Annotated in this window: 77 protein-coding genes, 1 tRNA gene and 1 pseudogene; 17 read left to right on the top strand and 62 right to left on the bottom strand. The window is 60.3% G+C overall.

Annotation, left to right across the window (positions count from 1 at the left end):
• Positions 1 to 444 precede the first annotated feature (444 nt).
• The 7 genes from ACZRKZ_RS24465 (at position 445) to ACZRKZ_RS24435 (ending at position 7,581) form a co-directional block, all read left to right on the top strand.
• Complete coding sequence (locus ACZRKZ_RS24465; protein WP_463983007.1) at positions 445 to 1,686, top strand: SfnB family sulfur acquisition oxidoreductase; 1,242 nt, start codon at positions 445 to 447, stop codon at positions 1,684 to 1,686.
• A 42-nt stretch (positions 1,687 to 1,728) separates the two neighbouring features.
• On the top strand, positions 1,729 to 2,922 hold the full coding sequence (locus tag ACZRKZ_RS24460) for an SfnB family sulfur acquisition oxidoreductase (RefSeq protein ID WP_463983006.1): 1,194 nt from the start codon (positions 1,729 to 1,731) through the stop codon (positions 2,920 to 2,922).
• On the top strand, positions 2,922 to 4,274 hold the full coding sequence (locus ACZRKZ_RS24455) for an LLM class flavin-dependent oxidoreductase (protein WP_463983005.1): 1,353 nt from the start codon (positions 2,922 to 2,924) through the stop codon (positions 4,272 to 4,274). The genes ACZRKZ_RS24460 and ACZRKZ_RS24455 overlap by 1 nt, the downstream gene beginning before the upstream one ends.
• 31 nt (positions 4,275 to 4,305) lie before the next feature.
• A complete protein-coding gene (locus ACZRKZ_RS24450) occupies positions 4,306 to 5,115 on the top strand; it encodes a MetQ/NlpA family ABC transporter substrate-binding protein (RefSeq protein WP_463983004.1) in 810 nt (269 codons plus the stop codon).
• 1 nt (position 5,116) lies between these two features.
• Complete coding sequence (locus ACZRKZ_RS24445; protein WP_463983008.1) at positions 5,117 to 6,235, top strand: methionine ABC transporter ATP-binding protein; 1,119 nt, start codon at positions 5,117 to 5,119, stop codon at positions 6,233 to 6,235.
• Positions 6,225 to 6,869, top strand: a complete 645-nt coding sequence (locus ACZRKZ_RS24440; protein WP_032856565.1) for a methionine ABC transporter permease — start codon at positions 6,225 to 6,227, stop codon at positions 6,867 to 6,869. Before ACZRKZ_RS24445 ends, ACZRKZ_RS24440 begins: the two co-directional genes overlap by 11 nt.
• An 85-nt stretch (positions 6,870 to 6,954) precedes the next feature.
• Entirely contained in the window at positions 6,955 to 7,581 is a 627-nt protein-coding gene (locus ACZRKZ_RS24435; RefSeq protein WP_463983003.1) for a class I SAM-dependent methyltransferase, read from the top strand.
• A 69-nt stretch (positions 7,582 to 7,650) separates the two neighbouring features.
• Here the strand turns inward: ACZRKZ_RS24435 and ACZRKZ_RS24430 are convergent, their stop codons facing one another.
• The 4 genes from ACZRKZ_RS24430 to ACZRKZ_RS24415 all read right to left on the bottom strand — a co-directional run bounded on the left by ACZRKZ_RS24430 (position 7,651) and on the right by ACZRKZ_RS24415 (position 15,236).
• Positions 7,651 to 9,888, bottom strand: coding sequence for a glycoside hydrolase (locus ACZRKZ_RS24430; RefSeq protein ID WP_463983002.1), 2,238 nt, complete (start codon positions 9,886 to 9,888; stop codon positions 7,651 to 7,653).
• A 121-nt stretch (positions 9,889 to 10,009) separates the two neighbouring features.
• The gene (locus ACZRKZ_RS24425) at positions 10,010 to 13,069 is read right to left on the bottom strand and encodes an efflux RND transporter permease subunit (RefSeq protein ID WP_463983001.1); all 3,060 of its coding nucleotides are present in this window, start codon (positions 13,067 to 13,069) and stop codon (positions 10,010 to 10,012) included.
• Positions 13,066 to 14,136, bottom strand: coding sequence for an efflux RND transporter periplasmic adaptor subunit (locus ACZRKZ_RS24420; protein WP_463968911.1), 1,071 nt, complete (start codon positions 14,134 to 14,136; stop codon positions 13,066 to 13,068). Before ACZRKZ_RS24420 ends, ACZRKZ_RS24425 begins: the two co-directional genes overlap by 4 nt.
• Positions 14,133 to 15,236 carry an efflux RND transporter periplasmic adaptor subunit gene (locus ACZRKZ_RS24415; RefSeq protein ID WP_463983000.1) on the bottom strand — a complete coding sequence of 368 codons (1,104 nt, stop codon included), beginning with the start codon at positions 15,234 to 15,236 and terminating at the stop codon, positions 14,133 to 14,135. The genes ACZRKZ_RS24420 and ACZRKZ_RS24415 overlap by 4 nt, the downstream gene beginning before the upstream one ends.
• 199 nt (positions 15,237 to 15,435) lie before the next feature.
• Here ACZRKZ_RS24415 and ACZRKZ_RS24410 point away from each other — a divergent pair, with 199 nt between their 5' ends.
• Positions 15,436 to 16,596 carry an AAA family ATPase gene (locus ACZRKZ_RS24410; protein WP_463982999.1) on the top strand — a complete coding sequence of 387 codons (1,161 nt, stop codon included), beginning with the start codon at positions 15,436 to 15,438 and terminating at the stop codon, positions 16,594 to 16,596.
• Between the two features lie 46 nt (positions 16,597 to 16,642).
• On the opposite strand, the gene ACZRKZ_RS24405 is transcribed toward ACZRKZ_RS24410, so the two are convergent.
• The 7 genes from ACZRKZ_RS24405 to ACZRKZ_RS24375 form a co-directional block, all read right to left on the bottom strand.
• Positions 16,643 to 17,518 (bottom strand): transporter substrate-binding domain-containing protein, encoded by an 876-nt coding sequence (locus ACZRKZ_RS24405; protein WP_463982998.1) that lies wholly within the window; start codon positions 17,516 to 17,518, stop codon positions 16,643 to 16,645.
• Positions 17,515 to 18,291, bottom strand: coding sequence for an amino acid ABC transporter ATP-binding protein (locus ACZRKZ_RS24400; RefSeq protein ID WP_463982997.1), 777 nt, complete (start codon positions 18,289 to 18,291; stop codon positions 17,515 to 17,517). Before ACZRKZ_RS24400 ends, ACZRKZ_RS24405 begins: the two co-directional genes overlap by 4 nt.
• Positions 18,288 to 18,947 (bottom strand): amino acid ABC transporter permease, encoded by a 660-nt coding sequence (locus ACZRKZ_RS24395; protein WP_063033610.1) that lies wholly within the window; start codon positions 18,945 to 18,947, stop codon positions 18,288 to 18,290. The genes ACZRKZ_RS24400 and ACZRKZ_RS24395 overlap by 4 nt, the downstream gene beginning before the upstream one ends.
• Positions 18,928 to 19,593, bottom strand: coding sequence for an amino acid ABC transporter permease (locus tag ACZRKZ_RS24390; RefSeq protein WP_463982996.1), 666 nt, complete (start codon positions 19,591 to 19,593; stop codon positions 18,928 to 18,930). The genes ACZRKZ_RS24395 and ACZRKZ_RS24390 overlap by 20 nt, the downstream gene beginning before the upstream one ends.
• 459 nt (positions 19,594 to 20,052) lie before the next feature.
• Entirely contained in the window at positions 20,053 to 20,835 is a 783-nt protein-coding gene (locus tag ACZRKZ_RS24385; protein ID WP_463968905.1) for a MetQ/NlpA family ABC transporter substrate-binding protein, read from the bottom strand.
• Between the two features lie 149 nt (positions 20,836 to 20,984).
• On the bottom strand, positions 20,985 to 21,917 hold the full coding sequence (locus ACZRKZ_RS24380; RefSeq protein WP_463982995.1) for a sigma 54-interacting transcriptional regulator: 933 nt from the start codon (positions 21,915 to 21,917) through the stop codon (positions 20,985 to 20,987).
• Between the two features lie 48 nt (positions 21,918 to 21,965).
• Positions 21,966 to 22,547, bottom strand: a complete 582-nt coding sequence (locus ACZRKZ_RS24375; RefSeq protein WP_463968903.1) for an alpha/beta hydrolase — start codon at positions 22,545 to 22,547, stop codon at positions 21,966 to 21,968.
• A gap of 322 nt (positions 22,548 to 22,869) precedes the next feature.
• On the opposite strand from ACZRKZ_RS24375, the gene ACZRKZ_RS24370 reads away from it, so the two are divergent.
• A complete protein-coding gene (locus ACZRKZ_RS24370) occupies positions 22,870 to 23,874 on the top strand; it encodes an AraC family transcriptional regulator (RefSeq protein WP_463982994.1) in 1,005 nt (334 codons plus the stop codon).
• Positions 23,875 to 24,224: 350 nt separating this feature from the next.
• Here the strand turns inward: ACZRKZ_RS24370 and ACZRKZ_RS24365 are convergent, their stop codons facing one another.
• Both ACZRKZ_RS24365 and ACZRKZ_RS24360 read right to left on the bottom strand, forming a co-directional pair.
• Positions 24,225 to 24,590, bottom strand: a complete 366-nt coding sequence (locus ACZRKZ_RS24365; protein ID WP_350613841.1) for a response regulator — start codon at positions 24,588 to 24,590, stop codon at positions 24,225 to 24,227.
• A 38-nt stretch (positions 24,591 to 24,628) separates the two neighbouring features.
• Positions 24,629 to 25,315 (bottom strand): Crp/Fnr family transcriptional regulator, encoded by a 687-nt coding sequence (locus tag ACZRKZ_RS24360; protein WP_463982993.1) that lies wholly within the window; start codon positions 25,313 to 25,315, stop codon positions 24,629 to 24,631.
• Positions 25,316 to 25,398: 83 nt separating this feature from the next.
• Between ACZRKZ_RS24360 and ACZRKZ_RS24355 the strand changes: the two genes are divergently transcribed.
• A complete protein-coding gene (locus tag ACZRKZ_RS24355) occupies positions 25,399 to 25,923 on the top strand; it encodes an Mpo1 family 2-hydroxy fatty acid dioxygenase (protein ID WP_463982992.1) in 525 nt (174 codons plus the stop codon).
• A 166-nt stretch (positions 25,924 to 26,089) separates the two neighbouring features.
• Here ACZRKZ_RS24355 and ACZRKZ_RS24350 read toward each other — a convergent pair whose 3' ends face one another.
• The 6 genes from ACZRKZ_RS24350 to dibA all read right to left on the bottom strand — a co-directional run bounded on the left by ACZRKZ_RS24350 (position 26,090) and on the right by dibA (position 32,288).
• Entirely contained in the window at positions 26,090 to 27,070 is a 981-nt protein-coding gene (locus ACZRKZ_RS24350) for a sulfate/molybdate ABC transporter ATP-binding protein (protein ID WP_463968900.1), read from the bottom strand.
• A 3-nt stretch (positions 27,071 to 27,073) separates the two neighbouring features.
• Positions 27,074 to 27,946 carry a sulfate ABC transporter permease subunit CysW gene (cysW, locus tag ACZRKZ_RS24345; RefSeq protein ID WP_463982991.1) on the bottom strand — a complete coding sequence of 291 codons (873 nt, stop codon included), beginning with the start codon at positions 27,944 to 27,946 and terminating at the stop codon, positions 27,074 to 27,076.
• Positions 27,947 to 27,959: 13 nt separating this feature from the next.
• On the bottom strand, positions 27,960 to 28,778 hold the full coding sequence (gene cysT, locus ACZRKZ_RS24340; protein WP_133103001.1) for a sulfate ABC transporter permease subunit CysT: 819 nt from the start codon (positions 28,776 to 28,778) through the stop codon (positions 27,960 to 27,962).
• Positions 28,779 to 28,919: 141 nt separating this feature from the next.
• Positions 28,920 to 29,930: a sulfate ABC transporter substrate-binding protein gene (locus ACZRKZ_RS24335; protein ID WP_350613833.1), complete on the bottom strand. Its 1,011-nt coding sequence runs from the start codon at positions 29,928 to 29,930 to the stop codon at positions 28,920 to 28,922.
• A 77-nt stretch (positions 29,931 to 30,007) separates the two neighbouring features.
• Positions 30,008 to 30,190 (bottom strand): sulfur starvation response protein OscA, encoded by a 183-nt coding sequence (gene oscA / locus ACZRKZ_RS24330; RefSeq protein ID WP_003170956.1) that lies wholly within the window; start codon positions 30,188 to 30,190, stop codon positions 30,008 to 30,010.
• Between the two features lie 187 nt (positions 30,191 to 30,377).
• Positions 30,378 to 32,288 (bottom strand): phosphodiesterase DibA, encoded by a 1,911-nt coding sequence (gene dibA, locus ACZRKZ_RS24325; RefSeq protein WP_463982990.1) that lies wholly within the window; start codon positions 32,286 to 32,288, stop codon positions 30,378 to 30,380.
• A gap of 166 nt (positions 32,289 to 32,454) precedes the next feature.
• On the opposite strand from dibA, the gene desA reads away from it, so the two are divergent.
• Together desA and ACZRKZ_RS24315 are read left to right on the top strand one after the other, a co-directional pair.
• Positions 32,455 to 33,639, top strand: coding sequence for a delta-9 fatty acid desaturase DesA (gene desA / locus ACZRKZ_RS24320; RefSeq protein ID WP_463968896.1), 1,185 nt, complete (start codon positions 32,455 to 32,457; stop codon positions 33,637 to 33,639).
• Positions 33,640 to 33,867: 228 nt separating this feature from the next.
• Positions 33,868 to 34,869: a GGDEF domain-containing protein gene (locus ACZRKZ_RS24315; protein WP_463982989.1), complete on the top strand. Its 1,002-nt coding sequence runs from the start codon at positions 33,868 to 33,870 to the stop codon at positions 34,867 to 34,869.
• Between the two features lie 9 nt (positions 34,870 to 34,878).
• On the opposite strand, the gene ACZRKZ_RS24310 is transcribed toward ACZRKZ_RS24315, so the two are convergent.
• The 3 genes from ACZRKZ_RS24310 to gabD all read right to left on the bottom strand — a co-directional run bounded on the left by ACZRKZ_RS24310 (position 34,879) and on the right by gabD (position 39,128).
• On the bottom strand, positions 34,879 to 36,087 hold the full coding sequence (locus ACZRKZ_RS24310; RefSeq protein ID WP_463968894.1) for an HDOD domain-containing protein: 1,209 nt from the start codon (positions 36,085 to 36,087) through the stop codon (positions 34,879 to 34,881).
• Positions 36,088 to 36,221: 134 nt separating this feature from the next.
• The gene (gene gabT, locus ACZRKZ_RS24305; RefSeq protein ID WP_463982988.1) at positions 36,222 to 37,499 is read right to left on the bottom strand and encodes a 4-aminobutyrate--2-oxoglutarate transaminase; all 1,278 of its coding nucleotides are present in this window, start codon (positions 37,497 to 37,499) and stop codon (positions 36,222 to 36,224) included.
• A gap of 186 nt (positions 37,500 to 37,685) precedes the next feature.
• The gene (gabD, locus tag ACZRKZ_RS24300; RefSeq protein WP_149414235.1) at positions 37,686 to 39,128 is read right to left on the bottom strand and encodes an NADP-dependent succinate-semialdehyde dehydrogenase; all 1,443 of its coding nucleotides are present in this window, start codon (positions 39,126 to 39,128) and stop codon (positions 37,686 to 37,688) included.
• A 394-nt stretch (positions 39,129 to 39,522) separates the two neighbouring features.
• Between gabD and ACZRKZ_RS24295 the strand changes: the two genes are divergently transcribed.
• Together ACZRKZ_RS24295 and ACZRKZ_RS24290 are read left to right on the top strand one after the other, a co-directional pair.
• Positions 39,523 to 39,599 (top strand) — tRNA-Arg (locus ACZRKZ_RS24295).
• An 80-nt stretch (positions 39,600 to 39,679) separates the two neighbouring features.
• Positions 39,680 to 40,720 carry a virulence RhuM family protein gene (locus tag ACZRKZ_RS24290; protein ID WP_463982987.1) on the top strand — a complete coding sequence of 347 codons (1,041 nt, stop codon included), beginning with the start codon at positions 39,680 to 39,682 and terminating at the stop codon, positions 40,718 to 40,720.
• Between the two features lie 69 nt (positions 40,721 to 40,789).
• Here ACZRKZ_RS24290 and ACZRKZ_RS24285 read toward each other — a convergent pair whose 3' ends face one another.
• From ACZRKZ_RS24285 to ACZRKZ_RS24160, 26 genes and pseudogenes are all read right to left on the bottom strand, one after another.
• Positions 40,790 to 41,410 (bottom strand): hypothetical protein, encoded by a 621-nt coding sequence (locus ACZRKZ_RS24285; protein WP_463982986.1) that lies wholly within the window; start codon positions 41,408 to 41,410, stop codon positions 40,790 to 40,792.
• Complete coding sequence (locus tag ACZRKZ_RS24280) at positions 41,407 to 41,979, bottom strand: RNA polymerase sigma factor (RefSeq protein WP_463982985.1); 573 nt, start codon at positions 41,977 to 41,979, stop codon at positions 41,407 to 41,409. The genes ACZRKZ_RS24285 and ACZRKZ_RS24280 overlap by 4 nt, the downstream gene beginning before the upstream one ends.
• Positions 41,980 to 42,011: 32 nt before the next feature.
• A complete protein-coding gene (locus ACZRKZ_RS24275; RefSeq protein WP_463982984.1) occupies positions 42,012 to 43,685 on the bottom strand; it encodes a vWA domain-containing protein in 1,674 nt (557 codons plus the stop codon).
• A gap of 133 nt (positions 43,686 to 43,818) precedes the next feature.
• Entirely contained in the window at positions 43,819 to 44,472 is a 654-nt protein-coding gene (locus ACZRKZ_RS24270; RefSeq protein ID WP_133103737.1) for a DUF799 domain-containing protein, read from the bottom strand.
• Positions 44,469 to 44,828, bottom strand: coding sequence for a DUF4810 domain-containing protein (locus ACZRKZ_RS24265; protein WP_149414240.1), 360 nt, complete (start codon positions 44,826 to 44,828; stop codon positions 44,469 to 44,471). Before ACZRKZ_RS24265 ends, ACZRKZ_RS24270 begins: the two co-directional genes overlap by 4 nt.
• A 29-nt stretch (positions 44,829 to 44,857) precedes the next feature.
• Positions 44,858 to 45,538: a CsgG/HfaB family protein gene (locus tag ACZRKZ_RS24260; protein ID WP_149414241.1), complete on the bottom strand. Its 681-nt coding sequence runs from the start codon at positions 45,536 to 45,538 to the stop codon at positions 44,858 to 44,860.
• 41 nt (positions 45,539 to 45,579) lie between these two features.
• A complete protein-coding gene (locus ACZRKZ_RS24255; protein WP_133103740.1) occupies positions 45,580 to 46,161 on the bottom strand; it encodes a hypothetical protein in 582 nt (193 codons plus the stop codon).
• A gap of 183 nt (positions 46,162 to 46,344) precedes the next feature.
• Entirely contained in the window at positions 46,345 to 46,872 is a 528-nt protein-coding gene (locus ACZRKZ_RS24250) for a transposase (RefSeq protein WP_463982983.1), read from the bottom strand.
• Between the two features lie 298 nt (positions 46,873 to 47,170).
• Positions 47,171 to 47,620 carry an SMI1/KNR4 family protein gene (locus ACZRKZ_RS24245; protein WP_463982982.1) on the bottom strand — a complete coding sequence of 150 codons (450 nt, stop codon included), beginning with the start codon at positions 47,618 to 47,620 and terminating at the stop codon, positions 47,171 to 47,173.
• A 153-nt stretch (positions 47,621 to 47,773) separates the two neighbouring features.
• Entirely contained in the window at positions 47,774 to 48,289 is a 516-nt protein-coding gene (locus ACZRKZ_RS24240) for a hypothetical protein (protein ID WP_463982981.1), read from the bottom strand.
• 551 nt (positions 48,290 to 48,840) lie between these two features.
• Complete coding sequence (locus tag ACZRKZ_RS24235) at positions 48,841 to 49,299, bottom strand: SMI1/KNR4 family protein (RefSeq protein ID WP_463982980.1); 459 nt, start codon at positions 49,297 to 49,299, stop codon at positions 48,841 to 48,843.
• A 6-nt stretch (positions 49,300 to 49,305) separates the two neighbouring features.
• Complete coding sequence (locus ACZRKZ_RS24230; protein WP_463982979.1) at positions 49,306 to 57,819, bottom strand: two-partner secretion domain-containing protein; 8,514 nt, start codon at positions 57,817 to 57,819, stop codon at positions 49,306 to 49,308.
• A gap of 31 nt (positions 57,820 to 57,850) precedes the next feature.
• Positions 57,851 to 59,572: a ShlB/FhaC/HecB family hemolysin secretion/activation protein gene (locus tag ACZRKZ_RS24225; protein ID WP_463982978.1), complete on the bottom strand. Its 1,722-nt coding sequence runs from the start codon at positions 59,570 to 59,572 to the stop codon at positions 57,851 to 57,853.
• Positions 59,573 to 59,948: 376 nt separating this feature from the next.
• A complete protein-coding gene (gene pgaD / locus ACZRKZ_RS24220) occupies positions 59,949 to 60,425 on the bottom strand; it encodes a poly-beta-1,6-N-acetyl-D-glucosamine biosynthesis protein PgaD (protein WP_133103613.1) in 477 nt (158 codons plus the stop codon).
• Positions 60,422 to 61,768: a poly-beta-1,6-N-acetyl-D-glucosamine synthase gene (gene pgaC, locus ACZRKZ_RS24215; protein WP_463982977.1), complete on the bottom strand. Its 1,347-nt coding sequence runs from the start codon at positions 61,766 to 61,768 to the stop codon at positions 60,422 to 60,424. The genes pgaD and pgaC overlap by 4 nt, the downstream gene beginning before the upstream one ends.
• 3 nt (positions 61,769 to 61,771) lie before the next feature.
• Positions 61,772 to 63,769, bottom strand: coding sequence for a poly-beta-1,6-N-acetyl-D-glucosamine N-deacetylase PgaB (pgaB, locus tag ACZRKZ_RS24210; protein ID WP_149414249.1), 1,998 nt, complete (start codon positions 63,767 to 63,769; stop codon positions 61,772 to 61,774).
• Between the two features lie 12 nt (positions 63,770 to 63,781).
• A complete protein-coding gene (gene pgaA / locus ACZRKZ_RS24205; RefSeq protein WP_463982976.1) occupies positions 63,782 to 66,241 on the bottom strand; it encodes a poly-beta-1,6 N-acetyl-D-glucosamine export porin PgaA in 2,460 nt (819 codons plus the stop codon).
• Between the two features lie 217 nt (positions 66,242 to 66,458).
• Entirely contained in the window at positions 66,459 to 67,955 is a 1,497-nt protein-coding gene (locus ACZRKZ_RS24200) for a YdgA family protein (RefSeq protein ID WP_463982975.1), read from the bottom strand.
• A 165-nt stretch (positions 67,956 to 68,120) separates the two neighbouring features.
• Positions 68,121 to 68,753, bottom strand: coding sequence for an NADH:ubiquinone oxidoreductase subunit N (locus tag ACZRKZ_RS24195; RefSeq protein WP_133103608.1), 633 nt, complete (start codon positions 68,751 to 68,753; stop codon positions 68,121 to 68,123).
• An 82-nt stretch (positions 68,754 to 68,835) separates the two neighbouring features.
• Complete coding sequence (locus ACZRKZ_RS24190) at positions 68,836 to 70,278, bottom strand: efflux transporter outer membrane subunit (protein WP_463982974.1); 1,443 nt, start codon at positions 70,276 to 70,278, stop codon at positions 68,836 to 68,838.
• On the bottom strand, positions 70,275 to 71,165 hold the full coding sequence (locus ACZRKZ_RS24185) for an efflux RND transporter periplasmic adaptor subunit (RefSeq protein WP_463982973.1): 891 nt from the start codon (positions 71,163 to 71,165) through the stop codon (positions 70,275 to 70,277). The genes ACZRKZ_RS24190 and ACZRKZ_RS24185 overlap by 4 nt, the downstream gene beginning before the upstream one ends.
• Positions 71,162 to 71,371, bottom strand: a complete 210-nt coding sequence (locus ACZRKZ_RS24180; RefSeq protein WP_149414255.1) for a DUF1656 domain-containing protein — start codon at positions 71,369 to 71,371, stop codon at positions 71,162 to 71,164. Before ACZRKZ_RS24180 ends, ACZRKZ_RS24185 begins: the two co-directional genes overlap by 4 nt.
• The gene (locus tag ACZRKZ_RS24175) at positions 71,368 to 73,446 is read right to left on the bottom strand and encodes an FUSC family protein (protein WP_463970612.1); all 2,079 of its coding nucleotides are present in this window, start codon (positions 73,444 to 73,446) and stop codon (positions 71,368 to 71,370) included. The genes ACZRKZ_RS24180 and ACZRKZ_RS24175 overlap by 4 nt, the downstream gene beginning before the upstream one ends.
• Positions 73,443 to 73,874, bottom strand: a complete 432-nt coding sequence (locus ACZRKZ_RS24170) for a MarR family winged helix-turn-helix transcriptional regulator (RefSeq protein ID WP_149414257.1) — start codon at positions 73,872 to 73,874, stop codon at positions 73,443 to 73,445. Before ACZRKZ_RS24170 ends, ACZRKZ_RS24175 begins: the two co-directional genes overlap by 4 nt.
• 144 nt (positions 73,875 to 74,018) lie before the next feature.
• Positions 74,019 to 74,270, bottom strand: coding sequence for a DUF2789 domain-containing protein (locus tag ACZRKZ_RS24165; protein WP_463982972.1), 252 nt, complete (start codon positions 74,268 to 74,270; stop codon positions 74,019 to 74,021).
• 66 nt (positions 74,271 to 74,336) lie between these two features.
• Positions 74,337 to 74,648: pseudogene (locus tag ACZRKZ_RS24160) on the bottom strand (glycosyltransferase family 39 protein); the annotation flags it as partial.
• A 231-nt stretch (positions 74,649 to 74,879) separates the two neighbouring features.
• On the opposite strand from ACZRKZ_RS24160, the gene ACZRKZ_RS24155 reads away from it, so the two are divergent.
• On the top strand, positions 74,880 to 77,042 hold the full coding sequence (locus ACZRKZ_RS24155; RefSeq protein WP_463982971.1) for a PA5441 family protein: 2,163 nt from the start codon (positions 74,880 to 74,882) through the stop codon (positions 77,040 to 77,042).
• A gap of 3 nt (positions 77,043 to 77,045) precedes the next feature.
• On the top strand, positions 77,046 to 77,750 hold the full coding sequence (locus tag ACZRKZ_RS24150) for a DUF3142 domain-containing protein (RefSeq protein WP_463982970.1): 705 nt from the start codon (positions 77,046 to 77,048) through the stop codon (positions 77,748 to 77,750).
• Positions 77,751 to 77,871: 121 nt separating this feature from the next.
• On the opposite strand, the gene ACZRKZ_RS24145 is transcribed toward ACZRKZ_RS24150, so the two are convergent.
• From ACZRKZ_RS24145 to ACZRKZ_RS24080, 14 genes are all read right to left on the bottom strand, one after another.
• The gene (locus ACZRKZ_RS24145) at positions 77,872 to 80,325 is read right to left on the bottom strand and encodes a TonB-dependent siderophore receptor (RefSeq protein ID WP_463982969.1); all 2,454 of its coding nucleotides are present in this window, start codon (positions 80,323 to 80,325) and stop codon (positions 77,872 to 77,874) included.
• 92 nt (positions 80,326 to 80,417) lie between these two features.
• The gene (locus ACZRKZ_RS24140; RefSeq protein ID WP_463982968.1) at positions 80,418 to 81,374 is read right to left on the bottom strand and encodes a FecR domain-containing protein; all 957 of its coding nucleotides are present in this window, start codon (positions 81,372 to 81,374) and stop codon (positions 80,418 to 80,420) included.
• Positions 81,371 to 81,880, bottom strand: a complete 510-nt coding sequence (locus ACZRKZ_RS24135; protein ID WP_463982967.1) for a sigma-70 family RNA polymerase sigma factor — start codon at positions 81,878 to 81,880, stop codon at positions 81,371 to 81,373. The genes ACZRKZ_RS24140 and ACZRKZ_RS24135 overlap by 4 nt, the downstream gene beginning before the upstream one ends.
• A gap of 73 nt (positions 81,881 to 81,953) precedes the next feature.
• Positions 81,954 to 83,399 (bottom strand): efflux transporter outer membrane subunit, encoded by a 1,446-nt coding sequence (locus ACZRKZ_RS24130; RefSeq protein ID WP_463982966.1) that lies wholly within the window; start codon positions 83,397 to 83,399, stop codon positions 81,954 to 81,956.
• On the bottom strand, positions 83,396 to 84,454 hold the full coding sequence (locus tag ACZRKZ_RS24125; protein WP_463982965.1) for an HlyD family secretion protein: 1,059 nt from the start codon (positions 84,452 to 84,454) through the stop codon (positions 83,396 to 83,398). Before ACZRKZ_RS24125 ends, ACZRKZ_RS24130 begins: the two co-directional genes overlap by 4 nt.
• A 26-nt stretch (positions 84,455 to 84,480) precedes the next feature.
• Complete coding sequence (locus tag ACZRKZ_RS24120) at positions 84,481 to 86,016, bottom strand: MFS transporter (RefSeq protein ID WP_463982964.1); 1,536 nt, start codon at positions 86,014 to 86,016, stop codon at positions 84,481 to 84,483.
• Between the two features lie 137 nt (positions 86,017 to 86,153).
• Positions 86,154 to 87,074, bottom strand: coding sequence for a LysR family transcriptional regulator (locus ACZRKZ_RS24115; protein ID WP_463970619.1), 921 nt, complete (start codon positions 87,072 to 87,074; stop codon positions 86,154 to 86,156).
• A gap of 171 nt (positions 87,075 to 87,245) precedes the next feature.
• The gene (locus ACZRKZ_RS24110; protein ID WP_463982963.1) at positions 87,246 to 88,094 is read right to left on the bottom strand and encodes an ABC transporter permease; all 849 of its coding nucleotides are present in this window, start codon (positions 88,092 to 88,094) and stop codon (positions 87,246 to 87,248) included.
• A gap of 26 nt (positions 88,095 to 88,120) precedes the next feature.
• Positions 88,121 to 88,972: an ABC transporter ATP-binding protein gene (locus ACZRKZ_RS24105; protein WP_463982962.1), complete on the bottom strand. Its 852-nt coding sequence runs from the start codon at positions 88,970 to 88,972 to the stop codon at positions 88,121 to 88,123.
• 1 nt (position 88,973) lies between these two features.
• Complete coding sequence (locus tag ACZRKZ_RS24100; protein WP_463982961.1) at positions 88,974 to 89,999, bottom strand: ABC transporter substrate-binding protein; 1,026 nt, start codon at positions 89,997 to 89,999, stop codon at positions 88,974 to 88,976.
• Between the two features lie 14 nt (positions 90,000 to 90,013).
• Positions 90,014 to 90,898 carry a TauD/TfdA dioxygenase family protein gene (locus ACZRKZ_RS24095; protein ID WP_463982960.1) on the bottom strand — a complete coding sequence of 295 codons (885 nt, stop codon included), beginning with the start codon at positions 90,896 to 90,898 and terminating at the stop codon, positions 90,014 to 90,016.
• 243 nt (positions 90,899 to 91,141) lie between these two features.
• Entirely contained in the window at positions 91,142 to 92,506 is a 1,365-nt protein-coding gene (locus tag ACZRKZ_RS24090; RefSeq protein WP_463982959.1) for an HlyD family type I secretion periplasmic adaptor subunit, read from the bottom strand.
• A complete protein-coding gene (locus ACZRKZ_RS24085; protein WP_463982958.1) occupies positions 92,496 to 94,652 on the bottom strand; it encodes a type I secretion system permease/ATPase in 2,157 nt (718 codons plus the stop codon). Before ACZRKZ_RS24085 ends, ACZRKZ_RS24090 begins: the two co-directional genes overlap by 11 nt.
• A gap of 40 nt (positions 94,653 to 94,692) precedes the next feature.
• The gene (locus ACZRKZ_RS24080; protein WP_133103588.1) at positions 94,693 to 96,042 is read right to left on the bottom strand and encodes a TolC family outer membrane protein; all 1,350 of its coding nucleotides are present in this window, start codon (positions 96,040 to 96,042) and stop codon (positions 94,693 to 94,695) included.
• Between the two features lie 339 nt (positions 96,043 to 96,381).
• Here ACZRKZ_RS24080 and ACZRKZ_RS24075 point away from each other — a divergent pair.
• The coding region (locus ACZRKZ_RS24075; protein WP_463982957.1) for a retention module-containing protein at positions 96,382 to 99,126 on the top strand (2,745 nt) is incomplete at its 3' end.

Raw genomic sequence — 99,126 nt, 5'->3', positions numbered from 1 at the left:
CAGCGCCTTGAACTATCGCTCTCCGAGGGAGTTCAGGCGCTTAGCGGCAGCATCAATTTAACGGGGAGTTGGTGTTCGGTTTTGTAGGGGCAAGTCCAACTCCATAACTCCCTGTTTACCCAGCCCACCCTCTTTACGCCAACTAACCAACCCCCTTATCTAACGCCCAGGGGATTGGTTCCCATTCTGGCCCTTCATTAAATCGCTCCTTTGGGTCTATGGCGCTCGCCTGCGCTTAACGTTCGGAGCGATTGCTGCTGCCTGCATCTATGCATATTCCTAAAAGTTAGTTTATTTAAAAAATAAACACGATTAGGGTATATGAACCGGACCACCGGACATTCCTGATTTTTTTGTTTTTCAACGGATGCGAGGTAGGTATGGTCAAAATCACCCCGGTGCGTAACGCCAGGGCATTGCGTGCAGCCATGGAGTGGCGCACAGATGTCTAACTTGGCACAAGCTCCCCTCCAGAGTGATCTGGACATTGCCCCGCTGTTGTTGCCCGCCAAGGTACTGCGCAACGACGCCGAGGCCCTCGACGCTGCCCACGAGCTTGCCCAGGCTGCCCGCCTGCAAGCAGCACGGCGCGATCAACAACGCAAATTGCCCTGGGCCGAAATCGAGCAGTTCACCCGCAGCGGCCTGGGCAGTATTTCCATCCCCCGTGAATACGGCGGCCCGCAGGTGTCCTTTGTGACCCTGGCCGAAGTCTTCGCGATTATCAGTGCCGCAGATCCGGCCCTGGGGCAAATCCCGCAGAACCAGTTCGGCATCCTGCACTTGCTGCAAGGCACCGCTAACGAGCGGCAGAAAAAACAATTGTTCCAGAGCGTGCTGGACGGCTGGCGCATTGGCAACGGGGGCCCGGAGCGCGGTACCAAAAACACCTTGGACCTCAAGGCCCGGATCACCGCCGGGGGTGACGGGTTTGTCATCAGCGGCCAGAAGTTTTACTCCACTGGCGCGCTGTACGCCCACTGGGTGGCGATCAAGGCATTGAATGATGACGGCCAGCAGGTCATAGCGTTTGTGCGCCGTGGCACCCTGGGGCTGCGTATCGTCGACGACTGGTCGGGCTTCGGCCAGCGCACCACGGCCAGCGGCACGGTGTTGCTGAACAACGTGCCGGTGGACGCCGAACTGGTGGTAGACAACTGGAGGCTGGGGCAGACCCCGAACATTCAGGGCGCCATGTCGCAATTGATCCAGGCGGCCATCGACGCCGGTATCGCCCGTGGGGCCCTCGACGACACCATCAGCTTCGTACGTGAACGCTCACGCCCGTGGATCGACGCCAAGGTCGAACGGGCCAGCGATGACCTTTACGTGATCGCCGACATCGGCAAACTGAAAATCGAACTGCATGCCGCCGAAGCGCTGCTGCGTAAGGCCGGCCAGGTGTTGGACCAAGTCAGCGCTGCGCCGATCACCGCGCAATCTGCTGCCAGGGCTTCGATTGCCGTGGCCGAAGCCAAAGTGCTGACCACTGAAATTTCTTTATTGGCCAGCGAAAAACTGTTCGAACTGGCCGGCAGCCGCGCCACCCTCGCCGAGTTCAACCTCGACCGCCATTGGCGCAATGCACGGGTGCACACGCTGCACGACCCGGTGCGCTGGAAATACCACGCGGTAGGCGCTTATCACCTCAACGGCACCTTGCCGGCCCGACACTCCTGGATTTAACCGACCAGAACACTTTCTCGACCAAGCTTCTGGAGAACAAAAATGACTTTCTCTCACCACGTCGCGGTCATCACCAGCGATGAACAAGCCCTTATTGTTGCCAGCGACCTGGCCGAAGACTTCCGTCGCGACAGCACCCTGCGCGACCGCGAACGCCGCCTGCCCCTGGCTGAACTGGACGTGTTTTCCCGCTCCGGCCTGTGGGGCATCAGCGTGCCCAAGGAGTACGGCGGTGCTGGCGTTTCCAACGTCACCCTGGCCAAGGTTACGGCGCTGATCGCCCAGGCCGATGCGTCCTTGGGGCAGATCCCGCAGAACCATTTCTATGCGCTGGAAGTATTGCGGGTCAACGGCAACCCTGAGCAGCAAAAGCGCTTGTATGCCGAAGTGTTGGCCGGCCAGCGCTTCGGTAATGCCCTCGCGGAACTGGGCACCAAGACCGCCCATGACCGGGTGACAAAACTGACCCGTGACGGCGACGGCTACCGCATTGCCGGCCGCAAGTTTTACTCAACCGGCGCCCTCTACGCCCAGCGTATTCCCACCTCCGTGGTGGACGAAAACGGCATCCAGCAACTGGCCTTTGTCCCTAGCGACAGCCAGGGCCTGACGGTGATCGACGACTGGAGCGGCTTCGGCCAGCGCACCACCGGCAGTGGTTCGGTGGTGTTCGACAACGTATGGGTGGCCGCCGCCGATGTGATCCCGTTTCAAAGTGCCTTCGAACGCCCTACCCCGGTTGGCCCGCTGGCGCAGATCCTTCACGCTGCCATCGACACCGGCATCGCCCGCGCCGCCTTCGAAGATGCCCTGCACTTCGTGCGCACCAAGACCCGGCCATGGATTGACTCCGGCAACGACAAGGCCACCGAAGACCCGCTGACCCTGAAAAGCTTCGGCCACCTGAGCATTCGCCTGCACGCTACCGAAGCCCTGCTGGAGCGCGCGGGCGTTTTCCTCGACCGTGCCCAGGCCGAGACCAATGCCCAGACCATCGCCGCCGCGTCCATTGCTGTCGCTGAAGTGCGCGCGCTGAGTACCGAGATTTCCCTGGCCGCCGGCAGCACCCTGTTTGAACTGGCCGGCAGCCAGGCGACCCTGGCCGAACATGGCCTGGACCGTCACTGGCGCAACGCCCGGGTGCACACCCTGCACGACCCGGTGCGCTGGAAGTACCACGCGGTGGGTAACTATTACCTCAACGATGAAAACCCGCCGCTGCGGGGGACTATTTGATGAGCAAAAAGAAAATCCTGCTCAATGCCTTCAACATGAACTGCATCGGGCACATCAACCACGGCCTGTGGACTCATCCGCGGGATACTTCGACCCAGTACAAGACGGTCGAATACTGGACCGAACTGGCGCAACTGCTGGAACGCGGATTGTTCGACGGGCTGTTTATCGCCGATATCGTTGGCGTGTATGACGTCTACCAAGACTCGGTGGACGTGCCGCTCAAGGAGTCGATCCAACTGCCGGTCAACGACCCGCTGCTGCTGGTCTCGGCCATGGCCGCCGTCACCAAAAACCTCGGCTTCGGCCTGACCGCCAACCTCACCTACGAGCCGCCGTATCTGTTCGCCCGGCGCATGTCCACGCTCGATCACCTGAGCCGTGGCCGGGTGGGCTGGAACATTGTCACTGGCTACCTGGACAGCGCCGCCAAGGCCATGGGCCTCACCGAGCAAGTCGAACATGACCGCCGCTACGACCAGGCCGACGAGTACCTGCAGGTGCTCTACAAACTCTGGGAAGGCAGTTGGGAAGATGGCGCGGTGATCAACGATCCGCAAGCACGGGTCTACGCCCAGCCAGACAAAGTGCACAAGGTCGAGCATCACGGCGAGTTCTATCAGGTGGAGGGTTATCACCTTTGCGAGCCATCGCCGCAGCGTACGCCAGTGCTGTTCCAGGCCGGCAGTTCGGATCGCGGCCTGCTGTTCGCCGGGCGCCATGCCGAGTGCGTGTTTATCAGCGGGCAGAACAAGGCGGCAACCAAGGTCCAGGTGGACAAGGTGCGCACCAGCGCCGTCGAGGCAGGACGCAACCCGGACGACATCAAGGTGTTCATGGGCCTGAACGTAATCGTCGGCGCCAATGAAGAACTGGCCTGGGCCAAGCACGCCGAGTACCTGAGCTACGCCAGCGCCGAAGCCGGTGTGGCGCATTTTTCCGCATCCACGGCGATCGATTTTTCCCAATACGAGCTGGATGAACCGATCCAGTACGTGAAAAGCAACGCCATCCAGTCGGCCACCAAAACCCTACAAAACAATGACTGGACCCGGCGCAAGTTGCTGGAGCAACACGCCCTCGGTGGTCGCTACATCACCCTGGTGGGCTCGCCGGAGCAAGTGGCCGATGAGCTGGAGTCCTGGATCAGCGAAACCGGCCTGGATGGCTTCAACCTGACGCGCATTGTCACGCCGGAAAGCTATGTGGACTTTATCGATCTGGTGGTTCCCGAGTTGCAGCGACGCGGGTCGTACAAGACGGCTTATGAGCAGGGGACCCTTCGGGAAAAAGTCTTCCATGGATCGGCTCATTTACCCGAGCAGCACACCGGGTCTACCTACCGCCATTGATCAACCAAATTCTTATGACTGGAAGTCCATTATGAAAAAAGCACTCCTCACCCACCCAGTCAAAGCACTGGCTCTCACCCTCGGCCTGTTCAGCTCGGCAGTATTCGCCGCCGACGCACCGCTGAAAGTCGGCACCACCGCCGCCTTCGCCATTCCCCTGGAAGCCGCCGTCGAAGAGGCTGGCAAACAGGGCCTGAAAGTCGAACTGGTGGAGTTCACCGACTGGATCGCACCCAACGTCAGCCTGGCTGCCGGGGATATCGACGTGAATTACTTCCAGCACATCCCGTTCCTGGAAAACGCCAAGGCCGCTGCCGGTTTTGACCTGGTACCGTTCGCGCCGGGGATCATCAACAACGTTGGCCTCTACTCGAAGAAATACAAAAGCTTCGACGAACTGCCGCAAGGCGCTACCGTGGCGATTGCCAATGACCCGATCAACAGCGGTCGCGGCTTGCAACTGCTGGCCAAGGCCGGCTTGATTACCCTCAAGCCGGGCGTGGGCTACAAGGCCACTGAAGAAGACATCATCGCCAACCCCAAGAAGCTGAAAGTCCTGCAGGTGGAAGCCGTGCAACTGGTGCGCGCTTATGACGACGCCGATTTGGTGCAGGGCTACCCGGCTTACATTCGCCTGGCCAAGACCTTCGATGCCGAGTCCGCGCTGCTGTTCGACGGTCTCGACCACAAGGAGTATGTGATCCAGTTTGTGGTCCAGCCGAAAAGCAAAACCGACCCGCGCCTGATCAAGTTCGTCGACATCTACCAACACTCGCCAGCCGTACGCGCCGCCCTGGATAAAGCCCATGGCAAGCTCTACCAAGCCGGCTGGGAAGGCTGAAATGAGCGCCGCCAACGCCCTATTGCGCGCCCTGGACACGACACTGCGGGACGCTGAGCAAACCGAACTGCACCCCAAGCTGAATCGGGCCCATGTGCGCTTTATCAACCTGGGCAAGACCTATGACGGTCAACCTGTGCCGGCGCTGCAAGGCATCGATCTGGCGATTCAGCGCGGTGAAGTGTTCGGCATCATTGGCCGCAGCGGCGCCGGCAAGTCGTCGCTGATCCGCACCATCAACCGCCTGGAGCAACCGAGCAGCGGTCGGGTGTTGATCGATCAAATAGACATCGGTGACTTCGACGAAGACCACCTGGTGGCGCTGCGCCGACGCATCGGCATGATCTTCCAGCACTTCAATCTGATGTCAGCCAAGACCGTGTGGCAGAACGTCGAACTGCCGCTCAAAGTCGCTGGAGTACCCAAGGAACAGCGACAGCAAAAGGTCCGTCAATTACTGGAGTTAGTAGGCCTGCAGGACAAGCACAAAGCCTACCCGGCGCAGTTGTCCGGCGGGCAAAAACAGCGGGTGGGCATTGCCCGTTCGCTGGTGCATGACCCACAGATTCTGTTGTGCGACGAGGCCACTTCGGCGCTGGACCCAGAGACGACTCAATCGATCCTCGGCCTGCTGCGCGAGATCAACAAACGCCTGGGCCTGACCATCGTATTGATCACCCATGAAATGGCGGTGATTCGCGAAATCTGCGACCGGGTCGTGGTGCTCGAACACGGCAAGGTCGTCGAGCAAGGCCCCGTGTGGGAAGTGTTCGGCAACCCGCAGCACGAGGTCAGCAAAACCCTGTTGGCGCCGCTGCAACATGGGTTACCGGAAGAACTGCAAAACCGTTTGCAGCCCAAACCGGTGTCGGCGGACGCGGCCGTCGTGCTGCGTTTGCAATTTACTGGCAGCGCCCAGGACGAGCCGGACCTGGCGGCGCTGTTCAGTGCTCTTGGCGGGCGCGTGCGCTTGCTGCAAGGCGGGGTTGAACGGATTCAGGGCCATGCGCTGGGGCAGTTGCTGCTGGCGGTCACAGGCTCGTCCCTGGGCGCCGAAGAATTGCGCAGCCGCGCCAAGCGCTGGGCACAACAGGTGGAGGTGCTGGGCTATGTGGTTTGACCGGTTATTGCAGGGCGCCATCGACACCTTGTTGATGGTCGGTGTGTCATCACTGATCGCGTTGCTGGTGGGTATCCCGCTGGCGGTGTTTCTGGTCACCAGTGACAAGGGCGGCATCTACCAGGCCCCGGCGCTGAACCGGGTGCTGGGGGCATTCGTCAATCTGTTCCGTTCCATTCCGTTTCTGATTTTGATGGTGGCGCTGATTCCCTTTACCCGGTTGATCGTCGGCACCACCTACGGCGTATGGGCCGCCGTGGTGCCGCTGACCATCGCCGCGACGCCATTCTTCGCGCGCATCGCTGAGGTCAGCCTGCGGGAGGTCGATCACGGGCTGATCGAAGCGGCGCAAGCGATGGGCTGCCGGCGCTGGCATATTGTCTGGCATGTGCTGTTGCCTGAGGCGCTGCCGGGGATTGTTGGCGGCTTCACCATCACCCTGGTGACCATGATCAACTCGTCGGCCATGGCCGGGGCGATTGGTGCCGGGGGGCTGGGGGATATTGCCTATCGCTATGGGTATCAGCGATTTGACAGCCAGATCATGCTGACGGTGATTGTGTTGCTGGTGATTCTGGTGGCGGTGATTCAGTTGGGTGGGGATCGCTTGGCGCGGGTGCTCAACAAGCGCTGAGAGGGCGGTGGCTTTATTGGAGCTGCCGCACAGCCCCTCGCCACAAGGTATAGTCGGGCTCTCTCTTTGCCCGGTGCCGCTCGCCATGAAACTCGCCCCCGACGACCTCGACCAGATCACTTCCACCACCCTGAGCCATTACAACAAGGTGGCCGAGGATTTCCGCGAGGGCACCCGCGACCATGATGTGAGCCAGAACATCGATGCGCTGTTGCGGCACATCCAGGCGGATGCGCCGTTTACCGTGCTGGATTTCGGATGCGGGCCGGGGCGGGACTTGCAGACGTTTACCCGCATGGGCCATATCGCCGTCGGGCTGGACGGCTCGGAGCGCTTTGCACAGATGGCCCGCGAAGACAGCGGCTGCGAAGTGTTGCAACAGGACTTCCTGAAACTCGATTTGCCTGCCGCTCGTTTTGACGGGATCTTCGCCAATGCGGTGCTGTTTCATATTCCCAAGCAGGAATTACCGCGCATTCTCAAGCAGCTCCATGGGGCGTTGAAACCGGGTGGTGTGTTGTTCAGCTCCAACCCTCGCGGTGAAAACCAGGAGGGCTGGAACGGACCGCGTTATGGGTCCTATCACGACCTTGACGCTTGGCAAGAGCTGCTGACAGCCGCGGGGTTTGTCGAACTGGAGCATTACTATCGCCCGGCCGGGTTGCCCCTGGAGCAGCAACCCTGGCTGGCGAGTGTGTGGCGCAAACACTAAGTCACCCGTAGCAGCTGTCGAGCCCTAGCGAGGCTGCGTCAGACGCGCCTCGGGGCTGGCTGGCTCACGCTAGGGCTCGACAGCTGCTACGGAATAAATCGCAGGTGATTCTCCGGGTATCAACGCCGTCACGCTGCTAGCTGCATAACCCTCTCTGGCCTGCCCGGCAAAATTGGCCACCAGCCGCGTCCCATCGGCAAAGGTGGTCTGCTGCACCTGCCGATCCGCCGTCAGCCAGCGAAAGTCCGTCAATGCCTGGGTCGCCAGACGCTGATGCAGCGGGCGAAAAAATCCGTCCTGTCGCTGGATCAGCGGCAAGCGCTGCTTGAGGGTTGCGGCACTCAGGTGATAAAGCGGCGGCACGTTGTAGAGCAGTTGGGCCAGTTCGTTTTCACCCTGCACATTGCTCAGTTTCAGGCTGTCGAACAGCCAGTGATGCGTGGTGATGACTGAGCCATGGAACACCGCCTGGTACAACGGCAGGCGCATCGCCGGGTCGAAATAGACGGTGCGAAACGGCTCTTTCAGCGGCACGGATTTGAAAAACACCGCCGGTTGCTCCGGTGGATACCAGGCGCCCACGTAATAGGGTGATTGCTTGTCCTGAGTCATCTCCCGATCGCCCCACCCCAGCACCGGCGTCTGCATGCCGTGGGCAAACAGGATGCCTTGGGCGGTAGTTGCATTGCCGTCTTCGGAGCCCACCGCCACCTTGAGGGCATTGCCGATCCAGCGGGAAGCATCAATGTTGCCTTCGGCGTTCTGCGCCTGGGTCATGTTGAGAACGGAGCGGTAGCTGTCGAACAGCATGCCAGTGGCGTAGGCATCAAGGAACCAGGCGTTGAAGCCGGCCTTGGCCTGCACCGCCTTTACCCGCGCCTCCAATAGCGATCGCACACAACGTGGGTCGGTGTAGTACCCGGACTTCTGGAAACCGGTTTTGAGCTGGCCGTTTTTCAAGACAATTCCACAGTCGCGATGGGCCCTGCTGCCCAGGTGCGCGGTAGTCCAGTCCGGATTTTCCTTGGCCGACAGGGCGGTCTCATAAGAGTCATAGGGTGCCATCAAGTAACCGGCGTCGACCCCGACCCGCACCGCCTCCGGGTGCCAGAGCCCACCTTCCCAGCCTTCGCCAAGGGTCAGCAACAGGCGCTGGAGCCCGGCATCCTGCAAGGACTTGACGGTGATCGTGGACAAGGTGCTGCCCCAGGTTTGCGGCGCTGCACTCAGGGCACTGGAGAACGTCACCGCCAATTCACCCCGTAACGCGCCATAGCCGCCAGCAAGCTTTTCCATGTCAGGTTCAGCAGCGGCTTGCCAACTCTGGCGCGCCTTTTTATTGATCGCCGCGTTCAAACCGCGCAACAAGGTGGTTTGCTGATAGCGATCGAGAAACGGCTGGGTCACCTGCAGGACCTGCATCGACTCCTTGTCCAGCAAACCTTTCAGCTCCCCCGCCAGACCGTCATCGCTACGCAATATCTTGCGCAGTTGCGACCAGTCGCGCACATCGCCAGGGCCCAACAGGTCGTTGCCCCACAAGTAGACGTGGCTGGCACCCAGCAACTTCTCGGCCTCCGGCGTCTGCCGCAACTTGTCCGCAAACGGCTCGTAACGCCCCTGTTCAACCAGCCATTGTCGATAGCGCTTGGCACCGGCCAACAGATCGGGCCCTCCCAGGTGCAGGCGCAACGTCATCGGCGCCGAGGGGGCCAGGGCGGTGAACTCATGAAGCACTGACAACCCCAGGCGCTTGCCCTCGGCCTGCCAGTGCAGACGATTGTTGTACGGATTAGTCATCAACCAGTTGAGGGTAAACGTGCCGTAATCGACCCCCCATAACGGCAGGCTAAGGTCCTGGGTAGTGTTCACATCATCCTGCTCCAGCAGGAAGTTCTGCCAAAGCGTGTTGCCGGCGGGCACGTAATGGCCCTCGGCGAGTGGCCAGATCAAGCCCTTGCCCATGGCGCTGGCCGGTTGCTGGAGGATGTTCAGTTCGCCAGCTTCCCGGGCCGTGATGCTCAGGGCGAGGTCGCGCTGGTCGAGAGTGGCGCTCAGGCGAAAGGCACCGTCGTCCCATTGCCATGTGGCCTGATTGGGGGTTTGGGAAAGCTGGCTGACTTTATGGGCGGTGACGCCACTGGAGGCCTGCACGGGATCGTTATCGGCAGGCGTGACGCGCAGAGCCAAGGTGGCCGGATCGAGTTCGATGCTCCACAGACTGTTTTCCAGCACCGTGCCAGCGAGGGCCAAGGGTGATAGCAACAGGGCACAGACCATCAGGGCATGGCGCAGGCAGTTGGTCATGGCAGGGACCTTCTCAAGTGAGGTCAGGAGGGTAGAACAATTGAATTCCGCTCGGGAGACAGGAGATGTTTGCAGATATTTCCAGGATCATTCCCACGCGCTCGCGTGGGAATGATCAATATTAGCCTTCAGATCTTTCTTTCTTCGGCTCGCGAATCTTGTACCAGGTCACATACAGCGCCGGCAAAAACAGCAGTGTCAGCAAGGTGGCGATGATAATGCCGCCGATCATCGCGTAGGCCATCGGCCCCCAGAACACTTCCCGGGCGATGGGAATCATGCCCAGGCTGGCCGCAGCCGCCGTCAGCAGGATCGGCCGGCGCCGGTGCTCGGTGGCTTCCACCACCGCATCCCACGGCGAGTAGCCGTCGCGCTCGTAGGCATCGATCTGCGTCACCAGGATCACCGAGTTGCGGATGATGATGCCGATCAGCGCGAGAATCCCCAGGATCGCCACAAAACCCATGGGCGTGCCCGTGGGAATCAGCGCCAGCACCACACCAATCAATCCCAGCGGCGCGACGCTGGCCACCAGGAACATTTTCTGCACGCTGTGCAACTGGATCATCAGGAAGGTCGCCATCAAAAACAGCATCAGCGGCACCACCTTGGCAATCGGCCCCTGAGCCTTGCCACTTTCTTCCACGGTGCCGCCGGTGGCGACTTTGTAGCCTACCGGCAAACCGGCGCTGAACTTGTCGATTTCAGGCTTCAGTTGTTTCACCAGATCGGTCGGCTGCATCTCATCGCGCACCGCCGCCTTGATGGTGATGGTCGGCTTGCGATCCCGACGCCACACCAGCGGCTGCTCCAGTTCATAGCGCACGGTGGCAAAGGCCAGCAGCGGAATCGAGGTGCCGTTGGGCGTGACGATCTGCAGGTTCTGCAAGGTTTGCGGCGTGCCACGCTCGGCGTCTTCGGCGCGGCCGACCACGTTGATCAGGTAAATATCATCATGCACCTGCGTCACCGCAGCACCGCTGACCACGCTGTTCATCAACTGCGCCACGTCTTCGGACGACAGCCCCAATTGCCGCGCCTTGTCTTGGGCGATATCAACCCGCAGGACTTTGCCCGGCTCGTTCCAGTCGTAGATGATTTCGCCAAGGTGAGTGTTTTTATCGAGCAGGGTCGCCAATTCGATGGCGTGTTTGCGCACTTGGTCGATGTCCTTGCCGGAGACTCTGTACTGGATCGGCCTGCCAACAGGCGGGCCCATTTCCAGGGGCTGGACGAAGCTGCCGACGCCGACAAAGTCATCGCGCAGGTATTTTTGCAGGCGGGCAATCAACGCCCCGCGCTCTTCCAGGCCTTTGCTGACAATCACCAACTGCGCGTAGTACGGGTTCTCCAGTTGCTGGTCCAGCGGCAGGTAGAACCGGATCGCGCCCTGGCCGATATAGGTACTCCAGCGGGCGATGTCCGGGTCGTCCTTGATGATTGCTTCAAGGCGATCCACGGCCTTGCGGGTTTCATTGATCGAGGCGTTTTGAGGTAGGTTGAGGTCGACGAGGATTTCCGGGCGGTCGGACGACGGGAAAAACTGGTTCTGCACAAACTGCATGGAAAACACCGACGCGGCGAACAGCAGCACCGTGATGCCGATGGCCCACCAACGGTTGCGCATGGCCCACAGCATGCCGCCATTGAACGCCCGACCAACACGCCCTGGCTCGGCGCTGTGAGGTTTGACCTTGCTGCTGAGGATATGCACGCCAATCACCGGCGCGAACAACACGGCGACCACCCACGACACCAGCATCGCGACGGCGATCACCGCGAACAGGGTAAAGGTGTACTCACCGGCGGAGCTGGCGTTGAGGCCGATGGGCACAAACCCGGCCACCGTCACCAGCGTCCCGGTCAGCATCGGAAACGCGGTGGAGGTGTAGGCAAAGGTCGCCGCCTGCTCCTTGGTTTCACCTTTTTCCAGGCGCGTGATCATCATCTCCACGGTGATCATCGCGTCATCCACCAGCAGACCGAGGGCGATAATCAACGCGCCCAACGACACCCGCTGCATGGTGATACCGCTGTATTCCATGAACACGAAGACCAGCGCCAGCACCAATGGAATCGAGCAGGCCACCACCAGGCCGGCACGCACGCCGAGGCTGATAAAACTCACCACCAGCACGATGATCACCGCTTCAAACAGCGCGCTGGTAAAGCCGCCGACGGCCTCCTCCACCACTTCTGCCTGATCGGAGACCTTGTGCACATCGACGCCCACCGGCAAGTCGGCAGTCAGGTCATCCATGCGCTGGTGCAGGGCCTTGCCGAAGTCCTGAATATTGCCGCCCTTTTGCATGGCAATAGCCAGGCCAATGGCCGGCTTGCCGTTGAAACGAAACATCGGCCTTGCTGGGTCGACGTAGCCACGGCTGATCTCGGCAATATCCGCCAGCCGATAGAAACGATCATTGAGCCGCAGGTTGACGTTGGCCAGGTCCTTCTCCGAAGCAAACTGCCCCGAGGTGCGCACCGAAATCCGCTCCGGCCCGGCCTCGATCACCCCGGCTGGCGTCACCGCGTTCTGCGATTGCAGGCTCTGCACCACTTGGCGCTGATCAATCCCTAGTGCCGCGAGTTTGCGGGTGGAGAAATTCAGGTAAATCACTTCGTCCTGCTGGCCGATCATCTCGACCTTGCCCAGCCCCGGCACCGAACGAATCTCGGCGCGCACCTGCTCGACGTAATCGCGCAGTTGGCGCATCGACAGGCCATCGGCGGTAAAGGCATACACCGAGCCGAACACATCCCCGAACTCGTCGTTAAACGAAGGCCCTTGCAGCCCCTGGGGGAAGGTGCCGCGAATGTCGTCGATCTTCTTGCGTACCTGGTACCAGATCTGGGGAATATCCTTGGCGCTGGTGGTGTCGCGCAGGAACACGAACACCGTGGACTCACCAGGGCGGGTGTAGCTTTTCACATAGTCGAGGGAGTCCAGCTCTTCGAGTTTTTTCTCGATGCGGTCGGTGACCTGCTTGAGGGTTTCTTCCTGGGTCGCACCCGGCCAGCGGGTCTGGATCACCATGGTCTTGATAGTGAAGGACGGGTCTTCCTCGCGGCCCAGATTCATGTAGGAGAACACGCCCATCAGCAGCGCGACGAACATCAGGTACCAGACGAAGGACTGATGCTTGAGGGCCCAGTCGGATAAATTGAAGCTCCCTTTCATTGCGGGCTGCCCTCGTCGATTTTGACTTTTTGCCCAGGCTTCAGGCTGTTCACCCCGGCACTCACCACCCGTTCGCCGGGTTTTACGCCGCCGTTGAGCAGTGCGCTGTCAGCGTTGCGACTAATGAGGGTGACGTCGCGTGGCTGAACGGTCTGGCTTTGCATATCGATGACCCAGATTCGGGTTTGGCCATCGACTTCCTGCAAGGTGCTGAGGGGCAGTTCGATACGCGGAGCGATGGCCGAACTCAAGGTCACGCTGATGGCCGTGCCCAGGCGAAAGGCCGCTGGCGTGTCGGCCAGGGTCAGGCGTGCGCGACGGGTGCGGGTGGCGCTTTGGGCCTGGGGCTCGATTTCGCGCACGGTGGCGGTGGTGCTGACATTCGGGTCCATCTGCCCGGCCACGCGGAACACCACGTCGGGCGGCAAGCGCTCGGCCAGGCCGGCGGGCAGGTCGATCACCGCTTCCTTGATGTCGGGACGGGCCAGGGTCACCACTTGTTGACCGGCGCTGACCACTTGGCCGGCCTCGGCATTCCAGGCGGTGACGATGCCGGCATGATCAGTGCGCAATTCGCTGTAGTTGAGCTGGTCCTTGGCCTGATTGACCGAGGCCCTGGCCTGATCGAGGGAGGCCTGGGTGGTCTTCAGGTCAGTCTGGGCGATGTCCAGTTGCGCCTGGGCGCCGACGCCACGGTTGAACAATTCCTGCTGGCGGCGGGCGTTGGCCTGGGCGTTGATCCATTGTGCCTGGACCCGAGCCTGGTCGCCCTGGGCGGCGCGCAGTTGGTTCTGTTGATCGGTAGGGTCGAGGACGGCCAGCAAGGCACCCTTCTCCACTTGCGCGCCCACGTCGACAGCACGCCGGGCGATGCGGCCGGGCACCCGAAAGCCGAGGTTACTTTCGTAGCGGGCCTGGACGGTGCCGGCGAAGCGGCCGAGGTTTTCCTGATCTTCGGATTTCACCTCAATGGACAGCACCGGGCGTATCGGCTCGGGCGCAGGCTCTTCCTTGGAGCAGGCCATCAGCAGCACGCTGGCGGCGAGTAATACCGTCAGCCGTTTCATGGTTGAGCACCTTGAGCCTGGGCCTGATCCGGCGGCTGGGCAATTTCGACAAGCATGCCGGGATGCAGCAGTTGCCCACCCGCCACCACGACTTTTTCGCCGCCCTTGAGACCGTCGCTGATGATCACCTTGCCGGTGAGGTAGCGGCTGACGGTGACCTTATGCAGTTGCGCCTTGCCATCGCCGTCCACCAGCCACACGGCGGGCTCGCTGAGGTCTTTGGTCAGCGCGGCCCAGGGCAGTTCGACACTGGGCTTGGCCGGTGCATTGGCGGTGGCGCTGACCACCGAACCCAGGTCCATGCCCTTGGGCAAGGCGCTCAAGGCGATCTTCACTTGCACAGTGCCGCTGTTGGCGGCCACGGCCGGGGTGACCTCGCGGACTCTGCCCTGGGCCTTGATACTCGGGTTATCCAGCAGGCTGACGGTGATTGGCGCATCGGGCGGAGGCTCCACCAGCAAGGATTCATAGACGTTGAACACCGCGTCACGCTCGCCATCGCGCGCCAGGCTGAAAATCGGCACAGTGGCCTGCACCACTTGGCCGACTTCGGCCTGGCGGGCGGTAATTACGCCGGGAGCGTCGGCAATCAGTGACGTGTAGCCCAACTGCTCACGGGCATTGGCCAGTTGTGCCTGGGCAGCGGCCAGGGCGCTTTGGCTACTGCGCAGGGCAGCCTGGGCCGAATCGTATTCGCTGCGGCTGGTGTAGCCCTTGGGCAGGAGCTTTTCCTGGCGCACAAAGGCGGCGGCCGCCTGTTTGACCCGGGCCTGTTCGGCGACGACCTGGGCCTGGTCGGAATCGACGCTGGTCTGCAAATCCTTGGGATCAAGCTTGGCGAGCACTTGCCTGGCCGTCACCCGGTCACCGACATCGACCATGCGCTGGATGATCTTGCCACCAACGCGAAACGACAGATCGGTCTGCACCCGCGCCTGAATGTCCCCGGTGAGGGTCACGGCAGCGGCAAAATCGGCAGGCTTAACGGTTTGCACGAACACCCGGGAATGTTCCTTGGGTTCGGCTTTTTCCTGGCCACAGCCGCTCAGCAGCACCAGCAGGCCAAGGCCGAGAATGATTGTCGAGGTGGGACCGCCCATGCAGGCTCCTTGCTTGATTGACGCGTCTTTGATCATGCGACTCTGAGCGTAGTTGAGGGTTCCACGGGTGCCTCTTTTCTGTGGGTTGTGGAGAGTGGACTTGTCGGATCGCCGCACCGCCCCGTTGGGCTGCGAAGCAGCCCCTTACATGCGATGATCTTTTGCCACAACAAGCCCCGTCACCACAGGAAACTGCTCCATGCTCAAAACCCTCGCGGTGGCCAATTACCGTTCGATCAACAAATTGGTGGTGCCGCTGGATCGGTTGAACCTGATCACCGGCCCCAATGGCAGCGGCAAGTCCAACCTGTACCGTGCTTTACGACTGCTGGCGGAGACGGCCCAAGGCGGGGTGATCAACGCACTGGCCCGTGAGGGTGGGTTGGATTCGAGCTTCTGGGCCGGGCCGGAAAACATCAGCCGGCGCATGCTCAGTGGCGAAGTCGAGGTTGAGCCAAGCGTACGCCAGGGCGCCAAGCGCTTGCGCTTGGGGTTTGCCGGGGAAGATTTCAGCTACGCGATCTCCCTGGGTCTGCCGGAGCCCGGCGAGTCATATTTCTCCCTGGACCCGGAGATCAAGAAGGAATGCATCTGGGCCGGCCATGTTTACCGCCCGGCGAGCCTGTTGGTGCAGCGCTCCGGCCCGATGGTGCGCGCCCGCGATGGCCGCGCCTGGGATGTATTGGCCCAGCACACGCCGAACTACCACAGCCTGTTCGATCAGGTCGGCAGCCTGCGGGGTTCGCCGGAGGTGCTGCTGTTGCGCGAGAGCATTCGCGGCTGGCGCTTTTATGATCACTTTCGCAGCGACGTCGACGCCCCGGTGCGCCAGCCGCAACTGGGCACGCGTACGCCAGTGTTGCATCACGACGGTCGGGATTTGGCGGCGGCGTTGCAGACCATTCGCGAGATTGGCGACCCCGAGGCATTGCAACGGGCAATCAGCGATGCGTTTCCCGGAGCTCGGTTGAATATCGAGCCATTGCAGGGCGGACGTTTTGCCATCGAATTTTATCAGGAAGGGTTGCTGCGGCCGTTGTCGGCGGCGGAGTTATCGGACGGCACCCTGCGCTACTTGCTTCTGGTTGCGGCGCTGCTAACGCCACGGCCACCAACGATGATGGTACTCAACGAACCAGAAACCAGCCTGCACCCGGACCTGTTGCCGGCATTGGCGCGGTTGATTATCCAGGCGTCGGAGCAGTGTCAGGTGTGGGTGGTATCCCATGCCAGCCGCTTGATTGCGGCGTTGCAGCAGGATGAGGAGTGCAATTCGATTGTGCTGGAGAAAGTGATGGGGCAGACGCAGATTGTCGGGCAGCTGGTGCTCGATGAGCCGGCTTGGCATTGGCCGAGTTAAGCGGTTAAGGATCGTTCCCACGCGCGTGGGAACGATCAGGTAGAGATTAGCCCTGCCACTTACCGCCTTCAACAATCACGCTTTCGGGCTTGGTGTCATCGCTCAGTTCTTTACGCACATATTGGTCATACAGCTTGAGCAGGAATTTCTCCTCGCCCAGCTTGGCCAGTTCACTATTCACCCAATCGCGCAGTTCGATATTGCCCTTCTTCACTGCCGGCGCAATCGGCGCTTCATCACCCAGTTTCTGCTCCAGCACGCGGTAACCCGGGTTCTGCTTGGCCCAGCTGAACAGCACCAAATTGTCCTGGGCATACGCATCACCACGACCGGCGGACAGCGCTTGCAGCGACTCGGAGTTTTTCTCGAACTTGAGCAGCTTCCAGTCCGGGTGGTTCTTGGTCAGCCAGATATCGGCAGTGGTACCGGTGGTGACGATGGTGGTACGGGTGACCAGGTCATCCAGGCTTTTCACCGCACTGTCATTTGGCACCAGGGCCTGGACCGCGACTTTCAGGTTAGGGTTGGTGAAGTCCACCGCTTCCTTGCGTTCCGGGGTCACGGTCATGTTGGCGAGGATCAGGTCGACCTTGTCACTTTGCAGGAACGGAATACGGCTCGCCGGTTCAACGGCGACGAACTCGATCTTGTTCTCGTCGCCCAGCAAATCCTTGGCAAAACGGCGGCCGATGTCGGTATCGAAGCCGACGTAGCGCCCTGCTTCATCGACAAAGCCGAACGGCGGCTTGTCGGTAAATACGCCGACAATCAGCTTGTCCCGCGCTTTGATCTTGTCGATGTAGCTCACCACTGCCGGAGCGGCAGCGGCGGGCTTGGCGGGTTCTTCGGATTTATTGCAGCCGGCCAGCAAAGCGAGGCCGAACAGTGGCAGTAACAACAGTGAAGATTTGGCAGTTTTCATAACAGCTCCAGTTCCTTGGTCTTTTTGGGCAGTGTTGAAACAAAGGAGAATTTCTCCAGGAACTGCTGCGCGCGTGCGGTTTGCGGGTTCGTAAAGAATTCCTCGGGGGTGTTTTGTTCGAGGATGCGGCCGGCCTCCATAAACACCACGCGGTCGGCGACGGCGCGGGCGAAGGCCATTTCATGGGTGACGATCAGCAGGGTCATACCGTCCCGGGCCAGGCCCTGGATCACCTCCAGCACTTCCTTGACCATTTCCGGGTCGAGGGCGGCGGTGACTTCGTCAAACAGCATGACCTGAGGGTTCATGCACAACGAGCGGACGATGGCGATGCGTTGCTGCTGGCCGCCCGACAGCTGGCGCGGGAAAGCGTCGCGCTTATCGGACAGGCCAACCCGTTCCAGCAGTTTTTCTGCCTGGGCGCGGGCTTCGCGGGGTTCGCGTTTTTGCACTTTCAGCGGGCCCAGCAAAATATTGTCGAGCACGTTCATATGGGGGAACAGGTGATAACTCTGGAACACCATGCCTACGTCCTGCCGCACCTGGCGCCAGTCGGTAGCCTTGTTCAGCAGTTCACGGCCTGCGAAACGCAAGTGCCCGCTGTGAGCCACTTCCAAGCCATTGAGGCAACGCAACAAGGTACTTTTGCCGCAACCGCTAGGGCCGAGAATCACCACTACTTCGCCACTTGCGACGCTCAGGTCGATGTCCTTGAGCACCTGCTGCTCGCCGAAGAATTTGTTGAAACCCTGGAACTCGATCAATGCACTCATGCTTGGGCCCAGCGCCGTTCCAGCACCTTGGAGGCGGCCGACAACGGGTAGCAGATAAAGAAGAAAAACAGGAACAGCGCGCCGTAGATCAACACTGACTCATAGGTGCGCTCGATGATTTGCTGGCCGACCTTGATCACGTCCACCACGCCGATCAGCACCGCCAGGGAGCTGGTCTTGATGATGCGGGTGTAGACGTTGATGGTGGGCGGCGTCATGCGTTTGAGGGCCTGGGGCAGCAGCACATAACCGTAAAGCTGCGGGTCCGACAAACCAATCGACAGGCCCGCCTCACGTTGCCCGCGCGGCAGGGAATGCAAGGCGCCGCGCACCACTTCGCCCACTTCACTGGCGCCCCACAGGGACAGCACCAGCACTGCGCACCAGAAACTGGGAATGCTCAGGCCAAAAAAAATCGGCAGGCCGAAGAACAGCAGGTACAGCCACACCAGCACCGGAATCGCCCGGAACAGCTCCAGGTAAATTCGCAGCACGAGGTTGATGGCTTTCGAATTCAGCGTGCGCAACACGCCGTACAACACGCCCCCGACGGTGCTGAAGGCGATGCTCAAGAAGGAGATCGACAGGGTTTGCGCCGCGCCCTTGCCCAGTTGCGGCAACGACACCCAAAGTAATTCAAGACCCGAACTGGCCATGCTGGAGCCTCCTTTCCAGGCGGCTGAGCAGCAGCGACAGCGGCAGGAACAACAGCACGCAAATCAACGTCAGCACGGCGAGCATTTCGTAGGTTTTGTAGTAGAGGGCGATATAGCCTTTGGCGGTGTAGAGAATCTCTGGCACCGCCACCGCCGAGACCACCGTGGTCTCCTTGAGCAGGAAAATGAAGTTGGCGAACAGTGCCGGCAGGCTGAGAATCCCGGCCTGGGGCAGGATCACGTAGCGCAGCAATTGCCAGTGGGACAGGCCGATGGACTTGCCCGACTCGATCTGTGCCAACGGCACCGCCTCAACACCGGCACGCAGCACTTCAGTGAGGTAGGCGCCGCCAAGGAAAGTCATGGTGATGATCGCCGCCCAGAACCCGGAGATATTCACACCCAGGGCCGGCAACGCGAAGTAGACGAAAAACAGTTGGATCAGCAGCGGCGTGTTGCGAGCCAGCTCCACATACAGCGCCACCAGGCGCCACAGATAAGGCGTGCGAAACACCAGCAAGGCTGCGTTGATCAGCGCCACCAGCAGCGACGTGCAGATGGCGATCAGGCCCACTTGCAGCGTCACGCCCACGGCCTTGAGAAACGCAGGCAGCGTGCTGAGGATAAAAGCGTAATCGAAGGTCATTTGAAGTCCCTGACGCCGCAAGGGTAATACGGCGCTAGCACGGTCCGATTCGACGTGGGTAACGCCGAGTAGCGCGAACTTTAAAGGTATAAAAAGTAAAATTTAAATACCTAAATAGCATATTGATATCACCCAAATAGATAACCTGCGGATTCGCGGGGTTGCTGGATGACAGCTACTGTTCTCGGCGTTGTAGGAAACTTCTTTTTATCGGCGCTGAGCTCCAAGGATTGGCAGCGCTTGGCCAGACTGATGGCCACTTAACAGGCGAGGGAATGACCGATGACCGAGACAAAACCGATTGACCCGCAGGAGTTGGTGAAGTGGCTGATGGCGTTGCGGCGGGCGATTAATACCCGCAATCTCTGAAAAAACGCAGGCCAAATGTGGGAAGCCGGGCAAGCCCGGCTCCCACAGACGCAGCCAAGCCGTCGGCGTTCAAACCTTGAAGGGGGGTTATCAGAACGCTGGCACTACCGCGCCGTTGTACTTCTTCTCGATGAAGGCTTTGACTTCAGGGCTGGTCAGGGCCTTGGCCAGTTTCTGGATAGCCGCGCTGTCCTTGTTGTCTGGACGGGCTACCAGGAAGTTCACATACGGTGACTTGGCGTCTTCGATGATCAGCGCATCCTTGGCTGGGTTCAGGCCAGCTTCCAGGGCGTAGTTGGTGTTGATCATATCCAGGTCAACCTGGTCCAGAACCCGTGGCAGCAGCGCCGATTCCAGCTCCTTGAACTTCAGGTTCTTTGGGTTGCTCGCGATGTCTTTAGGCGTGGACAGGGCGTTGGTCGGGTCTTTCAGGGTGATCAAGCCCGCCTTTTGCAGCAGCAGGAGTGCGCGGCCGCTGTTGGAGCCTTCGTTGGGGATGGCCACGGTCGCGCCATCTTTCAACTCAGCCAGGCTTTTGATTTTCTTCGAGTAACCACCAAAGGGTTCAACGTGCACGCCGATCACGGTGACCAGGTTGGTGCCTTTACCCTTGTTGAAGTTTTGCAGGTACGGCAGGGTCTGGAAGTAGTTGGCGTCCAGACGCTTCTCGGCCACCTGTACGTTCGGTTGCACGTAGTCGGTGAAGACCTTGATTTCCAGGTCCACGCCTTCCTTGGCCAGCGCAGGCTTGATCAGCTCAAGAATCTCGGCATGGGGAACCGGGGTGGCAGCCACCACCAGTTTCTCGCCAGCCTGGGCCAGGCTGGCAGTCAGGGCAGCCGCCAGTGCGGTGAATAACAGAACCTTTTTCATGCAGTGTCCTTATCGAAAATCCGGGGCGCCAGCGACGGCCGCTTTTTATGTGGTGTGCCAGCGAAGTGCTATCGCGACATGAAACGGACAATACCGATATTTTTTATTCCCGAACAATACCTTTTATTCACTTTGATATTCCATTTTGTTCATACAGACGATAAGCCTTCCAATAGACGCTTCAAAGCACTGCGCTCGGCATCGGTGCCGTCCTGCAGGATCTGCCGGACCTGCTGTTCGATCCCCGCCACCGACGGAGCATTCACCGGCAAATTCAAATGCTCCGGCAAAATCTCATCGCCACTGCTGACCAGCAGCGCAAAGTGAATGACGTTCTCCAGCTCGCGGGTATTGCCCGGCCAACTGTGGTGTTCCAGCACCCGTTGCGCCGCCTCGCCGATCAATGGCACAAGCAGGTCCAGGCGCTGGCTGTAGATGCCGAGGAAATATTCGGCCAGAGGCAGGATATCGCCCACCCGCTCGCGCAGCGCCGGCAACTCAAGATGGCCTTCGTTGAGGTAATGGAACAGGCGCTCGTGGAATTTACCGACAGCCACCGCCTGGGCCAGGTCGATGCTGGTGGCCGCCACCAGGCGCACATCCACCGGGCTAGGCTGGTGAGCGCCGACGCGGGTCACTTCGTGGTTTTCCAGGGCGGCCAGCAACTTGACCTGGATCGGCAACGGCAAGTCGCCGATTTCATCGAGGTACAAGGTGCCGCCATTGGCCGACCCGAACCAACCGGCGCGACTGCTGGCCGCGCCGCTGTGGCTACCGGCGGCGTAACCAAACAGCTCCGCGTCGGCATAAGTGGGGCTGATGGCGCCGCAATTGACCGAGACAAACAAGCCGGCGCGGTCACTGCCGCGGTGGATGTGCCGTGCGAGCAATTCCTTGCCGCTACCGGTTTCACCGCGAATCAACACCGGCAAAGCGCGGGGGGCAAGGCTTTCGAGGTCTTCACGCAGTTGCCGCGAACGCGGGTCGACAAACACCAGTGCCTTGGCGCGGATGCTCAGGGGACTTTTTTCGGCGTCAGGAAAGGTCAGCAGCGGCTGACCGAAATTTTCATGCAGGCTCATGGCAGACTCCCACCCCAATCCACTCAGGGACGGGGCGTTCAAGAAATATTACGCACGGCGCCGGGAGTGCTGCTCCAGGCGACTTTGCAGGCGATAGAGATAAGCGAAACCCTGCTCCCAGCGCTGGTGCCCGGACTTCACATTGATGTGCCCGGCACCGGCGAGAATCCCGGCCTCGGCGCCCCAGTTGCGCGCCAGTTCCATAGCACGAGGGGCGCTGACAGCGCTGTCGTTATCGGAGCTGACGACTTGGCTGGGGAACGGCAGCAAGTCGCTGGGGATCGGTGCGAAATTACGCAGGGCGGGCGCGCAGGCAGGTCGTTCGACATCGGCCGGAGCCACCAGCAAGGCGCCGCGTACTTGACGCAGGAAATGCACCGGCGCGGTTGCGGCCCAATGGGCGACCGTGATGCAGCCCAGGCTATGGGCGATCAGAATGACCGGGGTGCTGTCGGCGGCAATCGCTTCGGCCAGCGCCGCTACCCAGTCTTCGCGGCGCGGAGTCAGCCAGTCGGCCTGCTCCACCCGAGCGCTGTTGGGCAGACTGTTCTGCCAGTGACTTTGCCAATGGTCTTCTGGCGATCCTTGCCAGCCCGGCACGATCAGATAACGAATCGACTCGCTGTGCATGGGTGTGCCCTCCTGCAGCGTTTAACGTTGCTGACCAGTATAGGGACGAGGTTTATATTCGTTAAGGAATAAGAAGATATTTATTAATAACAAAAATGCATATTCAAGTTTTTATCTGCACGCTACACATCAAAGCAGGCTGACTATTACTTGTCGCTAGCGTTGCTGTGCGTTCATCTGTTGGGGACTTGCAGAAGTACCATCCATGCTTCCATCCTCTTAAGTATCAATGCGTGCTTATTCCTGCATGCATCCTGCCAGACGCGGTCGTGCAGGACGCTAGCCCCGCACGCCAACTTGTTGACCGCAAGCGCCAATCCCTATGCCTGAAGCCACTTCCCTCGCCAGCTGGAACCACGCTCTGCGCAAGCAACTCGACGCCCTTGGCCTCGACAGCGCGGCACTGTGCGCCCAGGCCGGGCTCGACCCGCAGCAGATGGACGATCCAAAAGCGCGTTACCCGTTGTCGGCCACCACGCGGTTGTGGGAACTGGCGGTGCAGGCCAGCGGCGATCCGGCCATCGGTTTGCGGGTGTCGCGGTTTGTCAGCCCCACCACGTTTCACGCCCTGGGCTATGCATTGGTGGCCAGCGGCAGTTTGCGGGAAGTGTTCGAGCGGATCGTCCGTTATCACCAGATAGTCAGCGACGTCCTGGTGCCGGAGCTGACCCGGGAAGGTGAGCGCTATTGCTTTCGTTTGCTGCAATCTGGCGACAGCCCGGCGCCGGCCATCGAAGCCATCGATGCCTTTGCAGCGATTTATGTGCGCACCTGCCGCAACCGCCTGGGACGCGACTATGCACCGCTGGCGGTGTATTTGCGGCGACCGGAACCGGCCGATCCCACGTCCTGGCACACGGTTTTCCGCGCACCGGTATTCTTTGCCGCCGATGAAGACCGCCTGGAGTTCGCCGCCGTTGATTTCGACAGTCACCTGGACGACGCCAACCCGGAACTGGCCGAACACAACGAAACCGTGCTCAACCGTACCCTCGCCCAACTGCAACCGCTGACCTGGGAACGCAGGGTGCGCTCGGCCATCGAAGCGCAACTGCCAGACGGCGAACCCAGCGCCGAGCGCATTGCCCAGGCCTTGCACTTGAGCCTGCGCAGCTTGCAGCGGCACCTGGCAGATGAAGGCTGTCGGTTTGATACGCTGCTCAATGAATGCCGGGAGAATCTGGCGCTGCTGCACCTGCGCGATCCCCAATGCTCATTGGCAGAGATCAGTCACTTGCTGGGGTTTACCGATACCAGCAGTTTCAACCGCGCGTTCAAGCGCTGGACCGGGATGACGCCGGGGCAGTTTCGCGATGGGTTGAGGTAGGGGGCTGCGGCTAAACCGGCGTCCTGCCGGTTTAGCCACGGATCAATGCCTGCGTTCAGCCATCGTGGTTAACGGGGCACGGCGGCCTGGTAGCCGACCTGAGTGGTGAGAAGCAAGAGCAGATCCCATGCCCACTGCCCACTGTAGGAGCGAGCTTGCTCGCGATGGTCGTTAACGATGACGCTGGCTTCCTGAATCACCGCGTTGCCCACCCTAAGCCGCCGTTACCGCAGCAGCGGATATGTACTCAATCACCCCCTAGAACCGAACCTGCCGCCCCCCAGCCATTAGAGATGTGTAGATACCGTGCCGCGATGAGGCCCTCACAGACACCGCCAAACCACAGCCGATCAGCGCCCGCGATCGCGCCGCAATAACTTCCTCACCCGCGCCACCAACTCCTTGGGCTCGAACGGCTTGAGCAAGTAATCATCCTCGTGCAGTTCCAGGCCGCGCAGGCGATCCTCAATCCCGTCCTGGGTGGTCAGGAACAACACCGGCGTCTCGCCCTTCTGACGGATCGCCTGCTGCAGCTTCCAGGCATTGAGCCCCGGCAGCATCACATCAAGGATCACTAGGTCGTATTCGCTGCTCTCGACAAAACGCTGGGCAGCCATGCCATTGGCCGCTACTTCAACCGTGTAACTGGCCTCGTTCAGGCCCCGGGCCATCCACTCTGCCGTCTCCGACTCGTGTTCCACTAGCAGCACACGCATAACACACCTCGAATAATCGTAACTGCAGGCTAACACCCTCAAGCGTGGGCCGCCTCCCGCAACCGCTGCACATCGAGAATTTCGATCTCGCCATAGCCCAAACGCAGGATGCCCTGCCCTTGCAAGTCCTTGAGCAACGCGTTGGTGGTCTGGCGCGATAGGCTGAGCATCGCCGCCAGGTCTTCCTGGGGCAGTTGCAGCACACGTCTTGACCGTTCGATCTCGCCGTAGCCCTGGGCGATCATCAACAAACGGTGGGCCACCCGTACCGACGCCGGCATCAGGCTCAGTTGCTCGATGTTGATAAAGGTCAGGCGCAACTTTTGGCTCATCAGCAGGGCCATGTCGCGCCAGTAAACGGGGGTTTCGTCGAGTATCTGCAGCAGGGCCGGCTGTGGCACCTGCAACAACGTGCAGGGCCCGACGGCGCAGGCGTCATGGGTACGCGGCAAACCGTCGAACAGGGAAATTTCGCCGAACCAGTAAGGCGATTCCGCCAGGCTCAACACCGCCTCCTTGCCCTGCTCGTTCACCGCACTGATGCGCAAGGTGCCTTCCAATACCGCATACAAGCCACACGGCGGGTCGCCGCGCTTGAACAGGTATTGCCCCGCCGTCAGCTGCCGCAAGCGGGCATGGGCGAGCAAGCTATCCTGTAACTGAGCAGGCAGGTGGCTGTACCAATGACCGGTCGACAGTCGTGGGGGCCATTTCTCTGCGTCCATGAGAACTCCGAAGATTGTCGGCCAGCTGACAGTTGGCCGCAGGCCGACAAGGCATGATCAACCATCCTACAGGAGGAATAACAATGAAAAGCCTCGTCGACCATCTTAGTCAATATGCCGCCTACCACCGTGACCCGCGCAACATTGCCAGCCACTTTATCGGCATCCCCTTGATCGTCGTCGCCGTCGCGGTCTTGCTCTCACGCCCCGAATGGTCACTGGCTGGCTTCTGGCTGTCGCCGGCCGTGCTGCTGGCGCTGTTCTCGGCCTGGTTCTACCTGCGCCTGGAATTGGCCCTCGGCGTGTTGATGACGGTGCTGATGGGCTTGTCGGTGTGGACAGGGCATGTGCTGGCGGCGCAAAGCACACTCGTCTGGCTCAGCAGCGGCATCGGCATGTTTGTGGTGGGCTGGGTGATCCAGTTTGTCGGCCATTACTACGAAGGCAGAAAGCCTGCGTTTGTCGATGACGTGTCCGGGCTGATTGTGGGGCCGTTGTTTGTGGTAGCGGAGTTGGCGTTTTTGCTGGGGTTGCGCCAGCAACTCAAGCGCCAGATCGAAGAGCGCTCGGGGCCAGTAGCAGTGCGTAACAAGAATGCCACGGCCTAACGATAGCGCTGCCGAAACGCCCGAGGGCAGACCCCTTTGGCCGCGCGGAACAGGCGCAATTGCGCGAGTGGCGGGTGCAGAGCTGGCACGAGCGCAGTAGAACGAGTTTTAGGGATCACCACCTAACCCTGTAGAGCCGGCTTGCCGGCGCCTACAGGTATATCACTCAGGCCTTCTGCCAAACCTTGGGCTTGAAGAACAACGTCTCGCCGCGCGCCAGGCCGGTCAGGCTGTCGTGGTCTTTCACCACTTCAGCTTCGATCAGTTCGTTCTGGCCTTCAACTTTCAGGGTCACCCGAGTGGTCGCGCCCAGCGGTCGAATATCGCGCACTTGCGCCGCATGGTGATCTTCCAGTTCATGGCGCGACAGCGACACTTCATGGGGACGGAACAACACATGCTTGTCCTCCCCCAAATGCAAACGGTTGGAGTCGCCCAGGAAGTGGTAAACGAAATCGCTGGCCGGGTTTTCGTAGACTTCGCCCGGTGAGCCGATCTGCTCGATCACGCCCTTGTTCATCACCACGATACGGTCGGCGACTTCCATGGCCTCTTCCTGGTCGTGAGTCACAAACACCGAGGTCAGGTTGATGTCTTCGTGCAGACGCGCCAGCCAGCGGCGCAGTTCTTTACGGACCTTGGCATCGAGGGCGCCGAAAGGCTCATCGAGCAGCAGCACTTTCGGTTCCACCGCCAGGGCGCGGGCCAGGGCGATACGCTGGCGCTGGCCACCGGAGAGTTGTTCCGGGTAACGGTCAGACAACCAGTCCAGCTGCACCATGTTCAGCAACTCATGAACCTTGACCGCAATCTGGCTCTCGGTTGGGCGCTGTTTTTTCGGTTTCATACGCAGGCCGAACGCGACGTTGTCGAACACCGTCATGTGGCGGAATAGCGCGTAATGCTGGAACACAAAACCGACGTTGCGATCACGCACATCGTGGCCAGAGACGTCTTCGCCGTGGAAGACGATGCTGCCGTCATCCGGTGTTTCCAGGCCGGCGATGATGCGCAGCAGCGTGGTCTTGCCGCAGCCGGACGGGCCGAGCAACGCCACCAGCTCGCCACTCTGGATGTCCAGATTGATGCTGTTCAGGGCCTTGAAGGCGTTGAAATTCTTGCTGACATTACGGACTTCGATCGACATGACTTATTCCTCAGCCGCACCGGCGCGCAGGCGGTTAATACGGTTCTCGCTCCACTGCTTGAGCAGCAGGATGAAGAGCGCCAGGATCAGCAACAGGCTCGCAACGGCAAACGCGGCGACGTGGTTGTATTCGTTGTAGAGAATCTCGACGTGCAGCGGCAACGTATTGGTGACGCCACGAATGTGCCCGGACACCACCGACACCGCACCGAACTCACCCATGGCCCGCGCAGTACACAGCACCACACCGTAGATCAGGCCCCACTTGATGTTCGGCACGGTGACATGCCAAAACATCTGCCAGCCGTTGGCTCCCAACAGGCGTGCGGCTTCTTCTTCCTGGGTGCCCTGCTCTTGCATCAGCGGGATTAGTTCACGGGCCACGAACGGCACGGTGACGAAGATCGTCGCCAGCACGATGCCCGGCAAGGCGAAGACGATCTGGATGTCGTGATCCTGCAACCACGGGCCAAAGAAGCCCTGGGCGCCGAACATCAGCACATAGACCAGGCCGGCGATCACCGGCGATACCGAGAACGGCAGGTCAATCAGCGTCACCAGCATGCTCTTGCCACGGAACGAGTACTTGCTCACGCACCAGGCGGCGCTGACCCCGAACACCACGTTGAGCGGCACCGAAATCAGCACGGCGATCACTGTCAGTTTCAGTGCCGACAGCGCGTCGGGTTCAAAGATAGCGGCGAAGAACGCACCCAAACCCAGTTTCAGGCCCTGGGACACCACGATAAACAGCGGCAGCAGCAAAAACAGGGCGAAGACCAGCCAGCCAAGGCTGATCAGGATGCGCCGGGATACGGCGCTGCCACGGCGGGCAGCGTTGGCCGACGAGGCGGCGGCAATAGACGATTGGGACATTGTGCGCGCCTCCTTATGGACGTTCGATGCGCCGCTGCAACAAGTTGATCAGCAGCAGCAGGACAAAAGAAACCACCAGCATCAGCACGCCGATGGAGGTAGCGCCGGTGTAGTCGTATTGGTCGAGCTTGACCATGATCAGCAGCGGCAGGATCTCGGTTTTCATCGGCATGTTGCCGGCGATGAAAATCACCGAACCGTACTCACCGACACCTCGGGCGAAGGCCAGCGCGAAGCCGGTCAGCCAGGCGGGCAGCAACGCCGGTACGAGAATGTAGCGGAACACCTGCAACGGCTTGGCACCCAGGCAGGCAGCAGCTTCTTCGATTTCCCGGGGGATATCGGCCAGCACCGGCTGCACCGTACGCACCACAAATGGCAGCGTGACGAAAGTCAGCGCCAGGGTGATGCCCAGCGGGGTGTAGGCGATCTTGAAGCCCAGGTCGGCGGCGAACTGACCCACCAGGCCGGCAGGCGCATATAAAGCAGTCAGTGCGATACCGGCCACTGCGGTGGGCAGGGCGAACGGCAGGTCGATCATCGCGTCGATGATCTTGCGGCCGGGGAAGGTGTAGCGCACCAGCACCCAGGCCAGCAGCGTGCCGATCACGCCGTTGATGATTGCGGCGTACAGCGCGGTGCCGAAGCTGAGCTTCAACGCCGCCAACACGCGAGGCGCCGAGATGATGGCCCAGAACTGATCCCAGGTGAGTTGGGCGGCATGCACAAACATCGCCGCCAGCGGTATGAGCACAATCAGACTGAGGTACACCAAGGTGTAGCCCAGCGTCAGCCCGAAGCCGGGTATGACGGGGGAGGTACGACGCGACATAAAAGTCCTTGGTTAACGGGTAGATGCCACTGTAGGAGCGAGCTTGCTCGCGAAGAACTCAAGGGCAGCGCGTTCATTCAGAATGCCCGCGTCATTGTTGACGATCTTCGCGAGCAAGCTCGCTCCTACAGGTAGTGTGGCTTACTGGGCAGTGTAGATCTGGTCGAACACGCCACCGTCTTTGAAGAATTTCGGTTGGGCAGTTTTCCAGCCGCCGAAGTCTTTGTCGATAGTCACCAAGGCCAGTTTCGGGAACTGCTGGGCGTATTTGGCGGCCACGTCCTTGTCACGTGGACGGTAGAAGTTCTTCGCCGCGATTTCCTGACCGGCCGGGCTGTACAGGTGATTGAGGTACGCCGTAGCGATCTCGGTGTTGCCCTTTTTCTCGGCGTTCTTGTCAACCACGGCCACTGGCGGCTCGGCGAGGATCGACAGCGATGGAACCACGATGTCGAACTTGTCGGCACCGCCGTCCTCTTTCAGCGCCAGGAAGGCTTCGTTTTCCCAGGCCAGCAACACGTCACCCTGACCGTTGTTGACGAAGGTAATGGTCGAGCCACGGGCGCCGGTGTCGAGGATCGGCACGTGCTTAAACAGCTCCTTGACGTATTCCTGGGCCTTGGCTTCGCTGCCACCGGCCTTGAGGCCATAAGCCCAGGCGGCGAGGAAGTTCCAGCGCGCGCCGCCGGAGGTTTTCGGGTTAGGGGTGATCACCGAGACGTCGTTTTTGATCAGGTCGCCCCAGTCCTTGATGCCTTTAGGGTTGCCCTTGCGCACCAGGAACACGATGGTCGAGGTGTACGGGGTGCTGGCGTCCGGCAGGCGGGTCTGCCAGTTTTCCGGGAGGGTCTTGCCCAGTTTGGCAATTTCGTCGATATCACCGGCCAGGGCCAGGGTGACTACGTCGGCACGCAGGCCGTCGATCACGGCCCGGCCTTGCTTGCCCGAACCACCGTGGGATTGCTGGATCTTGACGTTGTCGCCCGGATGCTCTTTCTTCCAGAAGCTGGTGAACTCAGCGTTGTAATCCTGGTAAAGCTCACGGGTAGGGTCGTACGAGACGTTGAGCAACTCGTAGTCCTTGGCAACGGCGGAGCCTGCAAACACGGCGCTGGCCAGTGCAGCCAGGGCATAACGGCGAATCGACGACATAGAGAAGCTCCTGAAATTCTTGTGTGTTGGCTTTTTCTTATAAGTGCAGGTGACGCAATCGAATCGCCGATCTTGCTTTAGCTCGGCTTGTTACCCGGATTCTGCAAACGGAATTTCTCTTTGCGCTCGATCTGTACCACTTGTGCGTTGTGCACGGTGATCTCCACTGCGCCAAACCGCAGATCGCGCAGGGCGCTCTGGATCTCGCGCAAAATGGCTGCTTCGTCCTGGCCGTCAACGCTACGTAGAGATGCGCTCATGGTCGTGCTCCTGAAATGAGAAGTGCCTGGCAGTGGCGGCACTGCTTGCGGCGTGAGGGCGATAGTAGATAAGCGCGGATATTCTTAAAAATACTATTTAAGAATGTTTATATAACCAGAAAGAATTTTCTGGCGGCGCGGGGGGTTGCGACGGTTTTTTGCGGGGAAGATATTTCGTAGCAGGGTTCTAACGAATCGCGGGCGCCCTGTCCCACTCAATTTCATTGGCCGGCATCGGCTTGCCAAACCAATACCCCTGGGCCATGTCGCACTGCAGGTCCAGCAGGAACCGCGCCTGCTCAACCTGCTCGATGCCTTCAGCATGCACCTGCATGCCCATGCTCTGCGCCAGGGCAATCACCACCCGCACGATCGCCGCGTCATCTTCATCCCACGGCAGACCGGCGACGAAGCCCTGGTCAATCTTGAGCTTCTGCACCGGCAAGCGCTTGAGGCGCAGCAGCGACGAATAGCCGGTGCCAAAATCGTCGATGGCCAGGCGCAAACCCAGTTCCCGCAGGCGGTGCAGTTGCTCCAGGGCCACTTCCGGATCGTTCATCACCGCGCTTTCGGTGACTTCCAACTCCAGCAAGGCCGGGTCCAGGCCGGTCTCGTGCAACACCTTGGCTACCTGGTCGTACAACTCGCGCCGGGCAAACAGACGGCTGGAAATATTCACTGCAAGGAACGACAAGTTCACACCCTGCGCCAGCCATTGGCACATCTGGCGACAGGCCTGGTCCATGACCCACGCATCGATGTCGACAATTAGCCCAGTGCGTTCGGCGATGGGGATAAATTCCGCAGGCGCAACCAGGCCGCGTACCGGATGTTGCCAGCGCACCAAGGCTTCGACGCCGATCAGGCGGCTGCCTTGCAGGTCGTGCACAGGCTGGTAATAGACCCGCAACTCCTGCTGTTCAAGGGCACGGCGCAGTTCGCTGGCGATCTCTACTCGGTGCTGGGCGTGGGCGGTAAGCTCTTCGGTGTACAAGGCGTAATCTTCGCGGCCGGCACTTTTGGCCTTGAACAGCGCGGAGTCTGCGTTGCGCAGCAGTTGCTCGGCGCTCAGGGCATCGCTGGGAAACAAGCTGATGCCAATGCTGGCGCTGATAAAGAGTTGATTGCCGTCGAAGGTGAACGGATCTTTCATGCTGTCGATGATCAGTTGTGCCATGGCGGCAGCCTGAACCACCTGTGGACAACTTTCCGCCAGCACCGCGAACTCATCGCCCCCCAAGCGCGCCAGGGTTACGCCGGGCCCAAACAGGCCTTGCAACCGTTCGCCCACAGCCTTGAGCAACTGGTCGCCGACATTGTGGCCGAGGCTGTCGTTGATGATTTTGAAGTGGTCCAGATCGAGCAACAGCAGCGCGCAGCCACGCTTGTTAGTCTGCGCCGACGCCAGCGCCTGCTCGGCACGGTCAGTGAACAGCAGGCGGTTGGGCAGGTCGGTCAGCGGGTCGTGGTGCGCCAGGTGCGCAAGTTCGTGCTCGGAATGTTTGATCGCGCTGATATCGGAGAATACGGCTACGTAGTGGCTGATTCGACCGTGATCATCATGGATGACCCGGATCGTCTGCCACTGTGGATAAATTTCGCCGCTTTTTCGGCGGTTCCAGATCTCGCCGCTCCATTCGCCGTCGCGCCCGAGGGTTTGGAACATTTCTTCATAAAAAACCGCCGAATGGCGCCCGGATTTAAACAGGCTGGGCTGGCGACCCATGACGTCTTCACATCGGTAGCCGGTGATTTCGATAAAGGCACGGTTGACGTGGACAATCAGGCCTTGGGCGTCGGTGACCAGCACCCCTTCGCGGGTGCAATCGAACACCGCTGCAGCCTGGCGCAGGCGCTCGCGATTTTCCTTCAAGGGTTGCTGGATCAGGTTTGTCCGCGCAAAACGGGCGCACAGTAGAAAAATAACAAGGGCACTCAGGCTAATCCAGGCATACCCCCGCACTATCGACCAGTGGATCAACTCCGTCGGCTCATCGAAAAGATTGATCAATAACCGCTGGCTGAGCTGTATCCACACAATAGAAACCAGCAGGTACACCAGCCCTGCACGCAGGGCACCTCGGTATGCAAACAACATATAGTCAGTAATCCTTACTCAAAAACCAGAATCCCCCTACAAAGAGCCAGGATTATAGGGTAAGAAACACTTTGTAAGTCTTATCTGAAACGGTGACTGGTTTTATCCGTGTGCTGAGTGATAATGCGGATGCTATTTTTTTCTTTATCTGAGGGCCATACAACCTATGTGGTACAACGGTTTTCTTGACTTGTCGGCCTGGCAACTGGTGGCAGTCACTCTGTTGATGACCCACGTGACCATTGTCGGGGTCACCGTCTATCTACACCGTTATTCAGCCCACCGCTCCCTGGAGCTCAATGCTGGCCTGAAACACTTCTTCCGCTTCTGGCTGTGGCTGACCACGGCGCAGAACACTCGCGAGTGGACTGCCATCCACCGCAAACACCACGCCAAGTGCGAAACCGTCGACGATCCTCATAGCCCGGTGATCAAGGGCCTGTCCACCGTCCTGCGCAAGGGCGCCGAGCTGTACCGCGCCGAGGCGGAAAACCCCGAGACCCTGCGCATCTACGGCAAGAACTGCCCGGAAGACTGGATCGAACGTAACCTCTACACCCGCTTCCCGATGCTGGGCGTGGCAATCATGGGTGTGATCGACCTGCTGCTGTTCGGCACCATCGGCATCACCATCTGGGCCATCCAGATGATGTGGATTCCGTTCTGGGCCGCCGGCGTGATCAACGGCCTGGGCCATGCCGTCGGCTACCGCAACTTCGAATGCCGTGACGCGGCGACCAACCTGATCCCCTGGGGCATCATTGTTGGCGGCGAAGAGCTGCACAACAACCATCACACCTACCCCAACTCCGCCAAGTTGTCGGTGAAGAAATGGGAATTTGACATGGGCTGGGCCTGGATCAAGGTGTTCAGCTTCCTGCGCCTGGCCAAGGTCCAGCGCGTTGCGCCCATCGCCCACCGGGTCGAAGGCAAGGGCCACCTGGACATGGATACCGCCATGGCGATCCTTAACAACCGTTTCCAGATCATGGCCCAATACCGCAAGTTGGTGATTGCGCCGCTGGTCAAGCAGGAGCTGGAGAAGGTCGATCACTCCGTCCGCCACCAGTTCCATCGCGCCAAGCGCCTGCTGTCGCGGGAAACCAGCCTGCTGGATGACCGCCATCACCTGCGCATCCAAAGCATGCTGGAGCACAGCCAGGCGCTGAAAGTGATCTACGAAAAACGTCTGGCGCTGCAACAGATCTGGCTCAAGACCAGCACCAATGGCCACGACATGCTGGCGGCGATCAAGGAATGGGTCCACGAGGCCGAGGCCAGCGGGATTCAATCCCTGCGTGACTTTGCCCATCAGTTGAAAACCTACTCACTGCGCCCTGCAACGGTCTGATTGGATGCCCGAGGGCTTGTTGTGGCGAGGGGCTTGTCCCCTCGCCACAGAAACCCCTCCCCACAGTTTTTTGGCGCCATTACACAGTCGCCGAATTTTCCGTCTCAATCGCCACCGATAACGGAACTTCGCTGCAAATCTCCTCTCTCAAACAACACTTCGCCATCCTGGCGCACCTTGTTGTGACCGCTATCTGATCCTGCGGCACGCCCAGAGAGAGTTGTGCCGATGGTCCACGAAAAAAACTCCCCTCCCGATATTCCCATCGCTGAGCAGGCACGGCCTGCGGCTGCCGCCACGTTGCTGGCGCTCAAGCATGCCCAGGGCGAAGTGGAGCGCCTGAGCGAACGCGAGCAGTTGTTGAGTTCGTTACTGGTCAGCGTCAACGCCGTGCTGTGGGCGATCGAGTGGGACACCCGTCGCGTGCTGTACGTCAGCCCAGCCTACGAGCGCATCTTTGGTCGCGCGGCGGGTCTGTTGATGGCCGACCACAGGGAATGGCACAACAGCATCCACCCCGAAGACGTCGATTACGCCGAACACAGCCTGGCGCTGGTGCTGGACAAAGGCGCCGTGGAAGACCGCCAGTACCGTATCATCACCACAGACGGGCAGATCCGCTGGCTCAGCGATAAATGCTTTACCAACCAGCAGGCCGAACCCGGTCAGCCGATCATCGTGGTGGGCATCGCTGAAGACATCACCGAAAAAAAGCAGTTGGAGCTGGAACTGCAACGCCTGGCCACCACCGATGCGCTGACCAAAAGCAGCAACCGTCGGCACTTCTTCGAATGCGCCAACCATGAATTCGAGCGCGCCTGCGTCCAAGGCACGCCACTGGCATTTCTGTTGCTGGACATCGATGACTTCAAGACCGTCAACGATACCTACGGCCATCTGGAGGGTGATCAGGTGCTGCAGCGTATCGCCGAGAGCGGTCGAGGAGTTTTACGCCGTGGCGATTTGTTCGGGCGCATTGGCGGCGAAGAGTTTGCCGCAGTGCTGCCCGGTTGCGCGCCGGAAATGGCCAGGCAGGTGGCCGAGCGTCTGGGGCAGGAGATTGCGAAGCTAAGTTTCAGCCATGAAGAACAGAGCTACGGGGTAACTGTCAGCCAGGGCTTGGCAAACATGACTGGCGACGATGCGAACCTCGACAGCCTGTTCGCCCGAGCCGATACGGCGATGTATGAGGCCAAGCGCCAGGGCAAGAATCGAGTTATCTCAGGCTGATGATCAGCATCAAACCTTGCGGATGCGCATCAGCTCCGACAAACCTACCTTGAGCAACCGCGCCGTCTTGCCCCTGGCCAGTTCCTCGACGCCTTCATGCTCGGTCAGCCGCGCCAATTGCGCCGCTATGTTCACCACCAGCGCTTCACGGGAATACACCCCGCCTTCCAGGGAATAGATCGCCGCGATCAGCTGACGCAGTTCCAGCGGCAAGCGCCAGCGGATGCGCAATGCCGAGCCGTAGTTGGCGCCGAAGGTATACAGGGACTCGCCAATCAGTTCGACATCCAGTTCGCCACCGCCCTGGCGCCACTCCTGTAAACACCGCAGCAGCGCCAAATCGCCCAGCCGGTGGAGAATGCCGGCGCTGTAGCAGCGCTCATGGTCCAGATCAAGCATGCGCGCCAGGGAGCGAGCGTAATCGGCGGTACGCTGGGACAGTTGCCAGTGACGTTCGGCGTAATCCACCAGGCTGGCGTCGCTCAAGATCACGTTGTGCTTTAGGGCCAGGCCCAGGATCAAATTCATGCTCTGCCCGGCCGCCAGCTTGTGCAGGGCCATGGACAAGGTTTGCACCGGCACGCCGTGATGCCCGGCGCTGTTGGCGGCGGCGATCAGTACGGCGGTGATTTGCGGATCAACCTTGATCTGCTCTTCCAGGCGCCTGAGGTCCAGGCCTTCCGGCGCAAGACTGTGTTGCACCACCGCCTTGACGTCGACCCGCAGCGGCGCGCCATCGGACAGTTCGCGGCGGTGCTCCAGGAACGCCGGAAGGGTCATGCCGGCGGCCAGGGCCGGGGCTTCACAGCAAACGGTTTCACCCTCGTTAAGCAGCAAGTCCTGCAGACGCTGGGTCAGGCCTTCCATGTTAAGGGGTTTGGTCAAGTACGCGGTCGGCGCCAGGGGCAATGCTTCGCGCACGCTGGCGCTGTCGTTGCGGGTGCTCAGCAGGATGAACGGCAACGCCGGTGTACGTCGACGCTGGCGCACGGTACGCAACAGGCTCAGGCCGTCGACGCCGGGCAGATCCCAGTCGGCGATGATCAGGTCGTAGGGTTTTTCACTCAATAGCGCAGCCGCTTGCTGCCCGTCGGCGCACACGTCCAGCCGTGCGTCACAGCGCACATTCAACAATACCTGCTTGAGCAGATCCCGCGACCAGGGGTCCGCCTCGGCGATCAACACACGGGGTACAGCAGGCAAATCAACAGCAACCATCCAACACGCTCCCTCTGCAATCCTTGCACCTTAGACAATGCTGGCATTTGGATACAGGAAAATTCCCTTGATATGTTTCTGAGGGTACAAAAAAACCGCCGAAGCGGTTTTTTTGTAGATCAGGTCACGCTAAATCAGAGCTCGGAGAAGCACTCTTCAATGATTGCCAGGCCTTTATCCAATTGCTCGTCCGGCGAAGTCAGCGGCACCAGTACGCGCAACACGTTGCCGTAGGTACCGCAGGACAGCAGGATCAAACCCTTGTCGCGGGCCTTGGCGACCACGGCGGCCACGGCCGGGGCGTTCGGCTTGTGGCTGTCGCCATCGACGAACAGCTCAATCGCGATCATCGCGCCCAGGGCACGCACGTCACCGATCACCGGGTACTTGGCCTGGATAGCCTTGAGGCCGGTCACCAGACGCTCGCCCACCGCCTTGCAGCGGTCCAGCAGGTGCTCTTCTTCGAACACTTCCATCACCGCCAGCGCAGCCGCGCAAGCGATCGGGCTACCGGCGTAGGTGCCGCCCAGGCCGCCTGGCGCAATGGCGTCCATGTATTCAGCCTTGCCACACACACCGGCCAGCGGGAAGCCGCCAGCGATGGATTTGGCGAAGGTGGTCAGGTCGGCGGCAACGCCCATCTGTTCCATGGCGAAGAAAGTACCGGTGCGGCCAGCGCCGGTTTGCACTTCGTCGGCGATCAGCAGGATGCCGTGCTGGTCGCACAGTTCGCGCAGGCGCTTCATGAAGGCTTTAGGCGCGACGTAGAAACCGCCTTCGCCCTGCACCGGCTCGATGATGATGGCCGCGATATCACGCGGCTCGGCATCGTTTTTGAAGATACGTTCGATGCTGGCGATGGAATCATCCACGCTCACACCGTGCAGGTCGTTCGGGTACAGCGCACGGAAGATACCGCCAGGCATCAGGCCCATGCCGGCCGAGTAAGGCACGACTTTACCGGTCAGGCCCAGGGTCATCATGGTGCGACCGTGGTAAGCGCCAGTGAAGGCAATCACGCCGGCACGGCCAGTGGCGGCGCGGGCGATTTTCACGGCGTTTTCTACAGCTTCGGAACCGGTGGTCACCAGCAGGGTTTTCTTGGCGAAATCACCAGGCACCTTGGCGTTAACTTTTTCGCACAGCTCAACGTAAGGTTCGTACGCCAGCACCTGGAAGCAGGTGTGGGTCAGCTTGTTCAGCTGGGCGGTCACGGCCGCGATGATTTTCGGGTGCAGGTGGCCGGTGTTCAGCACGGCGATACCGCCGGCGAAGTCGATGAACTCACGACCTTCAACGTCGGTCACGGTGGCGTTCTTCGCCGACTCGGCAAAGATCGGGTGAATCTGGCCAACACCGCGCGGTACTGCGGCTTCGCGGCGTTTCATCAGGGAAGCGTTGGTCTTGCTCATCAAAAAAGTCCTCATTCGCCGCTCATCGGGCGGCGTAGCTCAAGGAGTACGTGGCGGGAGGCAACTACGGCAGCATGCGATGATCGACTGCCACAGCTTTCCGGCCACTTGCGTAATAACGTTTTGAAACACGCAAAGGGACAGCGCTCTCGTGCCCTTTGCGTTTAACGCAATGCCTTGCCGGGTTTAGATACCCAGGCAGAGGTATTTGATTTCCAGGTAATCCTCGATCCCGTACTTGGAGCCTTCACGGCCCAGGCCCGAAGCCTTGATGCCGCCAAACGGCGCCACTTCGTTGGAGATCAACCCGGTGTTGACGCCGACCATACCGTATTCCAGGGCTTCGGCCACACGGAACACACGACCCAGGTCTCGGGCGTAGAAGTAGGAGGCCAGGCCGAACTCGGTGTCGTTGGACATCGCGATCACTTCGGCTTCGTCTTTGAAGCGGAACAACGGTGCCAATGGACCGAAGGTTTCTTCCTTGGCCACGGCGGCGTTCTTCGGCACGTTGACCAGGATGGTCGGCTCAAAGAAGTTACCTTCCATGACCTTGCCCCCGGCCAGCAGCGTTGCGCCTTTGCTCAGGGCATCGGCGATGTGTTCCTGAACCTTGGCCACGGCTTTTTCGTCGATCAACGGGCCGGTAGTAGTGCCTTCTTCCAGACCGTTGCCGATCTTCAGTTTGGCCACCGCCACTTTCAGTTTCTCGGCGAACGCGTCGTACACCGAATCCTGAATGTACAGGCGGTTGGCGCAGACACAGGTCTGGCCGTTGTTACGGTACTTGGAGATGATCGCGCCTTCGACGGCCTTATCCAGGTCTGCGTCGTCGAACACGATGAACGGCGCGTTACCGCCCAGTTCCAGGGAGACTTTCTTGATGTCCTTGGCGCATTCGGCCATCAATTGGCGACCGATTTCGGTGGAGCCGGTGAAGGACAGTTTGCGCACGATCGGGTTGCTGGTCAGCTCGCTGCCGATATCGCCAGCACTGCCGGAGACCACGCTGAAAACGCCTTTGGGAATACCGGCACGCTGGGCCAACTCAGCCAGGGCGAACGCGGAGAACGGCGTTTGCGAGGCGGGCTTGAGCACCATGGTGCAACCGGCAGCCAGGGCCGGGCCGGCTTTACGGGTGATCATCGCGGCGGGGAAGTTCCACGGCGTGATAGCAGCGGTCACGCCGATCGGCTGCTTGATCACGATCAGGCGCTTGTCCGGCTGATGGCCCGGAATCACGTCACCGTAAATGCGCTTGGCTTCTTCGGCGAACCACTCGATGAACGAGGCGGCGTAGACGATTTCGCCCTTGGCTTCGGCCAGCGGCTTACCCTGTTCCAGGGTCATCAGGCGAGCCAGGTCGTCCTGGTTTTCGATGATCAGTTCAAACCAGCGACGCAGCTTGTTCGCACGGTCCTTGGCGGTCAGTGCACGCCAGGCCGGCAGGGCCTTGTCGGCCGCTTCGATAGCGCGGCGGGTTTCGGCGGCGCCCATTTTCGGCACGGTACCCAGAATTTCGCCGGTAGCCGGGTTGTTAACCTTGATCGTCTGACCGTTGTCCGCATCGACCCAAGCGCCATCAATGAAGGCTTGCTGGCGGAACAACTGGGTGTCTTTAAGCTGCATGTCGGCTTTCCTTAACAGCACCGCGCGCGCGCGGAGCAAATTAGAGTTGTTGAAAGGCGCCTTGAAGGCTGCCGTCAGGGAAATCATTCACCGGGCGCAAGCACATAAATAGCGCACAAAAGACAGATGTGCGGTTCAGCACCCAGGGAGGAGCGTTTGAAATCTCAAACGAATCCTAGGATCAATGGGGGTAAAGGACAATAGTCTGTTCGAAAAAAAGAACGAAAACGGCGTATTTGCCGAGATTTTCTGATAAGCGTACTTGCGCCTGGTTCAGTGCCAACAACCCATACCGCCCGGGGCAGAGCCTCGACACTCCAGAATCCTGCCGGCAGACGGCCAAAAACCAGCATGGACGCCCAAGGTCGACATGGGTATGATGGCGCCCGCACAAGCATCCGTAGCTCAGCTGGATAGAGTACTGCCCTCCGAAGGCAGGGGTCGTGGGTTCGAATCCCGCCGGGTGCACCAGATACAGACGAAAAGCCCCAGGTCGAAAGACCTGGGGCTTTTTTGTAGACTATCGATCAGCCCGATCACAGAGGTCTCACATGAGCGATAGCACCCAGACCGAACATCCTCCCGCACCACAAGGTGAACTGTTGTTGTTCCAGAGCGGTGACGGTTTGGTTCGCCTGGAGTGCCGCTTCGATACCGACACCCTGTGGCTCTCGCAGGCAATGATCTGTGAGCTGTATGGCAAGGCAAAAGCCACCATCAGCGAACATATCAGCCATATCTTCGCCGAGGGCGAACTGGTGGAGGATTCAGTTGTTCGGTTTTACCGAACAACTGCCGCCGACGACAAACCCTACAACGTCAGATACTTCAGCTTGCCGCTGATTCTGGCGGTAGGGTATCGGGTACGCTCTAAGCGCGGTACTCAGTTCCGTCAGTGGGCCACGCAAATCCTGCAGGAATATCTGGTCAAAGGCTTCACCATGGATGACGAGCGGCTGAAAAACCCTCCCGTGGGTCGTTCGTTGGTTCCTGACTACTTTGACGAATTGCTTGAACGCATTCGCGATATCCGCGCGAGTGAGCGCAGGGTCTATCTGCGAGTTCGGGAAATTTTTGCGATGGCGGCCGACTACACTCCGTCGAATAGTGAAACCACAACATTCTTCCAGATCATCCAAAACAAACTTCATTTCGCCAGCACCGGACTGACCGCTGCCGAGTTAATTACTCAACGTGTTGATGCCGCCAAACCGAACATGGGCCTGACCAGTTTCAAGGGTGATGAAGTACGTAAGGGTGATGTGACCATCGCTAAAAACTATCTTCAGCAACACGAAATTTCTGCATTGAATCGCATTGTCACCATGTGGCTGGACTTTGCCGAAGATCAGGCGTTGAGACGTAAGCAAATTTTCCTACGCGACTGGCAGGAGAAGCTGGATCAATTTCTAGCTTTCAACGACCGCGAAATTCTGCAAGGTGCAGGACAAATCAGCAAGCACGCAGCCGATGATAAAGCGAAGCTGGAGTACGAACGCTATAACCAGCAACGCAGGACTCTGAAAGAAACAGAGGGAGAGACATTGAGCATTGAGGCATTGCGTGCGATGTCACAGAAGAAGAATTACTGAAACGCCTTAGTCTTTAGAACGAAAGCCCCAGGTCGAAAGACCTGGGGCTTTTTTGTGGCCGCCGTTTACTTATGGTTTTTGCAACGCCTCCAACCGAGCCGGCAAGTCTTCCTCAGGAAAGCGCTTATACAGCGCCAGAAGCTTTTCATCGGCCGCCTTGGCCTCTCCCGCTTGGCGCAGGCGCACAATTTCCTGAAGCCCTTGCTCCAGGGACTGTGGCTTGGCAGCCATTCGCTTGCTCATTTTTGCCACAGACTCGTCCGCCATGGCTCCCGCCACTTCAGCCTGAACCTGCACACTGTCCGCCTGGGGTGCCATGGCGAGTCGAGTCATGGGCGGTGCGGGCGCTTGCAACGCTTGCGGCGCTGGGCGAGCGAGTTCCTCGCGGCTGGCGGAGTACTGCGCCGCCGCTGGCGCGGGCAGGTCGACATTGGGCACTGGCGAGCGCACCACCAAGCCAATCATCAGCGCCACACCGGCAACGGTGGCGAATGCCATTTGCCAGCGTGGCCGTTGGCAGGCCAGCAGCCAGCGTTGCCACAGATTTGGTTGGGGCGCCGGGGCTTCGCGGCGGGCGGTGGCCAGCAGGAAAGCGTCCAGGGAAGCAGGCGGTTCGCCGCTGGTGTGTTGGCGAAAGTGTTGGATCAGCACTTCGTCGTCGGGATTCGGGGTGTGTCGGGAGTCAGTCATACGGGTACCTCCTCGGCCAGCAGTCGACGCAATTTCTGCTGGGCGTAACGCAAGCGGCTTTTGACCGCTTCCAGTGGAGCGCCAGTGAGCGCGGCGATTTGCGGCACCTCCAGGTCGCCGTGCAGGCGCAGCAGGAATACTTCCCGCTGGTCTTCGGGCAAGTCTTGCAACGCGGCGTCCAGACGGCCCTGGTCGCGGCTCAGGCTCAAGAGTTGTTCGGGGCTGCCGCTGTCGTCGGGCTGGGCGTGAAGCTGTTCATCGTAGCTGTCGTGCAGCGGATTGTGGACGCCGTGCTTACGCCAGTAATCGATCAGGCGGTTGCGGGCAATCTGGAACAGCCAGGTACGAAAACTCGCTCGCCCTTGTGGCTGAGTGGCGCTGCGGATCAAGCTGAGCCAGGTGTCCTGGTAGATTTCCTCGGCAAGTTCCACTTTGTTGCTCAAGGACACGAGGAAACGATACAGGCCTTGTCGATGACGCGCGTACAAGGCCTCGAATGCGGCAGTGTCGCCGGTGCGATAGCGGGCCAGCAGCGATTCGTCGCTGGGTGAATCAACTGGAGCGGGCATGGGGGTGGCGAACTCCTTTCTTTTCAGCATCTTCAGTGTTTGACCGAGGCCTTGAGGCTCTGCGCCAGTTCGACCAATTGCACGAACTCATTGCGCAAGCCAAACGGGTCGTCGCCTCGGGCAGAACGAGCCAAGGCAGCCGTGTCTTTCAAACTCATGTTCCCAGTGTAGCGACCGTCACCCTTGAGCTGCTGGGCAAAGGCTGCCACGGCGGCTGAGAAGCGTAGGTCATCGCTGGCCTTGCTGGCGTTTTGCTCGCGGCTGATGGGGCGTTCTATCAACTGGCTGCTGCCTCCTTGGACGGTCTTGTAGCGTACGCGCAAGATCGCCAGCTCCCCAGACGTGCCGCCTGATACAGGCTTAGTGGCATAGCGCAGCGGTTCCAACCAACCTTTTTCACCCTTGGGGACGATTTCATACAAGGCCGTCACTGTATGCCCCGCACCGATCTCACCGGCATCGACCTTGTCGTTGTTAAAGTCCTCACGCTTCAACGCGCGGTTTTCATAACCCAGCAGGCGATACTCACTGACCTGCGCCGGGTTGAATTCCACCTGCAATTTAACGTCCCGCGCCACCACCGCCAGGGTCGAGCTGAGCTGGTCCACCAATACCTTGCGCGCTTCGCGCAGGTTGTCGATATAGGCGTAGTTGCCATCGCCGGCATCGGCCAATTGTTCCATCAGGTGTTCGTTGTAGTTATCCACACCAAACCCCAGGGTAGTCAGGGATACGCCGCTTTTGCGCTGGTCGACCGCCATCTGCTTGAGGCTGTCGAAGTCACTGATGCCGACGTTGAAGTCGCCATCGGTGGCCAGCAGGATGCGGTTGATGCCCTTGTCGATAAAGCCTTCCCGGGCCATTTGATAGGCCAGTTCGATACCCGAGGCGCCTGCCGTCGAACCGCCAGCGGTCAACTGGTCGATGGCGTTGCGAATCTTCGCCTTGTCACCACCCGAGGTCGGCTTGAGCACCACGCGCGACTCACCGGCGTAGACCACCAGAGACACCCGGTCCTGATCTCGCAGCTGATCCACCAGCAGTTTCAGGGTGCTCTTGACCAGTGGCAGGCCTTCGCGGCGGTCCATGGAGCCAGACACATCCACCAGAAACACCAGGTTGGCCGGCGCCAGTTCTGCCACGGCGCGGTCGGAAGCCTTGATGCCGATGCGCAGTAAACGGGTGTGGGCATTCCACGGTGACGGCGCCACCTCGGTGGTCACGCCAAAGGGCGAGCCATCGTTGGGCAGCGCGTAATCGTAGGGGAAGTAATTGACCATTTCTTCAAGTCGCACAGCGCCTTGGGGCGGCAGGCTGCCTTGATTGAGGAAGCGTCGGACGTTGGCATAGCTGCCGGTATCCACATCAACACTGAAGGTCGACACCGGGGTTTCGGCGACGCTATGGATCGGATTGTCCGGCAGGTTCTGGTACTGCTCGCGGGGTTCAGCGCGGTATTCCATCGCGACCGAATCGCTCATCACCAACCGTGAGGCCATCGGCGCAGGCATGGCCATGCGTTTGCTCAACGCACCCTGAGCGCGAGCCGGCTCGCTATGCAATTCGGGGCTGGGGGTAACAGGGGCTGCTTCGGCTGTCTTGGCCACATCCCTGGACGAGGACAGTCCGCACCCGGCGAGCGCCACCAGCAAGGTGACGGCAAAACCCTGGGCTGCGGGGCGCAAGAGAAGAAGAGGACGGGACATGGGCTGAACCTCGGGAGTGAATGATCCGTTCACAAGGTCAGACGCAAGGCAATTACGGTTCGGGTTAAAACCGCAAATTTTAAATACGAAGACTGGCTACCCGAAGGTAGCCAGGCTGTTTATTGCAGGTCAATCAGTCCGACCCATACTTGGGCGAACGCGGCCCGTACAGAATCCCGGTGCGTTGGCCTGCCGACAGCAGACGCGCACTGGTGATGCCGGCAATCGGGTGGCCGGCGTCGGTTGAGCTGTTGATGATTTGCTTGACCGCTGCGGTGATCAGCATCCCCACCAGACCGCCGCCGCCATTGTTACCGCCCTCTTCGCTGGAGGCGCGAGCGGAGCCGGTCCACAGCGTGGTGCCGGTACGCAGGTCTACCAGTTTGGCCGACGCCGTCACCGCCGTTTCACTGGAGATCAGCATGTAGCTGGTGCCGTACTCAGTGATGGTGATGTACAACCCGGCGTCCGCACCGAAGATTTCATGCAGCTTGCCCGGTGCCACGCCCTGGATGTCCGTCGGCGTGGTCAGACCGTTCTGGCGGAAGGTTTCATCCACCAGGGCTATCGGCAACACGTAGTAGCCGGCTTCGGCCAACGGGTAAGTCACCTGCGACACCAGGCTGTAGGACGCCTGCACTTCCGGCGATTCGTTGATCGGCGGCAGCACCAGGATCGACTTGGGCCGGGCCTGTTTAAACGCCGAGTAGTCGACGGTCTTGGGTGCCGCACAACCGCCCAGCAACGCCAGGGCCAGCAGAGCGCCAGTGAGTTTCAAAAGGCTCATTTGACGTCTCCGGTCTTGGCGTTCTTGAGCAGGAAGTCCATATAGGCAGCGGACTCAGGGAACAGCGCCTTCTCGGTGCGAAATTGCTGCACCATCTGGTCATCCTTGCCCATGCTCAGGTACAGCATGCCCAAGTGGGCGTGATAGCCCGGCGGCGCCTGGCGGCCACTGGCGTTGATCTTCTGCAGATCCCGCTCCAGCGCTTCGACCTGGGCTTCCTTGGGCTCACCCTTGAAGTATTCGTAAACCTGCGGCTGGTAGCTCTCCCATTGATAGAGAGGCTTGGGCGCCGTCTGGCACCCCGCTACTGTTGCTAAAACTGTCAGCATCAGCGCCAACGTCACTGCCTTGTTCATCCGTGTACGACTCCTTGTAAATCTGCTGATCAGTTGCGTGGGTTCCAGGCGCCGGCGTTGATGCCGTCTACCAGACGATTGATCGCTTCGCGCATGGCCAGGTCGAGGACCTTGCCATTGAGGGTGGAGTCGTAGCTGGCGGTGCCGCCGAAGCCGATCACTTCACGGTTGGACAGCGCGTATTCACCGGCGCCCTGGGTGGAATACACCACTTCGGAGGTACTGATGTTGACGATGTTCAACGCGACTTTGGCGTAGGCCACTTGGGTCTTGCCACGGCCGAGGATGCCGAACAGCTGGCGGTCGCCGGTCTCTTTGCGGCCGAACTCGGTTACATCGCCGGTCACCACGTAGTCAGCGCCCTTGAGCTTTTGCACGGTGCCTTTGATCGCGGCTTCCTGGGAGATTTCACCCATGTTGTCGCGGTCCAGCACGCTGAAGCGGTTGGTCTGCTGCAGGTGGGTGATCAGGATGGTCTTGGCCTGGCCACCGAGGCGGTCAACGCCGTCGGAGAAGATGCCGCGCATGTAGCTGGAGCGGTTATCGAACTTGCCCACGGCAATCGGCACGCGCACGCCGGAATAGGCGATGTTGGCGCTGGCGACTTGTTCCACCGGCATCGCGCGGTTGCTCTCCGTGGCACAACCGGCCACGGTCAGCAGCGCTGCGGCGGTGAAGCCCGACAGCAGGATTTTGGACAGTGTTTTCACGGGGTGCTCCTAGAGTGAGAAATCGGGTGCAGCAGGTAACGCTAGCGGGACGGAATATCGCGCAGGTCATCAAGGATGTAGTCGCTCAGCCCGCCAGTGAAATATCGCTCGACACTGGAATTACCGGTGTTGGTGATAATGCCGCCAATGGTCTTCCATTGCTGTGGCTGGCCCCGCCAGTTGTTGGGTACCAGGCCGGGCCGGTTCTGGGCGAAGTGAAGCACCTCGGTATCAGCTTTCTTGACCTTGACCTTGTAGCCGAAATCGATGCTTTGCAGGATGGTGCCGTCGCTGACCACCAGGTTGGACAGCCCACCGTTGGAGTCGATGATATGGCGCACATAGACGATATCCACGTCCAGCAAATAATCGGCGGTTTGCTTACTGGCGGCGTAACGCTTGGCGTTAAGCAAGCGATTGACCAGATCGACGCCGAGTTCCTGGCGGACCTTGTCATCAGGCATGAAGTGCTTACTCTCGCCCCTCACCTCAACGTTGAAGGTGTCGAGCCAATAGGTAGCCGTCTTGGGAATGGTGACCGGCGCCGGGGAGATGTAGTAAGCAGGCTTGGAGGCGCAACCGGCCATCAGGCAGATGGCCAGGAGAAAAGCAAAAACACGCATGTTTTGATTCGTCCCTGAAAGGTAGCATGTTGCTATAGCCGCGGCATTTTACGGGGTTGATCGCGGTACTCAAGCGGTTTCGGTGCGCTGGGAACTCTCACCGCCCAACGGCAACGCACGGCTCGCGGCGCAAGCTTCAAGGCCGCAGGGCAAGTAAATAAGGGTCAGACTACGATTACACAACTAACAAACAATTTTCTTTGGACGTCCCGCCAACCCTCGGACAACTCGTTTACCCAAGGCGTGTGAAATCTGTGATGCAAACCTAGCCCCGCCCAGAACATAATTTCCATTTTTAGATGTTCGTATTTGATCAATAAAATCTGAAGAAAGCTGACTCTTAAAAAGCTCCTGATATCCCTTGGCGCGGCCTAGGGGATCGGGACCTAGCTCGTTATAAATAGGATGCTGCGTTACAAGATTGGACGATTCGCCCAACGCGTTCACCCTATAACTCGTCCAGTGATAGTCTGCCGGGTGCTTCACCATTCCCGCCCTAACTGGGTTCAGCTCAATGTAGCGATAACAGGAAAGTAAGTAGCTCTCTTGTTGCACTACACAAGAACGAAAACGTCCTTCCCAGAGGGTGCCAGTTCTTTGGTAGGTGCGATTTATATACTGAACATATCGCTGCCCCAACCCCTTCATCAATAAAGCAGTCCCCTCAGAGCAGCTAGGGGTCAACAGAATGTGAACATGATTGGTCATCAAGCACCACGCAGAGAAATAGGGGTCAGACCACTATTAATACTTTAATTAGAAAACCGTGGTCTGACCCCTATTTCCTATAACAACCAACCAACAAAAAATCTACCTCCAGAAAAATCGTGGTCTGACCTCGTTTTCCCCAATCGTGGTCTGACCCCTATTTCCACACTGCCCAGCACCTGCTTCCAGTTGAATCTGCTTTTCAGCATTAACAAAGGTTTTCCAATTTTCAGTAGGACCAGCTAGTGGCGTGCGTGGAATAGCAGTCGCTTTTGCACCCCTAAAAATGCAACGCTAACAATCAGCCCGCCGCACGTCTTTCAACTAACGACTTGACGTACTTCAACCGCTCCAAGATAAAATCAGAAAAACTTGACGCTAACACATCAACCTCATCCAACTCAGAGCTAATCTGTACGATCTGCCAATTATTTTTTGCGTCGAAAGCATATAGCACATCACTCGAATTCCCACCGAACACATAAAAGCCCTCATAGCCCTCAACTTCTCGACCACATAAAGTTGAATACTTCTCCGGGCCATCATCGAGATGAAATGCCGCATCTAATTCGCCGAAACCAAACTCAGCAAGAAACTCCAGATAGTCAGCCGGGGCCTGCTGTCGATCTGATTCATCAACATTGCTTAACGTCGCACTCGTGCCTGTTATGCGATAGCCGTAATTGCCCTCGTACTCTTTTGAGGACGTTACAGCTTCAACCAACGCTTTTAACTCTTCTTTATTTTTCATAATCACTTACCAAATATTTTTTCCGCTGGCCCTTGAGCCCTGTGGGGAAATAGGGGTCAGACCACTATTCTTCTATGTTTTTAAAGAGCAACTCTGCCAGCCTTAAAACGTGGTCTGACCCCTATTTTCTTTAGGTTCGCCAGGCTGTAGCGCCTATACCGGAACGTTGTAATAAACATCTCCCGAGTCGCGCCAAACTCCATTCGCAAAGCTCACTGGCCGCTGTGGATAACAAACCAACAGCCCTTCGACGAACTGACAAAAGGATAAGTCAAGTCGCGTGACCCAACGCATATTGTCTATTTCCAACAAACGCCAGTTGTCTCCGCTGTCGAAACCGAAAGCAGTCCCGGCGCTATCCCAGCCGAACAGCCACACCTCGCCCTTCGCGCCCGCTTCATAAGGCCCGTCTTTATAAATTCCATCATCACCGAAGTAGTCAGCCGCAGCAGAAAGCAGCATCGGTTGAATCGTCAAAAGCGGCAGCGCGCAGTCGTCCTCCTTGATCTCACCGTGCCCCCGTTCCTGCATAAAAGCAAAGTACTCGGTGGGAGCCGCCGGCCACTGCTGTCGCATCATACTTACTTCACCTGAAGAAACAGGCGTCAGCCGCTCCAATAGCGCACATCCCATCGCATTAAAGGCTTCTAAATTTTCGTACATGTTCATGGTAGCCTCGGAGGGTGCTGCGGAAACGCTGTTGTAGTTGGACTAGCTGGGGCATGGACACCACCTTGGTGAGCACTTCCACCCGGAACCGGATGCAAATTCCACCATTGGTTAGGTCCACCGTACTGCTGTGGTATCACATGGTGCGCCTGAAAATCCACACCACTCGCAGTTTTTGGCCATGCCAAACCAGTATTCAACTCCCACTCACGTTTAAGATTATTCCGCTGGCTATTGTATTGACGCTGTAGGGCCTGATAGTCACTTCTCGGCGCAACATAAGTATGATCAACCTGACGTAACTCATCCGCAAGTTTCGTGCGCTGATTAGAGGGCATCGGCACACCTGAATGGTACTCGACGTCCCGGACCACCGCGCGAGCATCACCCGAGATTTTCGTCCATCCGGATGTGGATGTTGCTATAAAATTCGCATCATTCGCAGCCGGTGTTCCGCTCCCCACTACCTTGGTTTCACCAGACAGCAGTCCCGTCGCAGGCCCTTTTGCACCTAGCCTTTCTCAACCTTTTTTTAAACGCAGAATCATTATTCAACTGAAAGAAATTATTCTTTTTTCTAAGAAATCGATAAAGTTCTTCGCATACAAACTAGAAGTTTTATCAGAAAGTTCAAGCCTATAAACAGGATACTCCCCATCATTAAGACCATCGTCCGTGGCAAAATAAAATGATTCCCCTGCACCCGGCGGTTCGCAGATAAATAGCCTCTCCTTCCCACACAACCCATTTCGACCGTTAACGATTGACATATAAACGATATCACCCCCCCTTACACTATCAAAATCCATTTCGTAGATACTATAAATCTCCTCCCCAGATATTTCCCCGCCAGAATAACACTTCAGCCACCATTTATAGCTATCAGGCAACTTCAACCCAAGACGAGCTTCAGCTTTATAAATCCACTCATCAGCAATCCCGTCACCATAATCAGCAAACTCAACGAAATCTGACTCTTTAATAAGATTAATGATTCTCGAATAATCCACGCCTAATTACTCCCCGCTCCGAGCCCGCAACTTCCAATACTCCGACTGATAAGAATTAAACTCTTTAGCCTGCTTTGTCAATGTTTTTGCATTCAAATCCGTAGGAACTGAAACATAATCAGTCGTAGGGTTTCTGTATTCTGCAGAGTCTTTGTAACGAGTATACCTAAAGCTTTGAGCGGCATTGGATGGGACATGAAGAACACTGCTATTCTGGCTATGGAAAACAGAACCAACTTCTGCAAGTGAACCACGAGTACCAGCGAATCCATTAACTTCAGTTTGCGAGAGATGATGTAACTCAACTGATTTCCCATCATACCCAATTGGTGCTCGACCCGAGGCCATCCTCTCAAGGTTTGAGCCTTCAACAGTTTTACCTCGTACTCTCCAGGTCGATAGGGCCTCTGGGTCAAAGAGGTCGTTACGTTGATAAACAGTCCTATCTAGAACTGTTGTTTTATTCCAAAAAATATCAGCTTTAGGCGTTGTACTTGCAACATTACTACCCGCCATCGTGCCCGTACCAGCAGAACCTGGCCCTTTTGCACCAACAGACTCGAGACCTTTACCAGCAACCGTTTCCGCCGCCTTCCCTGCAATAGCCTCCGTACCTTTGACCGCCAATACATCCCGCGCAGCCAACTCTTTGATCGCGTTTAAGAGTGTTCCCTTACCCACTCCACCGATAGGCATAAGCTCAGCAAGGAGCTTTAGATCGATATTTGAATTGATGCCGCCGCCCACCAATACACGTAGTCGGTCTATTTGCTCTGCTTGGGAAATGGCGTCAGAACTGAGCGCGGCGATTTCAGGGAGCTTCCTGATAGCCGTACCCTCTCCGTATTGCTCGGCCCACGCATCAGGCACGACCCCCATACCACCGGGTTCATTGTTGTAGGTGGTGTTACTCGAAGGATTGAATAGCCGCGAGTCTGTGTACTGCTTGTCTGTAGACTTGAACGCAACGACCTGAGCCCCGTTCGCGACAATCGGGCTACCATCTGCCCAGGTCAGAAGGACTTTCTCGTTTTGCAGCTTAGTGATCACTTCCCGCGCAACACTCAGGTCGTCACCCAATGCCTGCCCCTCAGGGTTGGTAGGGCTGTAGCGGGCAAGAACTCCTTGGAGCTCATTGTTGGTTTTCTGATCGACTTCACCTCCCGCAACAAACGTCAGGAGAGCGTCCCACTCAAAGCCAGATCGGCTTTTCTTTGTGGCATCTAGACTCTTGGCCTCCTGAGCCAATCTTTTCTCTTCTTGGACGTGCAATTTCCGGTTGTACGATTGTGCATTCCCAGCGATTTCAGAGCCCATGGCGACATCGCCATTAACACTGGCCGCAGCAAGTAAACCCACCAGCTTGGACGCCGCATTGACCAGTCGATCATGCTCTGCTGGATCACTGCTACTGAGCAGAGGCGACTTATCCAACGCCACAATAAGCGCCTCATTAGCGCCCGCAGCAATCGCCCCCGTTTTGAAGTCACCGCCCATTGCTTCCGAAAGCAACCCGCCCACAACGGCGTGCAGTGCTGTTTTACTCAGGCCACTGTCTTGAAGTTTGAAGGCATTGCCAAAATCACCTACGCCTGTGAACGCGGTCGCCTGCAGTACATCGAAAAGGCTGCCCTTCATGGCATCCTTGAAGCTGCCTTGCCCAAGCGCTTCAGAAAGCGTTCCGCGCACGGCTCCGCCCGCCAATTGGATCGTTCCGAAACGCCCAATAGCGGCCGGGTCGTTCCAGTGAGGCACTACGCTGGGACCGCTCACTTTGTTGGTCACAGGGTCGCTTTGTGCGCCGAACCAATTGCCACTGGCGTAATTCACGAAGCCTGCTGAGGCGCCAGCGATCAGCGATTGCTTCATGCTGTCGCTGCTAAAGGTTTCCTTTAAAGCCGCGCCCAGGTTGCCCTTGTTGTTTATCGTGCTCACCACGCCGGTGCTGGCAAGAGAGGTCAAAGACGCGGTGGCGATGATGTTTCCTAGACCTGCTGCCGTACCCGCAACTGCCGCCGTCGTAGACGTTGCAGCTGTAGCCGCCGTCGCAGCAGCCATAGTCGACCCCGCACCCACAGCGCTGCCAGCTGATGCCGCGAGTGCACTGGCAGCACCTGCCGTCAATACGGTGACGACAATGATGATCGCCAGCATTGCACCTTGGCCAAGGCTGGAATGGCTGTATTTGAAGGAGTCGTGCAGTTCCTTCACATGCCGCCAATCCACATCCCCACGCTTCTCGGCTTCTTTCAACCAAGCCAACTGTGGATCTGCTTTCACCATCACATCAATCGTCTGGCTGACTGTGTTCTGATCGATCTGCTTGATATCAATCTTCAAGCCATCAACGGCCTTAATCGCCAACTGCCCCTGCGCCATCAACTCACTCTGGCGCAGCGTCTCGTCGGTATTGCCTTTACCCTTGGCGCTGGTCCACGCCAGGTCGCTCTTACTCTTCTCGTGGCTCTCTTGATGCAGGTCCTTGACCGCTTCAAACGTCACCGCGCCGCCGCTGGCAATCGTCAGATCGTTGCCACTGCTGAGCTTGGCCCGCTGATACAGCTGGTCGCCGCCACTGGCCAATGTCAGGTCACCGCCGGTCTTGATCTCAGTGCCGACGTTGGTGACGCGGGTGACTTCATCGCGCTTGGTTTTCTTCGCGCCCCACCCACCGTTCTCCTTCATGTCATACAACGTATGCGTGCTGTTCTCAGCCGCCAGCAAATTCAACTTATCGCCGCTATACAGGTAAGCCTCATTCCCCGCACTGATCTTGCTCGCCACCAGCGTGGTGTCGCGCCCGGCCTGGCTCGTAAAGTCCCTGCCCGCCGTCAGCACACTGGCTAACTGCGTGGTCTGCTCATCCGCCGTCTTGATGCGTTTCTTGCCGTGTTTTTCCTTGCCCTCGACGTTGTGCACATCGCTGACAGAGGCCACGTTGAAATCGCGCCCGGCCTGAATGTTCAGGTCCTTACCCGCGGTGGCGTTGCTGCCGATGATGTTGACGTCTTGCCCCCCCACCATGCTCAGGTTGCCACCGGCCGTGACCGTGGCCGCTTGGTTTTTCACGTCGGTGGTGATGCTGGATTTGTGCCCGCCGTCGCTGAAGGCGTGGATCTCACTGGTGTCGCTGACGGCAATCAGGTTGAGGTCGCGCCCGGCTTTCAGGTCGGCATCGCCGCCGGCGGTGAGTGCACCGTGGTTGTTGAGGTCGCGGCCAGCGTCGATGGCGAGGTTTTCGCGGGCGACGATGGTGCCGGCGCTGGTGTCGGTGAGGGTGCGCATGCCGGCGCCGTCGCGTACCTGGATGGCGGTGGTGTCGTTGGTGATGTCGCCCTTCAGGGTGGTGAGGCTGACCTGGTTGCCGCGTATCTCGCCGGCCATGGAATTGCGGATGCTGTCCTGGGCCAGCAGGCTGAGGTTTTTGCCGGCCTCGATCAGGCCGCCGGTGTAGATGCTGCCCTTGCTGGTCACCGAGAGGTTGTTGCTGGCGCGCAGGGTGCCGACGTTGATCAGGTCGCCGCCGGTCATCAGGTTGAGGTCGCGGCCCTGGATCAGGCTGTTGCCGCGCACGTTGCGGGAGTCGGCCTGGGCCAGGTAGAGCACGGGCACGAGGACGGTCTGGCCGTCGACCACGCGGTTTTCCATCCACACGATGTCGTGGGTCAGGGCGCCGACTTGCTGGTCGGTGAGGGACACGCCGACGCTCAGGCGCAAGGCGTCCTTGCTGGCCAGGGCGTTGTCCATCAGGTAGCGGAACTGGTCGTAGTCGCTGGTCAGTCCACCGGCGAGGAAGCGTTGCCCGGTTTGCGCCAGCACGGCATCGCGGATCAGCCGTGACTCGTATTGCCCGTCACCCAGGCGACGCCAGGCGTTGTCGGGGTTATAGCCGAGCTTGTCGAGCATGTAGTCGGAGCTGAAGAAGCCCGCCAGGGTGGTGAGGTTCGAATTGGTCTCGATCAGGTAGTGGCTGGTAGGGTCGGCATTCTTGATGAACAGGCCGTAGTCGCCCTTGGGCAACTGGAAGCCGGGCGCGGTGGTGGGGTCGACCGGGGTGAAGGACTCGCCGGTGTAATCCACAGGTACGTAGCGGCCGTCGGGCGCGATGCTGGTCACCGGCAATACGCTGCTCGGCGCCTGGGCCGTGGCGTCGTTGACGTGCTTGCTCAGGTTGATATTGATGCCGCCGACGGGGATGCCGGTCTGGTCGTCACCGAGGGTGCCGGTCAGTTGCTCCAGGGTGTTTGTGTGCAACGTGCCATTTTGCAGGGTACGAGCAACGTTGAGGTTGACCGCGCCACCAGCCTGTATCGTCGCGGTGTAGCCCGGGCCGCCGTTGTCGGTCCAGGTGGTGACGTTGCTTTGTTCGGAGAAGCGCCAGTCGCTGGACCGGGCCTTGAGAACCTCAAAGCGTGCTTTATCGAAATTACCCGCTGCCACCGCTGCGTTGAAGGCGGGTACGTCGATGTATTCCATCCGGTCCCACTCACCGGTGTCGATGCGCTCCGGGGTGCCGATGACGATGGTGTTCTGCCCGGTGCGGGTCGCGGCGCCCTGGTTGAGCAGGTCGTTGGCGGTGATGCTCAGGTTGCCATTGGCCGCCAGCAGGCTATAGCGGTTCTGGACGTTGTCGCCCTGGACCAGCAGGTCTTTGCCCGCTACCAGGCGCGCAGCGGCCGAGTCTTTGATCGCGGATTCAAGGAAGGTCTGGTTGATGGTGATTTGACCGCGTTTGAACGAGTCGTGCCCGCCGCAGTGCTGGCCGCACTGCCAATTGAGGCTGCCAGTGGTGACGGTCTGGCCCAACTCGAATTCAGCCTTGGCGTTTTCCACATTCCGCGCACTGATGCCGATATTGCCTTCGCTTTCAACCGTACCGGAAAGGTTGCTGAAGCTCGCCGCCATGCCGCCGTCGAGCGCCGCGAAACTCAGGTTGCCCTTGCTGTAGACGTCGCCGTACAGGTTGCTGAAGCTGTTCCCGCGCAGGGTCAGATCACCGCCGCTGAACAGCAGCGTGTCCGCGCTATTGCTGATGCCATTGCTGGCGCTCAGGTTGACGCTGCCTTGTGAACCGAGGGTGCCGCGGTTGTTGATTTGTGCGGCGGCAATGTCGAGTTGCTGGCGTGCGGTGAGGTAGCCGAGGTTATCCAGCGTACCGCCCAGGGTGATCCGGGTGGTGGTGCCGCCGGCCAGGCGCCCGCCGTTCTGGCTGAGGTTGTTGGCGACCACGCTCAGTTTTTGCTGGGCCGAAAGGCGGCCGCTGTTGGTCATGTCGCCGGTCAGGGTGACGCTCAGGTCACCGTCGCTGAGCAACTCGCCCGCGTTATCCAGGCTGGCGACATCCAGGGTCAGACCCTTGGCGCTGGCCAAGCGGTCGCCGGCCTTGAGGCTCAGGCCCTGGGTGCTGGTGTACTGCAAGGCTTCATTGAGTTGCACGCGGCCGAGGCCATCGACCCGGCCAAACGACCAGTCGGCGGTGCCCAGGCCATTGATGCTGCCCTGGCTGCCGGTGAGGCTGGTGGTGTTGAGGCTGAACACGCCGGCGCCGGCGTGCTGCAGTTGCCCGGCCTGGTTATTCAAATGCCCGGCGTTGAGGCTGAAGGCCTGGCTGCCGAATTCAAGAATGCCGTTCTGGTTATTCAGTTGGTCGGTGACCGTCAGCGTGCTGCTGGCGCCTTCCATCGCCCGTAGTTGGCCGCCCGCGCTGTTGTCGAGGTTGCCGCCATTGAAGGTCAGGCCCTGGTTGGACTCAATCAGGCCGCCCTGGTTGGTCAGTTGGGTACGCGAGGTCAGGCTGATCTGATTGCCGCTGATCTGGCCGTTGGCGCTGTTGTCCAGTGTGGCGCCGGAGACGGTGACGTGCTCCTTGCCGAACAGTTTGCCGCCACGGTTGGTCAAGGCCTCGACCATCAGTTGCAGGTCGCTCTTCAAGGCGGTCATCGCGCCGGCCTTGGTGCCGTCGTGGCTGTTGTCGACGCTGTCGGCGGTGACCGTCAGGCTGTCACCCTGCACGGTGCCGCCCTGGTTGTTCAAGGTGCCCAGCGTCAGGTCGACCGCCGCACCACCACTAAGAATCATGCCCTGGCGGTTGCTCAGGTCCTGGCCACGGTAGCTCACGCCCTGGTTGCCGGCCAAGAGCTGGCCCTGGTCGTTGTTGAGGGTTTGCGCCGCGATATCCAGGCGCTTGCCCCGCAATGTACCGCCCTGGTTGTTGAGGGTGGTCAAGGCCTTGACCAGCACACTGCGCTCGGCAGCGTCGATCACGCCGTTGGTGTTGGTCAGCAGGTTGCTGATGTTGAGGGTGATGTCGCCGTCATTGCTGACCAGCGCACCCTTGCTGCTGTTGTCGAGGTCTTGCGCGGTGACAGTGAGGGCCTTGCCCAACAGGATCCCGGCGCTGTTGCCCAGGCGCTTGCCGGTCAGCAGCAGGTCACCCTCACTTTGAATACGGCCCTGGGTGTTAAGCAATTGGTCGCCCAGCACCACGCTCACACCCGGCACACCACCGGCCAACAGCCCGGCATTGCGGTTGTCGAGGCTGCCGGCGCGCACGTCCAGTTGGTCACCGACGATACGCCCGGCGCGGTTGTCGATCTGCCCGCTTCGAGCATCCAGCAGCAACTGCTTGCCGATGATGGCGCCGCCCTGGTTATCCAGGCTCGCGGCGTGCAGTTCGATGTCGCCTTGAGCGGCCTGCAAATGACCTTTGGCGTTGTTCAACTGTTGGGCGACGGTCAAGGTCAACTTGCCGGCATCCGCGCTGAGTACACCTGCGTCGTTGTTGCTGAGGCTGCCGAGGGTAGCGGTGATCTGCCCACCCACCAGCTTGCCGTCCTGGTTGGCGACGTCACCGGCGGTGAGGTTCAAGTCAGTGCCGGCCTGGGCATGACCCTGGCTGTTGTTGAAGGCGTTGGTGACAGTGAGGTTGAGCGCGCCTTTCTCGGCACTGATCAAGCCCTTGGCGCTGTTGTCGAGGCTGGCGGCGTTCACTGTCACGGCGTCGGCGACAATCTGCCCACCGTTGTTATTCAGCGCGCCGCTGTTGAGCGTCAAGCTGCCGCCCGCGACCTGGATGCGGCCTTGGCGGTTGTCCAAAGTGGCGCTGTCGAGGGTAGCGGCCTGGCCTTCGCCGAAGCGAATCAACCCGCCCAGATTGACGATGGCCGGTGCGCTGATCGCCAGGCTTTGCTCGCCGTACACACGGGCGGTGGCGCCTTGGTTGGTCAGCTTGGCGGTGCTGACGCTGACAGTTTTGCCCTGGATGATGCTGCCCTGGTTGGTCAGCGCCTGGGCGGCGGTAATCGCCAAGGCGCGGCTGGCCAGCAGGTTGCCGCTGGTGTTCACGGTCTGCGCGTTAACCACCACGTCGCCCGTGGCATTGCGGCTGTTATCTACCTGTACGCCCGCTTCGATGATGCCCGGGTTGGTGACCTTGATCGCGTTGAGTTCGATGCGCTGGCCCGCGGCCAGGCTCTTTTGGTTGACCAGTTCTTCAGCACTGCTCACCTGAACATTGCCGGTGGCGTAGACCTTGTCGGACAGGTTCACGTTCTGCGCGGTGACCTTGAGGTTACCGGTGGCCGCCGTCTGCGCCATGCTCAGGTGCCCATTGGCATCCAGCTGGATGTCTCCGCCGCTGGCGGCCAGCGTGCCGTCGAGCTTCACGCCCACACCGGCTTCGGTGCCCACCAGTTTGATCGCACCGGCGTACATGCCGCCCAATGCCGAGGAGTCGATGGCCAGCTCGGGCTTGGCGCTACCGTCATCGGCGCGCGCGGTGGCTTTCAGGCTTTTGGCATCGACGTCGTTACGCCCGGCGATCACGGTCAATTCGCGTGCGTTGATCTGCGCATTGATCTTGGCCGAGCGGGTGATGATCTCGAAGCGGTCGACGTTACTGGCATTCAGGCCCTGGCCGTCGATGGTCACGGCACCGCCGTCAACCTGGTAGCGCTGCAACTGGCCGCTCGCGTCGAGCACCGGTTTGCCGGTGGTCAGGGTCACGTTGGGGGTGTTGATGAAGCCGCAACCGCTGCACGTAACACCGTACGGGTTGGCGACGATGACCTTGGCCGACTGGCCCGCCACTTCGGTGTAGCCGCGTAATTGGCTGGGGCTGCCGCCGTTGACTTCGTTGAGGATGACGCTGGCCGCGCCGCCCTTGAGGTTGGGGTTGCCGACGATGTAGCCACCCAGCTGGGTGTTCGTCACGGGGCCGCTGGCGTTGTTGAGGATCACGCCGTTGGGGCCGACGTTGTAGTCCTTGAATTGGTTATGGGACAAGCCGCTGCCATTGGGAGTGGCGATGTTCACCACTGGTACGCCATTGCCGGCCTGGCCGACGGTGGTGCCTGGCCCACTGACCACAATGCCTTCGGCCTGGGCCAGCAGCGGCTGCCAGAACAACGCGTTGGCCAGGATCAGCGCCAGGCCGCGCTTGGGTAGGCCCCAGAACGAGTCGCGGCTTTTCAGTGCAGAAGAAGGCTGGCGAGCCAGGAAGGCAAAGTGGCGAACATCCATTGTCATATTCTCGATGTAACGGGGCGTTGAATTACAGGAAGAAATCCATGCGGAAGTAGATCGGCGCTTCGCGCTCGCTCATCACTGCCGGGCGTTCCAGAGAATGGGCAAAGGTCACGCTGGTGCTGACGTATTTGCCGCGGGCGAACAGCTCCAGGGAGTTGCTCGAGACCCGGCCATGCACTTCACCGTTGTAGCGGTCGTTGCTGATCACGCCCTGGTCGTAGCCGACGCTTGCGCCGTATTCGGCAAAGGCCGGGCGCATCCAGTCCCAGGTCACCGGGCGAGCCCAGCGCACGTCGTTGCGCCAGTAGCCGCCGCTGTCGCCGGTGAGCTGCTGGTCTTTAAAACCGCGTACCGAGGCCGAACCGCCGAGGCTCATGCGCTGGGGGCTGAACAAGATGTCTTCACTGCGTTGGCCGGTGGCCAGGCTGGAGAAACTGAACGACTCGCCCCACAGCGTGAACGGCTGCAAGTAGCTGACGGTGGCGGTGTATTTGCGGTAGCGCGCGTTGGGCTGGCGATTGCCGTACGCGTCACGCTCTTCGTTGGCTTGAGCATCGAAGGCGCCGATGCCGTTTTGCATGCCCAGGTCGAGGTTGACGAACGAGTTGCCGATACGCCGGCCGTGGTTGATGCCCAGCTGCAGTTCGCTGAGGCGGTTACTGCTGGGCTCGGTGCGGATGTCGAGGATATAGTTGTTGGTGCGCAGGTGCGACAAGCCGACGTTCACCGACGTCTTGCTCACGTCGTCACGATGGATCACCCGCTCGGCGCGCAATTGGTGGTTCTCGTTGTCGCCGTTCTGCTTGAACTTGTAGTCGTTGGTCACGCCGTAAGTGCGGTAATCACTCTCGCTGTAGGTGTAGCTGAAGTTCCACCAGCCCCACGGCACGTTGTAGTAGAGCATGGTGTTTTTCGAGGTTTTCTGGTGGTCGCTGACGGCATCGTGGCCGCCGCGCAGTACCAGTTGGTCAGCCAGGCCCAGCGGGCTGTCCCACTCGAGGCCAGCGCCCCACTGCTGTTCGCCGGTGCTTTTCTGCCCGTCGTTGTTGCGCGACAAGCTGGCGCGCCAGGGCTTTTGCGGGGCATTTTTCACCAGCACTTCGCTACCGCCTACCTCGCTGCCAGGGGCCAGTTCCATCTGCGCCTGTTTCGACGGCAGGCGGTTCAACTGGTCCACCAACTGCTCGATTTCCCGCAGGTTGAGCTGCTCTCCGACTTTGCCGGGAAAAGCCATGGCCAGTTCGCGTTCGGACAGGTTGCTGCCCTGGGCACCCTTCATGCCTTCGAGCTTGCCCTCGACCACCAGCACGCTCAGGTGGCCGCTGGACAGGTCCTGCTGCGGCAAGTAGGCGCGGCTGGTGACCATGCCCTTGTCGATGTAATAGTCGGTGATGACCTTGAGCAGCCCGTTGAGCTGGGTGACGCCCAGGCACTGGCCAATATAGGGTTTGAGCAGACGCACGCGGTCAGTGGCGGACAGACTGTCGGCGCCCTTGAGTTCGATGTCCTTGATGGGAAAGCAGCGGCTGTCCACCGGAGCGGCGGGCACAACGGGCTTGGCTTCTTTACCGGGCAGTTCCTTGAGTTCTTCAAGGCGCCGGCGCTGTTCTTCCAGCAGGCGATTTTGCCGGTCGCGGATCAGGTCTTGATCCCCTGGCGTGGGTGCGGCAACCGCGCTGTTCAAAACAAGGCAGGCAAGCAGCGAGATACACAGCAGATACCGAATCCGAGGCAATAACGAAGACATGTTCGATCCATCGAAAAACAAGGGCGGCAAACTACCATCGAACTCCAGGACGGCCAAGAATCTGGCTTAGTTGGATTCGATAATTAATAAGTTAATAAGTCCTTGATTAAAAACAACTAAAAAATCAATTAACGATTACCAACTTGTATTTGGAATTTTTATTCCGACAAGCGGTAACAGTTTTGATGCAGGTCTCGTCAAGGCTCTAGAGAGTTGCCACTAGTTAGCCACCAACCTTGCGCCGAGATTGATTAGTAGCCAGAAGAGAGGAAAAGTTCACGAGCCTTTTGTGAATTGGATCCCATATTTGAATGTTGATCGTTGCCACACTCTGTGGGACGCGGAGCGTGGCAACGATCATCAACAGAGGCTGTATTTAGCCCACTTCCTTGACCCGCCCCCGCACCAGCTTCAACCCCACCCGCTCCACCTCACGGGACACATGAGCGGTCACTTCCCGCACCCCACCGTCCTGGTCGTTATGAATCACCAACACCCCCGGCCGGCGCAGTTGTTCCAACTCGCCCTCGGCCAGGCTGAAACTTTCGCTCAAGCCTTTATCACTCAGGGCCTTGCCGGCAGCTCTGCGCTGGGCAAAACGCTTGCCCCGGCGTTGTTGATAACGTGCCCAACTGATCAGCAGCACCGCGTTAAATACCGCAATCCACAGGTAAATCTGCAAGGTATTCAAGGCCGCGAAAATCGGCGCATCCAGGCGCGGGCCGCCGTGGGTTTCCAGCATCGGCACCAACCCGCGTACCAACAGAATAATCAACCCGGCCCAGGCCATCAGGGTCAGGAATACATCGATTGCCCACATCACCGGGCGCTGAGAGGTTCGAATCAGGTTCATGGCTGCACTTCCTTGTGGGGGGCTTTGATTCCGCGATCCGGACTGACCCAGCGCGCGCGCTTCTGGTGTTGGCGGAACAGCACTTTGGGGAAACTCACCAGCGTGGTGAACAGGCTGACCAGCCAGAACACCAGCGGGTACCAGACGGTCCAGAACAGGGTTTTCCACAGGCCGCGCTCATAACGGCGGTCGATCATGATGCTCACGGCGAACTGCACCAGGCACACCACCGCCAGCAGCAAACCGGTGAAGGCCGGTGGCATCAACGAATCCACGGCAATCGCTTGCGGCAACGGAACAATTTTGCCCACGCCCCAAAAGATCACCGACAGCAGAAAAGTGAAGGCCCAACCGGTGGACAGGCAGTACTCGAACAGCAACGGCCACAGGTAGCGATGGCGCCATTGCCAGATGCCACGGATATTTTTGAACAGTACTTCGGCGCCACCCTGAGCCCAGCGCAGGCGCTGCTTCCACAAGCCGCCGAGGGTTTCCGGCATCAGAATCCAGCACAGGGCGCGGGGTTCGTAGAAGATGCTACAGTGGTCCAGTTGCAGCTTCCAGCTGACGTCGATGTCTTCGGTAATCATGTCGGTGCTCCAGTAGTCGACCCGGTCCAGGGCCGCACGACGGAACGCCACCACCACGCCGGAGACGGTGAAGATCCGCCCGAACACCCGCTGGGTACGCTTGATCAAACCGATGATCGAGGAGAACTCGCCCACCTGCACCCGGCCGATCAATGTAGAGCGCGTGCGGATGCGCGGGTTGCCGGTGACCGCACCCAATCGCGGGTTGTCGAGCATCGGCGCCACCAGGTAGGCCGCCGCATTGCGGTCGAGCAAGGCATCACCGTCGATGCACACCAGGTACTCGCTGCGAGCCGCCACCGCGCCCATGCGCAGGGCAACCGCCTTGCCCTGGTTTTGCGCCAGGTGCAGCACTCGCAGGCGCGGCTCCCGCAACGCCAGGGCATCGAGCACGGCGGCGGTGTTATCGCTGGAGCCGTCGTTGATGGCGATTACTTCGATGTTCGGGTACTGCTGGGCCAGCGCGGCGCCAATGGTGTCGGCGGCGTTGTCGCCTTCGTTGTAGCAAGGGATCAGGATCGAGATCAGCGGGTTGCCCGCCAGCACCGGCGCCGGGGTGTCATCGGCCCACGGCCAGTGGCGCTCCCAGTGCAGCCAGAAGTACAGGCCACCGGCGATCCACAGCCCGGACATGAACAGTGGGTAAAAAAACACGAAGTCCATCAGGAACTGCCCGGTGACCAGAAAGATCAGGCCCAGGGGCACGCCCAACACCAGGGACAAGACGAGTAAAGCCAGGATTCTGTCGAACATGGGTCAAGGATTCCACTGGTTGGAAAGGGCCGGACGCACGGTGTTCAGGTCCGGCGAGTTCTCCAGGAAGTTGTCGGGGTAGTAGCCAAAACTGGTGACGCCCTGGCGCTTGAGCACGCCCATCCACTCGGCCATTTGCGCGCCGGAAAGATCAGGCGCGGCGGCGGTGCGCCAGTCCTTGGCTTGCAACTCGAAGACCGTGCGTTGCAGGGCACCGGGGCGGACCTTGACGGTGGCCACCAGCTTTTCCAGCCAGGCGTTGGAGTCTTCAAGGCTCTGGCCTTCCATCAGCGGCATAGCCATGGGCGCGGTCCAGTCGTAGCTCTGGAGGAAGTCATCGAGGTTCTGGGCAAACCAGGCTTCGCTGCCAGGGTTAAGCATTGGCTCGGCGAAAATATTGCGTGCGGTCTGCACTTGCGAACCGCGAAGTTTGCGGACCTTGGCGGTCAACTCGTGGGTGAAATCGATCAGGTATCGGCTCTTGAAGCGGGTCCAGCGCTGCATCACCGCAGGGTCGGCACGCAAGGCTTCAATACTGTCTGGCAGGCCGTTGGCGGCATAGGCCTTGAGGGCGGCGGGGCTGGCGTCTTCAAAATCGGAGAGCACCGCATCATCGTGGAACAGCACGCCGTCGATGGCATTGATGCGGGCCAGGTCTTCGTAAATCTCGCCAATGATCTGCCGCACCTTGGGATCAAACGGCGACAGGCGCTGGTATTGGTCCGGGTCCTGGCCAACCTTGCCGGTCTGCGGGTCCCAGCGGGTGACGCGAGGCAGCTTCGCATCAAGGGCGAAGCTGAGCACCGGCATCCAGGCAAACACCCTGGCATGGGCGCGGGTGTGCAACTGCCAGGCGACGCGGTTGAACAGGTCGGCGCGCACCGGCAAATGGCGGTTGGGGAAATACAGCGAATGCACCAGTCCGTCGCCCTTGGGGTCGGCGAAGGCTTGCAGGAACACCGTGTCAGCGCCCATGTCCACCACGCGCTGGACCAGTTGGTCGAGGTTGCGCGCTTCTTGTGCCTTGTCGGGGTCGTAGACGTTGTCCAGGTCCACATGCAGCACGCGCAACGGCGCCTGGGTCTGAACGTTGACGATGGCATTGGCAAAGTGCTCGCCGTCCGGGTCCGAGGCCACCAGGAAACGCGGGCTGCTCATCAGGTTGCCGAGGCTATCGAGGCCGTCTTCCAGGGTCAGGGCCATTTGATAGCCCTGCTCGTCCACCACTCGCAACGTGGTGCCATCCGGAGCGCCATAAGGCCAGACCCACACACGCGGGGCCTTGCCAGTGACAGCGCGGATCTTGTTGGAAATACCCGCCACATCGGTACGCATCCGCGCCTGGAACTGTGCCTCGGTTTCATAGCGACCGGTGGCTGTATCAAAGCGGCGGGTGGTGGCCGCCGGTTGCAGGTTGCCCTGGGGATTGGCCAACACGCCCTTGTGGTTGGCGTCGGTGTGGGCGGCGATTTCCACCAGGCCCGATTGCGACACTTCGCGCACCTGCTGCCAGGTCAGGAAGTCGGAACGCGGGCGCGGCGTGCCGGCGAAATCCACCGGCTGGTTTAACGGCGTGTCGATCCAGGTGCCCACCGGCGCCAGCAGCGCGTGCCAGTTGTAGGCCCTGAGGATCGGCATCACGCGGGTATAGAAGCTGGCGTAGCCGTCATCGAAACTAAGCATGATGGCCTTGGGCGGCAGCTGCGGGCCGCCCTTTCGGGCCGCGAGGATCTGGTCGACGGAGACTGGCTGGTAGCCGTTTTCCCGCAGCCAGGCCAACTGTTCGATCAACCGCTCGGTGCGCACCGCCACCACCGCCTGATCGGGGTCGCGGTCCTCGACATCGTGGTAGGCAATACCGAGAAAATGGTTTTTCGGCCACGGCGCTTCGTTGGCCGCCTTGGGCCGTTCGGCGGGTGGAGTAAAGGGCGCGGGTTGCTGGGCGCAAGCGCTGCTCAGCACGAATCCCAACACCAGGCAGCAGCGGGAAAGAATGGACATGATCGGACTCTTCTAGAAGCGGTATGTGAGGTCGACGATCAGGCGCAAATCGCTTTCGCGCTCACCGTCATAAGGTCGGCTGATCCAGCTGAGGTTGGCGCCGGTTTCCAGTACGTCGTTCCAGCGAAAACGCTGGCCGTAACCGATCAAGCCGACGCCACCAGTGGAATAATCCCGCTGGCTGTAAGTGCCCGCTCCGACTTGGAACTGCTGACTCCACTGGGTCTCGTAGCGGTGATAGAGCACGTGGTTGACGTTCACCGTGGGCAGCACGCTGAAGTCCGAGCGCGGGTTGAAATACGGCGCGCCTTGCTTGCTGTTGCGGCTGGTGCCGACTTCAAGGCCCAGGTCCACTTGCACACCCGGCGAGCTGTAGACGCCTTCGCGCCCGGTCAGCAGGGCTTCGACGCGGTTGTTGCCGTCGCTGAAATGGGACGGGCTCAGGGCCAGTTTCCATTCGCGGCTTTCGTTGGCGCGCCAGCGGATAAAACCGCTGCCGCCGTTGGCGGTGATGTCGGCATTCAATGCCCGCAGCGGGGTGGCGGCGGCGAGGTAGTCGAGGCTGCCGCCGTATTGCCAGTGGTCATTGATATCCCGTGCAATCGCCAGCCGGGCGCCTTGCTTGGAACCAAAGCCGTAGGAGTGATTGGAGACTTCAGCTTCGAGGGTCATGTCACGGGTGCGCCGCTCCACGCCCAGGCGCTGCCAACGGTGCTGGCCGGTGCCTTCCTCGAAGTCGGCGGTGGCGTAGCCGACGCCGCCGAACAGGCGCCAATCCTCATCGATAGGCGGGCTGTAGAGCAGGGTTTCGATGCCGAAGTCGCGGCTGCCGACGACCGTGCCGCCGTTACTTTTGCCGGTGTAGGCCTCGACCCGCAGCTCGGCCATGTCGTGAACCTCACGCAGGCGCTTGAGGCGCTGCACCTGGCGGTTGTCCGGAGCGCGGGCGACCACATCATCGGTCAGCGCATCGAGCTGGCGCCACTCCTGCAAATCCAGGGCGGTGTGACCTTGGGAGACCTGCAGGCCGATGTCACACGGGGCCTGGTTTTCGGTTTCCTTGAGGGCGTTTTCGGCGCGCCGTGGCCAGTCGCGGGCGCGGTACATATCGGCCTGGGCCAGGCGCAGGCCGATGTTGCCAGGGGCTTGTTTCACCAACGCCTCCAGGCCTTTTTCACTGGCTGGCAGGTCGGCGCCATAGGTGCCAGCCTGGGCCGCCAGTTGTTGGGCGTCCATCCAGGCGTCGTTGGGATTGCCGGTGGGCAGGCCCTTGAGTTCTACCCGTGGTTTTTGCGCGCTCGCGAGATTGTCGGCGACGGTGCGGGCTTCGTTGACCTGATCGTTTTCCAGCAGGGCGTAGAACAGTGCAGTGCTGTCTTCAACGTGATCGCCAGCATCCGCGTCCTTGGCCGCGAGGGCCTGACGGTACAGCGGCGCAGCTTTTTCCGGCTGGCGTTGGTCGAGGTAGGCGGCGGCGACCCAGCGCAGGGCGTAGGTGGGCAATTGCACGCCCTCACTGGTGAGGGTCTGGTAGTCGTAGATCAATTCGGCCGTGCGTGCGCGGGCCTTGAGGGCGCCCAGGCGGTCGATGCGCCAGCGCACCACGTCGTCATGGGCGCTGGGGTCCGGGGTCCAGGTGGCGAGCAGTTGGTCGTAATCCTTGAGGGCGCGGTCGGCGATGACATAGCGCTCTTTTTCGCTGCGGGACGCGAACTCGGCCAGGCGTACGCGCTCGGCGGCTAGGTCACCTTCCAGGCGGCGTTGGGTGACGGGGTCGAGCAACCCGGGGTGCCGGGCGGCAAGGCGCAGGGCGGGTTCCGGCAGGCGGGCGCGTTGCAGGGCGACGAGGTATTCACCAATGACTTCGGGCCGGTTGCCGGCGCGGATGAAGGCTTGGTCGAACTCGAACAGCGCATCAAAAGGTGAGCCTGCGCGGGACAAGGCGTAACCGAGGGCCAGGCGCCGGTCCACGTCCGCAGGTTTGGCGGCCACCAGGGCTCGGGCGCGCTCCACGGCTTCGGCGGTTTGACCTGCATCGGCGAGGGTCAAGGCCAGGCCCAACTGAAGGTCTGGGTTGTTCGGTTCGCGCACCAGCGCTTGGCGATAGACTGCAATCGCCGGGGCCCAACGTTGCTGGTTGCGGTAGGTACGGGCGACGGTGGCGAGCGCTTGGGTGGTCAGGTTGCGATTGCGCCCCTGGGCCTCGTAGACCGTCAGCACTTCGGCGTCCTGACGCGCCCAACTGGCAATCAGCAGGTGATCGCTGACCTGCCCCGGCGTCTGGCGTTCGGCGGGCAATTGGCGCAGCAGGTTGAGGGCGGGCGTGTAGTTACCCGAGCGGGCCTGATGAATCAGGGCGTCATAGGCCGCATCGGCCGACGCCACGACAGGCCATAGCAGCTGGCTGCACAGGGCAACCCGGATAAACAGGCGCAATCGGCTTGGGATAGAGGGGTGAGCATTACGCGACATGTCGTCAGCTTCCTTACCAAGGAAAGCTGTAGCGATAAATTCACCTGTACAACACGCATCAGGCGACCGGTATCTGATGACCCGGCCAAGCTTTCCTGGGGCGCAATATCCATGAGGGGGGGTATAAAAAGGTCAATTCAGAACAATTGTTCAGAATTTTCCTACAAGAATTTACCACCCTGTGGCGAGCGGGCTCACCACAGGGGCTTTTTCAGTTTTACTGAGCGCCGCTTACCGCCCCGACCTTGCTCATCACAAAACCAATGAACTCCTCGACGGTCATTTTCTGGCCATTGAGGGTCACTTCATTGTTGGCGTAGTGCAGCTTGGAGACGAGGTCGTTACCTTCAAGGGTCGCCAATTGGGTACCGACGGCCATGCCGCTGACCATCTCGCTGGCCATTTGGGATTGCTGCTCGATGGCTTTCGGATCAGTCACACCACCGACCTGCGCTTGCAGTGCGGCGACATCAGCGATCATCGGTTTGGACAGCGTCAGGTTAGTGTCCAGAACCGCAATGATCTGCTTGGCCAGTTCAACCGGCGGCAGTTCCATGGTCGACGGCTTGGTCAGGTCCACCAGCAGGTTGAAGCGACTTTCGCCATGGACGGTCTTCAGGGACAGGTTTTCCAGGGCCACTTGCGGCTTGGCGGCCAGCAGTTTGTCGACATTGGCCTGGGCCAGCACTTGTTCGGCTTCGTTCAGCTGCAACTCAGGAGCAGGCTGCCCGGCAGCGGCAGCGGCTTGCACCGGCTGCATCTTGGCCTGGTAGAGCTGGGTCAGCACCATCATGGCCGGAACATCGACGTTTTTCATGCTCACGGCCATGGCAGCCGAACCCACGGGTTTACCCTGGTAAACGATCTCGTCGATCTTGTAGTCCACGCGCCCGGCCATGTTGTTGTCCTGGACGTCGCTGGTGTCTTTTTGCTCGAAACCCTTCAAGGTCAGCATCAATTGCTGCGGGCCAAAGGTGAGTTGGGTGTTGGTCAGCTCAATCGTATTTTGCCCGGTGAAGAAGCCAAACGAGCTGCGGGACAGATTGCTGGCCAGGGTCAGGCCACTCAGCTCGGCTTTGAACGGCGCGCCGTTTGGATCGATCAGCGAGAGCTTGAGGTTGTCCATGTAACCGTTGACCTTGATCTTCTCACCCTTGGCTGTGTTGAAAAAATCCAGGTTCAGGCCGGAGAAGTTGACGCTGGAGGTGTCATCCTTGAATTCCAGGGGCAGCAGTTCCAGGTTGCCGTCCACCGAACGATTGAAGGCGATATTGGCGGTGGCTTTGAGCGGCGACACGTCTTTGGTGGCGGCGAACCATTTCTCGGTGGTGGGGTTTTTCTCAAGTGCCAGGTGGCTGGTTGCCAGGACCGGCAGCCATTTGAGGGTCAGCAGGCGGGAGAGCGGCAGCGGGCCGTGTTCGATGCGGTCGATAAACAGCAGTTCGGTGTCTTTATGGTCTTCACCGAACACCGAGCCCTGGGCCTTGAGGCGGAAATGGCCGGTGCTGCTGAACCAGCCACGGTCCAGGGACAGCATTTCAATGGTCACGGTGCCATCAACCCCAACCATGGAGCGCTGCATTTCCTTGTTGGCGTCCTCGATCGAGGTGTTCAGTACACCTTCCAGTTGATTGCCGGTGTACCAGGCGCCACCGGCACTGACTACGCCAACGGCGGCAACAAAACCCAAGAGAACGATTGCTGACTTATTCATGAAGAGACCTGATCAAATCCTGTGCGAAAGTGGGCTGTCTTCCCTGACCCCCTGCTGGGGTGTCGGCTCAAGCCCGCCGAAAAATCCGGTGAAAGATTAGCATAGGCTCCGTAGCAGCGGTCGGATGCAGCCTCGCTGCGCTCGACCACTGCTCCGGGAGAGGGCTCAGGAATATTCCAGCTCGATCTCGTCGAGTTGATGATCAAAACTCTTTAATCGCGCCGTCCAGGTGTACACCAGCACTTCAAACTCGCGATGGATCACCGCATTGCCCGGCGTATCGGACTTGGGATCGCAAAAATCCAGCTGATAACGCTCACGGGCCATGTCGGTGGCAACATCGGACAATTCTCGCGCGTTATTGAGCCAATGCCGTCCGTCGGCCACTTGCCGGTCCAGGGCCACACATTGTTTTTTCAGGGCTTCGAGGCTTTTTTCCAGGGGCGTGCCGGTGAGTTCGCCCATGACTTCCTGAAAGGTGCGCCCCGGTTGCCAGTAACTGCCCCAGAAATAGCGGTCAAACACCGTCTCGACACGGCGCAGGGCAACCTTGGTGTCCCAGATCGCCACCCGCGTCTTGCCTTGTTCGAGGAGTTTTTTCTTGGTTCGCTGGCCTTGGTAAGAAGCCCAGGCCACCACACCAATGGACAGCACGGCAATCAGCGCACAGGCACTGTCGAGGAACACCATGGCCTTGTCGATCTGATGGGCAAGCATGATGCCGTAGAAGTAAGTTGCCGAGAGCAGCACCAGTGCGAAGAACACGCACCAGAAAGCGGGAGCATAAGGGTTTTTCATTATTGGAATCCCCATGAGCAACGCGAGCAGTGATCAGCGGGGCCATCACGAAAGCCCAACTGATCAAAGCATAGCAACCGTCTCAGGGTTTGCCGGGTTCTGTGCCTTGCGTTCGTCCGCTTTCCCAGCCACCGCCTAGGGCCAGGAACAAATCGATCTGGCTCATGGCGACCTGGGTGTTGGCCTGGGCCAACTGGGCGCGCATGTCGGTGTAGGTGCGGGTGGCTTGCAGGTCTGCCAGGAACGACGCGCGGCCGGCCTGGAAGAAGCGGTGGGTCTGGTCGGCAGCCTGTTGCGCCGACTGTTCGGCATCGGCCAGGGCGTCGCGGCGCTCCAACTGAGCGGTGTATTGCGCCAGGCCGGTCTGGGTTTCGCGGATGGCGTTGAGCACCACCCCGTCGAAATGCGCCAGCGCGCCCTGGGTCGCCGCTTCGGCTTCGTGGATGCGCGCGCGGGAGCCGTTGGACGGCACCGTCCAGCTCAACAAAGGACCGAAGCCCCAGCGGTTGGCGGCTGGTTTGCCGAGGTTTTCCAGCAGGCCGACGGTGCCGATGGAGGCCCCAATGCTGATGTCCGGGTACAGCTCGCCGGTGGCGACACCGATGCCAGCGGTGGCAGCAGCCAGACGGCGTTCGGCCTGGCGCACATCGGGGCGACGCTTGAGCAACGTCGCGCCGTCGCCTACCGGTAGCAGTTGGGCGATGTGCGGCAGCTCGGCGCAATCGCGGGTGCCGGCAGGCAGTTGGTCGACAGGCTTGGCCAGCAGCATCGACAGGCGGAACAACCCAGCCTGGCGCAATGCTTCATAACGCGGCAGTTCGGCGCGCAGGGATTTGAATTGGGTTTGCGAACGGGTGACCTGGGTCTCATCACCACGGCCGGCGTCCCGCAGGCGTTGGGTCAGGCTCGTACTTTGTGCTTGCAGGTCGAGGGAATGCCGGGCGATTCCCAGCTCCTCATTAGCCGCGCAGACTTGGGTGTAGGAACGCACCACATCCGCTACCAAGGTAATACGGGCGGTATCGACGGCCGCCTGGGTCGCATCGGCATTGGCCTGGGCGCCTTCGATACCGCGCTGCAAAGTGCCGAACAGATCGAACTGATACGAGGTGGTAATGCCGACGTCACCGACGTTGGCCACTGGCACTTTATCCGCCAGCAAAAACGCTTCGCCGGATTCCTGCAAGCGCTGGGCACCCAGCTTGACGCCGCCGCTCCAGCCACCCGCAGACTGTGCCTCTTGCACCTGGAAACGCGCCCGTTGCAGGTTGGCTGCCGCGACGCGCAAGTCGGTGTTGGAGGCCATGGCCTGTTGCACCAGTTGATCCAGTCGCGAGTCCTGATAGAGCTTCCACCAATCGGCGGGCACCGGTGCCGAGACCACGCTGGCGCCCTGCCCGGCCATCTGCCCTTGCAGGTCACCACGGTTCACCGCGGCCTGATCCGGCAGTTGATAATCCGGCCCAACCACTTGGCAAGCCGACAGCAACAACCCCAGCCCAGCGGTTGCTAACAGCCGTTTCATGGTTTGTCTCCCGCATTGGGCTGGTCGTCGATGATCGACACCGTGGCCGTGCGCCCGGCGATCATGCGAAAGTTCGCCGGCACCTCGTCAAAGGCGATGCGCACCGGAATCCGCTGGGCCAGGCGCACCCAGCTAAATGCCGGGTTGACGTTGGGCAACAGGTTGGCGCCGCTGCTGCGGTCGCGGTCTTCGATGCCGGCGACGATGCTCTGCACATGGCCGCGCAGGCGGGCGCGGTCACCGACCACGCGGATGTCGACTTTCTGACCGACGTGAATGCCGTCCAGCTTGGTCTCTTCAAAATAACCGTCGATGTGGAAGGAGTTGCTGTCCACCACCGACAACACCGGGCGCCCGGCGGTGACGAACTCCTTGACTCGAGGTGCGCGGTCGTTGACGTAGCCATCCACGGGGCTGGTGATTACCGAGCGGTCGAGATTCAATTGAGCGCTGTCCACCGCCACTTGCCCTTCGGCAAGGGCCGATTGGGCGCGGGCCACGCGGGACTGGCTTTCCTCCAGTTGCTCGCTGGCCACCAGGTTGCCAAGGCCACGGTTACGTTTGTTTTCACGCTGGGCCTGGGCCAGGGTTTCCTGGCGGTCGGCCATGGCGGCCTGGGCTTGGCGCAAGGCTAACTTGAAGCGGTCCTGGTCGACGGAGAACAGCACCTGGCCGCGCACCACCCATTGGTTGTCGCGCACGTCCACTTGCTGGATCAGCCCGGAAACGTCCGGGGCGATCTGCACGATGTCGGCGCGGATGTGCCCGTCCCGCGTCCAGGGCGCGAACATGTAGTACATCACCATGCGCCACACCACGACGCAGGCGAAGGTCACCACCAATAACGTCAGGACCACACGGCCGATGGTCAAAAAAGGTTTTTTCATGTCATCAGGTATCGACTGAGTGAATCCACTGCGCCCAGTAACAGAGCGTAGAGACCCACATTGAACAATGCCCGGTGCCAGACCAGGCGATAGAAGTGGAAGCGCGTCAACAGCCCGTGCACCACCAGGTACAACACATACGTAATGCCCATCAGCACCAGCAGCGTGGGCAGGAACACCCCGCTGATATCCAGATCACCGATCATAAAGGCGCTCCATCAGGTAGCGGCGCGTCCATCTCGCCTGCGCTGACAAACTCCACGCCCGGCAACAGTGACAGGCGCAAACCGCTGAGAGCGTGGAGCAGGTGCAGGCGGGTCTCGTCTTCGCCTTGCAGGCCTTGCCCGTTAAGGGCGCGGCGGGTGCGGTCCAGGGTCATCAGCAGACCGCTGGGAGTCGGCAAGCGCTCACCGGCTTTCAGGCACGCCTTGAAATAGGCCCCGACGTCCTCCACCACCTGGTTGAGCAGCACCCGAGGCACGCCGAGGATTCTTGGCGAGTAGGCCTGCAAGTCCATCAGGCTCAGCGCCACGCCCAACTCGCGCAGGGCGATCCCGGTGTCTTGCCCGATGATGGCCAGGCGCGGCAGGTGTTGCATCAGCCGGTCGAGCATTTGCGCGCCCATGTGCCGATGTTCGGCCAGGGTTGCAGGCTTGGTGAGGCTGACGATGTCGCGCCAGCTGAAGCGGGTCAGGCGCTTGGCCGCCAACTCCGCGCCGAACGGGCGGGCGATCAGGGTCCAGAGGAAGGCGAACAACAAGCCCACGGGGCCGGCCAGGTTGGAATTGACGAAGCTTAGAAAATCCGCGTCGTAGGCGCCCTGAATGCTGATAAACGAGGACGTGTTGACGATGGTCAGCAGCATGCCCAGGTAAAAACGCGGCTGTACGGTCAGGGTCCCAACGCAGATAAACGGCACCGCGAAGGCCAGCACCAGCATCGGAAAATCATGCAGGTTGGGCAGGATCAGAAACAGGTAGAGGCTGGCGAACACCACCGAGAGCGCGGTCCAGAAAAAGAACTTGTAGATCTGCGGCGCCGGGTCGTCCATCGAGGCAAAGAAGCTGCACGCTACTGCCGCGAGAATCACCGCGCTGCCGCCGTCGGTCCAGCCCAACAGAATCCACAACACCGAGGCGACGATGATCGCGCTGACCGTGGAAAACGCCGAGTAGAACATCAGGCCTCGGTCGAGGAATGGCGTCAGCCGGCCCAGGCGCCAGTGGCGGTAGACGGCGCGCCAGGTGTCCAGGTTTCCGCACTGGATGGCCGCTTGCAGGCTGCGGCAGTCTTGCCACAAGTCGATCCATTCGCCAAGGCGATAGAGGGCGTTGGAGAACAGCAGTTGATAGCGGTCGTCCAGGGCATCGGCGTCGGGTTGCAGGGCTTCAAGTTGATCGCGCAGGACGCGCCAGCGTTCGACAGGCGCATCCTTTTTGGTGCTTTCCAGCCACTCGGTGGTGGCCGCCAACAGCGGCGCTAATTTTCCGACCAGCTCCGGGGTGCGGCGCTCCAGGGCATACAAGGCGTCATCCAAGGCCTCCACCACCGGCAGCAGGTGGATCATCCGCCCGCGCAGCTCTTTGGTGTTGCGCACCGTTTGCGGCCGCGCGCCCTCGTGGGGGAGTTGGCCGATCATTAATTCCAGGGTGTTGAAGGTGGCGACCATCCCGCCGCGCAACGTGCTGACCTCTTTGGGCTGCACGTTACGACTGAGAAAGCGCTGGCTGTAGACCTGCGCATCGGCAAACCATTTACTGACCGAATCATCAAACACCGGCGCCAGGCGCCGGGGCCAGAACATCGCGCCGACCACTGCCGCCACGGCGATACCGAGGAAGATTTCTTCAGCACGCGCCTCGGCCACGTCCCACACCGCCAAGGGGTTATCCACCACTGGCAGGGCGATCAGCGGCAAGGTGTAGCCGGCCAGCATCAGCGCGTAGCTGTTGGCGGTGCGCAGGTGCAAGGACAGGAACAACAAAATCCCGGTCCACAACGCAATGACCACCACCAGCAGGTAAGGCGTCTGCACAAACATCGGCACAAAAAACACCGCCGCCATCGCCCCGAGAAAGGTGCCGATGGCGCGGTACAACGCCTTGGAACTGGTGGGGCCGACAAAGGGACTTGAGACGATATACACGGTGGCCATCGCCCAATACGGACGCGGCATTTGCATGAGCATGGCGATGTACAGCGCGATCATCGAGGCGGCGAACGTTCTTACTCCATAGAACCAGTCTCGTGCCGGCGGCATGCCGGTAAAAAATCCGTTCAAGAAGGCACTACCGCAGGGTGCTGATGGGCGCCTTCAAAAGCGCGCAACACGCGCAAGGCGGCCTCCAGGTCTTGGGGAGCAATGTCCGCCAGCACTTCACGGCGCAGGCGTACCAGTTGCTCTTCCACCGCTTGCACCAGCTCACGGCCACGGGCGGTGAGGCTCAAGGCCTTGGCGCGGCGGTCGTGAATATCTTCGCTGCGGCACACAAAACCTGCGCTGCACAGCTGGTCCAGCAGGCGCACCAGGGATGGGCTTTCCATCCCTGACGCCTGAGCGACCTTGACCTGATGCACACCGTCGCCGAGACGGCCGATCATCAACAGCGGCACGGCGCAGGCTTCGGAAATGCCGAAGCTCACCAGCGTGGTCTGGCAGATTTTTCGCCAGTGCCTGGCACCCACCACCATGCTGCTGCTGATGTTCATGTGAAGTTGTTCGAGATTTGGGGGCACTTGATTGTTCGCATACAGTTAGTTTGCTAACTATCAATATGGTGGATGGATACGAGCCCGTCAAGTTTTGATACAAATTTGTGGATTTGGAGACGCAAGGTAAGTAGTGCTGCATTCCTACGCGTTCACGTCTCGGCTACGCCGCAACATCAAATTCAATTCATCCACCACCTCTGCCCAATCCGCATCATCCAAAATCTCATCCCGCAAGAACGCCTTCTGGCTGTCCGTCCAGAAAAACGCATCCGCTAGGTGCAGTTCGGGCTTGAGTGGAGAGTGGACGGCGATGAAACGCTCGATGCTGACCGGGTCATCGGGCAGGCCGAGTTGCTTGAACAAAGACGGCAAGCTGTGGACTGGGGATTGCATAGCGTGTTCCTGAGCAGGGGGTTCACTTGAGTCTAGCCTCACAGGCGAGCATAAGCCTGGCCCAGCTTAATCGCAGCCCTCCCGGTGAATCGCCTCCGGCACGTTACACAGCACAAACAGGCGCGCCCGAGCGCCGCCGCCGTCCTGCTGACTGAGCTGGCGCCAGCCTTCGGGCAGAGGGGCAAAGTCATCCGGCGCTTCATTGCTGCTGATCAACCACACGCGTCGAGTATCGGCAGGTATAGCCGACAAACGATCGAGGTAGATCCGCCCACCGTCCTGATCCACCAGGGTGCCAAAACCATAGGCATTGGGTCGCGTCGGCGTGCCATCGGCCTTGGGCGGTGTGTAGAGCTGCAACTGGGCATCGGTCTGGTCGTCTTGTTCCGCCACAGAGCGTCGCACCTCTATTTCCTCACCCACGGCCCTTCTCCAGGGCAAAACCCGCGCTTGCGCGAACACTCGCCACTCTAGGTCAAAAGACCTTGATTCGCCTGCCGTTTTGCCACCAATCGGACAAATCTGAATTCTTCGTAGGCCTGCACTGATGCCTTTGCAGGTTCGCGCTATCATTGCCGCCTTCCAAGGATTCAGGATCAAGGACATCTCATGCACATCGGTCTTCTGTCACCCCTGGCGCTGGTACTGCTCGCCGGCCTTGCCCTTCAGGCCCAGGCCAGCTCCGACGATTCGTGCTACCCGGACTGGCGGATTTCACGCAATAACCTGGATGTGTGCAGCAATCTGCCGTTCCTGAGTCCGGGCAATGACAGCCGGGTCAACCTGCGCCTGTTGTTGGCTGACAAGAAGACCGAGCCGCTGGTGCCCAATGCCTTGAGCGAAGATGCCTTGTCCCAGGGATTTGGCCAGGTGCCGTTCCCGCTGTACCGCCTCACGCTTTCTGCCGATGAGCCTGTGGATAAACCCGACAACTCGCGCACGGCCGAACTCGATGAGCTGCTCGCACCGCTGGGCATCAAGCGCGACGACTACAAGACGGCCGGCGAAGCCTTTATTGATGGCGAAGGCAGCCGCTGCCGCAGCAACAACGATGACAGCGCCACGGCGTTTATCCAGCAGGTGGTCAAGGCCGATATTCCGACTGCCGAACGTCAGGCACTGGTCAATGCACGCCTGAAATTGCTCACGACGTGCCGTTGGGAAGGCCAGGTCCTGCTCGATCCGCAACAGATCCAATCGGCCAATGGCCGCGAGTTACGCACGTACCTGCAAGCCGCCGCCGACTTTTACAGCGGCCGCTTTAGTGAAGCAGAACGAGGCTTTGCCGCCGCCTCCGCAACCTCCCTGCCGTGGCTTGAGGAGACCGCGCTGTACATGACCGCGCGCACCTCGCTGAACCAGGCCCAGGCAAATGCATTTGACGAATACGGCATGCCGCAACTTGAGCATGTGGATAAGTCCATCCTGGAAGATGCCGAAGAAGGCTTCAGTAATTACCTGAAAACTTATCCACAGGGCGAATACATAGCCTCCGCTCGTGGCCTGCTGCGTCGAGTGCATTGGCTGGCGGGCGAGCCGGACAAACTGGCAGACGACTTTGCCTGGCAACTGACCCAGGCCACTGACGCTCAGCGCAACGTATCCGTGGATGCGCTGGTGGAAGAAGCCGACACCAAGCTGTTGATGAGCAACGCCAACACCGTAAAAAACCCGATGCTGCTGGCGATCAACGACCTGATGTGGATGCGTGCCTACAACCCGCCACGGCTGACCCGTGAAACCCTTGAAGCGCAAAAAACCGTGTTTGCCAACGAGCCTGCGCTGTACGACTACGTGCAAGCCGCGTTTGCCCTTTACGTCGAACATCAACCCGGCAACGCCTTGAAGCTGTTGCCACAAGACGTGCCGTCAAGCCCGGATTACTTCGCCTTCAGCCAGCAGACCCTGCGCGGCCTGGCGCTGGAGGCCAAAGAGGATTGGAAAGCCGCCCAGACGCTTTGGCTGCAACTGCTGCCGCTCGCCAAGCAACCCTTGCAGCGTGACCAGTTGGAGCTGGCCCTGGCCATGAACTATGAGCGCAGCGGCCAATTGGCCAAGGTGTTCGCTGCCGACTCGCCGATCAGCACCAAGCAGGTGCGCTATATTCTGCTGCGCAACGTCGCCGGCCCCGAGTTGCTGCGCCAACAGATCGCCCAGGCCAGCGACCCGCTGGAGCGTCAGACTGCGCAATTCGTGCTGCTCTACAAAGACCTGCTGCGCAGCCAGTTCGCCACCTTCGCCGAAGACTTGAAACAGCTACCGGCCTCGGCACCCGAAGACAAGATCGGCACCAGCCTGGGCTATGTCTACAGCGGCGGCCAGTCGCTCAAGTTGTTCCACTGGAACGGCGACAAGGCTGAATCAGGCTATGCCTGCCCGAGCATCGCGCAAACCGCCAGCACCTTGCAGAGCGATCCGAAAAACCCACAAAGCCTGAACTGCTTCGGTGAATTCATCCTGCGCAACGGCCTGGACGGCATGCCTCTGGAACAGGCGCGCTCAGCCGGCAGCTTGGGCAGCACCGCGTCGGACTTCAAAGGCGAAACCTTTTCTCGGCTCGATGGCTACAAACAAGTGATCGGCAACGCCAAGGCGCCACGCGACGACAAGGCCTACGCGCTGTTTCGCGCCCTCAACTGCTACGCCCCTGCCGGCTACAACAGCTGCGGTGGCGAAGACGTCGACAAGGCGGTGCGCAAGGGCTGGTTCCGCCAGCTGAAAACCGGCTTCGCCGATACTCAGTGGGGCAAGTCGCTGCAGTACTACTGGTAAGCAGTGAAAGGCTTCTGGCTGTGCCTACTCCTGCTGGCAAGCCCGGCCTTCGGCGCGGTCGACGCACGCGACTATGACGCCTTCTGGCTGTGGAGCGGCGTCGCTTCCCAGCCGGTGCTCAAGCAGGCAAAAACCCTGTACATCCTCCAGGGCCAAATCAACTCAACGCGCCGCCACCCCCAGCGCGGCGTGCAATTCATCGCCCAAGGTATGAGCGTGCCGCGCATCAGCCAAGGCGAGGTATGGATCGTCTACCGCGCCCACACGCTGCACTGGCCAGAGTCGGTCTACACGCAATTATTGGGGCAAGTGCAACGCTGGCGGGATGCCGGCAACCCGGTGATCGGCATCCAAATCGACTTCGACGCCCGCACACAATACCTGCACGAATACGCCGACTTCCTCAAAGACCTGCGCCAACGCCTGCCCAAAAACCTGCGTTTGAGCATCACCGGCCTGCTGGACTGGAGCAGCAACGCCGACCCCGAAGCCATCGCCCAGCTCAAGGGAGTGGTGGATGAAGTGGTAGTGCAAACCTACCAGGGGCGCCACAGCATTGCGGATTACGCGGCGTATCTGCCACGGATGAATCGAATGGGGGTGCCGTTCAAGATTGGCTTGATTCAGGGTGGGGAGTGGGAGGCGCCGGAGTATTTGGAGGGAAGTGAGTGGTTTCGGGGGTATGTGGTGTTTTTGCAGAATCGTTGAATTCAGCTTGACTCTCGATAGCTGAATACGGATTACCCCCTTGAGTTTAGGGCTGCTAGGCAGCCCAACGGGAGCAAGCTCCCTCGCCACAAGTTATTGGATAGCCTCGGAGATCCTGTCCCTACCAGTCATACGTCAAACTCGACACCACCGTGCGCCCTTCGCCGTAGTAACAATCCAGGTCGCTGGTGCATTGGGCGACGTAGGTTTTGTTGGTCAGGTTCTGCACGTTCATTGCCAGTTTCACGCCTTTGAGCTTGAGCGGCGAGGCGCCCAGGTCGTAGCTCAGGCTGGCGTCGTAGACGGTGTAGGACGGGATGCTGAACGCCCCTTCGTAATAATCACCGAAGCTGCTGCGGGCGTAGCGAGTGCCAAGGCCTGCGCCGAGGCCGGCCAGTGGGGTGTCGCCAAGCACGGTGTAGTTGACCCACAGCGAGGCGGTAAGCGGTGGGATGCCGGCCGGGTGGCGGCCCTCGCGGCCTTCGTTGTCCTTGGTGTATTTGATGTCGTTGCGCGCCGCCGAGGCGACCACGTCCCAGGCATCGCTCAGGGATGCCTTGGCTTCCAGCTCTACGCCGCGCGAACGCATGGCGCCGCTTTGGCTGCTGAAGGTAGCGTCTACAGCGTTGGGGGTCAGTACGTTTTCCTGGTCCAGTTGATAGACCGAAACCTGGACAAAGCTCTTCTGGCCCGGCGGCTGGTACTTCACGCCGACTTCATACTGGTTGCCGGTAGAAGGGTCGAACGGCTTTCTCTTGATGTCGGTGCCCGACAGCGGCAGGAAGGATTCGGAGTAGCTGACAAAGGGCGCCAGGCCGTTATCGAACAGGTACACCAACCCGGCCCGCCCGGTGAAGGCCTGGTCTTTGCTGCTGAAGCGGGTGTCGGCCAGCGGCTCTTTGTTGACGACATTGGCCCAGTCATAACGCCCGCCCAGCACCAGCACCCATTTATCCAGCTTGATCTGGTCCTGTACGTACAGGCCTGTCTGGGTCACGGTTCTGTCCCAGCGATAAGGTTGGCCGAAATTCAGCCGCTGGCCGTAGACCGGCTTGAACAGGTCGATCACCGGCGGATTGCGGTCGTAAAGGCCGTGGAACTGGGAGTTGAAGTGGTAGTAATCCAGGCCGACGATCAGTGTGTGGGACAGCGCGCCAGTGTCGAATTCGGCCTGGGCGATGTTGTCCACGCCGAAGACTTTGTTGGTTTGCGACCAGTCCACGCCGAAGCGTTGCAGGTAGCGTTGATCCTGCATACCGGTGACCGGGTTGGCGACGAAGCGATAGCCGTGCAAGGGCGCGGTGTATCGGTCATCCACCTCGGCGTAGCGGGCGTTCTGCTTAAGGGTCCAGATGTCGTTGAGGCGATGGGACAACTCGTAGCCCAAGGCGTACTGCTCGCGGTTGTATTGGTTGACGCCTGGCTCGCCGATAAACACATCGCGCTTGATCTTGCCGTTGGGGTTGTCCCAGATCGTCCCGGACGCAGGCAGGCCCTGGGCTTCGGGCACGCCCTTGTCTTTCTGGTACTGGGCGAACAGGGTCAGGCGGGTGTCGTCGTTGGGTTGCCAGGTCAGGCTAGGGGCGATGAATTGGCGTTTGTTCTCGACGTAATTGATCTCGGCCTGTTCATCCTTGGCCAGGCCGGTGAGGCGATAGAGCAATTGCCCTTGCTCATCCAGCGGGCCGCTCAGGTCGATGGCGGCGCTTTTGTGCTCGTAGGTGCCGGCTTCCAGCACCACCTGATGCACCGGGGTTTCGCTGGGGCGCTTGCTGACCATATTGACGATGCCGCCAGGCTGGTTCTGCCCGTACAACACTGAGGCCGGGCCCTTGAGCACTTCGATGCGCTCCAGGGAATAGGGCTCTATTTGCAGCGCGCCGCCGGTGCTGCCGCCGCCGTAGGGCAGGTGCAAACCGTCGAGATACAAGGGCGTAGGCGAGAAGCCACGGGAGGTGGGTTCATCGAACAGTTTGACCCGGTCGGAAAAGCCGCCAGCGGTCATGCCCGGCGTGTAGAGCAACGCTTGGGTGACGCTTTGGGCGCCCCGCGACTTGATCTCGGCGGCAGTGATGACGTTGATGGTCTGGGGAATTTCCACCAGCGCCGAGTCGGTCTTGCTGCCGGTGGCGCTGCGTTTGGCGACGATACCGTCGACAGGGCCCCAGGCGCTTTCCTGTTCCTGTTGGCCGCTGATCTGTGTTGCGCCCAACTGCAACGAGCCATCCCCTGACACGGCCTGCACCGACCAGCCGCCCGAAGATTGCATCGCCACCAACCCACTGCCGGCCAGCAACCGTTCCAATCCAGGCCCGGTGGTATAGCGGCCCTGCAAACCTGAGCTGCGCTTGCCTTCGGTCAGCGTGGCATCCACCGACAGCAGAATCCCCGAGGCACTGGCAAAACGGTTCAGCGCCTGATCGAGGCTGCCGGCGGGAATGCTGTATTGGCGCAAGGCTTCAGCGCTTTCCTCGGCCTGAACCAAGGCCGGTACTACAGGTATCGTCGCCAGCAAACTGACAAACAGGCCACGGCGCAGGGCGCGGGCCAGGGGTTGGATTGGGTGGTGCGGCATTGCAGGACTCCCGGTGAGAACGCTTCTTGATTGGCTTTCAAGAGGTATCCCGGACGGGGGCCAGAAACCGACAACCCGATTTGGAAAATATTTCAGGCCCTGGACTTGATCGTTATCCAATACCGGGTCACCGCCTGTACTTGCACCGGCAACGTGCGCTCAAGGGCCGCAAGAATCGCGTCGGTGTTATCCAGCGGGAACACGCCCGTCAACAGCAGACCGGCCACGGCTTCATCACAGCGCAGCAAGCCAGGGCGATAGCGGCTCAGTTCAGCGACAAACCGCCCCAAGGGCTGGCGCTCGGCAATCAAGCGGTTCTGGGTCCAACTGCTGGCATTGGCATCCACTGCCAGCAGTGCCGAAGTCTGGCTGGCGCTAAACCACAGGCTGTCGCCCGCACTCATCTGCACCGGTAACCCATGCAACGGGCGCACTTGCACGCGCCCTTCATAAAGATCCACACGACTGCCGCCGTCCAGCTCGCGCACGGCAAAGCGCGTGCCCAGAGCCTGCACATCGCCAGCCGGGGTTTCGACGATCAGCGGCCGGAACGGGTCGTGGCCGCTGGTCAGCAGGATCTCGCCACGAATCAGGCGGATGCGCCGTTCGCTGGCGCTAAAGCGCAGGTCGATGGCGCTGTCGCTGTTGAGGTCCAGGCGGGTGCCGTCGCTGAGCGTCAGGTGGCGAATCTCGCCGGTGGCGGTGCGATGTTCGGCAAACGCCGCTTGCCACGGCTGGCTGCCCTGGACCACATAGCCGCTGCCACCGGCCACCAGCAGCAAGCCCAACAGTTTCAACGCGGCACGGCGCTGGCTGTCCGGCGTGTCGCGCAACACCGCGCGGGCACTGTCGTTGGGCACGCCGCCGAGGGTTTGCTGCAACTGCTGCAAACGCTGCCAGGCACGGCGGTGTTCCGGGTTAGCGTTCTGCCAGTGAGTGAAGGCCTGGCGCTGGGCGCCATCGAGTTCGCCGCCCCATTGCAGCATCAGCCATTCGCTGGCCCGCTCGACAATGGCCGGGGCAATCGGCGCGTCTCGGTGACTTCTCATTCTTCGTAGACGACCTGGTAGCAGGCGAGGATTGCCCGGGTCATATATTTCTGCACCGAGCTGATGGTGACGCCCAATCGCTCGGCGATCTGCGCGTAGGTCAACCCTTCGAACTGCGACAACAGGAATGCCCGACGCACGTTTTCCGGCATGCGGTCGAGCATTGCGTCGATCTGCATCAAGGTTTCGAGGATCAGCGCACGGGTTTCCAGGGACGGCGATTCGGGTTCGGGCAAATGGGCGATGCTTTCCAGGTAAGCACGCTCGATGCGCAAGCGCCGCCACTGGTCGATCACCAGGTTACGGGCGATTTGCGCCAGGTAGCTGCGACTTTCCTTGTCACCAGGGAAGCGCCCGGACACCAGCAAGCGCAGGAAGGTGTCCTGGGCCACATCGGCGGCGTGTTCACGGTCGCCCAGGCGCTTGCGCAGCCAGCCTTGCAGCCAGCCATGGTGGTCTCGATACAGGAGGTGAAGCTGTTGCTGGCCGTCAGTCGCGGTGTCCATGAAAAGCTCGGATACACTATTGAGAGCAATTATCATTACACTTTGTATCGCGACTGGCAAAACCCTTTGTCGGTTAGCGCCCCGCTGTCTGCAACGGATACACCGACTCCCAGCCTCCTCCCAACGCTTTATACAAGCCGACCATGGCCAGGGACACTCCCGTGGAGCTTTCGACCCACTGCTCCTGAGTCGCCAGCAACGCACTTTGCACGGTGAGCACGTTGACGAAATCCACCACGCCTTCGACGTATTGCGCCTGGGCGGTGGTGAGGGCGATCTGGTTCTGCCGCACCGCTTCGGCCAGGCTGTCGCGACGCAGTTGGCTGGCGTTGTAGCGGGTCAGCTGATCGTCAATTTCATGCCAGGCCCGCAACACGGTTTGCTGGTAGGCCAGGGCCGCTTCCTGTTGCTGGGCTTCACGCAAATCGAGCATGCCCTTGAGCCGGCCACCGTTGAAAATCGGCAGGCTGAACTGCGGGCCGAAGGCAAATGCACGAGAACCCCAGGAGCCGAAATCCGACAGTTGCATGGCCTGGGAACCGAGGCTACCCGACAGGGTGATGCGTGGGTAGAAGTCGCCCTTGGCCACGCCGATGGTCGCGGTCGCCGCATGCAACCGCGCCTCGGCCTGGCGGATATCGGGACGGCGTTCAGCCAGTTGCGACGGCAGGCCAATAGCAACCTGGCGTTGGGTCTGGGGCACGGCGCCATCCTTGGACAATTGTGCGTACAAGGCTTGCGGCGCCTGGCCCATCAACAAACTCAGGGCGTTGATCAGTTGGTCCTGGCGTTGCTGCAAGTCCGGCAGGCGCGCTTCGATGGCGGCGACCTGGGCGGCGGCTTCGGCCACGTCGAGGTCGGTGGCCACACCATCGGCCAAGCGCAGTTGTGAAAGTTTCAGACTGTGGCGGGCGACGTCGAGGTTTTGCTCGGTAACCGCACGGGTGTTCTGCACACCGCGCAGTTGGATGTAGTCCTGGGCGGTTTCCGCCAGCACTGACAGCAGCACCGCGCGGCGGTCGTTTTCGGCCACTTGCAGGGTGGCGTCGGCGGCTTCGGTTTCGCGCTTTACCCGGCCCCAAAAGTCCAGTTCCCAGGAGGCGGAGAATCCGGCGTCCCAGCGGTTGAAGGCCGAACGGCCGTTCTTGCCGGACGGGTCGCTCAGGCCCTTGGCGCTGTTGCGTTGACGGCCGTAGCCACTGCTGGCATCGACGCTCGGATAGCGCTCGGCGGTCGTCACCTGGCGCACGGCGCGACTTTGTTGCAGGCGGCTGCTGGCCAGTTTCAGGTCGAGGTTGTCGGTCAGCGCGCGGCGAGTGAGGGCAGACAGTTGCTCGTCGTGGAACACTTCCCACCAACGCTCGTCCAGCGCGCCATTGACGGCGTGGCTGGCCGCTTGACGGCCTTGAGGTTCGGTCCATTGCGTCACCTGCGGGCCTTGAGGGCGCTGGAAATCCGGGCCAACGGTGCAGGCGCTCAGGCTGATCATGCTCAGGGTAAACCAGGCGATTCTTCTCATTGCTGGGCCACCTCACGTTGCAGCGTGGCGGGCTGGGTATCGACGCTGGCTTCCACCGACATGCCAACCCGCAGGTGCCCGGTCAGCGGCTGGCCGGGCTCCAGGATGATTTTCACCGGAATGCGCTGCACCACCTTGGTGAAGTTGCCGGTGGCGTTGTCCGGCTTGATCGAGGCGAAAGTCACACCTGTCGCTGGCGCCAGGCTTTCGAGATGGCCCTTGAGGACTTCGCCGTCGAGGCTGTCGACGCGCACTTCTACCGACTGGCCGGCACGCATGTGGGACAGCTGGGTCTCCTGAAAATTGGCCACCACGTAAGCCTCGGCCAACGGCACCACGGCGAGAATCTTGCTGCCCGGCGTGACGTAGGCGCCGACCCGCACGGCGCGCTCACCGACCATGCCGTCCACCGGGGCGACGATACGGGTATAGGACAGCTGATAACTGGCCATTTCCAGCGCCGCATGGGCCCGCTTCAGGCCACCTTCGGCGGCATCGCGCTGGGCGGTGAGGATTTCCACCTGCTTGCGCTCGGCGGCCAGCACCGCCGTGGCGTTGGCCAGGCGTGCGGTGGCCTGGTCGATACGGGTCTTGGCTTGCTGGGCGTTCTGCACGGTGCCAGCGCCGACACCGGCGAGATGGTTGTAACGGTTCAGTTCGTGTTCGGCGAAGGCCATTTCGGCACGATCCGAGGCCACCGTGGCCTGGGCCTGGGCGATCACCGAGGTCTGGCGCTCCAGGGTCGCCTTGGCGTTTTGCAACTGCGCCCGGGCCACCAGGGTATCGGCGTCGGCCGCCAGGGCCGCGGCACGAAAGTCGCGGTCGTCGATCAACGCCAGCAATTGCCCTGCCTTGACCTGCTGGTTGTCTTCCACCAGCACCTCTTTGATAAACCCGGCCACACGCGGTGCCACCAGGGTGTAGTCAGCGGCGACGAAGGCATCGTTAGTGCTCTGGCGCTTGCTGCCAAACAGGCCCGGCGCCAGCAGGTACACCAGCACACCCACGGCAAACACGGCGATGACGGTCACGGCGATTTGGTCTTTGCGTTTCATAAAAAATCCTTTGTCTCAATGAACAATCAAGCGGGCGCACGGGGCGGATAGATCCGCGTCGGCATCCAGAAAATCAGCAGGATCAATGCCGCCGCGACAGCCGCCATGACGTAGTAGAGATCCGAAGAGGTCAGCACCACAGCCTGCTCGTGCAGCCGATGGGCGAGGCCCGCGGTGCCACTGTCGGCAAGCGGTGAATTGCCCAGGCTGTCCACCAACATGGTCGAGTGAAAGTGCAGACGGTGAGTGGTCAGCGCCTCGATCACCCCGGTGGCGACCACGGCGGCCAAGCCCTTGACTGTGTTGAACCAGGCCGAGGCGAAAGGCCCATCCGCCGGGGTGATGCTGCCGGTGGAAAGTATCAGTAGCGGCAACACCGCCATCGGCTGCCCGAAAATTTGCAGCAATTGCAGGGCGTAGAAATCATCGCGAATCCACGCGGAGGTCAGCTGTGCGCCGCCGACACAGGACAGGATCAACAAACTCAAGCCAATCCCCAGCACCCAGCGGCAATCGACCCAACGCACGTTGCACAGCGCCGCCACCAACGGCAGCGCGATCAACTGCGGCAACGCCATGATCAGCATCACCGGCGCGGTTTGCAGCGGTCGGTAGCCCTGTACCTGCGCCAGGTAGTTGGACGGAATGATGATCACCGCCAGCAACACGACCAGCACCCCGGCCAATACGATCAGCGCGAAGGCCAGGTTGCGCAGCCCCAGCAACTGCAACTTGAAGAAAGGCATCGGGTGCGACCACTCATTGATCATGAATAGCACCAGCAGCAGCGAGCCACCGCACAGCAGCAAGGTGATCAGCGTTGATTCGAACCAATCCAGGCGATTGCCCTGCAGCAGGCCGATCACCAACATGCAGATCGCCGGGAACCCCAGCAGCAGGCCACGCCAGTTGAACTGCTTAAGGCGCTCCAGGCGCAACGGGTCCTGGGGCAAGCCGTAGGCCACGGCGGCCATGGCCAGCAGGCACGGCGCGACGATCTGCCAGAACGCCCATTGCCAGCCGACGTATTCGGTCCAGAGCGCCGCCAGTGGTGTGCCAAGGCTAGGGCCGAAGGTGGCGGTCAGGGCGTAGCCGGCCAGGCCGTACAGTTTCACATTGGCCGGTAAAAAGCGCAGGGCCACAGTCATCAGCATCGGCGGCAAGGCACCACCGGCCAGGCCTTGCACGGTACGCAGCACCAGCAGGCTTTCGTAGTTGGGCGCAAACGGGCACAACACACCGAGCACGGTAAACAGGCCGATGGCCCACAGGGTGAGACGGCGCAGGGAAAAGGTCACCGAACACCACGGCGCGAAGGCCATGGCCGAAACGGAGGTGGCGGTGTACGCGGCCACCAGCCAGGTGCCTTCGTCAAAACCGATGTACAGCGCACCGCGAATATCAGCGAGGGCGACCTTGGTCACCATCTCGTTGAGACCCGATACCAGCACCGCCAGCAACACGCCCACCAGGCCGATAATGATTCGCGGGCCGAAGATGGGTGGGCTGATGGATGTCGGCTTGGCTGCAGCCTGGGGGGCGGGGGCAGCGAGGGAGGTCATGAAGATACAACTCGGAATTAGAAATACCCGAGAAGTTTAATAAGGTATTGGCATGACGAAAACTGACTTATCTGAAGGTTATAAGTGCGCCAGACGCAACTATTCACCTATAGGAGCGAGCTTGCTCCTACAGGGAATCAGGTGGGTTGGGCTTCGCGCCATGTCGCTTCGCAGCACTCGCGCATGGTCTCGCGCAGCCATTTATGCGCTGGGTCCTTGTCGAAACGTGGATGCCAGGCCTGGGTCAACACCAGGGTCGGTAGGGAGATAGGCAAGGTGAAGGCGCGCAGCGGCAGATTCAGGCGATTGACGCTGTACAGCGCTTCCTTGGGCACCGGCAGGATCAGGTCAGAATCGGGCAGCATGAACATCGCACCGTGAAACCCCGGCGCGATCATCGCCACCCGGCGCTCCAGGCCCTGGGCATTGAGGGCGGTGTCAATCGGCCCACGGGCGATGCCACGGCGGGAGATGCTGATATGGGAGTAACTGGCAAACCGCGCGGCGGTGATTTCCCCATCGAACAGCGGATGGCCGATGCGTGCCAGGCCGACGAAGGTGGTGGAAAACAGGTTTTGCACCTTCACCTCAGGCGTGATCGGCATGGTGTTACCAACCCGCAGGTCCAGCCGCCCTTCTCGTAGCGCTTCATCATCGCTGTCGCCTTCGGGCACGAAGCGCAGCTCACACAGCGGCGCCATGCGCTCCATGGTGTCGAACAAACGACCGCCATAGACCCCGACAAAAAAGTCATTGGCCCGCACGCTGAACCGCCGCCGCAGGGTACTCAAGTCCACCTGATCGGCTGAGCGAAACAGCAGCGCCGCTTGCTCCACCACGCTGCGCACCTGGTCCTGCAACTCCAGGGCCTTGGGGGTCGGCACCAGGCCGCGACCGGCACGCACCAGGATCGGGTCGCCCACCGCTTCGCGGATTCGCGTCAGGGTGCGGCTCATCGCCGCCGGGCTCAGATTCATCCGCCGCGCAGCGCCCACCACACTGCCCTCGTCGAGCAACGCGTCGAGGGCCACCAACAGGTTCATGTCCGGTAGTTGCATGCCAAGCACTCGTGATCAGTGGGGAGTGAACTTGGCGCAATCGTAGCAGGCTTCTCTGTAGGAGCGAGCTTGCTCGCGAAGAGTGTTAACGATAACGCGGGCATCCTGAAGGAACGCGTTGCCTGGGCATTTTTCGCGAGCAAGCTCGCTCCTACAGGGAGTAGCAGGTGATTAGCGCTGCATACCCCAACGTTTCACGGTGACCCGCTCCAGGGTGTCAAACACCAGGTTTTCCACCAGCAGCCCGATGAGGATCACCACTGCCAGCCCGGCAAAAACCTTGTCGGTGTACAGCTCATTGCGGTTCTGGAAGATGTACCAGCCCAGGCCACCCTTGCCGCTGGTGGCGCCGAATACCAGTTCGGCGGCGATCAGCGTACGCCAGGCAAACGCCCAGCCGATTTTCAACCCAGCGAGGATCGACGGCAACGCCGCCGGAATCAGGATGAACAGCACAAAGCGCATGCCCTTGAGACCATAGTTGCGCCCAGCCATGCGCAGGGTTTCCGAGACGCCGAGAAACCCCGAGTAAGTGTTAAGCGCCAATGCCCACAGCACCGAATGCACCAGCACGAAAATCAGGCTGTTCTGCCCCAGGCCAAACCACAACAACGCCAGCGGCAACAACGCAATCGCCGGCAACGGGTTGAACATCGAGGTCAGGGTGCTCAACAGGTCGCGGCCCAATTGGGTCGATACCGCCAAGGTGGTCAGGGCGAATGCCAGCACGATGCCGATCAGATAGCCCTTGAGCAGCACCACCAGGGAAATGCTGACCTTGCCCAGCAACTCGCCGCTGGCAATGCCGTCGTAGAACGCGTGGAAGGTCTGCAAAAAACTCGGCAGCAGCAAATCGTTGTTCTGATAACGAGCTGCCGCTTCCCAGAGGATGGCGAGCACGATCAGGATCAGGCTTTTGCGCAGCCAGCCTTGTTGCCACAGCCGCTGACGCAGAGGCAGCTCGCGTTCCAAGGGGACGCTGAGCAGCGGTTGGAGGGTGACTTCATATTCCTGGCGCATGCTGTAATCCTTCAAGGTGCAACCCTTCAATAAGCGATGCGGATATCGGCGAAACCCAACTCACGTTCGGCTTCAGGCACTTCATCAAACAACAGCCGATGAATGCGCCGCGCCGAGGCCTGGAACTCCACACCGCCAAGGCTCTTCAGGTCATATTGATGGCTGTGGATTTCCGCGCGAACCCGTCCCGGATGAGGCGACAGCAACAGGATGCGATTGCCCACCACCAGCGCTTCTTCAATGGAGTGGGTGACGAACAGCAAAGTGAAGCGCACCTCTTCCCAGAGCAGCAGCAACTCCTCCTGCATCTTGCGCCGGGTCAAAGCGTCGAGGGCAGCGAAGGGCTCATCCATCAGCAGGATTTTCGGCTGCATGGCCAAGGCTCGGGCAATCGCCACACGCGCTTTCATGCCGCCGGACAGCGTGTGCGGATAGGCATCGGCAAAGGCCGTCAGGCCGACTTTTTCCAGGTAGTACAGCGCCCGCTCCTCGGCTTCGCGGCGCTTGAGGGTTTTGGAGGCGAGCAGTGGGAACATGACGTTCTGTTTGACGGTTTTCCACGGTGGTAGTTGGTCGAATTCCTGGAACACCACGATACGGTCCGGGCCCGGCTGGTCGACCTTTTGCCCCAACAAGCGGATCTCGCCTTCACAGGGTTTTATAAACCCGGCGACGGCCTTGAGCAACGTGGATTTGCCACAGCCCGAAGGCCCCAGCAGCACAAAGCGGTCGGCCGGATCGATCTCAAAACTGACCTGATGCGTGGCCCGCACCACTCGTTCAGGCGTGCGGTATTCAAGGCTGACATGGTCCACCGACAGCAGCGCGGAAGGGGTCTGCAGGTTGCTGGCCGTGTGGCCTTGCAAGGGCGCGTTCATCTCAGCTCCCTTGCAACGGTTTGGCATCTTGAAAGAAGTAATCCTTCCACGATTCGGGTTTGTTTTTGATGGCGCCGACGCGGTAGAGGAACTCGGCCAGCGGGTAGGTGTTTTTCGGCGTAACGCTGAATTCAAATTGCGGGTTATCAATGATTTTCAGCAGCGCAACACGGTCGATCTTGGCCTTGGTCACGCGGATGTAGGTGTCGGCGGCAGCACCTTTATCGTTCTGGGCAAACTGCGCGGCTTCGGTCAATGCCTCGACGAAGGCCTTGTAGGTTTTCGGGTTGTCGTTGCGAAATTTCTCGGTGGTAAACAGCACCGTCGGTGAGTTCGGGCCCAGCAGGTCATAGGTGTTGAGCACCACATGGACGTTGGGATTGGTCAGCGCCTGATCCTGGAACGGCGGGTTGGAGAAGTGCCCGGTCAGCTCAGTGCCGCCGGCGATCAGTGCAGCGGTGGCATCCGGGTGCGGAACGGCGACGGTGTACTTGTCCAGGCGATCGAATTCCTTGTCGCCCCATTGCTTGGCCGCGGCGTATTGCAGGAAGCGCGACTGTACGGAAACGCCGACGGCAGGCACGGCGATGCGGTCTTTCTCGGTGAAGTCAGCGATGGTCTTAACCTTGGGGTTGTTGCTCACCAGGTAGTAAGGAAAGTTGCCCAGGGAGGCGACAGCCTTGACGTTCTGCTTGCCGTGGGTGCGGTCCCAGATGGTCAGCAGCGGGCCGACACCGGCGCCGGCAATATCAATGGAGCCGGAGAGCAACGCGTCATTGACCGCCGCGCCACCGGACAGTTGGGTCCAGTCGACCTTGATGTCGATGCCCTCTTGCTTGCCGTATTTCTCGATCAGGTTCTGGTCGCGCACCACGTTGAGCAACAGGTAGACGATGCCGAACTGTTCAGCGATGCGAATTTCGCCTTCCGCCTGGGCTGCGGCCGGTGCGATCAGGCTGCCAGCCAGAAGGCTGACGCTTAGGCCAAGTGTTGCGGCCAGTCGTGCGAATGGAGTTTTCTTGAACATGGTGCTGCTCCGAATCAGAAAGGCGCGTCGCCCTGGATGGTGGTGCGGTACAGCTTGCGGCGCAGGTAGCTGGGGCAACCGGCGGCCAGGTGGACCAGCGAGCGGTTGTCCCAGAACACCAGGTCGTGGGGCTGCCATTGATGGCGGTAGATGTTTTCCGGCAGCACGCTGTGGGCGTAGAGCTGGGCCAGCAGGTCGCGGCTTTCGTCCTCCGGCAGGCCGACGATGCGGGTGGTGAAGCCTTCACTGACGAACAGCGCCTTGCGGCCGTTTTCCGGGTGGGTGCGCACGATGGGGTGTACCACTTCGGCGACCTGGGCCAGTTGCTCGGGGGTTAGCGTCGGGCGCCAGTTGCCTTCGAATTTGGTTTCGCTGTAGCGCGCGGTGTAGGAGTGGGCGGCGCTGCGGCCTTCGATGGCCTGGCGCAAGTGCTCGGGCAGTTGCTCCCAGGCTTTGTGCATATCGGCGAACAGGGTGTCGCCGCCTTCGGACGGCAGCTCCTGGGCGTGGAGCATCGAGCCCAGGCTCGGCAGTTCCTTATAGGAAAGGTCCGAATGCCAGAACTTGCCGGCGTCTCCCAGGCCGATGGATTGGCCGTTCTCGATGATGTTGGAGACGATAAGGATTTGCGGGTGGTTGGCCAGCAGGAACTGTTTGAGCACGTGGATCTGCAGCACGCCAAAGCGGCGGCTGAAGGCGATCTGTTGTTCGGGGGTGATGCGTTGGTCGCGAAAGACCACGACGTGGTGGTCCAGGTGCGCGCGGTGAATGCGGGCGAAGTCCTGGTCGTTGACCGGGCGGGAAAGGTCCAGGCCAATCACCTCGACGCCGACGCTGCCGGGGAATGGGCGGATGTCGAAAGTTTGGGTGGTGGTTGGAACAGCGGAGGTTGCAGGCATGGGTTCACTCCCGAGCGATCAGGAGAGTGACTTTATAGATATAAGAACCGCAGTTTAAATACCGTTAGCGAATATCTATATGGCTTTTGGGCCGCAGCTTCAGAGGGCCGACGGGGTGCGGCCCTCTCCACTTTCGTAGCAGCCGCCGAGCTTTAGCGAGGCGGCGACAGGTGCGACTCCGTGCCGAGGCCAGGCTTGAGTGCGGCCGACGTAGCCTCGCTGGCGCTCGACAACTGCTACGGATTAGCGCTCGTGCAACGCCTCTGCCCGCGCCCGGATGATGGGCTTGAGCAGGTAGCTGAGGATGCTTTTCTTGCCAGTGATGATGTCCACCGAGGCGACCATGCCGGGGATGATCAGCAGCGGCTTCTCATCGGTGCCCAGGTGGCTGCGGTCGGTGCGCAGGGTGATCATGTAGTAAGTGTTTTTCTTGTCTTCATCGGTGATTGTGTCGGCGCCGATGCGTTCCAGCTTGGCCTTGAGGCCGCCGTAGATGGTGTAGTCATAGGCGGTGAACTTGACGATCGCCTCCTGCCCCGGATGCAGGAAGGCGATGTCTTGGGGGCGGATCTTGGCTTCCACCAGCAGGGTGTCGTTGAGCGGCACGATTTCCACCATGTCGCTGCCTGGCTGAATCACGCCGCCAACGGTGTTGACCAGCAGCTGCTTGACGATGCCGCGTACCGGCGAGGTCACCAGGGTGCGGCTGACCCGATCTTCCAAGGCCTTGCCGGTGGACTCGGCCTTGTTCAGTTCGGTGCGGGCTTCGTTGAGTTGGGTCAGGGCTTCACTGCGGAATTTGCCGCGGGTCTCGTCGATTTTGCGCTGCACTTCCTTGATCGCCGATTCGGCGCGGGGAATGGCCAGGGTAGTGGCGTCCAGTTGCCCACGGGTTTCCATCTCGGCGCGCTTGAGGCGCAGCACTTCCACCGGCGATACCGCGCCCTGGGCCACCAGCGGCTCGGACATGTTGATTTCCTGGCGTTGCAGGCTCAACTGGTTGCGGTACTGACCTTGCTTGGAGCTGAACTCGCGCAGTTCCTGTTGGCGCTGCACCAATTGCTCCTGCAAGCCGCCGATCTCATCCTTGAGCTGCTGGCGACGGCTCTCGTACAAGGAGCGTTCGTTGGCCGCCTGGCTTGGCGCAGCCTTGAGCACGTCGTCAGTGATATTGAGCGGACGATCATCCACCTGGGCGCTCAAGCGCTCGACTCGCAGCACCATGGACAGCCGCTGGGCTTCGGTTTCACCGGCGTTGGAGGCAAAGCGGGTGTCATCCAGGCGAATCAGCGGAGCACCGGCTTCAACGATCTGGCCTTCATGCACGTACAACTCGGCGACAATACCGCCTTCCAGGTTCTGGATTTTCTGCAGCTTGGAGGACGGAATGGCCTTGCCGTCGCCACGGGTTACTTCGTCGATGCTGGAGAAATACGCCCAGGTCATCAGGAACACGAAGAACGCGATGATCGCCCAGATGGTCAGGCGGATGACCCGCGGCGCATCTTCGATCAACGCCTTGTTGACCTCGGGCAGCGGTTGATCATGAAGAGATTCGGAGCCTTTAAAATAGCTGCCGATCGAAGCTTTGATAGAGTTAAGCGACACTGATTTGCCCCTTCTTCAACGCTTCCATGACCACGGCTTTCGGGCCGTCCGCGAGGATCTGCCCACGGTCGACCACCAGCAGGCGGTCCACCAGGGACAGCAGCGAGGCACGGTGCGTGACCAGCACCACCGTCTTGTTTGCCACCACAGCTTGCAGGCGTTGTTTCAAGCGTTCTTCACCAGTGTTGTCCATGGCGCTGGTCGGTTCGTCGAGCAGCAGGATAGGCGGGTTGAGCAGCAGGGCGCGAGCCAGGGCGACGTTTTGCCGCTGGCCGCCAGACAGGTTCTGCCCACGTTCGCCGACTTGCAGCTCATAGCCCTGGGGGTGCAGGCTGGCAAACTCATGCACACCGGCAAGCTCGGCGGCTTGCAGGACTACCTCGTCTTCGACGTAGCGGGCACCGGAGACCAGGTTGTCACGCAGGGTACCGGCCAGCAGTTGGATATCTTGCGGTACATAGCCGATGTTGTGGCGCAATTCACTGACGTCGATCTGGCGGATGTCCACGCCGTCCACCAGCAGTGCACCGGAATCCGGTTGATAGAGGCCCACCAGCAGTTTGGCCAGGGAGCTTTTACCCGAGCCGCTGCGGCCGATGATGCCGATTTTCTCGCCGGGCTTGATCACCAGGTTGATGTTCTTCAGCGCAGCGTTCTGTTGGTTCGGGTAGGTGAAGTTCAGGCCACGGCACTCGATGGCGCCTTGCAGGGTGCGGCGGCTCATAGGGCGTTCTTCGAAATTGCGCTCTTGGGGCAACTCCATCATCTGGTCCACCGAGGTCATAGTAACCTTGGCTTGCTGGTAACGGGTCAGCAGGCCCGACAGCGAGGCCAGCGGGCTCAGGGCGCGGCCGCTGAGCATGTAGCAGGCGATCAAGCCGCCCATGCTGAGGTTGCCGTCAATGATCTGGTACACGCCGAAGACGATCATGATGACGCCAGCCAGTTGCTGGATCAGCAGGGTCATGTTCATCGACAGGCCCGACAGCAACTTCACCCGCAGCTCAAGACGGCTGAGGGTGCCAATGGTCTGTTCCCACTGGTACTGGCGTTCGCTTTCGGCGTTGTTAACCTTGACCGCGTCCAGCCCGGCGAGGGTTTCGATCAGGCTCGACTGGCGCTCGGCGGCCAGGGCCATGGTTCGTTCCATGGTCGCCACCAGGGGTTTTTGCAGGGCGTAGCCGATCCCCAGGGCAATCGGGAACGCCAGCACCGGAACCCACACCAGGTGCCCACCGAGGATGGCAATCACCAGGAAGATCAGCAGGGTGAACGGCAGGTCTATCAGGCTGGTGAGGGTCAGAGACGCGAGAAAATCACGCAGGCTCTGAAATTCGTGGATGTTCTGGGCAAAGCTGCCGACCCGCGCCGGGCGGTACTTCATGGACATGCCGACAATGCGCTCGAATAGCGTGGCCGAGATGATCAGGTCGGTCTTTTTCCCCGCCAGGTCCAGGCACAAGCTGCGCAGGCTCTTGAGGATCAAGTCGAACAAGTAGGCGCCGCCGATGCCGATGGCCAGCACCCACAGGGTCGCCGTGGCCTGATTCGGCACCACGCGGTCGTAGACGTTCATCACAAAGAGCGGCGCGGCCATGGCGATGATGTTGATCAGGAAACTGGCGGCGATGGCGTCGGTGTAGAGCCAGCGCGAACGCTTCAGGGTGTCGCGAAACCACGAGCGGGCACGGGGAATCAGGGTGCCGTGGTTGACGTCGAATTTGTGCTGGGGCTGGGCGAAGAACACTTTGCCGGTGTAGTCATCGGCGAGCTGCTCGCGCTTGATGATCACTTCACCGCCGTCGCTTTCGCTGAGCAGGATCCGCGCTTCGTCCTCGCCTTGCCAGCCGACCAGCACGGTGCTACGACCGTCCTTGAGCAACAGCAGCGCCGGCAGGGCAATGGTGGGGATCTGTTCGAGCTTGCGTTGCAGCAAACGCCCCTGCAACCCGGCACGTGCGGCGGCACGAGCCAGCAGATCAGCGCTCAGGCGTTGCGCGGGCAGCGGCAGGCCGGTGGTGAGCATCGCCGCGCTGGCCGGCTTCTGGTGCAGGGCACAGAGCGTCAATAAACCGTCGAGTAACGGGTCGTCGTGCAGTGCGCGTGGATCATGACTGAGATGAACTCGACTGACTTCTGATTCCACGCGAACACTCTCAACTAACAATTGGACAATGAGTTTTTACTCAATTCATCCCAGGCAGTTGAACCTTCGGCTTCACATCGTTTTGTACGACGGAGGCCATCGGTGCGACCACTCCCTGGCTCTTGAGCAACTCGCCCATGGTCGCCTTGATTCGGTACTGAGTAAATAACTGAACGTTTTTTATCTCTTCGAGGCGCCGGGAGGCAGTGAACAGCTCGTTCTCGCTGTCGAGCAAATCCAGCAGGGTCCGCTCGCCGAGGCTGAATTGCTTCTGATAGGCGCTACGCACGTTGTTGCTGTGGTCGACATATTGCTGGGCGATCGGCACCTGGGCATTGGCGTTGTTCAGGGCGTTCCAGGCCAGGCCCAACTCTTCGTTCAGCTGGCGCAAGGCGTTGTTGCGGATATCCAGGGCCTGGTTGGACTGGTAGGACTTGGATTGCAGGTCGGCCTTGTTGCTGCCACCGGCGAACAGGTTGAAACGCATACGTACCATGGCTTCCCAGCCATTGTTGTGGCTGGCGTCGCCGTCGATGTTGTTATCGGCGTTGGTGCCAAGCTCGGCATCAAAACGCGGGTAGAAGGACGACTTGGCCGCTTCGTACTGCTTTTCGGCGGCGACGATATCGGATTCGGCAGAGCGCAGGATCGGGCTGTTGTCGAGCATCTGGCGGCGCGCTTCATTCAAGTCGACGGGCAGCAGTGCCATGAATGGGGCAGGACGCTCCAACTGGTCCGGCATCTGGCCAACGGCGCTGAGGTAGTTGGTTTGGGCATCGGCCAGGTTGGTCTGTTCGGTGATCACATTGTTGCGGGCCTGGGCCAGACGGGCTTCGGCCTGGTCAAGGTCGGCACCGCTGCCTACGCCACGCTGGGTGCGCAGCTTGATCTGGTCGTAGATGCGTTCGTGGTTGCGCAGGTTGTCTTCGGCCAGGCGCACAAATTCACGGCGGGTCAGCACGTCGAGGTAAACCTGGGCCACTGTCAATCCAGTGCGCTCGGAGGTGCCGAGCAGGGAGTACGCGCGGGAGTTAACGTTGGCTTGTTGACGCCCTACTTCGCTGGAAGTAGCAAAACCGTCAAAAATCATTTGCTGCAGGCGCAGGCTGGATTCACTGCGATTGAGCGTGTCCCAGTGGTTGCTGCTATTGGTTCGGGTGGACGAGCTGTCGGTGCCTTCCCGACCGTACCCGGCGTTCAGATCGACGCGCGGCAAATAACCACCCTGGGCGGCTCGCAACTGGTAGTCGGCAGACAGGCGGCTGTTGACGCCCGCCTGGATCTCCGGATGCACATCCAGCGCTTGCTGCATGGCCTGGGGCAATGTTTGTGCTTGTACGAAGCTGGCGGCGAGGACGAACGGTATAGCCTTGAGCAGTTGCAAACGCATTAAAAAATTCCCCAGGACTTCTTGTCTCAAATCACAGCGACTCATGTCGCTGCGTCGGAAAATGGCAACCGTAATGACCGTGCGTCGGAAAGTTCAAAAGCGGAACTGGATCACACACCGTAGGACGATTCGCCACGTAAATATCAATGTGACATTAGTGGGGCGATTGTTTAGGATGGAGCCCACAAGGTCAATAGTTTGGCATAAAGTTAATTTCTAAAAAATTACAGCCAAATTATTGACGATCAGTCTGTCAAAACTTAAGCACCTCCAAACTGGCATCTAAATGATTGTCAGGACTATGGAAGTCACCCGAACGGATCGCCGGAGAACTCTTCAATGAGCAGCGTTGTTGCCATCGTCAAAAGCATTGTTGGCCAAGTGTTCGTCATTTCTCCGGAAGGGGTCAGACGTGTTCTCGTTGAAGGTGATCGTCTGTTCGTCGGTGACCAGATAGACACCGGTCTCTCCGGCGCCGTGAGTCTGGAACTGGCCGACGGCCGGACCCTGGACCTGGGCCGCGACACCCAGTGGAGCGCCGACGCCCCCGACTCCAGCACCGACCTGGCCGAGGCCACCGCGCAAGCCGCACCGTCGGTTGCCGAACTGCAGCAAGCCATCGCCGCCGGCGCCGACCCGACCACCGAGCTGGAAGCCACCGCTGCGGGCCCAACCGCTGCCGGTACGGGCGCCGCGGGTGGTGGTCACAGCTTCGTGGTGCTGGATGCAACCGCAGGCCGCGTTGACCCAACGATTGGTTTCCCGACTGCCGGCCTGGCCGTTACCACGGCCCCATTGACCGAACGCCTCGCCGCGCAACCGACCACCAACGCTGACCAAGCGGGCCCAGCCGCGCCCGTACCATCGACCCTTACCCTGGGTGCCACGCCGACCATCACCGAAGCTGGCGGCGTGCTGACCTATACCGCCACCGTGACCCAAGCGCCCACCAGCGACCTGAGCATCACCCTGTCCAACGGCTCGGTGATCACCATCCCGGCTGGCCAGTTGACCGGCACCGTCAACGTGCCCATGGCGCCGAATGACAGCCCTTATATCGATCCAAGCCAGATCAGCGTCACCGTTACCGGCACCACTGGCGGCACCAACCTGGAGCTGACCATCAACCCGGCGCCGGCCGTGACCCAGATCACCGACACCATCGACACCACCACCGTCACGCTGACGGCGGGCGAGAGCGTGACCGAAGGCGGCCAGATCACTTACACCGCGACGCTGACCAACCCGGCGCAAACGCCGGTGACCGTCACCTTGAGCAATGGCTCGGTAATTACCATTGAAGCGGGCAAGTCCACCGGCACAGTGGTGGTCGATACCCCGGCCAATGACGTTTACAACAATGGCAGTACAGTCAGCACCACGATTACTGGGACGACGGGTGGGAATTTTGAGAGCCTGGTGCCCAATACTGCGCCGGCTGAGACGAAGATTGTCGACTCGCTGGACAACACCGGCCTGACGCTGAACGCTGAAGGGTCGATTGTTGAAGGCGGCAAGATCACCTACACCGCCACACTGACCAACCCTGCCGACACCGCCGTCACCGTGACGCTCAATAGCGGCGCGGTGATCACCATCGAAGCCGGGAAAACCAGCGGTTTTGTCGTGGTCGATACGCCGGTCAACGATGTTTACAACAATGGCAGCACCGTCACCGACTTCATCAAGTCCACCACCGGCGGCAATTTTGAACAGCTGACGCCTAATACTGCGCCGGTTGAGACCAAGATCGTCGACTCCCTGGACAACACCGACCTGACGCTGAACGCTGAAGGGTCGATTGTTGAAGGCGGTAAGATCACCTACACCGCCACACTGACCAACCCTGCCGACACCGCCGTCACCGTGACGCTCAATAGCGGCGCGGTGATCACCATCGAAGCCGGGAAAACCAACGGTTTTGTCGTGGTCGATACGCCGGTCAACGATGTTTACAACAATGGCAGCACCGTCACCGACTTCATCAAGTCCACCACCGGCGGCAATTTTGAACAGCTGACGCCTAATACTACGCCGGTTGAGACCAAGATCGTCGACTCCCTGGACAACACCGACCTGACGCTGAACGCTGAAGGGTCGATTGTTGAAGGCGGTAAGATCACCTACACCGCCACACTGACCAACCCTGCCGACACCGCCGTCACCGTGACGCTCAATAGCGGCGCGGTGATCACCATCGAAGCCGGGGAAACCAGCGGTTTTGTCGTGGTCGATACGCCGGTCAACGATGTTTACAACAATGGCAGCACCGTCACCGACTTCATCAAGTCCACCACCGGCGGCAATTTTGAACAGCTGACGCCTAATACTGCGCCGGTTGAGACCAAGATCGTCGACTCGCTGGATACTACGACCATCAAGTTGACTGCATCGGGCGAAGTTAACGAAGGCAGCCAGGTTACTTACACCGCGACGCTGAGCCACGCAGCCGGCAGCAACATGACCGTCACCCTCAGCAACGGGGCCGTGATTGAAATCGCTCAGGGCAAGTTCTCGGGCGAAACGAAATTCGACGCTCCAACTGATGACGTCTTCAAAGATGAAAGCACCGTCTCGGCCACCATCAAGCCCGACGGCATCGTCGGCGGTAGCTTTGAGAAGCTGGAAATTGTCGGCGGCGCTGCCGATACCCTCGTCAAAGACACCATTGATGAAGTCACTGTTTCGCTCCACGCCACCCCGAGCATCAATGAAGGCGGCGAGATTGTTTACACCGCGAGCCTCGTTGGTAAGGACGGCAACCCAGTCCTCAACCTCGGCTCCGCCCTGGTCGTAAAACTGGCCAATGGCGAAACCATCACCATCGCCAACAACGCTTCGTCGGGCACCGCAACCATCACCGTCCCGGCAGACGTTTACGTCAATCCCGCGATCTCTAACACCATTAGCGAAGTGGTCAGCGGCGGCGAGAAGTACGAAAAACTTACCGTCAGCGACAAGCCGGCTGGCACCACCGTTATCGATACTGAAACTCCGTCGACCATCAAACTGACCGCCTCCGGCGAAGTCAGCGAAGGCGGCCAGGTTACTTACACCGCGACGTTGAGCCACGCCGCTGGCAGC

It is taken from the genome of Pseudomonas sp. c313 (genome assembly GCF_055407145.1).
This window is presented reverse-complemented; position numbering and strand designations above follow the sequence as displayed.

Excerpts from the sequence above, each read along its gene's own strand:
- ACZRKZ_RS24380 (WP_463982995.1), bottom strand. The coding sequence starts at position 21,917 with ATGAGCCTGCATGAAAATTTCGGTCAGCCGCTGCTGACCTTTCCTGAC.
- ACZRKZ_RS24395 (WP_063033610.1), bottom strand. The coding sequence starts at position 18,947 with ATGGCCAGTTCGGGTCTTGAATTACTTTGGGTGTCGTTGCCGCAACTG.
- ACZRKZ_RS24350 (WP_463968900.1), bottom strand. The coding sequence starts at position 27,070 with ATGTCGATCGAAGTCCGTAATGTCAGCAAGAATTTCAACGCCTTCAAG.
- ACZRKZ_RS24115 (WP_463970619.1), bottom strand. The coding sequence starts at position 87,074 with ATGCAACTACCGGACATGAACCTGTTGGTGGCCCTCGACGCGTTGCTC.
- ACZRKZ_RS24450 (WP_463983004.1), top strand. The coding sequence starts at position 4,306 with ATGAAAAAAGCACTCCTCACCCACCCAGTCAAAGCACTGGCTCTCACC.
- ACZRKZ_RS24275 (WP_463982984.1), bottom strand. The coding sequence starts at position 43,685 with ATGTCCCGTCCTCTTCTTCTCTTGCGCCCCGCAGCCCAGGGTTTTGCC.
- ACZRKZ_RS24310 (WP_463968894.1), bottom strand. The coding sequence starts at position 36,087 with ATGGTTGCTGTTGATTTGCCTGCTGTACCCCGTGTGTTGATCGCCGAG.
- ACZRKZ_RS24140 (WP_463982968.1), bottom strand. The coding sequence starts at position 81,374 with ATGAGAAGTCACCGAGACGCGCCGATTGCCCCGGCCATTGTCGAGCGG.
- ACZRKZ_RS24465 (WP_463983007.1), top strand. The coding sequence starts at position 445 with ATGTCTAACTTGGCACAAGCTCCCCTCCAGAGTGATCTGGACATTGCC.
- ACZRKZ_RS24265 (WP_149414240.1), bottom strand. The coding sequence starts at position 44,828 with ATGAACAAGGCAGTGACGTTGGCGCTGATGCTGACAGTTTTAGCAACA.
- ACZRKZ_RS24285 (WP_463982986.1), bottom strand. The coding sequence starts at position 41,410 with ATGACTGACTCCCGACACACCCCGAATCCCGACGACGAAGTGCTGATC.
- pgaA (WP_463982976.1), bottom strand. The coding sequence starts at position 66,241 with ATGTCGCGTAATGCTCACCCCTCTATCCCAAGCCGATTGCGCCTGTTT.
- ACZRKZ_RS24080 (WP_133103588.1), bottom strand. The coding sequence starts at position 96,042 with ATGCGTTTGCAACTGCTCAAGGCTATACCGTTCGTCCTCGCCGCCAGC.
- ACZRKZ_RS24170 (WP_149414257.1), bottom strand. The coding sequence starts at position 73,874 with ATGAACATCAGCAGCAGCATGGTGGTGGGTGCCAGGCACTGGCGAAAA.
- ACZRKZ_RS24335 (WP_350613833.1), bottom strand. The coding sequence starts at position 29,930 with ATGTCGTCGATTCGCCGTTATGCCCTGGCTGCACTGGCCAGCGCCGTG.
- pgaC (WP_463982977.1), bottom strand. The coding sequence starts at position 61,768 with ATGTTCGACAGAATCCTGGCTTTACTCGTCTTGTCCCTGGTGTTGGGC.
- ACZRKZ_RS24355 (WP_463982992.1), top strand. The coding sequence starts at position 25,399 with ATGAAAAGCCTCGTCGACCATCTTAGTCAATATGCCGCCTACCACCGT.
- ACZRKZ_RS24230 (WP_463982979.1), bottom strand. The coding sequence starts at position 57,819 with ATGGATGTTCGCCACTTTGCCTTCCTGGCTCGCCAGCCTTCTTCTGCA.
- ACZRKZ_RS24390 (WP_463982996.1), bottom strand. The coding sequence starts at position 19,593 with ATGACCTTCGATTACGCTTTTATCCTCAGCACGCTGCCTGCGTTTCTC.
- ACZRKZ_RS24110 (WP_463982963.1), bottom strand. The coding sequence starts at position 88,094 with ATGCGCCAGGAATATGAAGTCACCCTCCAACCGCTGCTCAGCGTCCCC.
- ACZRKZ_RS24240 (WP_463982981.1), bottom strand. The coding sequence starts at position 48,289 with ATGAACATGTACGAAAATTTAGAAGCCTTTAATGCGATGGGATGTGCG.
- ACZRKZ_RS24270 (WP_133103737.1), bottom strand. The coding sequence starts at position 44,472 with ATGAGCCTTTTGAAACTCACTGGCGCTCTGCTGGCCCTGGCGTTGCTG.
- ACZRKZ_RS24255 (WP_133103740.1), bottom strand. The coding sequence starts at position 46,161 with ATGCGTGTTTTTGCTTTTCTCCTGGCCATCTGCCTGATGGCCGGTTGC.
- ACZRKZ_RS24180 (WP_149414255.1), bottom strand. The coding sequence starts at position 71,371 with ATGATCGGTGATCTGGATATCAGCGGGGTGTTCCTGCCCACGCTGCTG.
- ACZRKZ_RS24455 (WP_463983005.1), top strand. The coding sequence starts at position 2,922 with ATGAGCAAAAAGAAAATCCTGCTCAATGCCTTCAACATGAACTGCATC.
- cysW (WP_463982991.1), bottom strand. The coding sequence starts at position 27,946 with ATGTCCCAATCGTCTATTGCCGCCGCCTCGTCGGCCAACGCTGCCCGC.
- ACZRKZ_RS24280 (WP_463982985.1), bottom strand. The coding sequence starts at position 41,979 with ATGCCCGCTCCAGTTGATTCACCCAGCGACGAATCGCTGCTGGCCCGC.
- ACZRKZ_RS24155 (WP_463982971.1), top strand. The coding sequence starts at position 74,880 with ATGCACATCGGTCTTCTGTCACCCCTGGCGCTGGTACTGCTCGCCGGC.
- ACZRKZ_RS24430 (WP_463983002.1), bottom strand. The coding sequence starts at position 9,888 with ATGACCAACTGCCTGCGCCATGCCCTGATGGTCTGTGCCCTGTTGCTA.
- ACZRKZ_RS24105 (WP_463982962.1), bottom strand. The coding sequence starts at position 88,972 with ATGAACGCGCCCTTGCAAGGCCACACGGCCAGCAACCTGCAGACCCCT.
- ACZRKZ_RS24125 (WP_463982965.1), bottom strand. The coding sequence starts at position 84,454 with ATGAAACGCAAAGACCAAATCGCCGTGACCGTCATCGCCGTGTTTGCC.
- ACZRKZ_RS24440 (WP_032856565.1), top strand. The coding sequence starts at position 6,225 with ATGTGGTTTGACCGGTTATTGCAGGGCGCCATCGACACCTTGTTGATG.
- gabT (WP_463982988.1), bottom strand. The coding sequence starts at position 37,499 with ATGAGCAAGACCAACGCTTCCCTGATGAAACGCCGCGAAGCCGCAGTA.
- gabD (WP_149414235.1), bottom strand. The coding sequence starts at position 39,128 with ATGCAGCTTAAAGACACCCAGTTGTTCCGCCAGCAAGCCTTCATTGAT.
- ACZRKZ_RS24460 (WP_463983006.1), top strand. The coding sequence starts at position 1,729 with ATGACTTTCTCTCACCACGTCGCGGTCATCACCAGCGATGAACAAGCC.
- dibA (WP_463982990.1), bottom strand. The coding sequence starts at position 32,288 with ATGTTGTTTGCATACCGAGGTGCCCTGCGTGCAGGGCTGGTGTACCTG.
- ACZRKZ_RS24290 (WP_463982987.1), top strand. The coding sequence starts at position 39,680 with ATGAGCGATAGCACCCAGACCGAACATCCTCCCGCACCACAAGGTGAA.
- ACZRKZ_RS24100 (WP_463982961.1), bottom strand. The coding sequence starts at position 89,999 with ATGTTCAAGAAAACTCCATTCGCACGACTGGCCGCAACACTTGGCCTA.
- ACZRKZ_RS24365 (WP_350613841.1), bottom strand. The coding sequence starts at position 24,590 with ATGCGTGTGCTGCTAGTGGAACACGAGTCGGAGACGGCAGAGTGGATG.
- ACZRKZ_RS24190 (WP_463982974.1), bottom strand. The coding sequence starts at position 70,278 with ATGAAACGGCTGTTAGCAACCGCTGGGCTGGGGTTGTTGCTGTCGGCT.
- ACZRKZ_RS24130 (WP_463982966.1), bottom strand. The coding sequence starts at position 83,399 with ATGAGAAGAATCGCCTGGTTTACCCTGAGCATGATCAGCCTGAGCGCC.
- ACZRKZ_RS24245 (WP_463982982.1), bottom strand. The coding sequence starts at position 47,620 with ATGAAAAATAAAGAAGAGTTAAAAGCGTTGGTTGAAGCTGTAACGTCC.
- ACZRKZ_RS24135 (WP_463982967.1), bottom strand. The coding sequence starts at position 81,880 with ATGGACACCGCGACTGACGGCCAGCAACAGCTTCACCTCCTGTATCGA.
- ACZRKZ_RS24370 (WP_463982994.1), top strand. The coding sequence starts at position 22,870 with ATGCCTGAAGCCACTTCCCTCGCCAGCTGGAACCACGCTCTGCGCAAG.
- pgaB (WP_149414249.1), bottom strand. The coding sequence starts at position 63,769 with ATGTCCATTCTTTCCCGCTGCTGCCTGGTGTTGGGATTCGTGCTGAGC.
- ACZRKZ_RS24360 (WP_463982993.1), bottom strand. The coding sequence starts at position 25,315 with ATGGACGCAGAGAAATGGCCCCCACGACTGTCGACCGGTCATTGGTAC.
- ACZRKZ_RS24200 (WP_463982975.1), bottom strand. The coding sequence starts at position 67,955 with ATGAATAAGTCAGCAATCGTTCTCTTGGGTTTTGTTGCCGCCGTTGGC.
- ACZRKZ_RS24385 (WP_463968905.1), bottom strand. The coding sequence starts at position 20,835 with ATGAAAAAGGTTCTGTTATTCACCGCACTGGCGGCTGCCCTGACTGCC.
- pgaD (WP_133103613.1), bottom strand. The coding sequence starts at position 60,425 with ATGAACCTGATTCGAACCTCTCAGCGCCCGGTGATGTGGGCAATCGAT.
- oscA (WP_003170956.1), bottom strand. The coding sequence starts at position 30,190 with ATGAGCGCATCTCTACGTAGCGTTGACGGCCAGGACGAAGCAGCCATT.
- ACZRKZ_RS24400 (WP_463982997.1), bottom strand. The coding sequence starts at position 18,291 with ATGAGTGCATTGATCGAGTTCCAGGGTTTCAACAAATTCTTCGGCGAG.
- ACZRKZ_RS24225 (WP_463982978.1), bottom strand. The coding sequence starts at position 59,572 with ATGTCTTCGTTATTGCCTCGGATTCGGTATCTGCTGTGTATCTCGCTG.
- ACZRKZ_RS24185 (WP_463982973.1), bottom strand. The coding sequence starts at position 71,165 with ATGAAAAAACCTTTTTTGACCATCGGCCGTGTGGTCCTGACGTTATTG.
- ACZRKZ_RS24405 (WP_463982998.1), bottom strand. The coding sequence starts at position 17,518 with ATGAAAACTGCCAAATCTTCACTGTTGTTACTGCCACTGTTCGGCCTC.
- ACZRKZ_RS24195 (WP_133103608.1), bottom strand. The coding sequence starts at position 68,753 with ATGAAAAACCCTTATGCTCCCGCTTTCTGGTGCGTGTTCTTCGCACTG.
- ACZRKZ_RS24165 (WP_463982972.1), bottom strand. The coding sequence starts at position 74,270 with ATGCAATCCCCAGTCCACAGCTTGCCGTCTTTGTTCAAGCAACTCGGC.
- ACZRKZ_RS24120 (WP_463982964.1), bottom strand. The coding sequence starts at position 86,016 with ATGACCTCCCTCGCTGCCCCCGCCCCCCAGGCTGCAGCCAAGCCGACA.
- ACZRKZ_RS24315 (WP_463982989.1), top strand. The coding sequence starts at position 33,868 with ATGGTCCACGAAAAAAACTCCCCTCCCGATATTCCCATCGCTGAGCAG.
- cysT (WP_133103001.1), bottom strand. The coding sequence starts at position 28,778 with ATGTCGCGTCGTACCTCCCCCGTCATACCCGGCTTCGGGCTGACGCTG.
- ACZRKZ_RS24410 (WP_463982999.1), top strand. The coding sequence starts at position 15,436 with ATGCTCAAAACCCTCGCGGTGGCCAATTACCGTTCGATCAACAAATTG.
- ACZRKZ_RS24375 (WP_463968903.1), bottom strand. The coding sequence starts at position 22,547 with ATGCACAGCGAGTCGATTCGTTATCTGATCGTGCCGGGCTGGCAAGGA.
- ACZRKZ_RS24095 (WP_463982960.1), bottom strand. The coding sequence starts at position 90,898 with ATGCCTGCAACCTCCGCTGTTCCAACCACCACCCAAACTTTCGACATC.
- desA (WP_463968896.1), top strand. The coding sequence starts at position 32,455 with ATGTGGTACAACGGTTTTCTTGACTTGTCGGCCTGGCAACTGGTGGCA.
- ACZRKZ_RS24415 (WP_463983000.1), bottom strand. The coding sequence starts at position 15,236 with ATGGGCGGTCCCACCTCGACAATCATTCTCGGCCTTGGCCTGCTGGTG.
- ACZRKZ_RS24145 (WP_463982969.1), bottom strand. The coding sequence starts at position 80,325 with ATGCCGCACCACCCAATCCAACCCCTGGCCCGCGCCCTGCGCCGTGGC.
- ACZRKZ_RS24425 (WP_463983001.1), bottom strand. The coding sequence starts at position 13,069 with ATGAAAGGGAGCTTCAATTTATCCGACTGGGCCCTCAAGCATCAGTCC.
- ACZRKZ_RS24445 (WP_463983008.1), top strand. The coding sequence starts at position 5,117 with ATGAGCGCCGCCAACGCCCTATTGCGCGCCCTGGACACGACACTGCGG.
- ACZRKZ_RS24435 (WP_463983003.1), top strand. The coding sequence starts at position 6,955 with ATGAAACTCGCCCCCGACGACCTCGACCAGATCACTTCCACCACCCTG.
- ACZRKZ_RS24420 (WP_463968911.1), bottom strand. The coding sequence starts at position 14,136 with ATGAAACGGCTGACGGTATTACTCGCCGCCAGCGTGCTGCTGATGGCC.